106 protein-coding genes, 1 tRNA gene and 2 pseudogenes (1 of these 109 cut by a window edge) are annotated in these 115,343 nt (G+C 38.7%); 22 read left to right on the plus strand and 87 right to left on the minus strand.

What is annotated here, in order from left to right:
• The 3 genes in view from LC455_RS09830 to LC455_RS09840 are tightly spaced (at most 28 nt apart) and all read right to left on the minus strand, a layout consistent with a single transcriptional unit that may run on beyond the window.
• Positions 1-384, minus strand: the start of a protein-coding gene (locus tag LC455_RS09830) for a DUF4350 domain-containing protein (RefSeq protein WP_223590301.1). The gene continues 744 nt to the left of window position 1, outside the view; the window shows 384 of its 1,128 coding nt (coding positions 1-384); it begins with the start codon at positions 382-384; its stop codon lies off the left edge, out of view.
• Positions 381-1,037, minus strand: a complete 657-nt coding sequence (locus LC455_RS09835) for a DUF4129 domain-containing protein (protein WP_223590304.1) — start codon at positions 1,035-1,037, stop codon at positions 381-383. Before LC455_RS09835 ends, LC455_RS09830 begins: the two co-directional genes overlap by 4 nt.
• Before the next feature lie 28 nt (positions 1,038-1,065).
• Positions 1,066-1,980, minus strand: a complete 915-nt coding sequence (locus LC455_RS09840; RefSeq protein ID WP_223590306.1) for a hypothetical protein — start codon at positions 1,978-1,980, stop codon at positions 1,066-1,068.
• Between the two features lie 218 nt (positions 1,981-2,198).
• Between LC455_RS09840 and LC455_RS09845 the strand changes: the two genes are divergently transcribed.
• Both LC455_RS09845 and LC455_RS09850 read left to right on the plus strand, forming a co-directional pair.
• Positions 2,199-3,059, plus strand: a complete 861-nt coding sequence (locus LC455_RS09845; protein ID WP_263297740.1) for a TetR/AcrR family transcriptional regulator — start codon at positions 2,199-2,201, stop codon at positions 3,057-3,059.
• A gap of 111 nt (positions 3,060-3,170) precedes the next feature.
• Positions 3,171-4,775, plus strand: coding sequence for an MDR family MFS transporter (locus LC455_RS09850; RefSeq protein ID WP_223590310.1), 1,605 nt, complete (start codon positions 3,171-3,173; stop codon positions 4,773-4,775).
• A 49-nt stretch (positions 4,776-4,824) separates the two neighbouring features.
• Here the strand turns inward: LC455_RS09850 and LC455_RS09855 are convergent, their stop codons facing one another.
• Positions 4,825-5,490: a response regulator transcription factor gene (locus LC455_RS09855; RefSeq protein ID WP_223590313.1), complete on the minus strand. Its 666-nt coding sequence runs from the start codon at positions 5,488-5,490 to the stop codon at positions 4,825-4,827.
• Positions 5,477-7,639: a sensor histidine kinase gene (locus LC455_RS09860; RefSeq protein ID WP_223590316.1), complete on the minus strand. Its 2,163-nt coding sequence runs from the start codon at positions 7,637-7,639 to the stop codon at positions 5,477-5,479. Before LC455_RS09860 ends, LC455_RS09855 begins: the two co-directional genes overlap by 14 nt.
• A 189-nt stretch (positions 7,640-7,828) precedes the next feature.
• Between LC455_RS09860 and LC455_RS09865 the strand changes: the two genes are divergently transcribed.
• The gene (locus LC455_RS09865) at positions 7,829-8,524 is read left to right on the plus strand and encodes a hypothetical protein (protein ID WP_223590318.1); all 696 of its coding nucleotides are present in this window, start codon (positions 7,829-7,831) and stop codon (positions 8,522-8,524) included.
• Between the two features lie 40 nt (positions 8,525-8,564).
• Here LC455_RS09865 and pepF (LC455_RS09870) read toward each other — a convergent pair whose 3' ends face one another.
• Positions 8,565-10,352: an oligoendopeptidase F gene (gene pepF / locus LC455_RS09870; protein ID WP_223590320.1), complete on the minus strand. Its 1,788-nt coding sequence runs from the start codon at positions 10,350-10,352 to the stop codon at positions 8,565-8,567.
• 108 nt (positions 10,353-10,460) lie between these two features.
• On the minus strand, positions 10,461-11,420 hold the full coding sequence (gene trhO, locus LC455_RS09875) for an oxygen-dependent tRNA uridine(34) hydroxylase TrhO (protein ID WP_223590323.1): 960 nt from the start codon (positions 11,418-11,420) through the stop codon (positions 10,461-10,463).
• A gap of 182 nt (positions 11,421-11,602) precedes the next feature.
• Between trhO and LC455_RS31905 the strand changes: the two genes are divergently transcribed.
• Together LC455_RS31905 and LC455_RS09880 are read left to right on the plus strand one after the other, a co-directional pair.
• Entirely contained in the window at positions 11,603-12,142 is a 540-nt protein-coding gene (locus LC455_RS31905) for a CBO0543 family protein (protein WP_369075754.1), read from the plus strand.
• A 90-nt stretch (positions 12,143-12,232) separates the two neighbouring features.
• Positions 12,233-13,405: a glycosyl hydrolase family 18 protein gene (locus LC455_RS09880; RefSeq protein ID WP_223590916.1), complete on the plus strand. Its 1,173-nt coding sequence runs from the start codon at positions 12,233-12,235 to the stop codon at positions 13,403-13,405.
• A 28-nt stretch (positions 13,406-13,433) separates the two neighbouring features.
• Here LC455_RS09880 and LC455_RS09885 read toward each other — a convergent pair whose 3' ends face one another.
• The 6 genes from LC455_RS09885 to LC455_RS09910 form a co-directional block, all read right to left on the minus strand.
• A complete protein-coding gene (locus LC455_RS09885; RefSeq protein ID WP_223590325.1) occupies positions 13,434-13,844 on the minus strand; it encodes an acyl-CoA thioesterase in 411 nt (136 codons plus the stop codon).
• 1 nt (position 13,845) lies between these two features.
• The gene (locus LC455_RS09890) at positions 13,846-15,006 is read right to left on the minus strand and encodes an iron-containing alcohol dehydrogenase (protein WP_223590327.1); all 1,161 of its coding nucleotides are present in this window, start codon (positions 15,004-15,006) and stop codon (positions 13,846-13,848) included.
• A gap of 106 nt (positions 15,007-15,112) precedes the next feature.
• Positions 15,113-15,916, minus strand: coding sequence for an arylamine N-acetyltransferase (locus LC455_RS09895; RefSeq protein ID WP_223590330.1), 804 nt, complete (start codon positions 15,914-15,916; stop codon positions 15,113-15,115).
• 13 nt (positions 15,917-15,929) lie between these two features.
• A complete protein-coding gene (locus LC455_RS09900; RefSeq protein WP_223590333.1) occupies positions 15,930-16,385 on the minus strand; it encodes a DUF2269 family protein in 456 nt (151 codons plus the stop codon).
• A gap of 82 nt (positions 16,386-16,467) precedes the next feature.
• Positions 16,468-17,628, minus strand: coding sequence for a response regulator transcription factor (locus tag LC455_RS09905; RefSeq protein WP_223590336.1), 1,161 nt, complete (start codon positions 17,626-17,628; stop codon positions 16,468-16,470).
• On the minus strand, positions 17,618-18,103 hold the full coding sequence (locus tag LC455_RS09910; RefSeq protein WP_223590339.1) for a hypothetical protein: 486 nt from the start codon (positions 18,101-18,103) through the stop codon (positions 17,618-17,620). The genes LC455_RS09905 and LC455_RS09910 overlap by 11 nt, the downstream gene beginning before the upstream one ends.
• Before the next feature lie 202 nt (positions 18,104-18,305).
• Here LC455_RS09910 and LC455_RS09915 point away from each other — a divergent pair, with 202 nt between their 5' ends.
• The gene (locus tag LC455_RS09915; protein ID WP_223590342.1) at positions 18,306-18,689 is read left to right on the plus strand and encodes a hypothetical protein; all 384 of its coding nucleotides are present in this window, start codon (positions 18,306-18,308) and stop codon (positions 18,687-18,689) included.
• Between the two features lie 51 nt (positions 18,690-18,740).
• On the opposite strand, the gene LC455_RS09920 is transcribed toward LC455_RS09915, so the two are convergent.
• The 5 genes from LC455_RS09920 to LC455_RS09940 all read right to left on the minus strand — a co-directional run bounded on the left by LC455_RS09920 (position 18,741) and on the right by LC455_RS09940 (position 23,335).
• Positions 18,741-19,679, minus strand: coding sequence for an MBL fold metallo-hydrolase (locus LC455_RS09920; protein WP_223590345.1), 939 nt, complete (start codon positions 19,677-19,679; stop codon positions 18,741-18,743).
• Entirely contained in the window at positions 19,669-20,718 is a 1,050-nt protein-coding gene (locus LC455_RS09925; RefSeq protein WP_223590347.1) for an NADP-dependent oxidoreductase, read from the minus strand. Before LC455_RS09925 ends, LC455_RS09920 begins: the two co-directional genes overlap by 11 nt.
• 25 nt (positions 20,719-20,743) lie before the next feature.
• Entirely contained in the window at positions 20,744-21,724 is a 981-nt protein-coding gene (locus tag LC455_RS09930; RefSeq protein WP_223590349.1) for an NADPH:quinone oxidoreductase family protein, read from the minus strand.
• A gap of 164 nt (positions 21,725-21,888) precedes the next feature.
• Positions 21,889-22,668, minus strand: coding sequence for a DODA-type extradiol aromatic ring-opening family dioxygenase (locus LC455_RS09935; protein WP_223590351.1), 780 nt, complete (start codon positions 22,666-22,668; stop codon positions 21,889-21,891).
• 22 nt (positions 22,669-22,690) lie between these two features.
• Entirely contained in the window at positions 22,691-23,335 is a 645-nt protein-coding gene (locus tag LC455_RS09940) for an alpha/beta hydrolase (RefSeq protein WP_223590353.1), read from the minus strand.
• 150 nt (positions 23,336-23,485) lie between these two features.
• Between LC455_RS09940 and LC455_RS09945 the strand changes: the two genes are divergently transcribed.
• The gene (locus LC455_RS09945) at positions 23,486-24,025 is read left to right on the plus strand and encodes a helix-turn-helix domain-containing protein (RefSeq protein ID WP_223590355.1); all 540 of its coding nucleotides are present in this window, start codon (positions 23,486-23,488) and stop codon (positions 24,023-24,025) included.
• Positions 24,026-24,051: 26 nt separating this feature from the next.
• On the opposite strand, the gene LC455_RS09950 is transcribed toward LC455_RS09945, so the two are convergent.
• From LC455_RS09950 to LC455_RS09960, 3 genes are all read right to left on the minus strand, one after another.
• Positions 24,052-24,843 (minus strand): alpha/beta fold hydrolase, encoded by a 792-nt coding sequence (locus tag LC455_RS09950; RefSeq protein WP_223590358.1) that lies wholly within the window; start codon positions 24,841-24,843, stop codon positions 24,052-24,054.
• A gap of 83 nt (positions 24,844-24,926) precedes the next feature.
• Positions 24,927-25,175: a hypothetical protein gene (locus LC455_RS09955; RefSeq protein WP_223590361.1), complete on the minus strand. Its 249-nt coding sequence runs from the start codon at positions 25,173-25,175 to the stop codon at positions 24,927-24,929.
• Positions 25,176-25,303: 128 nt separating this feature from the next.
• Entirely contained in the window at positions 25,304-25,579 is a 276-nt protein-coding gene (locus tag LC455_RS09960; protein ID WP_223590364.1) for a DUF1292 domain-containing protein, read from the minus strand.
• A gap of 143 nt (positions 25,580-25,722) precedes the next feature.
• On the opposite strand from LC455_RS09960, the gene LC455_RS09965 reads away from it, so the two are divergent.
• Positions 25,723-26,019: a hypothetical protein gene (locus tag LC455_RS09965; RefSeq protein ID WP_223590365.1), complete on the plus strand. Its 297-nt coding sequence runs from the start codon at positions 25,723-25,725 to the stop codon at positions 26,017-26,019.
• A 33-nt stretch (positions 26,020-26,052) separates the two neighbouring features.
• A tRNA-Ile gene (locus LC455_RS09970) sits at positions 26,053-26,136 on the plus strand.
• Positions 26,137-26,236: 100 nt separating this feature from the next.
• Here LC455_RS09970 and LC455_RS09975 read toward each other — a convergent pair.
• Positions 26,237-30,379 carry a S8 family serine peptidase gene (locus LC455_RS09975; protein WP_223590368.1) on the minus strand — a complete coding sequence of 1,381 codons (4,143 nt, stop codon included), beginning with the start codon at positions 30,377-30,379 and terminating at the stop codon, positions 26,237-26,239.
• A gap of 456 nt (positions 30,380-30,835) precedes the next feature.
• Between LC455_RS09975 and LC455_RS09980 the strand changes: the two genes are divergently transcribed.
• Positions 30,836-32,056 carry a helix-turn-helix domain-containing protein gene (locus tag LC455_RS09980; RefSeq protein WP_223590370.1) on the plus strand — a complete coding sequence of 407 codons (1,221 nt, stop codon included), beginning with the start codon at positions 30,836-30,838 and terminating at the stop codon, positions 32,054-32,056.
• Positions 32,057-32,175: 119 nt separating this feature from the next.
• On the opposite strand, the pseudogene LC455_RS09985 reads toward LC455_RS09980, so the two are convergent.
• From LC455_RS09985 to LC455_RS10025, 9 genes and pseudogenes are all read right to left on the minus strand, one after another.
• A pseudogene (locus LC455_RS09985) lies at positions 32,176-32,678 on the minus strand (5' nucleotidase, NT5C type).
• A 157-nt stretch (positions 32,679-32,835) separates the two neighbouring features.
• Complete coding sequence (locus LC455_RS09990) at positions 32,836-33,909, minus strand: alpha/beta fold hydrolase (RefSeq protein ID WP_223590372.1); 1,074 nt, start codon at positions 33,907-33,909, stop codon at positions 32,836-32,838.
• A 23-nt stretch (positions 33,910-33,932) separates the two neighbouring features.
• On the minus strand, positions 33,933-34,481 hold the full coding sequence (locus tag LC455_RS09995; protein WP_223590374.1) for a polyhydroxyalkanoate biosynthesis repressor PhaR: 549 nt from the start codon (positions 34,479-34,481) through the stop codon (positions 33,933-33,935).
• Between the two features lie 18 nt (positions 34,482-34,499).
• On the minus strand, positions 34,500-35,108 hold the full coding sequence (locus LC455_RS10000) for a hypothetical protein (protein ID WP_223590376.1): 609 nt from the start codon (positions 35,106-35,108) through the stop codon (positions 34,500-34,502).
• A 94-nt stretch (positions 35,109-35,202) separates the two neighbouring features.
• Positions 35,203-36,474, minus strand: coding sequence for an MFS transporter (locus LC455_RS10005; RefSeq protein WP_223590378.1), 1,272 nt, complete (start codon positions 36,472-36,474; stop codon positions 35,203-35,205).
• A gap of 125 nt (positions 36,475-36,599) precedes the next feature.
• Positions 36,600-38,504: an alkyl/aryl-sulfatase gene (locus tag LC455_RS10010; RefSeq protein ID WP_223590379.1), complete on the minus strand. Its 1,905-nt coding sequence runs from the start codon at positions 38,502-38,504 to the stop codon at positions 36,600-36,602.
• Positions 38,505-38,682: 178 nt separating this feature from the next.
• Positions 38,683-39,891 carry an iron-containing alcohol dehydrogenase gene (locus LC455_RS10015; protein WP_223590381.1) on the minus strand — a complete coding sequence of 403 codons (1,209 nt, stop codon included), beginning with the start codon at positions 39,889-39,891 and terminating at the stop codon, positions 38,683-38,685.
• A gap of 45 nt (positions 39,892-39,936) precedes the next feature.
• On the minus strand, positions 39,937-41,457 hold the full coding sequence (locus LC455_RS10020) for an aldehyde dehydrogenase family protein (protein WP_223590383.1): 1,521 nt from the start codon (positions 41,455-41,457) through the stop codon (positions 39,937-39,939).
• Between the two features lie 68 nt (positions 41,458-41,525).
• Positions 41,526-43,043 carry a long-chain-fatty-acid--CoA ligase gene (locus LC455_RS10025; protein ID WP_223590386.1) on the minus strand — a complete coding sequence of 506 codons (1,518 nt, stop codon included), beginning with the start codon at positions 43,041-43,043 and terminating at the stop codon, positions 41,526-41,528.
• A 139-nt stretch (positions 43,044-43,182) separates the two neighbouring features.
• On the opposite strand from LC455_RS10025, the gene LC455_RS10030 reads away from it, so the two are divergent.
• Complete coding sequence (locus LC455_RS10030) at positions 43,183-44,109, plus strand: LysR family transcriptional regulator (RefSeq protein WP_223590388.1); 927 nt, start codon at positions 43,183-43,185, stop codon at positions 44,107-44,109.
• Positions 44,110-44,496: 387 nt separating this feature from the next.
• Here the strand turns inward: LC455_RS10030 and LC455_RS32075 are convergent.
• Positions 44,497-44,559, minus strand: a pseudogene (locus tag LC455_RS32075) (RNA polymerase subunit sigma-70); the annotation flags it as partial.
• A gap of 196 nt (positions 44,560-44,755) precedes the next feature.
• Here LC455_RS32075 and LC455_RS10035 point away from each other — a divergent pair.
• The 3 genes from LC455_RS10035 to LC455_RS10045 are packed head-to-tail and all read left to right on the plus strand — an operon-like array spanning position 44,756 to position 48,421.
• Positions 44,756-46,240, plus strand: coding sequence for a spore germination protein (locus tag LC455_RS10035; protein ID WP_223590390.1), 1,485 nt, complete (start codon positions 44,756-44,758; stop codon positions 46,238-46,240).
• A gap of 20 nt (positions 46,241-46,260) precedes the next feature.
• Positions 46,261-47,346: a GerAB/ArcD/ProY family transporter gene (locus LC455_RS10040; RefSeq protein WP_223590392.1), complete on the plus strand. Its 1,086-nt coding sequence runs from the start codon at positions 46,261-46,263 to the stop codon at positions 47,344-47,346.
• Entirely contained in the window at positions 47,339-48,421 is a 1,083-nt protein-coding gene (locus tag LC455_RS10045; RefSeq protein ID WP_223590395.1) for a Ger(x)C family spore germination protein, read from the plus strand. Before LC455_RS10040 ends, LC455_RS10045 begins: the two co-directional genes overlap by 8 nt.
• A gap of 50 nt (positions 48,422-48,471) precedes the next feature.
• On the opposite strand, the gene LC455_RS10050 is transcribed toward LC455_RS10045, so the two are convergent.
• From LC455_RS10050 to LC455_RS10065, 4 genes are all read right to left on the minus strand, one after another.
• Positions 48,472-49,845: a nucleoside recognition domain-containing protein gene (locus LC455_RS10050; RefSeq protein ID WP_223590397.1), complete on the minus strand. Its 1,374-nt coding sequence runs from the start codon at positions 49,843-49,845 to the stop codon at positions 48,472-48,474.
• The gene (locus LC455_RS10055; RefSeq protein WP_223590400.1) at positions 49,820-50,536 is read right to left on the minus strand and encodes a FeoB small GTPase domain-containing protein; all 717 of its coding nucleotides are present in this window, start codon (positions 50,534-50,536) and stop codon (positions 49,820-49,822) included. The genes LC455_RS10050 and LC455_RS10055 overlap by 26 nt, the downstream gene beginning before the upstream one ends.
• Positions 50,526-50,780 (minus strand): FeoA family protein, encoded by a 255-nt coding sequence (locus LC455_RS10060; protein ID WP_223590403.1) that lies wholly within the window; start codon positions 50,778-50,780, stop codon positions 50,526-50,528. Before LC455_RS10060 ends, LC455_RS10055 begins: the two co-directional genes overlap by 11 nt.
• A 174-nt stretch (positions 50,781-50,954) precedes the next feature.
• The gene (locus LC455_RS10065) at positions 50,955-53,231 is read right to left on the minus strand and encodes an ATP-dependent DNA helicase (protein WP_223590405.1); all 2,277 of its coding nucleotides are present in this window, start codon (positions 53,229-53,231) and stop codon (positions 50,955-50,957) included.
• Positions 53,232-53,358: 127 nt separating this feature from the next.
• On the opposite strand from LC455_RS10065, the gene LC455_RS10070 reads away from it, so the two are divergent.
• Positions 53,359-54,090, plus strand: coding sequence for a YqcI/YcgG family protein (locus tag LC455_RS10070; protein WP_223590406.1), 732 nt, complete (start codon positions 53,359-53,361; stop codon positions 54,088-54,090).
• Positions 54,091-54,112: 22 nt separating this feature from the next.
• Here LC455_RS10070 and LC455_RS10075 read toward each other — a convergent pair whose 3' ends face one another.
• The 3 genes from LC455_RS10075 to wrbA all read right to left on the minus strand — a co-directional run bounded on the left by LC455_RS10075 (position 54,113) and on the right by wrbA (position 57,705).
• A complete protein-coding gene (locus LC455_RS10075; RefSeq protein ID WP_223590409.1) occupies positions 54,113-55,354 on the minus strand; it encodes a glutamate-5-semialdehyde dehydrogenase in 1,242 nt (413 codons plus the stop codon).
• 7 nt (positions 55,355-55,361) lie between these two features.
• Positions 55,362-56,474, minus strand: coding sequence for a glutamate 5-kinase (gene proB, locus LC455_RS10080; protein ID WP_223590412.1), 1,113 nt, complete (start codon positions 56,472-56,474; stop codon positions 55,362-55,364).
• A 619-nt stretch (positions 56,475-57,093) separates the two neighbouring features.
• Complete coding sequence (gene wrbA / locus LC455_RS10085; RefSeq protein WP_223590414.1) at positions 57,094-57,705, minus strand: NAD(P)H:quinone oxidoreductase; 612 nt, start codon at positions 57,703-57,705, stop codon at positions 57,094-57,096.
• 166 nt (positions 57,706-57,871) lie between these two features.
• On the opposite strand from wrbA, the gene LC455_RS10090 reads away from it, so the two are divergent.
• Positions 57,872-59,107, plus strand: a complete 1,236-nt coding sequence (locus tag LC455_RS10090) for an MFS transporter (RefSeq protein ID WP_223590416.1) — start codon at positions 57,872-57,874, stop codon at positions 59,105-59,107.
• 41 nt (positions 59,108-59,148) lie between these two features.
• Here the strand turns inward: LC455_RS10090 and LC455_RS10095 are convergent, their stop codons facing one another.
• From LC455_RS10095 to LC455_RS10135, 9 genes are read right to left on the minus strand one after another with little or no spacing between them, the layout of a single operon-like run.
• Positions 59,149-60,879: an AMP-binding protein gene (locus tag LC455_RS10095; RefSeq protein WP_223590418.1), complete on the minus strand. Its 1,731-nt coding sequence runs from the start codon at positions 60,877-60,879 to the stop codon at positions 59,149-59,151.
• Positions 60,880-60,917: 38 nt separating this feature from the next.
• Positions 60,918-62,474, minus strand: a complete 1,557-nt coding sequence (locus LC455_RS10100) for an acyl-CoA carboxylase subunit beta (RefSeq protein ID WP_223590420.1) — start codon at positions 62,472-62,474, stop codon at positions 60,918-60,920.
• 39 nt (positions 62,475-62,513) lie between these two features.
• Entirely contained in the window at positions 62,514-63,476 is a 963-nt protein-coding gene (locus tag LC455_RS10105) for an ABC transporter ATP-binding protein (protein WP_223590423.1), read from the minus strand.
• A complete protein-coding gene (locus tag LC455_RS10110) occupies positions 63,469-64,482 on the minus strand; it encodes an ABC transporter ATP-binding protein (RefSeq protein WP_223590426.1) in 1,014 nt (337 codons plus the stop codon). The genes LC455_RS10105 and LC455_RS10110 overlap by 8 nt, the downstream gene beginning before the upstream one ends.
• Before the next feature lie 12 nt (positions 64,483-64,494).
• The gene (locus LC455_RS10115) at positions 64,495-65,334 is read right to left on the minus strand and encodes an ABC transporter permease (protein ID WP_223590429.1); all 840 of its coding nucleotides are present in this window, start codon (positions 65,332-65,334) and stop codon (positions 64,495-64,497) included.
• Between the two features lie 15 nt (positions 65,335-65,349).
• Positions 65,350-66,297: an ABC transporter permease gene (locus LC455_RS10120; protein ID WP_223590431.1), complete on the minus strand. Its 948-nt coding sequence runs from the start codon at positions 66,295-66,297 to the stop codon at positions 65,350-65,352.
• 27 nt (positions 66,298-66,324) lie between these two features.
• A complete protein-coding gene (locus tag LC455_RS10125) occupies positions 66,325-67,890 on the minus strand; it encodes an ABC transporter substrate-binding protein (protein WP_223590434.1) in 1,566 nt (521 codons plus the stop codon).
• Positions 67,877-69,520, minus strand: a complete 1,644-nt coding sequence (locus tag LC455_RS10130; RefSeq protein ID WP_223590437.1) for an AMP-binding protein — start codon at positions 69,518-69,520, stop codon at positions 67,877-67,879. The genes LC455_RS10125 and LC455_RS10130 overlap by 14 nt, the downstream gene beginning before the upstream one ends.
• A complete protein-coding gene (locus LC455_RS10135) occupies positions 69,507-69,719 on the minus strand; it encodes an acetyl-CoA carboxylase biotin carboxyl carrier protein subunit (protein WP_223590439.1) in 213 nt (70 codons plus the stop codon). Before LC455_RS10135 ends, LC455_RS10130 begins: the two co-directional genes overlap by 14 nt.
• Before the next feature lie 193 nt (positions 69,720-69,912).
• Between LC455_RS10135 and LC455_RS10140 the strand changes: the two genes are divergently transcribed.
• Positions 69,913-71,952, plus strand: coding sequence for a helix-turn-helix domain-containing protein (locus tag LC455_RS10140; protein WP_223590440.1), 2,040 nt, complete (start codon positions 69,913-69,915; stop codon positions 71,950-71,952).
• A gap of 96 nt (positions 71,953-72,048) precedes the next feature.
• Entirely contained in the window at positions 72,049-72,687 is a 639-nt protein-coding gene (locus LC455_RS10145; RefSeq protein ID WP_223590442.1) for a hypothetical protein, read from the plus strand.
• 43 nt (positions 72,688-72,730) lie between these two features.
• Here the strand turns inward: LC455_RS10145 and LC455_RS10150 are convergent, their stop codons facing one another.
• The 24 genes from LC455_RS10150 to LC455_RS10265 form a co-directional block, all read right to left on the minus strand.
• Positions 72,731-74,974 (minus strand): AAA domain-containing protein, encoded by a 2,244-nt coding sequence (locus LC455_RS10150; protein WP_223590444.1) that lies wholly within the window; start codon positions 74,972-74,974, stop codon positions 72,731-72,733.
• A gap of 101 nt (positions 74,975-75,075) precedes the next feature.
• Positions 75,076-75,276 (minus strand): helix-turn-helix domain-containing protein, encoded by a 201-nt coding sequence (locus LC455_RS10155; protein ID WP_223590446.1) that lies wholly within the window; start codon positions 75,274-75,276, stop codon positions 75,076-75,078.
• Positions 75,277-75,435: 159 nt separating this feature from the next.
• A complete protein-coding gene (gene deoC / locus LC455_RS10160; protein WP_223590917.1) occupies positions 75,436-76,083 on the minus strand; it encodes a deoxyribose-phosphate aldolase in 648 nt (215 codons plus the stop codon).
• Between the two features lie 174 nt (positions 76,084-76,257).
• Positions 76,258-76,521 (minus strand): EutN/CcmL family microcompartment protein, encoded by a 264-nt coding sequence (locus LC455_RS10165; protein ID WP_223590449.1) that lies wholly within the window; start codon positions 76,519-76,521, stop codon positions 76,258-76,260.
• Positions 76,521-76,796, minus strand: a complete 276-nt coding sequence (locus LC455_RS10170) for a BMC domain-containing protein (protein WP_223590451.1) — start codon at positions 76,794-76,796, stop codon at positions 76,521-76,523. The genes LC455_RS10165 and LC455_RS10170 overlap by 1 nt, the downstream gene beginning before the upstream one ends.
• A gap of 3 nt (positions 76,797-76,799) precedes the next feature.
• On the minus strand, positions 76,800-77,084 hold the full coding sequence (locus tag LC455_RS10175; protein ID WP_223590454.1) for a EutN/CcmL family microcompartment protein: 285 nt from the start codon (positions 77,082-77,084) through the stop codon (positions 76,800-76,802).
• 14 nt (positions 77,085-77,098) lie between these two features.
• Positions 77,099-77,554, minus strand: coding sequence for a ribose 5-phosphate isomerase B (rpiB, locus tag LC455_RS10180; RefSeq protein WP_223590456.1), 456 nt, complete (start codon positions 77,552-77,554; stop codon positions 77,099-77,101).
• A complete protein-coding gene (tpiA, locus tag LC455_RS10185; RefSeq protein WP_223590458.1) occupies positions 77,554-78,390 on the minus strand; it encodes a triose-phosphate isomerase in 837 nt (278 codons plus the stop codon). The genes rpiB and tpiA overlap by 1 nt, the downstream gene beginning before the upstream one ends.
• Before the next feature lie 11 nt (positions 78,391-78,401).
• On the minus strand, positions 78,402-78,680 hold the full coding sequence (locus LC455_RS10190) for a BMC domain-containing protein (RefSeq protein WP_223590918.1): 279 nt from the start codon (positions 78,678-78,680) through the stop codon (positions 78,402-78,404).
• A gap of 112 nt (positions 78,681-78,792) precedes the next feature.
• A complete protein-coding gene (locus tag LC455_RS10195; RefSeq protein ID WP_223590461.1) occupies positions 78,793-80,220 on the minus strand; it encodes an aldehyde dehydrogenase family protein in 1,428 nt (475 codons plus the stop codon).
• A gap of 2 nt (positions 80,221-80,222) precedes the next feature.
• On the minus strand, positions 80,223-80,522 hold the full coding sequence (locus LC455_RS10200; RefSeq protein WP_223590463.1) for a EutN/CcmL family microcompartment protein: 300 nt from the start codon (positions 80,520-80,522) through the stop codon (positions 80,223-80,225).
• A gap of 14 nt (positions 80,523-80,536) precedes the next feature.
• Positions 80,537-81,271 carry a hypothetical protein gene (locus LC455_RS10205; RefSeq protein ID WP_223590466.1) on the minus strand — a complete coding sequence of 245 codons (735 nt, stop codon included), beginning with the start codon at positions 81,269-81,271 and terminating at the stop codon, positions 80,537-80,539.
• A gap of 5 nt (positions 81,272-81,276) precedes the next feature.
• Positions 81,277-81,936, minus strand: coding sequence for a phosphate propanoyltransferase (gene pduL, locus LC455_RS10210; protein ID WP_223590468.1), 660 nt, complete (start codon positions 81,934-81,936; stop codon positions 81,277-81,279).
• Positions 81,929-82,891 carry a sugar-binding transcriptional regulator gene (locus LC455_RS10215; RefSeq protein ID WP_223590471.1) on the minus strand — a complete coding sequence of 321 codons (963 nt, stop codon included), beginning with the start codon at positions 82,889-82,891 and terminating at the stop codon, positions 81,929-81,931. The genes pduL and LC455_RS10215 overlap by 8 nt, the downstream gene beginning before the upstream one ends.
• A 326-nt stretch (positions 82,892-83,217) precedes the next feature.
• Complete coding sequence (locus LC455_RS10220; protein WP_223590474.1) at positions 83,218-84,573, minus strand: aspartate aminotransferase family protein; 1,356 nt, start codon at positions 84,571-84,573, stop codon at positions 83,218-83,220.
• 43 nt (positions 84,574-84,616) lie between these two features.
• Positions 84,617-86,083 carry a CoA-acylating methylmalonate-semialdehyde dehydrogenase gene (locus LC455_RS10225; protein ID WP_223590476.1) on the minus strand — a complete coding sequence of 489 codons (1,467 nt, stop codon included), beginning with the start codon at positions 86,081-86,083 and terminating at the stop codon, positions 84,617-84,619.
• Between the two features lie 134 nt (positions 86,084-86,217).
• Positions 86,218-87,834, minus strand: coding sequence for a PucR family transcriptional regulator (locus tag LC455_RS10230; protein ID WP_223590478.1), 1,617 nt, complete (start codon positions 87,832-87,834; stop codon positions 86,218-86,220).
• A gap of 80 nt (positions 87,835-87,914) precedes the next feature.
• Complete coding sequence (locus LC455_RS10235; protein WP_223590481.1) at positions 87,915-88,148, minus strand: hypothetical protein; 234 nt, start codon at positions 88,146-88,148, stop codon at positions 87,915-87,917.
• 23 nt (positions 88,149-88,171) lie between these two features.
• A complete protein-coding gene (locus LC455_RS10240) occupies positions 88,172-88,387 on the minus strand; it encodes a hypothetical protein (RefSeq protein ID WP_223590483.1) in 216 nt (71 codons plus the stop codon).
• A 22-nt stretch (positions 88,388-88,409) separates the two neighbouring features.
• On the minus strand, positions 88,410-89,828 hold the full coding sequence (gene hydA, locus LC455_RS10245) for a dihydropyrimidinase (protein ID WP_223590487.1): 1,419 nt from the start codon (positions 89,826-89,828) through the stop codon (positions 88,410-88,412).
• A gap of 21 nt (positions 89,829-89,849) precedes the next feature.
• Entirely contained in the window at positions 89,850-91,136 is a 1,287-nt protein-coding gene (gene preA, locus LC455_RS10250; protein WP_223590490.1) for an NAD-dependent dihydropyrimidine dehydrogenase subunit PreA, read from the minus strand.
• Between the two features lie 16 nt (positions 91,137-91,152).
• Positions 91,153-92,505, minus strand: a complete 1,353-nt coding sequence (locus tag LC455_RS10255) for an NAD(P)-dependent oxidoreductase (RefSeq protein ID WP_223590919.1) — start codon at positions 92,503-92,505, stop codon at positions 91,153-91,155.
• Between the two features lie 500 nt (positions 92,506-93,005).
• Positions 93,006-93,812 (minus strand): uroporphyrinogen-III synthase, encoded by an 807-nt coding sequence (locus tag LC455_RS10260; protein ID WP_223590920.1) that lies wholly within the window; start codon positions 93,810-93,812, stop codon positions 93,006-93,008.
• A gap of 15 nt (positions 93,813-93,827) precedes the next feature.
• Positions 93,828-94,502, minus strand: a complete 675-nt coding sequence (locus LC455_RS10265; protein ID WP_223590492.1) for an oxidoreductase — start codon at positions 94,500-94,502, stop codon at positions 93,828-93,830.
• A gap of 176 nt (positions 94,503-94,678) precedes the next feature.
• On the opposite strand from LC455_RS10265, the gene LC455_RS10270 reads away from it, so the two are divergent.
• Positions 94,679-94,978, plus strand: coding sequence for a hypothetical protein (locus tag LC455_RS10270; protein WP_223590494.1), 300 nt, complete (start codon positions 94,679-94,681; stop codon positions 94,976-94,978).
• Positions 94,979-95,019: 41 nt separating this feature from the next.
• Here LC455_RS10270 and LC455_RS10275 read toward each other — a convergent pair whose 3' ends face one another.
• The 3 genes from LC455_RS10275 to LC455_RS10285 all read right to left on the minus strand — a co-directional run bounded on the left by LC455_RS10275 (position 95,020) and on the right by LC455_RS10285 (position 98,008).
• A complete protein-coding gene (locus LC455_RS10275) occupies positions 95,020-95,787 on the minus strand; it encodes a cobalamin-binding protein (RefSeq protein WP_223590497.1) in 768 nt (255 codons plus the stop codon).
• A gap of 102 nt (positions 95,788-95,889) precedes the next feature.
• Complete coding sequence (locus LC455_RS10280; protein ID WP_223590499.1) at positions 95,890-96,366, minus strand: branched-chain amino acid aminotransferase; 477 nt, start codon at positions 96,364-96,366, stop codon at positions 95,890-95,892.
• Between the two features lie 112 nt (positions 96,367-96,478).
• Positions 96,479-98,008, minus strand: coding sequence for a DHA2 family efflux MFS transporter permease subunit (locus LC455_RS10285; RefSeq protein WP_223590501.1), 1,530 nt, complete (start codon positions 98,006-98,008; stop codon positions 96,479-96,481).
• 185 nt (positions 98,009-98,193) lie between these two features.
• On the opposite strand from LC455_RS10285, the gene LC455_RS10290 reads away from it, so the two are divergent.
• Positions 98,194-99,099, plus strand: a complete 906-nt coding sequence (locus LC455_RS10290; protein ID WP_223590504.1) for a TetR/AcrR family transcriptional regulator — start codon at positions 98,194-98,196, stop codon at positions 99,097-99,099.
• Between the two features lie 51 nt (positions 99,100-99,150).
• Here LC455_RS10290 and LC455_RS10295 read toward each other — a convergent pair whose 3' ends face one another.
• The 4 genes from LC455_RS10295 to LC455_RS10310 form a co-directional block, all read right to left on the minus strand.
• On the minus strand, positions 99,151-99,651 hold the full coding sequence (locus LC455_RS10295) for a PaaI family thioesterase (RefSeq protein WP_440446389.1): 501 nt from the start codon (positions 99,649-99,651) through the stop codon (positions 99,151-99,153).
• 12 nt (positions 99,652-99,663) lie between these two features.
• Positions 99,664-100,815, minus strand: coding sequence for a lactate 2-monooxygenase (locus LC455_RS10300; protein ID WP_223590507.1), 1,152 nt, complete (start codon positions 100,813-100,815; stop codon positions 99,664-99,666).
• A gap of 131 nt (positions 100,816-100,946) precedes the next feature.
• The gene (locus LC455_RS10305) at positions 100,947-101,639 is read right to left on the minus strand and encodes an LrgB family protein (RefSeq protein WP_223590509.1); all 693 of its coding nucleotides are present in this window, start codon (positions 101,637-101,639) and stop codon (positions 100,947-100,949) included.
• Complete coding sequence (locus LC455_RS10310) at positions 101,623-102,000, minus strand: CidA/LrgA family protein (RefSeq protein ID WP_223590512.1); 378 nt, start codon at positions 101,998-102,000, stop codon at positions 101,623-101,625. The genes LC455_RS10305 and LC455_RS10310 overlap by 17 nt, the downstream gene beginning before the upstream one ends.
• 236 nt (positions 102,001-102,236) lie before the next feature.
• Here LC455_RS10310 and pepF (LC455_RS10315) point away from each other — a divergent pair, with 236 nt between their 5' ends.
• Positions 102,237-104,051 carry an oligoendopeptidase F gene (gene pepF, locus LC455_RS10315; RefSeq protein ID WP_223590515.1) on the plus strand — a complete coding sequence of 605 codons (1,815 nt, stop codon included), beginning with the start codon at positions 102,237-102,239 and terminating at the stop codon, positions 104,049-104,051.
• A gap of 52 nt (positions 104,052-104,103) precedes the next feature.
• On the opposite strand, the gene LC455_RS10320 is transcribed toward pepF (LC455_RS10315), so the two are convergent.
• The 6 genes from LC455_RS10320 to LC455_RS10345 form a co-directional block, all read right to left on the minus strand.
• The gene (locus LC455_RS10320; RefSeq protein ID WP_223590518.1) at positions 104,104-105,429 is read right to left on the minus strand and encodes an aspartate aminotransferase family protein; all 1,326 of its coding nucleotides are present in this window, start codon (positions 105,427-105,429) and stop codon (positions 104,104-104,106) included.
• A gap of 43 nt (positions 105,430-105,472) precedes the next feature.
• Positions 105,473-106,306 (minus strand): ABC transporter ATP-binding protein, encoded by an 834-nt coding sequence (locus tag LC455_RS10325; RefSeq protein WP_223590521.1) that lies wholly within the window; start codon positions 106,304-106,306, stop codon positions 105,473-105,475.
• Position 106,307: 1 nt separating this feature from the next.
• On the minus strand, positions 106,308-107,105 hold the full coding sequence (locus LC455_RS10330) for an ABC transporter permease (RefSeq protein WP_223590522.1): 798 nt from the start codon (positions 107,103-107,105) through the stop codon (positions 106,308-106,310).
• 98 nt (positions 107,106-107,203) lie between these two features.
• Positions 107,204-108,196, minus strand: a complete 993-nt coding sequence (locus LC455_RS10335; RefSeq protein WP_223590525.1) for an ABC transporter substrate-binding protein — start codon at positions 108,194-108,196, stop codon at positions 107,204-107,206.
• Between the two features lie 20 nt (positions 108,197-108,216).
• The gene (locus LC455_RS10340) at positions 108,217-109,314 is read right to left on the minus strand and encodes an iron-containing alcohol dehydrogenase family protein (RefSeq protein ID WP_223590527.1); all 1,098 of its coding nucleotides are present in this window, start codon (positions 109,312-109,314) and stop codon (positions 108,217-108,219) included.
• 288 nt (positions 109,315-109,602) lie between these two features.
• Positions 109,603-110,979, minus strand: coding sequence for a sigma-54 interaction domain-containing protein (locus LC455_RS10345; RefSeq protein ID WP_223590921.1), 1,377 nt, complete (start codon positions 110,977-110,979; stop codon positions 109,603-109,605).
• A 265-nt stretch (positions 110,980-111,244) separates the two neighbouring features.
• On the opposite strand from LC455_RS10345, the gene LC455_RS10350 reads away from it, so the two are divergent.
• Entirely contained in the window at positions 111,245-112,294 is a 1,050-nt protein-coding gene (locus tag LC455_RS10350; protein ID WP_223590530.1) for a sulfite oxidase, read from the plus strand.
• 41 nt (positions 112,295-112,335) lie between these two features.
• Here LC455_RS10350 and LC455_RS10355 read toward each other — a convergent pair whose 3' ends face one another.
• On the minus strand, positions 112,336-114,072 hold the full coding sequence (locus LC455_RS10355; RefSeq protein ID WP_223590532.1) for a bifunctional metallophosphatase/5'-nucleotidase: 1,737 nt from the start codon (positions 114,070-114,072) through the stop codon (positions 112,336-112,338).
• 127 nt (positions 114,073-114,199) lie between these two features.
• On the minus strand, positions 114,200-115,198 hold the full coding sequence (locus LC455_RS10360; RefSeq protein WP_223590534.1) for a VanW family protein: 999 nt from the start codon (positions 115,196-115,198) through the stop codon (positions 114,200-114,202).
• Positions 115,199-115,343: the final 145 nt, after the last annotated feature.

Here is a 115,343-nt window from a genome sequence, read left to right on the forward strand (position 1 = left end):
ATCCTTATTGGATACGGTTTTAACGTCAAACATCCCTTTTGGATTGTCCTTAAATAACAAAATCGTGTTTCCATCCTCCATAAAAGAGACGTATTTTTGCATTTCTCCTTTAGTAAACTGAATAGACGGCTCGATCATAATAAGAAGTTTATTCTTTACTGTATGGGGCAGCATTTCCGGAGGCTTCCCCCAAATGGCAACATCCGTTTCTTTATTTAAGTATGTATAAATAGCCTTTACACCGGTGGGAGAGGGAGAATCCGTCACATATCTTGGAAAGGACTGTGGCTTAGGTGAAAAGGTGAAGTAACTTAAAAGGATAAAAAGCATTAAAACCGAAATAAGCCAAAGCCAAGTATTCCTGCTGGAATATTTATTTTTCAATGGGTCTCCTCCCTCCCTGCTTCTTGATGCTCTTCTTCAAACAGCCAATTTCTAACGCCATTTTTAAATGGAAGGAACGCCTCTTTTTCGATCTTTTGTTCGCCATAAGTAACCTCATCGAAAAAAGATGCAAGATTATAAAATTGATCAGCGCTTTCCCTATTGACTTTCCGAAGTTCATCATAATAATCCCAATTCGTTTTCCACATTCTTGCCTCAAGCCAACCCTTTTCATGGAAGTAAAGCAATAAAGCTAAGAATAAATGGCGGGTTGCTAGTGTGTAATCTGCTAATGTTTCTTGCCGCTTTGCTTCTTGTAAGTGCTGCTGAAACGACCAATTTATTTCCTGTAGTGATTTGAGCGGTTTTTGCTCCCGATGCAGTTGGTTTCTCCTGCTATTACGGATAAGGAAAAAAGCAACAACCGCTAAACCTATTATTACGATAACAATGATGGCAATTAGGATTGGGCCAGATAATCGACTGGCAGATTCGATAGAAGGAAACAAGTTTTCAAGCTTGTTGCTTATCCATTCTTTCGCCCGTTCCCACAATGTTTCCAGAAAGCCCTTTGTTTGATTGTTGTAGACCTGATATTCCTTCTTATTTAAAATATCTTTTAATGCATCTCGTGCCTTGTTAGCATCCAGCAAAACCATCACCTAACTTTAAATCGGTTATTTATTTCAAATAATAGTCTTCAATCATTTCTTTAAGATCATCAGCATCATGTCGAGTTTTTAAATCCAGATACATAACTGCATATCCGACAGTGAAAAACATAGTCGTAATGATCGTTATAAGGTTACTAATAATCGATAACAACACACTATTACCTAAAGAGAGTCCTAAACTTGCTTGTACTGCAAAACTTATACTAGAGATGATCAAGTAAAATACAATATAGAGCCCGAATAATGGCCAAGTTCGTTTCTTGGTTAGCCTCCAGCTTCTGGAAAGGCCTGGCGATTGGCGATCAAGTATGACCGAAGCAAAATAAAAGCTCCAGCGGGTTATAAGTAATCCAATTACCAATGCAAAAGCAAAAAACAGCAATACCCCTGTAAGAATTCCAACTATCGGATGTCCTATCGCCGAAACGCCGAAACCTGCCCCTGCAATGATAGCCACAGGGATCAGGATTATTCCAAATGTGATTAGGCCAAATAACAGCGAACTGCCCAGCATTGGCCAAAATCTTGAAAAAGCTTCTTTTATCACTAACCCTGATGAAAATTCTTCATTGTTCCTTATGTGATTAACCGCAAAAAGCACTGCTGCTTCCGCTACGGGAAACAGAAGGAAACTTACAATTGCTATCACAATTACTCCTATATCTGCACTTATACTGCTGCTTTCGAAAGTTCCTGACTCTTCAAAGCTTGAAAGCATTTGTTCAAACCAATCACTTCCCGTCCCAACCTGTCTAAAAAAGCTGGTCCCCGACATAAGCTGAAGTATGGCTTGAATTAAATAAACGGGTCCCATTAATATAAGTAAAATCAGGAAAAACTCCTTAAAATGTTTTTTACATAAATTAAAGGTGTGATCCAGAATTTCACCAAATCCTTTTGGTTTCGTAAATTTCGAATCCAAATCAAATTCCCCCTACCTAATAGAAATATATTTAAGGTTTATTTTATCAGTATTCTGCCAGATAAGTGTAAAAAGTTAATAAAATATGGAAAATTCCGGTGTTTTTGAGTAGATGCACTTTCTTTATGCTTGTTGACAAATGGGATCAATTCGAATAGCATTTTGACTATAGAATAAGAAATTCTGACCGGACAGTCATTTTTTTTGGAGGGTTTGTTTTGCGGGAAAAGGAAAAAATTATTATTGAGGCAGGGATGAAGTTATTTGCCAGCAAAGGCTTTTCTTCAACCTCCATTCAAGAAATTGCAACAGAAAGCGGCATCTCTAAAGGGGCATTTTATTTACATTTTAAATCAAAAGATGAATTATTACTTGCTATTTTGGAGTATATATTTGAAACGGTTCATTCTAGTATCTCCATTTATGAACAACAAAATTTGCCGCCAAGGGATAAATTTATCAAACAATTATCATCTCTCTTTGGTACTTTTTTAGGGCATAAAGAGTTTTTAATCATGCTTTCAAAAGAACAAGCCATTCCAAGAAATGAAAAAATAAAAAATCTAATGTTTGAAAAACACCATGAAAATCACCTTCTTTTTCGTAAAGGATTAGTATCTATTTATGGAAAAGAAATCGAACCATATTCTGTTGATCTTGCCATGATTCTCGAAGGTCTGTTTCATGCCTATATGAGATTAATGTTTTTTGAACCGGATGATTTTGATTTTGAAGGACTAACGCAATATCTCCTTCGACGTTTAGATAGTATTGTTAAAGAAATTACCTCTGAAAAACCATTTTTAACAGAAGATAAACTTAAAAAGGTATTGATAAAATCAAAAAATCTTTTTGATCATGTAGATATTCCTCGTATCCTGCAAAAGATGAGGGAAGAATTAAGTCAATTAGAGAATAAAGAAGCGGTAGAAATATCCCTGGATGTGCTCGAAGAGGAAATTAAGAAAGAAAGTCCACGTATTCCAGTGATTAAAGGAATGTTATCAAACTTAAAAGATGTTAAAGAATTTAAAGATTATGTAAGTTCCATTTCGTCATTTTATAGTATTGAGGATTAGTTTAATCCTTCTTTTTTAATTTTTATTGACTGACTGGACATTCAGGTTGTATAATGACTCAGCGGTCAAGAATTACTAAATCAAATAAACGCATGGATAGGAGAAATAAATATGGGAATACAAGAAAAGGGGATTAATACCCGATTAGTCATAACCGGATTAATAATTGGTATGTTCTTTAGTGCCCTTGAGCAAACAATTGTCGGTACTGCTATGCCAACGATCATTGCTGAGTTAAATGGCTTCAAAATTTTTGCATGGGTAACAACTGCCTACATGATTACATCTACAACGATTGTACCCATTGTCGGTAAACTATCAGACCTTTATGGCAGACGATCACTCTATTTACTCGGAACCATCATCTTTATCATTGGTTCGGGTCTATGTGCTACCGCAACCAACATGGAACAATTAGTCCTTTATCGTGGACTTCAGGGAATTGGCGGCGGAATGATTATGCCTCTTTCACAAACAATTATCGGTGATATCTTTACGGCTGAACAACGAGCGAAGTGGCAAGGAATCTTTGGCGGTCTCTTTGGATTAAGCTCCGTTATTGGCCCGTTCCTTGGCGGACTGATTGTCGATCATATTAGCTGGCATTGGATTTTCCTTATTAATGTGCCTTTCGGCTTATTATCTGCGTTATTAATCTTTGCCGGATTGAAAAATGAAAATGCTGCAGCGAAAAAAGAAAAAGTAAACATTGATTATCTAGGGATTATTACCCTGATACCGGCAATTGTCTTGTTATTACTTGGATTAACCTTTGGCGGCGATAAATTTGCCTGGACATCTGCAAAATCCTTCCTAATTTTCGGAGGAGCGATTGTACTATTTATAATTTTTGGTTTTATTGAGAAAAAAGCAGTTGAACCTATTCTAGATTTATCCTTCTTTAAAAATCGTATTTTTGCCACAATGAATGGATTAGGATTTTTATTAGGACTTGGCATGTTTGGGGCGATTATGTTCGTACCAATGTATATGCAGGGAATTTTAGGGGTTTCACCTACTCAGGCAGGCTCTACGATGACTCCGATGATGATTGCTATGATTGCAGCAAGTATTATTGGCGGTCAATTATTACTAAGGTTTAGCTTCCGTTCGGTATTAACAGCGGGTATGCTGCTCGCCGGTCTTGGATTTTATTTGATGAGCACTATGGGATTAGATTCTAATGAGTTTACTGCGTATGCTTATATGGTCGTTCTTGGATTGGGTATGGGATTAGTGATGCCTACATTAATGATTGCAATTCAAAACGAATTTCCGAAATCACAGTTAGGAACAGTAACATCTGCATCGACCTTTTTCCGTTCCATTGGCGGTACGATTGGAATTACGATTTTAAACTCAGTCATGAACCATTCTCTTGAAACCAAAATGGCCGATGTAGCAAAAAGCACTGACAACCCTGTCGCCCATGGAGCGTTACAAACTCTTTCTGATAAAACAGATGCCTTGTTCGGTCTTTTAATCAATCCAGGTTTATTAAAATTACCTGGTGATATACAAAAAATTGTCATTCACGGCATTGAAACAGCATGGTCTGAATCCTTTACGACAGTCTTTTTAACCGGTCTAATTTTTATTGCAATTGGTGTATTGGTTGCCTTATCGGTCGGAAAAGGCCGTATTAAAAAGGACAATGAACTTAACCAGGAAAAGGGACAACAAGAAAAATCCTTTGGACGCGAAGCAACTGAATAGGATTAATAGGAAAACTCGGCAATTCTTTGAATTGCCGAGTTTTTTTGTTTTATTCCTCTGATATTTCATCACCTGCTAATCGCGATTCCCTTACAAGCAGGATAGCTTCCTCTCGGTCCGCCACCTGCAATTTGTTAAGAATATTTGTCACGTAATTGGATACCGTTTTTCCACTAATCTGAAGCTTTGAAGCTATCTTAGAATTGGCTGTTCCATCCGCCATTAAATATAGGACTTCACGTTCTCTTTCAGTAAGATCAGGAAAGGCCTCTCTGGGAGCAGCCGGACGTGCCATGGAAAAATATTCAATCATCCTAGAGGCGATGCCCGGACTAAAAATGGCCCCGCCATTTCCTACGGCTCGAATGGCATTCAACAGCTCATCCTTTTCGGCATCCTTCAATACATATCCTTTTGCACCTGCCCTCATCGCCGCAAAAACGGAATGGTCATCCTGGAACATGGTTAATATTAAAATCTGCGTGGATGGCCTTATTTTCATTATCTCTCTTGTAGCATCAATTCCATTACATCCAGGCATGCGCAGGTCCATCAAGACCACATCTGGTTCCAAACTTAGGACAAGCTGTATGGCATCTTCCCCAGATGTAGCCTCCCCAACAATCTCTAGTTCAGATGTGGTTAAAAATAGTGTTTTCACCCCGTGGCGAAATAACGGATGATCGTCCGCTATTAATACCTTAAGCTTTTTCATCGCTCTCCCCCAAAACCCTTTGGTTTACCGGCAGAAATACAAAGATGATCGTTCCACCGGTAGGTGCATGTTCAATATGAAACTTCCCGCCTAATTCCACAGCCCTTTCCCTCATGGATCCAATACCAATCCCGCCTTTATGACTGCTCTTTATTTTTGTCGGAATCCCTTTACCGTCATCCTCTATCATGAGCTGTAATCCTTGTTCATTTCGATCAAGGAAAGAAATAGTTATCGTACAATTGTTTGCCCTAGAATGTCGCAATACATTTACGATTGCTTCCGTTGCAATGCGATAAGCAGCAACTTCAACAGCGGCGGGTAAGTCAGGCAGCTTCCCAGGCGCATTCAATTGAAAGGATAATTGATTTGGTTGATTCCGATTTTGGTTATCCTGGTTTGGCAGGGACAGTTCCTTGATTCGTTCATGTATAGCTCCAATCAAGCCCATTTCATCCAATGTTGGCGGCCTTAAATCGTAAACTAAGCCGCGAATTTCTGAAACCGTCAGTCGAATAGTTGTTTTTAATTCTTCAAGAATTGTACGTGTTGCAAGCGGATTTCGCTCGACTAAATCTTCTGCAGCCGCAGCCGTTAAAGCGAGTGCGGCCAGCCTTGGAGCGAGGTCATCATGTAAATTGCTTCGCAGCTTTCTTCTCTCTTCTTCTCTCGCCAGCACAAGGTTTTCCCTTGATTCCTGTAAATCCGCTGCTAAAAGCTTTAAATCTAAAGAAGCCTTAGCGCTCTGAACAACGACACTTGCTTGACGAACTAGCATATCTAAAAGTTTTTGGTCTGATATGGTGAATCCTTCCCCTTTCGATCGCGGTGCTAGTTTTAGTACAGCAATCTCTTTTCCTTGAAATAACAAATTATAAGCCAAAGGATCGTCTATAGAATCTAAATCCCCTGCTATGATTTCTTCTCTGCCATTTTGATTCAAAATGAGGGATGCAGATGGCAGCCTCATTGAATCTTTGATCGTCCGGACGACCAATTGTAATACTGCTTCAGGCGAAATAGGGTTTTCCAATTCCTTTGCCAGCCGATTTAACACAGTATATGGGTCATCATTTTCCCCATACATCCTCCGGTTAATAAACCGCTGAACTCTTTCTTTAATCGGTGCAAATAAAACCGCCGCAATTCCAGTCGCGATTACCGAACTAAATAAATGATTTTCGGTTTGAAATAGTAATCCTGAGTACCACACAGCCAGCACATAAAAAGTTATCGTACATGCGGTCATAATGCCGTAAACGAGTGTCCGATTAACAATGAAATCAATGTCCCATAATCGATGCTTCATCATTGCGATTAAAATCGCAATCGGAATTAGAATCATACTCGCATGAACACCGATTTCTACATAATACAATTGAAATGGGTCTTTAGAAATTGATTGTTGATTTGGAACGAAGATCGCTGTAACGCTAAATAAACTAATTAGGGCTAATACCACTCCAAATACGACCCATTTTGCCTGCTGTTTCTCTAGAGGGGTCATCACAAATTTGTAACGGTATATCTGAACAAACACAAGGCTACCAATCCAGACAATAAACCAAATCCCGAATAACCAATTGGATACGACTTGTAAATTAACAAATGAATCAGGAAAAATCATTCCAGGAACTCGAAGAAGGATAATAGCAAAACAGAGATATTCAGACCATTTTGGAGCAAATCGACCGTTTGGAAAAAGAAAAAAGAAAAGGATGAATGCTGCCATACCACTGGCTTCTATGGTTTGAACAAGATATAGGAGTATCGGATGCACAAGCTTTATTGCTCCCATTATGGGAGTAAAGGTTCCTCCTAGTGATATGAGCATAAAACTTCCCAATAAACCAATTGGCTCAGATGATTTTTTTACTAAAAGAATGAAGCCCGCTATCATATAGACGGATCCAAAAACAGTGTAAATACTTACATAAGCAAATGAATATTCAGATGGTGTGAACCCATGATTCTTCAGCCAGACAGCACCAGGAGGCGGGTTATAAAAGCCATCACAAATGCTGGAGATACAGTTTGCTTTAATATATTCATAGTAAATTGGAATGCTGACAATCAACAATATCACGATAAGGACACTTATCACAATTATCGTCCATCGAATAAGAGCGAACCTGTGGGAAGATATCATTAAAAACTCTCCTATTAATCAATCTGATGATAGGGAAATTGTACCAACCTTTCGATTATTCTGTAAATAACATTTTGTTTTCCCGATGGAATTCCCTGCTTTTAGGAAAAAGAGCCTCTACCTTTCGGGAAGTATTGGGATGGTATGATTCAGGTGTAAGATAAAACAATTACACAGGGGGAACAAATAATGAGTATTCCGAAAGGCTTTCTAAAGTTCAGTGGTATCATGTTATTATTAGGAGGAATTATGGGGTTTACTGGGCAATTGATCCATCTTGGAGATGTTCCTGAATCTGTTCAGGACATACCGGAATTTTTGAAAGGTGCTGTTAATATCCATGTTCTATTGGCCTATGCCTCTACGTTTATTTTGATGGGATTACCGGCTATATTCTTACGACAAGCTTCCAGCTTAAAATGGTGGGGCTGGCTATCCTTACCGCTGCTGTTTATCGGATTGATGCTTGAAATTTTTCATGGTCCTGTTCAAATTATCGCTTATCCAATCATCTTTGATTTTGTTCATACGGCAGCGGATCTTCAGCATGTAAGCGACCTCCTAAATAATATGGCGATTGATCGCTTTCCATTGCAGCTCGCCGTATTCATCCCAATTATTCCGGGAATTTTCCTAGGTCTTTTATTATTAGGCATTTCTGCCTTGCGAGCAAAGGTATTCCCAAAAGCACCTGCAATCTTTCTTTTTGTTGTATTCGCCATTCAAATCCTTAGCTTTGTTGTTCCGGTTCACATCCATCTATTAGAAATTTCATTTGCTTATATCCATCTTATTTTCGTCTGGTTCGGTGCGCTTTTGACTTTTGAAAAAGCGAACAAATCGGTCAGTCAGAATAACAATGATGTGGTGATGATAAAGAACTAATGCACAAACCCGCAGAATAATCCTGCGGGTTAGTTTTTGTTTATAGTTTTGAAAATTCTTCTACTAATTCGCTAAATTTTTTAAGAGAATTCTCGATTGGGAGTGGTGTCGTAAGGTCTACCCCTGTCTTTTTCAATAATTCAAGCGGATAATCGGAGCTGCCGCTCTTTAAGAAATCTAAATAAGAATGGAGCGTTTTTTGGTCTCCTTCAAGGATTTTTGTGGCAAGATGTATGGCTGAGGCAAAGCCTGTCGCATATTTGTAAACATAAAATGGCCGATAAAAATGCGGAATTCTAGACCAGCCATATTTTACTTCATCATCAAAAACGATCTCTTCTCCATTATATTCCCTAAACAAAGCCTCATAGGTTTGATTAAACACTTCAACATTTAATGGACGGCCGTTTTCCGCCATTTCATGCGTCTTTTTCTCAAATTCAGCAAACATAACCTGGGTAAAAAAGGTTCCCTTATATTGATCAATAAAATGATTAACCAGGTGTTTACGGATATTTGCATCCTTCTCAGTATTGAGCAAATAATTAATTAGTAAAACCTCATTTACGGTCGAAGCTACCTCCGCCACAAAAATACTATAGCCTGCGGTGATTTGCGGCTGGTGCTGAGAGCTTAGCTTGCTATGGACACCATGACCGCATTCATGGACCAAAGTAAATAAACTGTCTAAATCATCTTGATGATTAAGGAGTATATATGGATGAACACCGTATACGCCAAGATTATACGCTCCGGAGCGTTTACCCGGTGTTTCTCTGACGTCGATGTATCTAGCATCCTTAAATTCGTTTAAGATACTCAAGTAATCATCGCCAAGTGGTGCTAATGCTTTACACATTGTTTCGTAGGCCTCTTCATACGGGATAACCTGTTTTACACCGCTGATGAGGGGGACACTCATATCATATTGCCGAAGTTCCTCCAAACCTAACTTTTCCTTTCGGATTTGATTATAGCGATGAAGTGGTGCGATATTGTTTTTTGTTGTCTGGATGAGATTTTCATAGACCTCTCTCGGGACTTTATCGCCAAATAGTCCTTTTTCCAATGCAGAAGGATATTGGCGAATTTTCGATAAGGTCACATTATTCTTAATAGCTGCAGAAAGAGTTGCGGCGATGGAATTTTTTAATTGTACATAAGGTTGGTAATAGGCCTTATAGGCCTCCCTCCGTTTATCACGGTCCTCATCCTCGATTAATTTTGAATATAAGCCCCTTGTCAATTCAATCTTCTCACCGCTTTCAACGGTCACTTCGCCAAATTTGATATCTGCATTATTTATCATGCCATAAGTATGACTTGGAACTGAAAGCGCTTCACCCAATTGGGATAAGACTTCCTCCTGCTCCTTAATTAACACATGTGCTTTATAGCGGAACGATTCTAATAAATCCTCTTCAAAGTATTTTAGCCCCTCTTCTTCTTTTATATAAGTTTTTAAGGTTTCTTCTTCTAAGCTTAATAGGAAAGGCATGAAAAAGGATGTTGATGCACTAACCTTTACACTCAATTGTTTTGCTCGATCTAACAGGACTTGAGAATTGGTTTCCCTCGTATCTACGTCAACATTTAACATCGCATAGGCATAGACCTTATTAAATACAAACGATAGTTCTTCACTTTGCTTCAAATACAGATATAAGGATTTCGCATCGGTTATTTTACCATCAAAGCCCTTTAGATCCGTCGCCATTTGTTCAATGAGCTTTAGGTCCTCTTCCCATTTGGAATGGTCTACATATATATCAGATAAATTCCATTTTTCATGAATGGGCACTTCTGTTCTTGTAGTATATGTTATCATTTCAAGGCTCCTTTACCATTAAGATACCATAATTATATATTAAGTTAATTCATTACATGATTTATAATACGAAAAAGCAGACCAAAATTTTTGATCTGCTCTTTTCTCTTATATTGTTATTTCTTCTCCAATAGCCTTCAATCTTTTTGATACTTCTTCTTCGCTTAAACCATGTTGTGCAACATAGCGGTTTCTAGGGTGTACCCTGCATTCGTGGGAACAGCTGCGTAAATGTTTATGTTCACTTTCCTCTGAGCAAAGGATTTTTCGATTACATTCTGGATTTGCACAATTAACATACCGTTCACATGGCTCGCCTGTATAGAAATCTTTACCTACAACAACATGCTCTTTGCGGTTAACGGGAACACTGATTCGCTCATCAAAAACATAAAGCTGGCCATCCCATAATTCCCCCTGTACCTCTGGGTCTTTTCCATATGTGACGATACCGCCTTCTAATTGTGAAACATCTTCAAAGCCTTCCTGTCGAAGCCAGCCAGAGAATTTTTCACAACGAATACCACCCGTACAATAGGTAAGAATCTTTTTGCCTTCAAACTCTTGTTTATTTTCTCTAATCCATTGCGGTAAATCACGGAAGTTGAGAATATCCGGCCTTACTGCACCTCTAAAATGACCTAAATCAAACTCATAATCATTTCGTGCATCAATGACAACTGTATCTTCCCTTTGCATCGCTTCGAAAAATTCCCTCGGTTTTAAATGCTTGCCTGTAAGAACATGCGGATCCACATCATCCTCTAGCCGGAGAGTAACTAGCTCTGGTCTATGTCGAACACGTAATTTTTTAAAAGCATGCTCAGTAGCTTCATCTATTTTAAAAACAGTACCGGAAAAAAGCGGATGCTCATCCATCCATTTGATATAGTCATCCGTTTGTTTAATGGTGCCTGAAACCGTTCCATTAATTCCTTCCGATGCAATGATGATCCGACCTAATAAACCTAAATCCTGGCACACTTGACGGTGTTCATTAACCGTTTCCTCCGGATTCTCGATTTGTACGTATTTATAATATAATAACACTCTATATTCTTGATTCATATTTACCACCTTACATTTAAAAAACTTATTAAAAATCTAACAATCAATTTTAACAAGGTTTAACTTAATTTTCAACCAAACTGCCCCAAAGTGGATTGTGAAAAGAAACCTTCATATTTTCTATTTAATTGTAAACTCTATCTATAGAAAAGGCGAAAATGGCTGTTTCAATGGGGGAAGTTATGTTATACACATTTGCATCTTATTTAAGACTGAGTATTCCCTTTTTATATCTCCTTGCTGCCTGGCAATTTGGAGATTGGAAAAATAGGAGAAAATATTATCCAACTATACTTTTTTTGATATGTGTGGACTTCGGTATGTCCATTTTCACCTATAAATATCCATTATGGACCTTTCAAAAATCATTAATGATTCCCAATCATACCATTTCGGACTATTTAATTACCTTTTTTGGACTATCTCCTCTGGTCTTTATTTTTCTTTCAAATTACCCTTTTAAATCAAGTATGATTTGGCAAATTGTGTATGGTGCATGTTGGGTCATTTTTTCCGCTGCCATGGAAAGCTTTTTTTATACAGCCGGACTTATAACATACCATCATGGTTGGAATCTTTTGTGGTCCATTTTAGTTTGGGTTTTCATGTTCTTTGGCATACGAGTTCATTTCAGCAAACCTCTTTGGGCCTGGCTTCTTTGCTTCGCATGCGTTTTTTTTATTAAACTATACTTTCATATCCCAATCAACAATATGAAGTAATCCTAAACAGGTCGATATTACCAACTCATTCTTCCCATTTTTCTGTTACAATTTTTAAGGTAAGTGAAAAATAGGGAGGAATCCATATTGATGAAAAAACGTAATCTCCTCCTTGGACTGGTAATTGCATTTACCTTTATTGGAGGAATTTTTACTGGAATATTCTTCACTGGAGATAAGTCACAGTCAGACCAATCTAATAAGATTAAAATAGATAAAGCACCAACGTCTTCCATAAAACCAATGGAAAAAGCACTGCCACAAGTGGATAAAACACAATCAAAAGTATTAATCGGATATGTTCAGGATTACCGTGATCCAAATATAGTTGATTACTCCAAACTTACGCACGTGATCTTTTCTTTCGCCCATCCCACAAAGGACGGCGGAATTTTGCTTAATGGAGATACTCCATTAAAAAACTTACGTACGATGGTAACAAAAGCAAAAAAACACAATACAAAGGTTATGATTGCAGTCGGCGGATGGTTTCACATGAATGGCGGAGAATCCTATCCGTATTTTAAAGCTGCCATCTCTAATCCTGTATCTAGAACAAACCTAGTTAATGAGCTTACTAGTTTTGCAGACAGGGAGAATCTAGATGGAATTGATATTGATTTTGAGCATCCCCATTCAACAGCTGATGCTCAAAATTTAGCCGCTTTCGCCAAGGAGTTAAGCGAAAAGCTTCACCCCAAAAAGAAAGAATTGTCGATTGCCGTTTATGCTAAGATACATGCTATCACCTTGAAGGAAACAGGGTTTGTCAAATATGAGCCGTACATGTTCCAATATGTTGACCATGTCAATATCATGGCCTATGACGGACAATGGGATGATGGTTACCATGCTGAGAATTTATCTCCTTACCCATATGCAGAAAAGATTGTCGAGTATTGGGCAAACTATTTCGATCAGCAAAAATTATCAAAAGAAAAACTAGTGTTAGGCGTTCCCTTATATGCACAACCTGTAGATCCAAAAATCAAGCAGGTTTCCTATTCAGTCATTGTCAATCAAAATCCAGCTAATGCTGCCAACGACACAGTAAAAATGAATGGAACCACCTATTATTACAACGGCGATGTCACGATGAAAAAGAAAACCAAACTCGCCATTGACCATGGTTTCGGTGGGATGATGCTTTGGGAAGCAGGATTAGATGCCCAAGGTCCGAAAAGTTTAACTGGATCGATTTATACCGCAATTAAGGATTCAAGCAAAGAACCTGTCAAATATTACACAGTGAAGAAAAATTAAAAGGCTGTCATAGGGCAGCCTTTTTTTACTATTCCATAATAACCGATGGATTATATAAATGCTTCTCTAATTCCGTTCTAATATTTTCTGGAATAGGCTCCGATTTTTGCTTTTGGACATTAAAGTTTACATAAAGGGCAGTTCCTTTTGCACATACCCTTTTATTTTGGTGAATTTCTTCATATAGCTCTAAGCTCGAATTGCCAATCTTCTGCACCCACGTTTTAACCTCTACATTTTCACCAAAAAAAATCTGGCTGACATATTCAACATTCATTTTAAGTATAATCATTCTCCAATTTTTAAATGAATGATCAGGAGTAAATAATTTAAAAAGGTGATTACGCCCTGCTTCGAACCAAACTGGTACCGTTGTATTATTAATGTGACCCACTCCATCGGTTTCAGAAACTCTTGGCTCAATAGTAGTTATATACATGTTAAATCCCTGCCTTCATACCCTTAAATGCTTGCAGGTAAATTTGGAAAATATCCTCTTCTTCCAGAGTCCTCGGGCTTCGCGCAAGCAGTCTTGTTTGCTTAACAGCATCCTCTGTTAACATATCAAGTTTTGATTCTGGAATTCCATATTCCTTTAATGTTGAAGGTAAACCAACATCCTCTACTAATTTATAAAAAATCCGCAAACATTCTTCAGGTGTTCGTTCAGCCTCTTGTTTCGTTAAAATATTGCAGACAATATTCATCTTTTTCGAGCAGCTTGGCGCAATATAATTCATGACATATGGAAGTAATACGGCATTGGATTCTCCATGTGGTAATTTAAATTGGCTTCCTAACGGATAGGCCAGAGCATGGACACCAGCAACCCCTGCATTGAAAAAGGCTAACCCGGCTAAATAGCTGCCATAGCTCATCGCTGTTCTTGCTTCGATATCTTCTCCGTTTTCAACGGCTATTTGCAATGAACCGCTAATCAGTTCAACAGCCTTCAAGGCTAAGGAATCCGTTGCCTCATTGGCATTTACTGAAAGGTACGCTTCAACGGCGTGGGTCAAAGCATCAATGCCAGTTGCTGCAGTTATTCGTGCGGGAACAGAAATGGTTAGTTGAGGATCGACGATGGCGAGATTGGCGAGTAAAAAATCATGGGTGACCACATCCTTTGTCCCCTTGATCGATAAGACCGCAATATCGGTTACTTCACTACCTGTTCCTGACGTTGTTGGTATCAGTATTTTGGGGATACCCTTATGTACTAAGGATTTTGTTCCAGTCAAATTTAAATAATCCACAACCGTTCCTTCATTTTGCGAAATAACGGCAGCAAGCTTCGCTAGATCTAGGGCGCTTCCCCCTCCTATTCCAATCACACAATCAAATTCTCCCTCCCTGGAATACTCCACTAATTTTTCTGCACAATTTAAAGATGGCTCAGGTTCTACTTCTGTATATACATTAACAACAAACTCTTCATTTAAGTGGGACAGATATTGATCAACGAGACCAATTTTAGCCAGTGTTCGATCTGTTACAATAAGAATTTTACTAACATTCCAATTTCGGAGTTCTGGTAATAGTTTTTCGATCGAACCTAAACCAATATGTGATCGCATCGGGAACCTTAATGTAGAAAACATTTTTTAACCTCCTTAGCAGTCTATTATTTGTATATTTCTACAACCCATTGATTATCCCTGCTTTTTGTTTTGATGACATAAAAAAATCCATCTGTTACCAAATGGATTAAAATAGGCAAACACCTCGGTTATTTAAAAAGTCCAATGAAATTTCGAGGTCTTGTTTCATAAGATTAAAGGTTGATTCCATCATTTGCAGCCATTCGTTTTTATCCTCATAATCTTTAATAAGAATGTCCTTATCGGATTTAATGATCAATTTTGAGTTCATCACCGTATAGCTTACCCGCTTTTTAAAAATGGTGGCCACTATCCGTCTCATAAAGGGATTTCCATCCTCATCCCGGTGGGAATGGATAATATCTTCTTTAAAACTCTCAAGTTCCACTGGGAACCATTCTATTGTTTTCTTTACAAAACTTTGCCCGCCGGTTCTTCTATCAATCATATACCCATTACTGCTAGTTTGCTTAATGATAATCTCTTCCCCACACCGAACTAGATATGGTTCTTTTTCAATAAGCAATGGCTCAAATAATGGTGCCATATAACCGACGTCAGTATAATACGATTTACCTTCGATGGTAACCATTAAGGCGAGATGATTGTTCCCGCCTTTTGCACGAACATATTTGGCGTCAAATCCCAGAGAACGCAGCAGTAGACAAAAGTGAATATTGAGAATATAACAATTCCCGCCCCAGCCTTTTCTCAACAGGTTTTCCAAGTACTCTTCCTTAGTTGGAATTAAATCTTCTAGACCTCTATTCGAAAAATAATAATACTTGCTGCAAATTTCAAAAGGTACACGGTGGAGGTGAGTTTCCACCAAATGCTGCAAAAATTGATAACTCGGCTTTTTTTCATCCACCCCAAGGGAAGATAAATATTGTTTCGTCCAATTCTCCATTTATTTACTCCTCCTAAACAGGTTTAACAACCATAAGGGCAATGATGAATAAAACAAGGACGCATGAAGTGATATGGTAATTTCGAACCTTTGCCAGCAATCCTAAAGTTTGTTCGTTCGTTTCTGTTTCACCCTGGTCTGTTAATTGATTTAATGTCGATGATAGTTTTTTAGCTGCAGGAGTAAGAAATCCGATGATTACCACTTCTGCTAAAATAAAAAGAATCAAAGCTGCTGCAATCCAAAGAGTAAAAAAAGTTCCATAATTACCAAGCCATACTAACAAGAGTCCAGTCAATAATGTAAGCATCCCAAATATTTTGGGAAGGATCTCTAATCTGGTAACCAATTCTGCCATCCTTTTTAACTCCACCAGCGATTTTTCTGTTTTGAGTATCATCGGGAACGCATAAGCAGGACCAAGTCCAACTACCGCTGATACAACATGCAACAATACAAGCCATTCCATAAAAAAACACCACCTATTCATAAGTCTTAACCTTATGATAAGGGGTGTCAGGAATGAAAAATATCGGTTGAAATACGTAATTTTAATGAGAAGCGTCCATTAATCCATTCTCAATCACATAACTTGCTAAGGCAGCACGTGAATTAATCTCCAGTTTTTGATAGATCCGTTCTAAATGGGTAGTAACCGTCCTTTTACTCAAGAAAAGTACCTTTGCAACTTCTTCATTTGATAAACCCCTGGCAACTTGAATGGCGACCTGTAATTCTCGTGGACTCAAATTGGTTTTGACAGCACCCGTACGTTTAGCACCTGCTAGTCTAAGCCTTTCCATCTCTTGCTCGATGGAATGTTGGCGTTTCTTTGCATCATTTTCGGCAGGCAGTCTTTCAATAAGCTTTGATAGATACCTTGAAGCAACTTGCAAAAATTCATCATTAAACAAGCTAAACTTTAATGCATCGTCGTTTTGACTGCAGATAATAGCCATAATTTTTTCATTATCCGCTTTAATTGGGATAGCAATATAATGGTGGTTTAACTTCCGAAAGTCCTCATGCGAGAAGATTCCATTTTCGTTCTGCTGGTGTAGGATTGTCGTTAAGGCGTATTGATATTGGGAGCGGATATTGATAATACGGATAGGTTTTTCCTGCTCTAATGACAACTTTGCTACTCGCTTAAGTATCAGTGCTTCTGATTCCTCCCCAAATCCTTTTAGTGTTGCGAGCTCTAATGACTGCTCGAAATCTTCAACAATCCAAACAGCAGATATATCCCAGCCAAATTTCCTTTCTAGTTGTTCCAAGATAGGATGATATAAATCAGTCTTTGATAATAAATGACTGTTTTCCTCCTCGCATATACGAGCGGACAAAACACGAAAAATCTCCGCATAATGGACAGTTATCGGCATTTCTGTCTCAAGCATCATCGAAAGGATTTCATATTGCTTTTGCATTTCTGAAAAAATATCAGCATCACGACTGGGTCCAATATATTCCACATCCAGTTCCCACGTTGAGAATGTTGCCGTATCCATTGTTCTAATAAAGGCACGGCTATTTTCTCTTAGATTGTGGATGCTTTTTTTCAGCATGTGATTTGCAACTGCAACATGATTACTGTCAACGAACCAAACTCGTGAGATATTTGTAATATTGGGGATACCCTGCCTATTGCTAGTAATCAAGGTTGCTGGAACAACTCCCATTAAAGCAGGATGCATTTCTTCAGGAATCATATTTGCTCTCTCCTTCCTGGTACTTACTACCGGCATAGGGACCAGGGGTTTGGATGAATATTTCCTCTATTTTGTACGTAACGAGATCACAAAGTGCTGCTGAAAGTGGATATTTCGCATACATTTTTGGAAACAGCTTAAGGCTTCCATTCCGGTAACGGGATAATATGTCGAAATCTTCGTCACTGGTTGGATTCTGTAACTCTTTAAACTGTCCTTTTATTTGATAGGATTCATTTGAAAATCCATCTGTAAATAAGCAGGCAACGGCCCCATTTCCTGATTTTAAATAGGAGCGTAGCTTCTCTGTTTGTGATTTGAGTATGTAAATGCCAAGTTTATTTTTATCCCTATATGTTTTTACCCCAAACCCTCGTACTGAATAGGGCATGCCATTCGAATTCGATACTGCAAGATGGATATAAAGAGGTTCTGTATTTGTTAAAAAATGGACAACAATATCATCTAGAATCATCGTGCCCTCCGATTATAATAGTTTGATATATTAAAAGCCTTCATATTATTAGACCGCATTATCCTTAAAATGGCAATAAGCAGTTTAAGTCACCGATTTGTCATAATTTTGACATTTGTCGAATAATTTTCCGAAGGTTTTGAAGGAATTTGTCGTATTATAAAGAAAAGAGTACTAGAGTGACAAAAAAGGAGGAAAAGAGATGAAGAAAGTTCTAACATTACTATTCGGAGGCTTAATCGCGTTAACGTTGTTTGTTTCTACTGGAAATACGGCTAAAGCAGAAGAACCTGAAGACTGCAGTTGCCATGAATTAAAACCTTTGACAGGCTCCGAAAGAAATAAAATTGTTGCTGATTTAATTAGTAGTAAGGCATTTAAGGAAAAGAAAAAGGAACTAAAAGCAATAGGATACCAGTGGAATGGAGCTCATGGTATTGAGGTTATTCAACCTTACGAAGGATTCACATTGGTTGGTGTGCCATTCACTACTTTTGAAGGAAATGTGGAAATGGTTGTTTTTATTAATGGAGAATACGCTGATCCATCTTTAATAACTAATAAATATGGAAATACTCACTATTGAGAAATAAAAATCCTTCCAAGTATTATATTCATGGAAGGATTTTTTTAATTTTTAAACAGCTTCAAAATACCAAACACCATTATCTAAGTACTTTTTACATTGACCACTTTGATGAAGATACTCTAAATGAGCCAATGTCTCTCCAATAGCAAATCGGGTTTCATGAGTGGTTAAATTTTTAAAGAGCTTTTGGCAAACTTCATAGATGGTCGATGATCTTTGGATAAATTCATATGTTACATCGATCCGCTCATGGTGATGGGCAATTAATTCCTCAATCCTGCTATTGGCATTCCGGAAAGGTTTACCATGTGAAGGGATGACATAATCGACGTCAAGTAATTTAATTTTATTCAATGATTGAAAGAAAGCCTCTAACGGGTTCTCTATCCCTCGGAACCAATAAGAAATATTGGGTGAAATTTTCGGTAAAATGTGATCGGTTGAAAAAAGGATGCTGTTCTCCTTATTGTACAAGCTAATTAATCCATCAGAATGACCAGGCGTGAAAATTACTTCATATTCATATTTTCCAAAAGGGATTTTCATTCCTTCCTCCAAATAATGAGTTACCTTAGGATAAGGTTTGACCCTTGGAGAAAAGCTTCCTTCATCACTTGTTAATTCAAATGAAATATTATCTGGCAGACCGCACATGTCATAATTCTTTTTGACAAACTCAAGTGAGCCCGGTTCCCAATATGTGAGTCCAGCTTCTTCATCAACCTTCGTCATCCACACATCAGCGTCGGTTAACTGTTGTAATGTACCTGCATAGCCAAAGTGATCGGGATGATAGTGGGTAATAATTAGATCTTTAATATCATGCTTTTCAATTACTGGCTGCCATATATCCTTCGATACCGCATTATTTAATCCCGCATCCATAATCGTCCATCCGTTTGAACCTTGTCCTAAGAAACAATGAACATGATTTAAACGAAAAGGCAACGGGATTGTTACTTGTGTAACACCTATATCATTCAGCAAAAGTAGCCTCCTCCACTGGGGTAGGGAAAGCGGCTTCGGCGACCTTCACCAGCTGTTTGCCAATGTTTTCTCCTCGAAAAAGTCCCAGAAAAGCATCTACGATATTATCAAAACCTTCGATGACATTTTCACGGTATTTGATTTTTCCTTCATGTACCCACTGTGCTAACATTGTTAAACCTTCTTTATTATGTTCCGCAAAGTCAGAGACAATGAACCCTTTTACCATGGAACTGGTTTTAAGTAGTTGTCCAAGAATCCTTGGCCCCATTTCAGGTTTTTCCAAATTGTATTGAGAAATTTGACCACAAATGACAATACGTGACTGAAAATTGATTAGCTTCATCACTTCGTCCGTCACCGTTCCACCGACATTGTCAAAATAAACATCAATACCATTCGGGCATGCCTCTAATAGTTCCTTGTATAAGTCTGGGGATGTTTTATAGTTGATAGCTGCATCAAAGCCTAATTCTGCTGTTAGAAACTCACATTTCTCCTCAGCTCCTGCAATTCCAACTACACGGCAGCCTTTCAGTTTTGCGATTTGCCCCACGATTGTCCCTACCGCACCTGAAGCACCAGAAACAACGACGGTTTCTCCTTCCTTTGGCTGTCCGATGTGTAATAATCCGAAATAGGCGGTCAAACCAGGCATTCCGAGTACATGAAGGGCGGTAGAAATCGGTACGGCTTCTGATTTAATTCTTCGGATGTTACTACCATTGGAAACATTGTATTCGGCCCATTCCAGCCGTCCCTCAACAAAACTATTAACCTTAAATTTCGGATTCTTGGATTCGATTATTTGGCCCACAATTCCTCCAATGAAGGGTTCCCCTACCTCATATGGCTTAGCATAAGATTTTTCATCAGACATACGGCCGCGCATGTAGGGGTCAACAGAAATATATAGAGACTTAATTAATACTTCTCCATCCATGATTTCTGGTACCTTTGTTTCGATCGTTGTAAAATTACTTTCATCAGGCATTCCAACCGGTCGGTATGCTAACAGGATTTTTTTATTTTTGATCATCGTTTTCAGCCTCCGTATGATTAATTTATACTTTTACTACAACTTTCCCCCACGTTTTCCTTGTTGCCAATAAATTTAAGGCATCCGGTACATCTTGAAAGTCAAACTCTTTATAAATGAGCGGTTTGATTTTTCCTTGTTCATATAAACTGATTAGTTCCTCATGTTCTTGATTCACTTTTTCAGGATATAGTCGATTAAAATAACCCCAGTGAACTCCAACAACAGAATAATTTTTAACTAAAACATGATTGGCTGGAATGCTTGGAATCTGTCCGCCCGCAAATCCAATTACCAATATTCTTCCATCGAAGGCAATACATTTTCGAGAACGGTCAAAAACCTCACCGCCAACCGGATCATAAATCACATCTGCGCCTTTCCCATCAGTTTCTCTTTTCACCACTTCGACAAAGTCCTCTGTTAAGTAATCAATGACCACGTCAGCTCCAAGCTGTCTGCAAATTTCTGTTTTTTCCGAACCTCCCGCAGTTGCGATTACAAATGCACCTGCTGCCTTACCTAATTGGATAGCCGCCGAACCAACTCCACCTGCTCCAGCATGTACAAGTAAGACCTCGCCTTTTTGGATATTAGCCCGATTAAATAATGCGTAATAGGTGGTATGATATGTAATAAACATTGAGGCAGCCTCATTCCAATTCATTGACTCAGGGATGGGATAAACAGACCCTTCCTCCACAGAAACGTATTCGGCTAAACCACCATGTGGCTTTTGTGGTAAGGCCAACACTCTTTGCCCCTCTTTAAACCTGCTGCCTTCTTTCGCTTGAACCACTATACCAGATACCTCTGATCCAATCGAAAATGGAAGCGGAGGTTTTTCTTGATATTTCCCCTGACATAAAAGGATATCAAAAAAATTAAGCGCAACCGACCTAACCTGGATTAATACTTCGTTTTCTCCTCGGTCCGGTTTTTCCACATTCTCCATTCTTAGAACATCGGAAGGCTCACCAAGTTCTTTTACTAGCCAGCTTTTCATGATTTTTCCCCCTTCGTTATAACATTATTGAAAAGAATTGTTTACATTTATAAGAATAATAACAATATTCATAATATTTTTCAATTTATTTAGTTCATCGAAAATTTAAAAATACAACAAAAAAAGGCCAGAAAACTGACCTTTTTACCTTGATATATTAGTCTTTACCCAAACTGCCAAACACTGTGTGCTAGATTTCCATAACGGAAGCTCCGATGTAACAAGCTTGCTTTTTTCACATCGTCAGCCGCTCCCATGGCATAAAACAAAGGAATAAAATGTTCATTTCCATATGGAGGCACACTATATTCTGCATATGGTGCCAAAGAATTATATTTGAATAAGGACTCTATATCCCACGTGTGCAGGTGATGGGCCAACCAATCTTCGAACTCAAGGGCCCATTGATCAACCTGGTCATTATCAGCCCACTTCAATGCTCTCAGATTATGAGATGTTCCTCCGCTAGCTATAATTAAGACGTCGTTAGCTCTTAAAGCAGATAAAGATTTCCCAATCTTATACTGATCCGCAGGAGGAAGTTTTGGGTTAACAGACATGGCGATAACAGGAATATCGGCATTTGGATAAAGTAAACGAAGAACGACCCATGCGCCGTGGTCCAATCCGCGTGAAGATTCTACTTCATACGGAACATCGTTTGCTTTGAACAAATTCTTTATATCCTCTGAAATTTGCTGATCCCCTTTTGCCGGATATTTAATTGTATATAGGGCAGGATCGAATCCCCCGAAATCATAGATAGTGCTATATTCTTTAACTTCACTTACTTTTTGATGGTTAGACTCCCAATGTGCTGAAAATAATACGATGGCCTTTGGACGCGGTAAGTCTTTACTCATCTGATTTAAGAAATCTGTATATTCATTCTTCTCCACTGCAAGCAGCGGTGCACCATGAGCGATAAAGAAAGATGGCAGCATTTATAATTCCTCCCTTTTAGATTTATTTTTCAAGAATTTTAAACAGCCATTTCATAAAATCCTGCTGATTTTGTAAAGAAACGGAGTGTCCTTCCTGATACGTTTTAAAGGTTACATTGGCGCCTAATTCTCGGAAATATTCATTATTGGCTACTCCCCATTCAAAAGGAAGAACTTGGTCCATTTCCCCGTGAGAAATAAAAAGGGAAAGGTTATTTACAGGTTTTATATCGTATTCTTCCTTAACAAAACCAGGAATATATCCACTAAGTGCAACGATGCCTTTGATACGATCACCTAAGGAAAGACCAAGTGTCATGGAAAGAATGGCACCTTGGCTAAAGCCTAGTAAAAACAAATTATTTAGGTCTAATGGATATTCTGCGCATGCATAATCAATAAAGCTCGTAAGCTTATTTATCCCTTCATCAAACACTTCACGGTGTGGTTTCCCATAACCCTGAATTGTAAAGAAGGCAAAACCAGGAGGCTGCGGCAGATGACCTCTTATACTGAAAATGTAAAATTGTCCTTCTAATTCCTTTACCAATGGCAGCATATTTTGTTCATTGCTCCCAATTCCATGCATAAGAAATATGGCTGGATACGTTTTATTCGGATCTATTTGATTTGGTCGACGAAGTTCATAAACCATTGATGAAATCATTATTGCAACATCCCTTCGTTAATTAGAAAAATGTTTTCAAATATGAACCTTTGTTGTTTATAACATAACAAGAAAGCCAGTGGATTGTCAATTATTTATTTGCTAATATATAAATAAGTTTTTTATTAAGAAACTTTTGAGGTGAATAAAATGGATATTGGTTCAAAAATTCGAGAAATCCGAAATCGAAAGAAAATTACAATTGCCCAAATGTGCGAAGGCACAGGTCTTTCCAAAGGGTTTATTAGCAATGTAGAAAACAATAATACCTCTCCGTCAATTAATACACTTCAGACTATAGCCACCTTTCTAGGGGTTCCATTACCTTATCTTTTGTTGGAGAAGAAGCAACATATGCGTGTTGTGAGAAAAGATGAACGAACCTACTCATCCTTTAATCAATTAAAGATTGAGCATATCACTTCAAAAGGCGGCTTACGGATGATGAGTGTGGAGTTTCCACCGGGGACTTCAATGGGGGAAGCCAATTCACACCAAGGGGAAGAATGTCATTTAGTGTTAGAAGGAAAAGTTTTAGCAGAACAAGGGGAGGATTCGATTATTTTAGAAGAAGGAGATTCCTTCAGTTGGAATGCAAGCGTCCCTCATTTTGTAAAAAATATTGGAGATCAAAAGGCAGTTGTCCTTATTTCCATTTATTCTGATACTGAACTGAATGACCTGTTTTAGAGGAACCATAGTGGTTCCTCTTTCCTTTAGCAGCAATCATGAATAGTAGATAAAAATAGCTTCATATCTGAAATAAGGTCTTCTGGCTTTTCATACATACTCATGTGGCCAACATCCTTAATTAATGATTGTCTAATATTAGACTTTCTTACTGAGAATGTTTTTTCAGCAGGAATAATTTGGTCCTTTTCCCCGGCGATTAATAAGACAGGTAACTGTGTTGCCTCTAAGACCCTATTGAGATCGACTCTGTCTTTCATTGCTAATAATGTACTTTTAGCCCCTTCTGGAGATGTTGCATACCCAATTTCCTTCGCCGTTTCAACAAATTTTTCGCTTACGTTTTCCGGAGAAAAAAGTTTTGGGACTAATCCGTCAATTAAGGGTTGTATTCCTTCCATGTTCACCTTTTCAATGTTCGCCATTCTTCCTTTTTTAGCTTCTTCAGAATCTGGAAAAGCGGTGGAATGAACCAAAGAGAATCCATTCAACCGGTCACTGTACTTTTCACCAAAAGCAAGTGTAATATAACCGCCTAATGAATGGCCAAACATGGAAACTTTTTGGACATTTAATTGGTCCATGAGCCCTTTAATCTTTTCTGCGAAATCTTCAATCGTGCATCCTTCATTAAATGGATCTGATTGTCCGTGGCCAGGCAGATCTGGAATAATTACTCGATAATTTTTTGAAAGTTCAGGTACTACATATTCCCAATAACGAGAGCTTCCGCAAAAGCCATGAAGAAGAATAATTGCTTCACCCTTCCCTTCATCTAAATAGGCTAATTTCGAATTTTCAATTTCAATTGTCTTCATCCATTTTTCACTCCAAATCTATTTATAAAGTAAAAAAGCATTACCTATGAAAAAGTAATGCTTAAAATTGGATTTTATTACCTTTATCCAATCTGTTCCTCATCATGCTCCGCACTTAGTAACGATCTTTTATTTGGAATTAGTGATAAATTTGACTTTTTTAATAAATAATCTAAATGTTCAACAGGCATTGAACCATAGCCTTTGCCATCGCCAAGAGTAAATTGAATCGTGATACCGTTATTTGAGAGGACAGTTAACGACTCAGCAGAATTAAAATAGCTCTGAATACCCTGAGAAATTTGAAATTTTGTTCCTTCTTTAATAGACATTACGTCTCTCCTTTGATGATTTTTCTCTGTTTAGTATTCCGTAAATTTTTTTATTCATACATAATTTTTCCAATAAAAATACCAATCAAAAAAAGAGAGGCAATTTCATTACCTCTCCATCGAATATCTTATTCTTCCTCTTCCTCATCCATCATTTCATCGAAAGCAGCTGACACCTTATCAAACTCCTCATCGCTTTCAATGGCTGAAAAATCTCCGTCTTCATCCACTTTTAAAAAGAAAATATCAATATCATCTTCTGTTTCTTGTTTAACATCTTCTGCAAAAGCAACTGCGACAAAATCGCTGCCTTCAATACTCATTACACCAAGTACTTCAACTTCCTGTTCATCGTCATTCTCGTCACTAATGGTAAATATTTCGCCTACTTCGATTTTACTCATCTCAAATCCGCCTCTCCTAATAGTGTAAATCATCCTTCAAACAGTATGTCTAAATTAGGAGAAAATCATTCTCCAGCACAAAATCAACATTTTTTTTTAAAACCTCTTATAATGAATATATAACAATAAAAGGAGAATTCTTTATGAATCGAAAAATGATTGAAGAAAAAATCATTGAGAACTTCAAGGGTGAGGAGAAAATGATGATTCTCGTTTTTGCCCAATGGTGTGTGAATCATGATCTGGATCCCGAAGAATTATATTTAAAGGCATATCCTAATCAGGCTTCAAATCCAGCTTTAAAAGAAGCAATCGAGTTAACAGTGCCAAAGGAAGAAGCTGGCGAAGTAGATGACCAAACCTTGCTTGGAGTATTATCGTTGTTTGGAAACGATGACTTGGCATTTGTGGTTACAGAAGAAATAAGAAAGATGAAATGAATAATTCCATCCATAAAGGTCATATTATAAACAGGACTTGTAGCTCAATGTAGAGCAACTGACAGTCATTAATGTTAACTGTTACGTATTTTGCGGGTTCGACTCCCGCCAAGTCCTTTGTTTTAAAGAAGCAGACATTCTCTTAAAAGGATGTCTGCTTTTCTATTTATAAAAACTGATAAAGGCTGCCTTTGATGATCAAAGGCAGCCTCTTTTTTTAATTGAAAATTTTTTTCAATTCTTCTAAGGTTAATTCCTTAGTTTTTTCAACTGGTTTATTGGACGTTGGGAAGTATGGATTGATGGACATGAAGTTCTTTTCTACAAAGTTAAAGTCAATAATATCAACCATTCCATCTTTGTTAAGATCTTCTTTTAATCTATCACCTTTGTTTCCTGCATTATTTGCTATTAGCTTTGCGTCATAAATATCGATTACTTGATCTCCGTTGACATCTCCAGCAGCTGCCGTATCCGTATAGACAGTATAGAAATTGCCTTGGGCTTTTCCATCAATTGTTCTGCTTAAAGTTAATTTTTTACTATATAGGAAATGCCCAGGAATATCTACGATTAACGTATATTCATCTTTCGTTGCAGGAATATCCGTATACGTCATATACCCATTTTCTGAAATATCCGCAGGGTACTTTTTACCGTTTTTATCAAGCAGATAAGCTTTTGTCCCAATCTTTGAATAATCTAAATCATAGTTGTCTAAATTAACTGCTTCACCATGATAGTAACCTTCTACCCATGAGTGCTGGGAAATGAATTTAAACTTTTCAGCAAATGTTGGTAAAGAAGACTTACTACCAGAGCTTGTTTGATATGAAGATTCTTGATAATAGAATGTACTTTCTACCATGTAATTATGGTCATCTACTACTTTTAATGTAATGTCCAATAAATCAATATCATCATTAATTGAAACAGGTAATTTTGTCTTTTTGTCTGAAATATCTACATCAAATGCTGAAATATTAGACCACGTGCTTTCTGTAATTTGTGGCTTTGAGACATTAATAGTCCAATTATTTTTCTTAGCAAGATCCTCTAACTGTTTTGATGGCTTAACGTCTACAACTTTATAATAAATAGGGACATCGATTGTTACAGAAGCACTTGTTAAATCTTTCGCGTTTTGAACCGTAAATGTATTTACAAACTCTGATCCAAGACTTACACTTTTTGTATTTGGTTTAATTGTAGAATATTGATCTCCTTTATCAATAAAGGTGAATTCTGGGAAAATCGGATTTCCTGCAGTAGCGTAATCATAAGTATAAATTCTTACATTTGTAGGGTAGTTTGCATATTCTTCTGGTAGGACACCAAATTTAAATTCACCAATTGCATTTGGGAAAAATTCAGCTGTTGGCCAAAAAGAATCTTGATAAGCATATGCCGTATTTGCCTCTTGAGTGATGTCATGTCCTCTACTTTTTAAGTAGTCAATGGTATCATCATACAATTTCCCATGCACCCAATATGCTGTATAATCTTGTCCGTCATAACTTTCAGTTGTTAAATCTGAACTTGAAAGTTCTTGGATTCCTGTTTTCTTATCAAATTCAAGTGTTGGAGCGGTATTATCAATCACCATGTCATTATCGATTTTATATGTTTTACCATCTACCCCTGTACCAATATAAGAAACAATGTATTTACCTTCTTTAAGTGGTTCATATTCCTGTGCTAAAGGTTTATTCGGATCACCTGTAAAATGTTTCACTTCACCTGAAAATCCGAAAAATATTAAGTACTCCGTATCAACTGACGCATTTTCTAAATTGAATGTGCCATAAAACCCAATTGGTTTTCCTTCTAGATCGCTAACCACTACATCAATCGTTTTCATATGACTATTTAACTTGAAACTGACTGGTGTAAACGGCTCGATGTATGGATGAAAGTTACTAAGGTCATTCGTTATTGCATGTTTAAAAAATTCTACTTTTTCGAATCCAGGTTTAGAATAACGAACATGGAAAGGAATTTGATATTCTGCCGTTTTCGACTCATTTTCGATATAAATATATCCCTCATATATACCAAATTCTGCATCGGCTGGAATTGATATTTCTGCATTAATATTTTTACTCTCATTTCCATTCACTTCAATCGTAGATGGTAATTGAAGCTTCACACCATTCTTTTCAGCTTCCTTCGAGACACCATCGATTGTTAAAAATTCTACTCTTGAATGATATGTTTCTAGTTCACTACTTAAATTCTTAATAGAAATCGATGTTGTTCTATTTTGAGTCTCATTTGATTGTGCAATACTACCAAAAGGTATAGATCCTGAAATGTCATCGATTTCTATTTTAAATCCATCTTTATCTAAGGAAGTCGTCTTATTTTGTACTTCAAATAACGTTGTATTGTGAACTGCCTCATAAGCATCTACGCGTCCTGCTCCAACTTCATTCACATTGTACATACGACCTTTTAAAGGATCAGCCGTATTCATAAGCGCAGCTTTTACATCTGCAACTGTATAATCTGGATGTGATTGTAATAATAGGGCTGCAACTCCAGTAACATGTGGTGTTGCCATGGATGTTCCACTTAAACTCGCATAACCACTAGAATAATCGACACCATCTTCTGGACTATTAATATATTCTGGTACAGTAGAAAATGTAGAAACCCCAGGTGCTACTACATCTGGCTTAATATCAAAGTTATTACTAACTGGACCACGTGAGCTAAAATCAGCTAACACATCACCTGTAGTCATATTTGACTGTAAGTCAGATAATTTAAGTTTAGCTGTAGGATCTGCTTTTAATTTTTCTGAAAGTTTTACTCCGTCGGCCTGTAACATTTTAAAGGTTGGGACATAGCCATAATTTTCACCCAAGAAATATGGAATTTCTCCATCCTCATTATTGTAAATCAATACAGCTACAGCACCTTTATCATGAGCTCGTCGAATTTTTTCATCAAATGATATCGTGCCACGAGAAATTAATGCCACTTTCCCACTAATGTCTTTGTCAATAAAATCCTCTTCGGTACCAATTCCTACTTCAACAACATCATACTCTTTATCTATTAACTGTAGATAATCTTTACCAAGGCCATGCCCCAATAATGTATTTTTAACTGTAATATCTGCTAAACTTGTTTTAACAGTTGGAATATCAGTCGGCACATCACTAGCCCCAACAGTGATTGCTAGCGGAGAAGCACCTGGTGAACCTAACGTACCAGGATTTGGCCCTGCATTTCCTCCGGCTATAACTGGTATGACCCCTTTTAATGCGGCATTGTTGATTGCTACAGATGTAGCGTCTAAAGAATGATTATTACCATTACCTAATGATAGATTAATTACGTTCATTCCATCTTCTACCGCTCTTTCAATTCCTGCGATAACCATTGAATCATACCCTGATCCATATTCTCCCAATACTCGATATGCATACAAGTCAACATTCGGAGAAACACCTGTCATGGCATACTCCACATCATTTTTTGGGTTAGATGCGATAGTTCCAGCAACATGAGTTCCGTGTTCAGTATAGTATGAACTACCATCTATCGTTTCAGGTTGACCAGATGCAAGCCATTTCGCTCTTGTTGTTTCCATTGGATCAGAATCATTATCGACAAAATCATATCCGCCTTTATAAACATCTTTTAAATCAGGGTGATTATAGTCAATCCCTGTATCTAGTACCCCAACTTTTATTCCTTGTCCTTTTAAGCCCTCATTATGTAAACGATCAACACCTATATGAGGAAGCGCTGGTGGAATTACTTTGCCAGTTGTTGATTCCTGAGTAGTTGTCGCTTCATTTATTGGTAAACTAACGACATTGTCTTTCCAAATCCTTTTAACCACGCCAGTCTCAAGCAAGGTATTAATTTCATTTGTAGGAATCGTCATAGCCATTCCATTAAATACATTCTGGTAAGTTTGTTTAATTTGATATTTAATGGGATTTTCTTTTTTATTTTGGTATAACTCCTCCTTCTTCTTAAAAATTTCAGTTAATCGTTGTTTAAAATGTTCTTGTTCCCCTTTTATCTTTTCTGCATTATTTTTAAATGTACCTTTTGATTTTGATTGCTGGGCATTTTCGACCGGAGCTGTTTTGAACTCAACAATGATATTTGCGGTTTTATCTTTAAGTGACAACAAACTTGGGTCAATTATGAATCCTTCTTGTGGGGTTAATCGTTTTATAGACTGTCGTTGTTCTTCAGTTAGTCCTTTTAAGATCGTTTCTGTAGAATTTGATATAGCATATGTTTTTTGCTGAGGAATTAAAAATGATGTAAGTAAGTTGGATGCTATTATACCTGTTACCATAACATTTAGAAATCGTTTCTTTCGAATTTTCATTAATCGACGCTCCTTCTACTAATTTATTTCAGCTGCAAATTATAAACCTATAATTTTCAAAAATAATAAATCTAGCAGGTTTCCCTTAATAAAAATGTTTACATATTCCTATGAGCATCGCTTTCCTCCCTAAAGAAAGATAGTGTAAAATAAGAGTAAGAATAATTAAACAACTCTATTAATTCATATTTTACTTGATTTTTGTTCTCGGCGAATTGGGGGAATTTTTCATCAAGTCGTTCTAACATCACTGCATAATTCGTCGTAATTCCTGTAAAGTATTGTCAAATTTTAAAGAATTGAACGTTTTTTTGTAAAATCTTAAACTGTTATATTACTTTTAAATGACATTTTTTGAACTATATTAAAAAAATCATCTTTGTACTTGGGGGAATCTTGTTTTTCCTAATTCTCGAACACATCAAGATAAAATTTTTCTAGAAGGAGAAATTCATTATGTATGAGGGGAAAATCATTAGGTTTTACCGCGAAAAATACCAAATTACTCAAGAGGAATTAGGATACGGGATTTGTTCTGGAACACATATTAGTAAAATTGAGCGGTTACATACTGAATATGCACCTGAAATTATCACTCTTTTATCCAAGCGTCTAGGAATAAATATCGAAAATGAAATAACAAAACTTAAAAATATAAAAAAGTCCTTACATAATTGGCATGATGTTATTATCATGCAATTATTTGAAGAAATGGATCTTATTAATCAAGAACTTGAGCAAGAAGAATTAATTCAAATCTCTGATTATATTAATTTTTATAAGTTACTTCGGGTCAGGTATTTACTAATGCATAATTTGACCGAGGAAGCATCAGACATCATCGCTGAAATCCAAAAGAAAGAAGATAAATTATCATCCTACGAAGCTAATCTGTTCAAACACGTTTTAGGAGTTTACTATTTAGCAAAACATGAAAATCTGAAAGCAATTCAAGCATTAAAATCAATAAATGACACAGAGTACAATAACAAGGAATATACCTATCATTTAGCAGTCGCGTATCACTCGATTGAATCACCAGTTATGGCTTATTTTTTCGCAGATAAGTCGCGTCAATATTTTAAAGAAATTAATAACTATCTTAGAGTGATTGACGCAGAAATGCTTATGGTGATTCAAGTAAAAGACGATGGAGATTTTAAGGAGATCATTCAGAGGTTTAAAAGCTTAATCAAAAGCTGTGACCTTTGTCATTCACCTGCTCGAAAAGCAAAGGTAATACACAACTTAGCTTTTGAATACTTTAGAAGAAAAAATTATGAACCAGCTAATAAATACTATAAAGAGTCAATGAGTCTTAAAGATAGTGTATCAACCCCATACTTACTTTCTCTAGAGGGGTATATAAACAGTGCCTATTATGGGGGGTTACTTCCAAAGGATGAATTATTACAACTGGCAAATGAAGGACTTGAAACAGCTCTAAATAAAAATGACCAATTATTTATAAACTTATTTACCTTACTTAGTTATTTAATTCAAGATAAAGAGCGGGAATACCATCAATATTTGTCCGAACATTCATTACCGTTGTTTGAAAAATTTGGGTTTGTCTATTTAATTAAACGTTCAAAAAAAGAATTGTTTAATTATTATTTTAAAAAGAAACAAAATGGTAAAGCCTTAAAAATGGCCCATGTTTTGATTAATCATTAAATAGAAGAGGCATGCCACATTTAGTGACATGCCTTTTTTAATAAAATAATTGTAACTAAGTCTCAAGCATATATTAAGTTAAACGGAAAAAGTAGCCCTTAGTTGAAGAGCGTAGAGATTTATTTTAAAAAGTAATCCTTTACCTCTTGCCAATTGTTTACTCTAACATAGCCTGATTCATTAATATTATGTGGTGCTGTAAATAAAATTCCTTGACCAGAAAATTGTTCCAGATTTCTTACAAGGTCATCAATAAGATAATCTGCATAAATAATACTTTTATCACCACAAAAGACAAAATTCATTTCCTTTAAAAAACTAAAATGTTCTTTTAACCACTCATACTTTGCTGTAAACGAGGCAGGAACCTCCATTGCAGCTGTAGCAATAAAGATTTCAAAGTGTTCACTTAATTCCTTTATTACTTCTTGACTATCTTCATTACTCCTAAATCCCGAAAGAACGAAGGTTCTTGTATATATACCATCATCTCCTTTCTTAAATCTGGCCGCAGTTCATTTAGTCTCTTTCCTTTTAAATCTTCAATTGAAATATTTTCATTGTAATGCCTATTAAAATGCTTTATGAATTTAGGAGTAAAATCAGCAATAACCTCGTCCATATCTATAGCAATCTTCTTCACTGAAACACCTCATGTAATACAAATTTCTTCCATCGTAAATTATACCTTGGGTATGAGTATCAGCAAATAAATGCTGCCTAAAAAAATATAAGCGGGAAGGATAAGAATCCTTCTCGCTATTTCTTGTAAATAAAAATTATACAAGTACTTCCCCAATTTCCTCTGATCGAGCCGAAAGCCACTTATCCCAAACTTCAGCGAATACCCCGGTCAATGCAAGCGAAACATGTCCACCTTCATAAACCTCATAAGATTTATCTTTACTTGAAACAAGGTCCATCAACGGTAGACTTTGCTTCTCTAATATAATTGTATCACGTGAGCAGGAGAATACAAAAAGTGGGCAGTTTATATTCTTTAAATCCACCTTCCTGCCGCCAATCACCAATTCTCCCTTTATGAGTTTGTTCTCTTGATAGAGATCGTTAAACATCTGTTTGAATGCAGCACCTGCAAACGAAGCAGAGTCCTTCGTCCACTTATCCATTCGGCGCCACTTTTCTACATATTTCTCATCATGTGCACGGGTGAACAGATTGATTTTAGAACTTGCAATACCCGGTGATACCATCCTAAATATCAAATACATAATTTCTGATGGAATTGTCCCATGTGCATCGGCAAAACGGTCAAGACTTAGCTGCCCTTTTTGTAGTGCTTCCAGTAATTTATCAGGAAAGATGCCGATACTAAAATCGATTGGAACGGCTGCGAGGGATAAATTCTTAATTGGCAGTTCTGTTATGGAAGTCAAGATGGCCGCAATGGTTCCACCCAGGCAATAACCGGCAAGGGATATTTCCTTTGCACCTGAATGTCTTAAAGCTCGTTTAAGGGCGTTCTCCAAATAATCAATGATATAATTTTCAAGGCTGATATCAGCATCTTCAAGCCCAGGGGATCCCCAATCCAATAGGTAGACATCATAGCCGCGCTCGGTAAGTCCGCCTACAACACTGCTTCCTTCACCGATATCAAGAATGTACGCCTTATTTAACAAAGAGTAGACTAGAAATACTGGGATTGCATGTCTTTTTTCCTTTGCAGGATGATACCATAAGGTTGCTTTATTTTTCTTCCAGACTGTTTGTCTTGGTGTAGGCACAATCTCTGGCTTTTGCTCGGTCATAATTTTATAAAGCTGGTTCCACCGTTTCGTTTCTTTTTCTAAGTTTAAATTTGGAAAAAGGTTTGTTCCAAATGCGTTCATTATATTCACAGCTCTCTTCAATGTTATTTATTAATACCGGTGAGCACCATTTCTTTATCCTGCTTCTTTTCCGGTTCTTTTTTCTGCTTTTCCCGCCGTATTTCGATGAGACCTCTCTCTATTTCTTTCCGCAATTCCTGAAGGTCAGCATTCATTTTTTGCGTTTCCGCCACCTCTTTGGACATCTTTTGGAATTCATTCTTCATTTGCATGACAATATTGACTACTTCTTCGAACATTCCTGAATTTTCTTTAGTAATGGAGCTTACAGTGTCTTGTAATTTCCAAATTTGTTCTTCTAAAATATCAATTTTTTCTTCTGTTTGAATAGATAGCTTTGCGGCATTAGCGACATCTTTCTTTGTCGGGATATTCATTAGTGCCGCAATTTGCTCTTGGTTCTTTCTAAGTCGCTCTAAATAAAATGAATAGGAATTGAGGCCAAAACCTGCTGTGCGAACAAATTCTTCGTTGTTTGCTAGGTTATATAATAGGCCATTTACTTGTTTGTCCCACATTTCACTCAATTGGTTGAAACCCAAAAATGGATCAAAGGTTTTTTCATTTGACATACTGATGCTCTCCTTAAATTAAGACTTTGTAGGTTCTTTTTCCATATATTTATTTAGCGGGAAAATAAGGTCTTTGAATGGTGTTGTAAACAGATTGACAAACCCTTTTTGAAATTCATAAATCGGATTTCCTGCTTGTTTAACAGCTTGGATATATTGCAATCTTCCTTTTTTCCTAAGATCCATATATTGATCAATCATTTCTAGGTATTTCTCAATCGCCTGAAAATTTGCAATCGTTTGACTAGTATTACTTAAGGGAGTCAAAACACTCTTTTGAATCTGATCCATTTGCGCATTTATTTCCTCATAAGACTGAATCGGAAAGAAATGATGCAAGGTGGTGGTTGACATTAAAAATTGTTCTCTTGCAGTCTTTTCCCATTCAGTAAATTCCTTTGTAAGTTGCTCTGCAATTGCTTTTATATTTCCCTGATTCCGTTGTACACCTTCAGAGAGTCGTTTCGAGAAGACTTCGTCGCGATGTTCAGCACACTTTGCCCATTCATCTAATTCTTGATATCCATATCTCCAGAGCAGGTCTAGGCTAGAAAGCGATGGTCCATTTACGCCATCGACAGTGATTTCTACAGTTGATTTTTTTTGATTTTCTTTTTTTACAGCCACATTACGCACATCCTTAATAAAAATATATTTGGTTTAGTTTGAAATCTAGGTTCTTAATGATTCCGATTGAAATAATCTCTAATCAAAGTTGCCATTAGAGGTTGACTGTTCTTTTTTCATTCTTTGTTGCACTTCTTTGTTTTGGCTTTGCGAAAAGGAACATGCACATCGCTGTAACCACCATTGCAACAGAGATTCCATAAATAGATGAGCTAAAACCCACTGCTGGATTTGCACCTGAAGATTGAATGAGCTTTCCAAAAATAAGGGGAGCAAAAATACCTGATGATGTCATGATTCCATAATAAGTTCCTGTCATAAGGCCTCTCCGTTCAGGATATAAACTAATGATTACTGCTGGATTAAGATTTCCAGCTGCAGCCACTAACGTATACACGATAGAAAGGATAATGATGATTGAACCCTTTCCAGTAACTAGGGGATATAACGCGTATATAAAGCCTCCTAGGATCAGACTACTGGCAGAAAAAAGAATTCTCGACTTCCATAAATTTAGAGTTTTTTTGTAAATACGATCTGAAATGATTGCCATCACTAATGCAAGTATCGCGCCAATTAATCCAGATATAGCAATGATTTTTCCAGACTGTTGTTCAGTGAACCCCTTAACTTTCATTAGATAGGCGGGATTAAAGGTAAGTCCAAAGACAATATAAGAAAAACCGATACATGCAGCTAAGGATGTAAAAATAAAAATAGGAGATCGTAACGCTTTCCACTTGTCTTTTCCATTTGTCTCTAGTTTGTTTTCCCGTTTTCTTTCCTCTTCTTCAAACAAAACATTTGGTTTCAGTCTTCCGAGCCAGAGCCAGCCAATTAACCAGACAAAGCTAATAATGCCCGAAATTAAAAACGTTTGTTTCCAACCAAAATTTGACATTAAATAAACCACAGTTGGAGCTGAAACCGCTATTCCCACAACATTGCCAAAATTCAGGATGGATATGGCTAATCCACGTGATTCCGGTTTAAACCATTTACTAATATGACTGGTTGCGGTTGCTTGAAAAGGACCTTCTCCTATACCTAGTAATACCCTGCTAAATAAAAGTAGCGGAAGGCCAGAAACAAACATCACCATTGATTGCGCAATGGTCCAAATAATCGCCATAACTACCAATAATTTTTCTGTTCCATAACGATCAGATAAAGAAGCCCCTAATATTCCGGCTAATGGGAATAACCAAAAAAAACTGCTTCCTACCATTCCAAATTGAGAGAAAGTTAGATTCAGATCCTTCATAATATGAATTCCGGCTAACCCTGTAATGGATTTATCGGAAAAATTAACAATAGACAAAATAAAAAGTGCAAGTAAAATAACCCATTTGGTCCAACCTTTCATTCGTACCCCTGCCTCTCAACAAATATTTCTTAATTTTTAATGGCATTAACTTTTTATACCTAAGGAAGAAACACCTGCATTGTTCACCTTTAAGCGGATAAATTTAAGCAGGTGCTTATTGTTAATTAAGGTGTTACGATATTGGATAATCTGTCAAACTCGTCTAATAGTGATAAAAAGTCATTTAATTTTGTTTGATCACCAGAAATGTTTAATTTACCTGCTGCTGCTGCTTGTTCTGGTGAAAGCAAGCCGAGTCCAACCCCAAAGAATGTTAATCGTTCCAGGGTTAAGGAAACATCCGGATTAGCGTCTAATTTTCCAGCCTTATAAATCAAAACGGAGTTTTCTAAATAAATAGCAAAGTTTTGGTTAATATCTGATAGAGTTACATTCAACGTTATTTTTTTACCTTCTGCCCTTTGTCCGTTTAGTTTAACAGCAATAAGCTTTAAGAAATCCTCGATTGGCATATGGTTGATAATTCCGGAAACATCTAATGGCGCAAGATCTTTATTGATTCCATTTCTGAGTTCGGAAGCACCAACAAGGTAAATATTACGCCAATTGGCTGATTCGGCTTGGTAACCCAATTGTTCGTAGGCATCTGCCAATAAATTTTTGGCTTCCGAATTTTCCGGGTCAGCCATTACGACATTTTTTAATACTTGAGCTACCCAGCGGTATTCCCCATTTTCAAAATCGGCTTTTGCTTTTTCCAAAATGGCTGACGCCCCGCCCATGTATTCTACATATTTAAGTCCCGTTTCCACTTGTGGTAATGGATCTAAATCGGAAGGATGTGCACTATAATAACCTAAATAATAATTGTAAATCCCCTTTGCATTATGTTTTAACGTACCGTAATAACCGCGATTGCCCCAATACGTATCCAGTGATTTTGGAAGTTTGATCGTTTCAGCAATTTCCTCCATCGTAAATCCATGGTTGGCTAGACGTACTGTCTGGTCATGCATATATTTGTATAGATCACGCTGCAATTTCAAATGTCCTAAAGCACGATCTTTGCCCCAAACCGGCCATGCATGAATCATGAGCAAGGCATCAATTTCTTCATTTTCAAATAAATCAATGGTTTTATCGAGTGAATTGGCCCAATGCAGAGCATCGCGGGTTTTTGCCCCTCTAACCGTATAAATTTGATGCATCAATTGATTAGCGTTCTCTGAGACAAATAATGCTTTGTAATCCCGAATATAAAAATGCATTTCAGCAGGTGCTTCCGTGTTCGGGGTTAACAAGAATTGAAAGGTTACCCCATCGATTTCCATCGTTTGGATTTCTTTTTCTATTTCAATCGTAGGCAGTGCAAAACTCATGGTTCCGGAACTCATCGTATTACCGATACCGATCGATACCGAGCCTTCCCTTCCATCTGGAATATTTTTACCAAACTGATACTCGGCCCTGCGCGCCATTATGGTACCCAAAAGCACATTTTCACTTAACGCTTCTTTTGTAAAATGTTGTGGAACGATAATAGGAATGTCCGGATTTTCCGCATACTTTAGAACAGCTTGAATGCCGCCAAAATGGTCCGCATGACTTTGACTAATAATAATGGCTGAAACCGGCCTTCTTGGACGATGTTTATAATATAATTCCATGGCGGCTTCAGCAGTTTCCGTACTTCCTAAAGCATCACAGACAATGACGCCTTGTTTACCTTCAAAAAAGAAAGTGGTTGCGATGGATTGCCCACGAATTTGATATACCCCTTCTACCACTTCAAACAAACCAGAGATAGCCTGTAATTGGGCATTTCTCCATAAACTCGGGTTTACTGTCTCAGGAGCAGTATCGTTAAGATAATTTAACTTTTCTATATCCCAAACGACTTCCCCGGAATCATCTTTAATAACTTTAGATTCTAGTGGTGCAATAAAGCCTCGGTATGCATCTTCGAAATCCTGTCGATCATCAAAATTTAGAGATTCGTACACTGCAAAATTTGCCTTTTTTGTGAAAGATGTAGCGGACATAGGTTGAGTTGATACTTTACTATTCATACAAACCTCCAAGGATTATTATTTTAAAATTTAAAAAAAGGAAAACACTTTTGACTATCCTGGCTGTAATGTCAGTTCATCAACCAAACATTAAGAGGAGGTTTTCAAGTGTTTTCCATATAATTAGATTGCCAGATTATGAAATGTAAAATTAGCGCTTTACATCTTGTAAACGAGATTAAGCCTTTATCGCAGGTACCTCGAAAACTTCATTTATCACTTTGGTGATAATCGTGGCTGGTATCTTATAGAAAACTCCGGCAGGGTCATTATGAACAGCCGGTACCAATTGTAGAAGTGTCTCTTCGTTATATTCAAATTCACCAAAAGTGTCTGGCAAATTCACCGTTTTACGAAGATCTTTTATAAATTGGATAACTTCCTCTAAGCATTTTTCTGGTTGTACTGAAGGATTGGTGATACCCAAAGCTTGGGCGAACCCCGTAATTCTTGGCAAATAGTACGTTGGCAAGGACTCCATTACATTCGGCAACAATACAGCGTTAGCTAGTCCATGCGGAATATGAAATTTTGCCCCTAACGCATGTGCCATGTTATGAACTGGAACCGCATTCATCGCAAGGCAAAAAGCAGAAATAGCCATCGAACTTGCCATTAGCATATTCGCTCTTGCTGAAAGATCGTCCCCTTTTCGAACAGCAGTTTCTAAATTGTCTACAATCATTCGAATCGATTGAATTGCATAGGCATCTGTCATCGGATTGGCCTTTTGTGAAAAATATGCCTCCACTGCATGTGTTAATGCATCAAATCCTGTAAAGGCAGTGATTTTAGGTGGCAGCCCTACCGTTAAATCTGGATCCAGAATAGCCATATCCGCATTGATAAATGGATGAAGAAGATTTGTTTTTATTCCAAGCTTTTCATTAAGGATAACGGCTACCGGTGATACTTCAGCACCTGTTCCCGCCGTTGTCGCAATTGCGACATGCGGAATAAAAATATATTGGGCTTCTGGCCACCACTCCATCACATTTCCGGTAAGTAGAGAATCACGTATATCATCCAAACCTTTATGGAGCATCCACTTGATCCCTTTTACCGTATCCAAAACGCTTCCGCCGCCAAGTGCAATTAAGGAATCGCCATTGCACTCTTTAAAGAAACGAGCTCCACGATTAATAATTTCGCCTTTTGCGTCCTGTTCAATATCTTCAAACACCCCAACGAGCTCTGGTGTACCCGGCATGATTTCAAACAATTCTTTAATTTGAGCTGTAATCCCGGCTTGGGTTAACCCTTTATCCGTAAAGAGCACTGCTCGTTTACCGCCAAGTCCTTTAATCATCTCAGGAAGCAATGTCCTAGATCCTGCCCCGCTATTTATAACTGTTCGAACAGAAAATTGAAAAAATGATGTCGACATAGAATCACCTGCTTTATTAGATTTGTATTAATAAATGAATCTGGATTATCCCAAAAGAATTTGGTACCAAGGTCTTTGACTTACTTCAGGTACGAGTGAGCAGTGGACATGCTTAACCTGAGAATATTCGTCCAATGCATGGCGTCCTAATTCTCGGCCAAAACCGCTTTGCTTGTATCCTCCAAATGGAGCATCACTGCGGAGCATATGCCAATCATTGATCCATATCGTACCAGCCTTCAATTCACGGGATATTTGCATGCCTTTGTTTACATCCTTAGTCCAAACACCACCTGCTAATCCATAAATTGTGTCATTCGCAATTTCGATTGCTTCCTCAACTGTAGAGTAACGGATGACTGAAAGCACAGGACCAAAGATTTCTTCTCTAGCAATCTTCATGTCATTATGAACATCTGCAAAAATGGTAGGCTCAATATAATAGCCATTTTCAAACCCTTCAACAATTGCACGCTTTCCTCCGCAAACCAATCTCGCCCCTTCTTGAATTCCAGATTCAATATAAGAAAGTACGGTATCCAATTGTTGCTGTGATACCATCGGCCCCATTCCTGTTGCGATATCTAATGGATTTCCAATTTTAATTGTGCTTGCAAGTTCAGATAATTGTTCAATTACTTGTTCATAAATGGAGTCATGTACTAATACACGCGTACCGGATTCACAAACTTGCCCAGAGTGTGTTAAGAATCCAAATAATACGCCAGGAATGGTAATACTTAAGTCAGCATCTGGCAATACGATTGCCGGTGATTTCCCGCCTAACTCAAGAGTGACGCGTTTTATCGTTTTAGATGCCTGCTCCATGATGCGGCTCCCTACTTCTGTAGAACCGGTAAAAGCCACTTTGTCTACACTTGGATGCGTGACAAGAGCTTCTCCAATGCTGGCACCTGGGCCAGATACAACATTGAATACACCTGCCGGGATTCCTACTTCAGCTGCCAATTCCGCTAATTTCAAGGTAGATAGCGGAGTATTGGACGCTGGTTTGACTACGATCGAGTTACCCATAGCCAATGCAGGAGCAATCTTCCACATAGCTAAAATCATTGGAAAGTTCCAAGCAGTCACAGCTGCTACAACCCCAAGCGGCTCACGCCAAACTTGGTTATTGCTTGGTCCAGGAAATGGTACAGTAGGAAGAGACTCAACATACGGATACTCTACCGTAAACTTTGCTGTTTGCTGTAAGAGATCGACAATGGATAGGATGTCTAAGTTTGAAATACGTCGGACTGTAGCCCCAGAACTAATAGACTCTAAGTAACCCAATGCTTCAGCATGTTCAATAATCTTGTTACCAAATTGGATAAGTACATGAGCGCGTTCTTGTGGAGATTTTTTAGACCAAACTCCCGAATCAAAGGCCTTCCTGGCGGATGAAACAGCCGCCTCCACATCTTCTTTCCCAGCCTTTGCCACCTTTGCCACGACTTCACCAGTTGCAGGGTTTATTACATTAAACGTTTCTCCGCTTATAGCTGGCTTCCACTCACCGTTTATAAAGAGTGGAAATTCCAATGTTTGCACTGTTGATTCCATAGAAATTCCTCCTTGTTATTTACTCTTTAAAAATCCACAAAAGTTATTTAGAAAAATTCTCTACCAAACTAATTGACTACCACATTTTCAAACTGCAAAGCTCTTTTCAAAATTTTACCTGTACTGTTTTTAGGTATTTCCTTCATAAATTCCACTTGTTTTGGAAGCTTGTACTTAGCAAGCTTGTCCTGGCAGAAATGCAAGATGTCATCCATCGTTATGCTTTCATCGTTAGATACAACGAAAGCCTTTACAATCTCTCCATATTCTTTATCCGTAATCCCTACTACCGCTGTTTCCACAATTGCCGGATGTTGATATAATACTTCTTCCACTTCTCTCGGATAGACGTTGTACCCGCCAACGATGATCATATCTTTTTTACGGTCCACGATATAGATGTACCCTTCTTCATCCATTCGGGCCAAATCACCTGTATAAAACCATCCATCTTTCAATGCTGTAGATGTAGCCTCCGGCAATCCTAAATACCCCATCATCACATTTGGACCTTTTATAATCAATTCTCCGATTTCTCCTCTTGGAACTTCGATTCCATCCGGATTTACCACTTTGTTCTTTACATCAGGTATATCAATACCAACAGAGCCAGGTTTGCGTGTTCCCCGCAACGGATTGAAGGCTGTTACGGGAGCCGTTTCAGAAAGACCATATCCTTCTAAAACGTGCACATTATACTTTTCTTCGAATCTATGTAATAATTCAACAGGAATCGAAGCACCGCCTGAAAAACAAGCCCGTATCGAGGAAAAATCTTCGGCCGTCGCTCCTGGCAGCTGTAACAAAAAGCTAAACATGGTCGGAACTCCGGCAAAAATCGTCGCATTCTCTCTTCTAATCGTGTTAATCACTTCAGTTGGGCTAAATTTAGGAACAATGACAATGGATGCCCCGCAAGCAATCGGAATGTTGATACAAGTCGCGATACAAAAAACATGGAACATTGGAAGAACCGCAATGACACGATCTTCTTCAGTGAACTCCGTAAGCTGGGACATCGAAGCAGTATTGGATGCCAAATTTCGATGGGAAAGCATGGCACCCTTAGGCTTCCCAGTAGTACCGGAAGTATAAAGAATAACCGCCAGATCTTCCTCTCCAATGGAAGGGCTTTCAAGTTTTTCAATTGAATCATGAATTAGACGCTCCCAAGACCATTCGGACTCAATTGAATCTGTAAAGATAACCATCTTCAAATTTTCATGTTTCTCTCTTAATGGAGATATTGTCGCTTCTAAAGATGAATGTGCAATCACAGCTTTTGCTTGGCTATTCGATAAAATATAGGAAATTTCTCCCGAAGTGTAGGCAGGATTAATCGGAACAACTACTGCACCTGCCCGAAGAATCCCAAAGTAAGCAATAACAAACTCAGGACAATTACCAAGTATTAGAGCGACTCTATCTCCCTTTGTGATGCCTGCGGATGATAGACCGGATGCTGCACAATCCACCAATTTATCAAGTTCTGCATATGTTTTACTTTGATTCAGAAAAGTATAGGCGGTACGATTTGGAAATCTTGTTGCACTTTTCTTTAAATTCTCATTTAAATTCGAACTCATTATTTTTCCTTTTCCCCTCCTGTTATTTTTTTAGAAAATTAAGATTTTCTTGAATTTATTATATAAATAACTTACACTTAAATAAAACAACTGTTACTTAAGATAATATAAGCTATACTTCTATTTAAAGGAGAAACCTATGCATATAGAACAATTAGAATACATTGTAAAGGTTGCGGAAACAGGATCTATTTCGATAGCAGCAGAAAACCTCCATGTTTCTCAATCCGGAATCAGTCAATCTATTACTAGATTAGAAAATGAGTTGGGTGTTAAAATATTTAAACGCTTCAAACGCCTTGGCGCCGTTCCAACGGATGAAGGGAGATTATTGGTTAAAAAGGCCTATGAGGTATTAGTCAGACTTCAGGAATTTAAAGAAGAAGCCAAATCTTTTAACACGGTCATTTCCGGAAATTTAAAGTTATCCTCTATCCCTGGCTTTATGCTGTTCCTTTTAGAACCTTTATCTTCTTTCAAAAATGCTTATCCAAATGTGAATATAGAAATTTCAGAAAAAGGCACTCAGCATATTATTGAGCTTGTAGAAAATAATCAAATTGATATTGGCCTGATCACAATTTACGAAGATTTAATAAAAAAAAGAGAAGATTTAATATTTGAAGTAATCCTTGAAGGAAAAATGAAGGTATACGTTAGCAAATCGTCTCCTTTAGCGTCACTTAAAACTATCACTCCTGAACAATTGATGACCCAAAATATTATTCTGTATAATGGTGATTATGTAAAACGCTTTGCCAATGATTTAATTAGTAAATTTGGGCCAATGAATATAGTATTTACCTCGGATAATACTGAAGTAATAAAAAAAGCGATTTTACAGGGATTAGGAATAAGCTTCGGTCAAGACTTTTCTATTGAAAATGATCCTTTTGTTATAAGCGGTGAAATCGTTCCTATCGAAATCATTAATTACGAACAGGAAAAGATAGGTTTAGGCTGGGTACGCTCAGAGAATAATCATTTTTCAATAAACACAAAGAAATTTTTAGAACTTTTTACATTCCACTCCCGACTGTTGACGCATTCATCTCATAAGGATTAATGGTGAATTTACAGAAAACTCCCTTCCTATGAAGGGAGTTTTCTGTATGGAACTTGATTATTAATTAAATCGGGTTTTTAATTTTTCTGGTGTCAGTTAATCTATTTTTTCTATTGACTTTATTCAATTATTATTCGAAAAGGAAGGGAGCAAACAAGCAATGCTTTAAAATTTGCCGATTTAATCATCGAACATGAAAGGCATGTAAATAAAAGAAGCAGACTGATGTCTATTTTTTCCATATATTTGAAATTCGAAGCATTGAAATGGCCCGATGTATTCGGGTTTCAATTGTACTTTGATTTTCCTCTTGATCAACCTTCAAACTGCCAACTTTTAAAAAAGCTTTAAGTATGAATCCTGCACAATATCTAAGGCATCCTCTTAATTTTTCACATAACTATAGGCCAGCCGATAAAAATTTTCTCTATTTTCTGATACTAACTCAATAAGTGCATCTTCTTTCTGACTTTTTTCATGAGTTCGAGCTCCCTTTAATTTTGTTTTACGTTGTATAAAAAAGACGTCCGGCTTTACCAAAAAGTTTGAGTATAAATATGAAATTTCCAAAGGAGAATATATGTTAATTTGAATAAAATTCCCCTCTTTACACATAATTAGAAAAAATCATTTTAGAGGGATTTATATGAAGTTAAAAAATAGGAATAAGGAAAAGAGTTCAGCCTCAGATCATAATTGGCTTGAACGATTGTCTAGATCCAATGATTTCGTTCAAGAGCATACTTCCTATAGAGAAGAGGAGCCATTTTGGATTTCATACTATCGCACTCTCATTTCATCAGACATTTTACATAAAGATGTTCTACCCTATTTACAGGAAAAGCTACCCCTCGAAGAATTAAAAAGTAAAATCCCTGTTCAAGAGATTATTTTTACAAGGGATACAGATAAAATCATTCAAAACATCATGAATGGTTTTTTGGTGATTCAAAAGCATCAGATGGATGAAGAGTGTTTATTAATTAATATAGCAAACACTAAATTTCGTGATGTTAGCATTCCTACGATGGAAGCATCTGCCATAGGACCACAGGTTGGTTTTATTGAAGAATTAGACACTAATATTAATCTAATTCGAAAAAGATTGCCTGTTCCGGAACTTCACGTTAAGGAATTGAAAGTTGGAGAATTATCAAAGACAAGAGTAGCCGTACTTTACATGGACGGAATTGCAGATCCTGAAAATATAAACACGGTCATCCAAAGAATATCCGATATTCAATATGATCATATTCAGGACAGCTCTTACATTGCTTCGATGATTGAGGATAATTCTAATTCTTTGTTTCCACAATCGATTTCAACAGAAAGAACTGATCGCGTTGCTGCAGGGCTTACAGAAGGAAAAATTATCATTGCAGTAGATGGATCTCCAAATCTTCTCATACTTCCAGTCACTTTTATGGAAGCTTTTATTGCAATGGAGGATTATAGCTATTCTTGGATAATCGGAAATTTCTTCCGTTTATTACGGTTTGTTGCTGTCTTTATTTCGACATTCCTTAGTCCGATGTATGTTGCCATTATGACGTATCATTATGAATTGATTCCAGCTAGGTTACTGGAAACGCTTGTTGGCTCAAGGGAATCTGTCCCCTTCCCTCCATTCTTAGAGGCCATTTTTTTAGAACTAATGATTGAAATGGTAAAAGAGGCCGGCATTCGGTTGCCGCTAAAAATTGGGCAATCCCTTGGGGTTGTCGGTGGTATAGTGATCGGACAGGCGGTAGTAGAAGCTGGACTAACAAGTAATGTACTCCTTATTCTTGTCGGACTCGGAACATTATCATCCTACACTGCACCTGTCTATAAATTCAGTAATACGATTCGGTTTATTAAGTTTCCAGTCATTTTCCTTGCCCAATGGTTTGGTGTATTTGGGGTGTATTTCGGAGCCCAATTCACCATAATCCATTTGCTAAGGTTAACGTCTCTGGGTCGTCCTTATTTAAGCCAATTTCCAATCCGGATCACTTCCTTTCAAGATTTATGGATAAGACTCCCATTTTCCATGCAAAAAGAAAATCCAAAAAACTTGAGGCCGCAAAAGAAGCGGAAATCAACCGGTACGAGAAAAAATCCAGAGCCAGTGAACGATTTTTATGAATAAATCATAAAGGAGAATTCCATTTGCAAGCGAATAGAAGACATCAAGTATCTCCTTATTTAGTCTTCTTTATTGTTTATGATTCGCAGGTCGGTGTTGGCATTTTATCATTCCAAAGAACGATTGCGGAGAAAGCAGGCTATGATGCGTGGATAGGTGTATTTTTGGCAGGGTGTTTGGTTCAAGCCTTTATATGGGTAATGTATAAACTTCTTGGAAAAGCAGATGGGGATATCATCGATGTTCAAACTAATATTTTTGGAAATATACTAGGTAAATTTTTAAGCTTTTTCATCATGATGTATTTCTGGATGGCAAGTTTATCTGTCTTACTTGCGTTTATAGAAATTATTCAAGTTTGGCTGTTTCCAAGCATCCCATCATGGATTCTTTCAATTTTGATCCTAATATCAGTGTATTATTGTATTTCTGGAGGATTTCGGGTTGTTGTCGGGGTAGGATTTTTATCGTTTATATTTCCGCAAATATGGTTAATCATCCTATATGTTTTCCCATTAAAAATGGCTCATTTTTCAAATTTGCTGCCGATAATGAACCATTCCTTTCTTGACTTGGTGGATTCTATCAAAAGTTCTATGTATACATTAGCAGGTACCGAAACATTATTGATGTACTATCCATTTATAAGGGATCCTAAAGCCTCAAAAAAATTCGCCCATTTTGGGGTTTTATTTACTACTATATTGTATACGGCTTCTTCTATCATATCCTTTGCCTTTTATAGTGAAGGTCAGTTAAAAACGACCATTTGGCCAGAGCTATCGTTAACAAAAATTATAAAGGTTTCTTATTTGGAGCGTTTTGAATACTTATATATCTCGATGTACTTGATTATCGTAACGGCATTAATATCACTATTATTATGGTGCTCAAGCAGAGGTTTAAAGAAGATATTTAATCAGAAACAAAAATTTACGTTAATCATTATTAGCCTTATGAGTTTGGCTCTTAGTCAATTTATAAACGAAACTTACAAGGATTTGCTGGATAAATTTGTCACTCAAATGAATTTATATATCTTCTACGTCTATATCCCTTTACTTTTAGTTGTCTATACTTTTTTAAAAAGGGGTAACAACCATGGTTAAGCGTTCCGCTTCTTGTTTTTTTCTTATGCTATTATTATCAGGGTGCTCCATTCTCCCGACCTCTATCGTCAATGAAATTGATATGGCACAGGGGGTTGGCTATGATTTGGCCAACAAAAAAGACATTAAGGAAACAATTGTATTTCCCATTTTTAAAAAAGATAAATCTTCTTTCACGGAAGTCAAATCAGCTCAAGGACAATCTAGTAAAGGAATTCGTACCATCCTAAATAACGAAACACGTTATCCATTGGTAAGCGGCCAGCTGCGATTGGCTCTTTATGGAAAATATATAGCAAAAAAAGGGATTAATGATTTTGTGGATACGTTAAACCGTGATCCTTCTATCGGCAGCATTGTCAAAATGGCGGTTGTCGACGGTGAAGCTGAAGAACTGTTAAAGCTTAAGAAATATAAAATGGAGAATGTCTCCATTTACGTCCAAGAATTGCTGGAGCATAATATGAAACTCGGACTACTTCCAAGAACAGATTTACAGACCTTTTTATTTCAGCAATTTCAAATAGGACAAGATCCTTATTTACCAATTATTAAAAATGTCGATGGTGACATAAGGATCACGGGCATAGCAATATTTAAGTATGATCAATATGTTACCTCCCTTTCAATGGACGATCTTTTCATATTTAAAGGTTTGGTTGATAAAAACAGGAATGGTTTACACCAATTTATATTAGATAACGGAGATAAGTTAGTTCTCGAACAAGTCGATTCAAAGACAAATTATAAAGTAAAAGTTGTACACGGTAGACCAGAATTTACAATTCATCTTAAAATGAAAACAAAGCTTCAAGAGTTCGCTCCTTATGAGAAACAAAGGCTGGCTTTTGATAAGAAAAAATATCAAAAACTGGTTGAGCAGGCATCAGAGAAAAGCATCTTAAAAATAGTCACTCAATTTAAGAAGTACCAAGTTGATCCATTGGGTTTGGGAGCAAAATATAAAGAACATTATCGCGGGTTTAATGAAAAAAAGTGGAATAGGTATTATCCCAATATAAAGGTTCATGTAATTGCCGATATAGACATCCGGCAGACTGGAATTATCGATTAACGATAACATGAAAAAGACACCACATGAATGAATGTGGTGTCTTCAAAAAATTAAACCCATCCGAAAAATTTCACCGTTTGGGTAATAATCAACGGTACGATTATCGCAATAACGGTTGGGATCAGAAACGCCATGAACGTCCATTTCTTACTCTTGGTCTCTTTATAAATATTCAGCAAAGTAGTTCCGCAAGGATAATGCAGCAATGAAAACAACATCATATTCAATGCAGTTAACCAAGTCCAGCCGTGAGCTAAAAAGATTTTTTTCAAATCTACCAAGCTATCAACTTCAGTTAACGAACCGGTTGATAAATATCCCATTAACAGGATTGGCAGCACAATTTCATTGGCCGGCAGCCCCAAAATAAAGGCCATTAAAATGTATCCATCTAGACCTAACATTTTTCCAAATGGGTCCAAGAAGTTCACTGCATACATGAGGATACTCGTATCACCAATATATATATTCGCAAACACCCATGTTAAAATCGCTGCAGGTGCCGCAACTTTAACCGCCCTGACTAATACAGACCAAGATTTCGTTAATGAAGAACGAATCACCGTGTCAAAGATTTTAGGCTTGCGATATGGCGGAAGCTCTAACGTATAATGGGTCGGAACCCCCTTTAGAGCGGTTTTCGATAGTACCCACGAAACGAAAAAGGTCACGATGATTCCGAACATGACAATTCCGACAATGACTCCTGTGGTGACAAGTGATGCCATCCCGCCTGTGAAACCTGCAGCCATAAATAACGAAGACAAAACAATTAAGGTTCCCCAACGTCCATTACATGGAACAAAGTTATTGGTCAAGATGGCGACCATCCGCTCCCGAGGGGATTCGATAATCCTTGTTGAAATAACAGCCGCGGCATTACATCCAAACCCCATTGCCATTGTTAAGGACTGTTTTCCATGGGCCCCCACCCTTTTAAATAAACGATCCATATTAAAGGCTACCCTTGGCAAATATCCATAATTCTCGAGTAACGCAAAGGTTGGAAAAAAGATCGCCATTGGCGGAAGCATGACACTTATAACCCATGTTGTACCACGGTATAACCCGAGTACAAGAATTCCATGGAGCCATTCAGGAGCATGAATAAAGGTAAAAAATTTGGTGATATAACCTTCCAGATAGCCAAAGAACTCTGCTATTAAGGAGGATGGAATATTGGCGCCCGCTATTGTTATATAAAACAATAATCCGAGCATCGCAATCATAATCGGAAAACCAAAGATCGGTGATGTAAAAATCGCATCCAGTTTTTCCGTCCTCGTATCCCGTTTTGATTTTGTATAGGAAATGCCTTCCTGGCATAATTTATGGCTGCGATCATAAAGTTGTTGAACAATATCATCCCTCAGCTTTGGTGTCGACAGCTCTTGAGCTTCAGCAAATATGTGTTGAATACTCATACTCTACCTGCCTCCCGGACAATCTCTGATTTATTTCGTTCAATAAGGTTTCGTCCCCATCTAGCAATCTCAAAGAAACCCAGCGCGAAGATAATTGATTGCCTACGATTTCACGAACTTTTGGTTCAATTTTCTTGATTTGTTCTTCAATTTCTTCTGAATACGCCATTCTAACCGGGTTACATTCAATGGCTCCAGTCACAATACGATCAAGGGTATCTAAAAGCATCGGAAAGCCTTTTTTGTTCCGTGCTGAGATCTTGATGACAGGAACCCCTAAGCGATTTGTGAGCAGACGTTCATTTATTTGAATCCCTTGTTCTTCAGCAACATCAATGAGATTGATTGCAATGACGACGTTTTTTGTCATCTCTAAAACTTGTAAAGCGAGATTCAAATTCCGTTCTAAAGATGTTGCATCGAGTACTACGAGCGTTACATCAGGCTTTTCAAAAACGATATAATTTCTAGCAACCTCTTCATCTTTTGAATTGGAAAAGAGCGAATAGGTGCCAGGGAGATCGATAAGTTGAAACGTTTTATCCTTAAATTGCACAGTGCCTTGGGCAAGGGAAACCGTTTTACCGGCCCAGTTGCCGGTATGCTGTCTGAGTCCCGTTAAGGCATTAAACAACGTGCTTTTGCCCGTATTCGGGTTACCTGCTAAAGCAATTCGATATTCAGTTCCCATCAGATACCAGCTCCCCTTCTATTTTAGAACTTTCCTCTTCCCTTAAAGCAATCGTTGTTTGGCTGACACGAAAGGCAATTGGGTCACCCAAGGGGCTTTTCCGTACGACCTCAACCAATGCGCCAGTCACAAATCCTAAATCTAATAATCTTCTTCTCATCACACCGTCCAGATTTAAAGAAGTAATTTTTATAATATTTCCTTTTTCACCATTCACTAATTTCATTGTTTTAGGTTTATCCATCTCTCTTTCCCCTCCTTCAAAGTTTTTACCTTGTGCAACTTTTTGTTAATTATATGACAAAGATTCCGATTTTGTCACCTTATTTACAAAAATAATTAAGAATTATTTTAAAAAACGTGACCCCTGTCCAAGCAAGAAAAAAAAAGCACGCTGCCAATTCAGGCAAAACGTACTTTAAATAATTGTATACTCCCTCCATTCTTGGGGCAGGAGATTATAATATTGGGGTTGTAAAAAGCGATCATCAGCTAAAATGATCGTACCATGGTCGTCTTCCGAGCGAATTAATCTTCCTCCAGCCTGCAACACCTTGTTCATTCCAGGATAAACATAGGCATAGTCATACCCATTTTTTCCTTGCGTGTTAAAATAATCCTTAATTAGATTCCGTTCAAAACATACCTGCGGCAATCCAACACCGACAACCACTACACCATTTAAACGATCGCCTATTAAGTCGACTCCCTCGGAAAAAATCCCGCCAAGGACCGCAAAACCAAGCAAAGTTTCTTTTTGATTTGGGGTAAATGCCTCTAAAAAAGCTTCTCTTTCTTCTTCGCTCATTCCTGCTTCTTGTAAAAGAGTATTCGTATCAGGATCTGCCAGTTTAAACTCCTCAAAAACAGAACGTAAATATTGGTGGGACGGGAAAAAAATTAAATAATTGCCTGGCCGGTTTTTAATAAATGATTGGAGCATTTTCACTAACGGTTCCTTCGTCCGCTCTCGGTCTCGGTAACGTGTGGATACTGGCTTGATAAGAATGTCCACCTGTTCTTTTTTAAAAGGCGAAGGGATTGATAAGAAGTAATCTTCTTCCTGCCCGCCAAGGATATCCTGGTAATAGGGAAGTGGCGATAAAGTAGCTGAAAAGAAAACTTTAGAGCGATACCCTTTTCCCATTTGCTTAAGCAATTTTGAAGGATCCATGCAAAAAAGCTTCACAATTAAATCCGTTTTCTGCTTTTCGCCATAAATCTTATAATGTTCGTCGAGAAGGTCTGCAATTTTTAAAAAGTTGTTTACCTTGAAATAGGCTTCCAATAGATGATTAGATGCTCCAGTTTTTAAAAGATCTTCTGCTGCATCCAAAAATTGGACAAGCTGAAGATATAGGTTTTCATCCAGTCCTCGAATAGAAAACTCATTTTGATTGGTATGTTCTTTTTTTATCGAAATAAACCAGGAATTCAGCCTGCTGGCCGCCTCATAAATCTCTTTGTTTACACCTTTGTAGTCTTTTTTTAATTGGAGAAACATCTCTTTGTTGATGAAAGCTGAAAACATTTCCCGCCCGCGATCTACTAAATTATGAGATTCATCGATTAGTAAGGCTGTCGACTTTTTCTGTTCCTCAAAAAGCCGCTTTAACGAAACTTGAGGGTCGAATATATAATTGTAGTCACAAATAATCGCATCGACCGCATATGCCAGGTCAATTGAAAATTCAAAAGGACAGACTTTATGTTTTCTAGAATAAGTTTCAATTACAGCTCTTGTCATACTTTGTTCATTCGCTAATATATCGAGGATGGCATCATTTATCCGATCATAATAGCCATCTGCAAATTCACAATGTTCTTTTTGACAAATGGTTTCCTCTTTAAAGCACATCTTATCTTTCGCTGTGATAGTGACCGTTTTCAAACAAAGGCCGCTAGTTCGCATTCTAGAGAAGGCATCTTCGGCAGTGGTTCGAGTAATAGTTTTGGCAGTAAGATAGAAAACACGGTTTAAGTGGCCTTCCCCCATCGCCTTTACTGCCGGGTATAAGGTGGAAATGGTCTTACCAATTCCTGTTGGAGCTTTCGCAAATAAATTTTTCCCTTCAGAAATCGTTTTATAAACAGCACCGGCCAATTTCCGCTGACCTTCACGATATGTAGGAAATGGAAAGCTCATTTCCTTACAGCTTACGTTTCGTTTTTCACGATGCTGTACTTGCAGCTTAGCATATGGTGCATATCCTTTGAGACAATCGAAAACAAATCGCTCGAGTTCTTCAAAAGTAAAGGTCTTTTTTATGTATTTTTTCTCTTCTGATTCGACATGAACATAAGTTAGCTGAACATTTATCTCAGGTAATTGGTGGTCCCTGGAATAAATATAGGCATACATTTTTGCCTGCGCCCAGTGAACTGGATATCCCTCTCCTTCAAGGGAGTGAAGCGTCTGGGAAAATGACTTGATTTCATCTATTGTCACTTCTCCCTCTTTGAATAAAAGCCCATCACATCTGCCATCTATAATGAAGGAAAGGTCCTCAAATGGAATTTCAATTCGGAGATATACTTCCTTTTGATCTCTCTCTTGATAGGTTTTTTGAATTTTTTGATGAATTCTTGTTCCATCTAGCAATGTCGCTTGTGATCGAAAACGAGAATCGATACTGCCGCTGCTGTACACATATTCAACAAGTGTCCTAACTGATATTTGAACATCTTTTTTCACTAAATCACCAACTCGAAATAAGAATACATGTTTGTATTTTTATTTTAACAGAAATAAACATAAAAAGTTGAATTTCTCACCGTCATTTTTAATTTTTCATATCTTGAGATTGAGAGGTGGGAGCTTAGTGAGTATCTATACAAAAGAAACGCTTCAGCAAATGGCTTTAGAACATTGGCAAAAGGATGCAATCGAAAAATTTGAAGCAAAAATGACGGATAAATCCAAACCCTTCCCTTGTATTCCTGCCACCCAAGGGTACCAACTCCATCATTTTCGCTATGGTTTCGTAAGCAATTACAACGCAAAACAACTTGCCATTATGCTTGAAGACTATTCAAACTGCTATCAAGAGCTGGGTGCCTTTACATCCTTAATTATTTTTTTTGAACCATTATGCGAATTACCTGAAAAGACCTCAGTTGAAAAATATGAGCAGCTATTTTGGGAACAGCTAAATGATCTTCATGCTTTGGATCAAAGGAAATGGCCAAATCATATACCTCTAAGTGCTCATAATTCATTATGGGAATTCTGCTTTCATGGTGAACAATATTTTATGTTTTGTGCAACACCTTCCCATAAAAATAGATTCAGCCGGCATTTCCCATATTTCATGCTTGCGATTACCCCGCGTTTTGTACTTGAACAATTTTCTTCTAATGAAGCAAAGGCAGCTAAAATCAAAGCATCGATTCGGAAACGTCTATCAGAATATGATTCTATTGCCATACACCCTAATTTAAATACTTATGGAAAGAACGATAACTATGAATGGAAGCAATATTTCTTGCACGATGATGATACATCTTTATCCCAATGTCCCTTCCATTCAGTAAAAAAAACAAGTAAGGACTAACATAGAGCCCTTACTTGTTCTATTATATTCTAATTTGCCCTGTTCCCTGCACAATCGCCTTGGTTGTCGTGATTGCCTTAAGTCCCATTGGGCCGCGGGCATGCAGCTTTTGTGTACTGATGCCAATCTCAGCGCCATATCCGAACTGTTCCCCATCGGTAAACCTTGTAGAGGCATTATGATACAAGACGGCCGCATCTACAGCCTGGAAAAATAAACGGACATTTTGCTCGTTTTCACTAATAATTGCTTCTGAGTGTTTTGTACCATACTGATCGATGTGGTCAATGGCTTCGTTTATATCACTCACTATTTTTATTGCCAGTACTGGCGCTAAGAATTCTATTTGCCAATCTTCTTCATTCGCCAAACTGACAAACGAATATTTGGAAACTAATTCTTGATCGCCCCGCAGCTCGACCTCTTTTTCATGCAACATATTTATTAATTCAGAAATATATGGCCAATCTTTTTGAATGAGAAGAGTTTCCGCTGCGTTACAAACAGATGGCCGGTGTAATTTCGCGTTTAAGGTTATCTCAGTCGCCATTTTTTCTTGTGCTGATTCATCTATAAAAACATGGCAGTTACCAACACCTGTTTCTAACACAGGAACCGTGGCATTTTGGATAACCGATTGAATTAACCCTGCTCCTCCGCGGGGAATAAGAACATCCAAGTATTGGTTTAACTTAAACATTTCGGAAGCAGTTTCGCGGCTTGTATCTTCTAAAAGATGAACAGCGTCTTCAGGAATCGCTGTTTTAGCAAGTGCTTCCCGCATTACTTGCACAAGCGCCATATTGGAATGGAGGGCAGAAGAACTTCCTCTTAACAGAACCGCATTTCCGGCTTTTAAGCATAAGGTTGCGGCATCAACGGTCACATTGGGACGTGCTTCATACACCATGCCAATTACACCAAGCGGGACTCTTACTGTTTGAATATGCAAGCCGTTCGGTCTTTCCCAAGCCTCGGTGATCTCCCCGATGGGATCATCCAGTTTAATGACCTGATGGATGCCTTCAACGATTTGATCAATTCGCTCATCCGTTAACAATAAGCGGTCTAATAATGATGCCGAAATTCCATTTTCTTTACCGGCTGAAATATCCTTTTGGTTCGCTATTAAAATGCGTTCTTTTTCCATTAAAATTTGATCTGCCAGTTTGGCCAGCGCTCGATTTTTTTCTTCGCTGGTAATCATTCCTAATTTCTTGGAAGCTACTTTTAATTTTTTTGCTTTTAATAACAATTCGCTCATTGAACGTTCACTCCTTTGGCATAATGACCCAATTATCGCGATGGATCACTTCTGCATGTTGATTTATCGAATAAACCTTGGATTGTTCACTTGGTAATCCCTTAACTTTAAGCAGGTCTTGAGAGGAATAATATACTTGCCCTTTCCCGACAATTTTTCCTTTTGGGTTGCGTACTTCCACCACATCCAGGGCATTAAATTCACCTGTTACATTCGTTACCCCTACAGGCAATAAGCTTTTCCCTCTTTGTACAATGGCCCGCTCTGCTCCTTCATCAATTTCGATGACCCCTCCAACTTGGGAATGATAGGCTATCCATTGTTTTCTCATTTGCATCTGTGTTTGGAAGGGTCCGCCGATATACGTTCCGTCGCCTTTGCCAGCAAGGATATCTACCAATTTTTCCTTCCCTGCCCCCGTTCCTACAAAAACACTGACACCAAGTGATAATGCTTTTTTTGCTGCTAACAGCTTTGATCTCATTCCACCGGTACCAACCATCGAACCGCTTTCACCTGCGATTCCCATAAGTTGTTCCGATACTTCCGGGATGAAATGATATTTTTTTGCTTCTTTCGATACTTTTGGATTACCATCATAAAGTCCATTTACATCGGTTAAGATTATGAGGGCATTTGCATGTAAAAAACCACTAACAAGCGCCGAGAGCATATCATTGTCTCCGAAGGTCAGTTCTTCAATCGATACCGAATCATTCTCATTTATGATTGGAATGACCCCCCTTTGGAGAAGCTCCTGTATCGTATTGAAAAGATTATGGAACCTTATTTGACTATAGAAGTCCTCTCGAGTTAATAAGATTTGCCCTGGAACAATATTAAACTCTTTAAATAGTTGAATATAATTTTGCATTAAGAGTGCTTGCCCGACAGCAGCTGCGGCTTGCTTCCCTGCAGTTGTTTTCGGACGGACTGAATATCCTAGTGATCCAAATCCAGCGGCCACGGCACCTGAGGAAATTAGGATGACATCATGCCCCTGCTTTTTTAATAGTGACAATGCCTCAACATGATCACGGATTTTTTCCTCTGATATCGCTCCAGAGGCATTTGTTAACGAGCTGCTTCCAATCTTGACAACTACCAGCTGTTTTTTCATCGTACTAACCCTCTTTTTTTAAAATTAAGCACCAAATTTAATTGGAATTTTATCTAGATTCCACGCTCATTGAAGACAGTTTTACTAGATTTATAGCTAGTTTTGTCTTCAATCGGACTTATTGAGGACCTTTCCGCTAGTTTTCTAACTAGCTTTGTCCTTAATCAGGCTTATTGAGGACATTTCCACTAGTTTTCTAACCAGTTTTGTCCTTAATCCCGAGAATTATTGTCATGGACACTCTTTCAGTTAACGCCTAAAAAATAAAAAACGACTCTCCTGTCCTAAATTAAAGGACGGAAAAGTCGTTTCCGCGGTACCACCTTCATTGATGCAGAGCATAAAGCTCGCATCCACTTTCAACCCGTAACGTGGGGCACGGCTTATGTTTTCATAAGCAGCTTTACAAGGGCAGGTTCAATCCTCTTTCAATGAGAAACCTTTCAGCCGGTGGGTTTCACTCTCTATCACTTTCCAAAGATTTACTAGTCCCTTACCATTTCCAGTTTAATTTTCTTTGATTATCCTTAGAAATGGCCAAAATGTCAATAGAATTTTTAGAAAATTTAGTTTAAAATAAAAAGAACCAACTGGAAATATCCAGTCAGTTCAAACGTTACTATTGATTTGCTTTTTTCACCCATTCTGCAACCGTAACGGTCCGTTTAGCCTGATGCTTTACAGCAGCTTGTACATCTTCTACCATGTTACCGCTCTGATCAACCGTTACACTTGTTCCATAAGGATTGCCTCCAGAACCGAATATAACCGGATCGGTATATCCTGGCGCTGCGACTATCGCACCCCAGTGGTACATTGTCGTATATAAGGAAAGAATGGTTGCTTCCTGTCCGCCATGAGAGTTTTGTGCAGAAGACATCGCACTAACCACTTTGTTCACGAGTTTTCCGTTAAACCAAAGCCCGCCAGTTGTATCTAAAAACTGCTTCATTTGCGACGGCATATTCCCAAAACGGGTTGGAACACTGAAGATAATGGCATCGGCCCACTCTAAATCTTCCAATTTAACTTCCGGGACATTGGCGGTTGCTTCAACATGCGCTTTCCATACAGGATTACCTTCAATAACTGATTGAGGCGCTAACTCAGGAACCTTTAATACCTTTACTTCAGCACCAGCTTCTTTAGCGCCCTCTTCAGCCCATCTTGATAACTGATGATTCGTTCCGCCCATGCTGTAATAAATAACGGCTAATTTAACATTTGTCATTGTTATTTCTCCTTAGAAGATGAATTGAAAGATCAAACATAAAAATTTTCTCCATAATTATCATTACTTATTCGTAAAAGCATCAGCCAAAACAGAATTTTCGTAACCCGAAAGGAATATGATGGTAAAAATGAATTTTTATACTTTATTAAAGGGAGAGACGGGAATGGAAACCAAAAGCCATAAAAGATTATGGGGTTATGCCATAATTGGAATGTTAACCACAATGGTCGTATTAGCATTTGCAAGACTTTCCTATGGAGTTATCCTTCCTTTTATGAGAGATGGTCTTCAAATCTCTTATAAAGAGGCTGGGTACCTTGGAACTACTACTTCATTAGGGTATTTAAGCACTATCATCTTTGCAGGAATCCTTGCGTCTAAATGGGGTAGTAAAAGGACCGTTTTACTAGGAATTTCTCTCGTTACATTTGGACTAGCAGGTTTATCCTTCACTTTTTCCTATCCAGTGACCTTTATATTTATGCTCCTCCTGGGTGTTGGAACTTCCTTTACTTATACACCTTTTATCTCCTTGCTCGTAGCTTGGTTTCCGCGGCGAAAGGGATTTGTCATCGGTCTTACCACCAGCGGCGCTGGAATTGGGATTCTTCTTGCAGGAATCATCGTCCCCTACCTAAGCAGTATCAATGATGCAACCGGCTGGAGAATCGCCTGGGGAATATTCGCTTTTATTGGACTGGTAGTCGTAATTTTAACACTGCTATTTATAAAAAATCCTCCCGTGGAAAACTCAGACAGTCCAAATCGACAGCAATCTTCTACCAAAGAAATTTATAAAAATCCAAAAGTAATTAATGTCGGTCTTATTTATGGAATAATCGGGATTACCTACATAGTCCAAATGATCTTTGTCATGAGTTACATGATTGAATCAGGTATAGGTGTAAAATTTGCCGGGCAATTAATGTCCTTGAATGGGATCTTATCCATTTTTAGCGGGCCCATTTGGGGATTTATTTCTGATAAAATCGGACGCCGGACATCCTTAATATTAACGATGGGTCTGACCGCTGTTTCAATGCTTCTTCCGATTATCTTTCCAACAGTCATTGGTTTTACCATTCATATCGTTATATTAAGCTGTACATCTACGGGATTATTTACCTTAACGCAAGCTTCTAGCATGGATCATGTCAGACCTGCAGACATGCCTGTCGCGTTTAGTTATGTCACCTCCTATTTTGCTGTTGGGCAATTTATTGGGCCGGCAATCGCCGGCTGGCTGATAGAGGATTGGGGTGGGTTTAAAAGTGCATTCCTTTTTTGTTCCATCTGTTTGCTTTTAGGTTTAGGTTTAACACTTAAAGTTAAGAACTCTGTTCAAAATCAACATGCCAAAACAAACATAAAAACCGAATTAAATGAAGAAGTATTATAAAAAAAGGAGAGTACTAGATATGAAACTAGCACTCTCCTTTTTTACACTTTTTCTGTTTCAAATTCTTTTATTAGTTCCTGGCGAATTTTATATTTCTCAATTTTATTAGTTGGAGTCCGAGGCAGGTCAATGGTAAACCGGATATACTTTGGCCACATGTATTTAGGCATTTTATCTTTCACCCATTCCCGTAACTCTTCCTCGTTTAAAGCGGCTCCGTTTTTCTTAACGACATAAACTGCGACATCATCTTCCTCTCCAACTTCTGCTGGGACAGGGAAAGCAGCACATAGGTCAATATCAGGATGACCGTTAATGATATCCTCTAATTGATACGAAGAAATCTTTTCTCCTCGGCACCGGATGACACTGCCAAGCCTGTCAACAAAATAGTAAAATCCATCCTCTCCAAGGTAACCGGCATCACCACTGTGAAACCATAGATTCTTAAAGGCCTTATTTGTTGATTCAGGTTTATTAAAATATTCTGTTAATACGAGGTGAGGCAACCGCGGCCGAAAAGCAATCTGACCTACCTGCCCGACAGGAAGTTCAATGTCATTTTCATCTAATACTTTCACTTCAAAATAAAAGGTGGGTTTCCCCATGAAGCCTTTTTTCAAGTCCTGCTCCCCATTAATGATGGGAATATTCAACTTATCACAGACCTCGATAATTTCCTGTCTGGAAAGACCTTTATATAATTCCTTCGGGGTCCCTTCACCCTCTTTTGTTTCAAGAATGACACTGGCAAGTGGATTCCCCGATTCCGTTTGCCCAAATCCGGCGGTCACATAATCAAATCCAAATCGCTTTGCTACCTCATGATGATATTTGGGAAGCGGCTGCATATGAACTTTATTAATGGTATTCAATCTATCGTCTTTTGACGGTTTGGCATTCATTAGCCAAGGAATCATCACATCTAGTAAAATTGCCGCAGTGGATCCGCTTTTTTCAATCCGCATCCAAAATTGATTAGGACTAAATTTATCCCATAATGCAACCGTACATCCCGTATAGGCTGCTCTCGCAACATTGGCAAACGCTCCACCCACATGATATAGAGGCAGATCATTATATACCACATCTTCAGGTGACATACATGCCCTCATTCGTAGGGTATATCCATTTATCCAGCGATGCGATTGGACCACTCCTTTTGCTGGCCCTGTCGTTCCAGAAGTATAAATAATATTCGCTGTATCCCAATAGTTCAATTCAAGGTCGAGGTTTTTGGTCTCCTCCTGTAAAAACCGATCGAAGGAGATTTCGTTATAGTTTAAATCCAGAGAAATTTCAGCAGTTTCTGCAATATAATCATGATCTCCCTCTTGGGGATTATAAACAGCCGCGCACAAATGGCCTACTTCGGAGGCAATTTCATTTAAAATGGGCACCATGGACCGCTCGGTAAAAAGCAGCTTTGGTTTTGTATCATTTAACTGATAACTAAGAAGTTTACCGCGATAATTAAAATTAATCGGACTAAATATCCCTCCGCATTTCCAGATTCCAAACATAACCATAGTAGTTATTAATGGGTTCTTTAAAAAGACAGATACACGGTCTCCTTTCTGGACTCCTTTAATTTTTAATGAATGTCCAATACTATTCGTCATTTCATTAAACTTTTGATAAGTGATTTGTTTATCAGCTTCTCCATAGTATATAAAAGTTTTCTCTCCTGCTACCTTCGCCCAATGCTCAAGGCATTTAGAAACGACTTCCTCCTTAGAAGAAAGCTCCTTTAACAAATCCTCCTGTTTCATCGAAAGTCTCCTTCCTTTTATGAATAATTATGAAAAAATCATGGCCGCATTCCATGTCGTGAAACGCCTAACTGTTGCGGGAGAAGTTCGTATGCATCTTTCACCCATTCACAGAGCAATGGACGGGTATCACGGGGATCAATAATTTCTTCAATGCCAAAAGCCTCTGCCGTTCGAAATGGAGATCTGACTGATTCCATTTTTTCTAGTAATTCTTTTAATAGTGCTTCTGGATTGTCACAAGCCTCAAGTTCACGACGATAAGCAACATGAACACCCCCTTCAACCGGAAGTGAACCCCAATCTCCTGAAGGCCAAGCATACCTCAGGTTCAACCCATGACCGTTTGACATTCCTGCACCGCCTACACCAAACACTCTTCGCATAATGATTTCAACCATTGGAACAGATGCTTGATAGATAGCGGAGATGGCACGCACACCTTTTCGGATGGTTCCCTTCTTCTCTGAAGGAAGTCCAATAACCATGCCAGGCTGGTCAACCATATTCACAATTGGTAAATGGAAGGTTTGACACAGGTCGACAAAACGCTCTATTTTCTCAGAACTCTCTGCTGTCAGTCCGCCGCCATTTACAAATGGATCGCTTGCTAATACTCCAACTGGATAACCATCAAGCCGAGCAAAACAGGTAAGGGTCCCTCCTCCGTAGAATCGTCCCATCTCGAAAATGGACTCTACATCAAATATCATGGTGAGAAGTTCACGAATTTTATAAGGTGCTCTTCTATTTTTAGGTATAATTGAAATCAAACGGTCATCCCTTCTGCCAGGATCATCCTCAGCTGGTTCCACTTGCGGCAGCTGCCAAACACTTGATGGTAAATAGGAAAGGAATGTACGGATTTGTTCAAAAGCATCTTCTTCTGATTTGGCTATATTATCTACCGCCCCACTAGTGCGGTGAACCTGCACCCCTCCAAGTTCTTCTTTTGTTAAATCCTGCCCCATACCAAATTTTACAACTGGAGGTCCAGCTACAAATAGTTGGGAAGTCTCTTCCACCATCACAGAAAAATGGGACGCGGCAACCCTTGCAGCACCCAGTCCGGCAACGGAGCCTAGGCAGGCTGCAACAACAGGGACCCGTTCCATATTGGCAACGACTAAATCCCATGCAGGGTTTACAGGAACATATGTATGTCCCTCTAAATCTAGGAATTTTACACTTCCACCGCCACCAGTACCATCCACTAACCGAATGATTGGCACCTGAAGGTCATGAGCCATTTGCTCTGCGTAGATCTGTTTGCCGCGGATCGCTCCATCCGCCGCACCGCCTCGAACAGTAAAATCATCCCCGCCTACAACTACCTTGCGGCCTTTAATTCGCCCTGTCCCTAGGATAAAATTTGCTGGTGTAAATTCTATTAAATTCCCATTTTCATCATATTTGGTCTTTCCAGCGATTGCCCCGCGTTCATGAAAGGTGTCATGATCAAGGAGTTTCTCAATTCTCTCACGTACCGTCAGTTTGCCTTGGGATATATGTTTCGAGACTCTTTCTTCTCCTCCCATTTGGCGTGCTAAAGCTTTCCGAAGGTGCAATTCTTTAATTTCCGGTTCCCATGTCACTAGATTTCCTCCTTAAACTGTTTTTTAAATCTATTATTCTTAATAAAAGCACGCTGTCCATCTTCTTTCCGCCGCTTCTATAAGAGGAGGTTCTTCCCGTTGACAGCGCTCTGTAGCTATAGGACACCGAGTATGAAAGCGGCAGCCACTTGGAGGATTGACTGGACTTGGGAGATCCCCGCTTAGAAGTATACGCTCTCGGTCACGCATCGTTGGATCAGGCTCTGGGACTGCAGAAATCAATGCTTTGGTATAAGGGTGCAGCGGGTTCTCAAATAATGAATCCGTTTCGGAAATTTCGACCACTTTTCCTAAATACATCACCACAATACGATCACTGATATGCTTTACTGCCTGAAGACCATGAGCAATAAAAATATAAGATAAACCCAAATCTTCTTGGATATCTTTCAGGAGATTTAAAATTTGAGCTTGAATGGATACATCAAGGGCGGAAACAGGTTCATCGCATACGATCAGCCTGGGGTTTAATGCCAATGCTCTAGCTATGCCAATTCTTTGACGCTGCCCGCCGGAAAATTCTTCTGGATAACGCGCGCCATGTACAGTTCTCAGTCCTACACGTTCTAATAATTCATCTACCCGTTTTTTCCGCTCCTTACTGGTCCCAATCTTATGCAGAACTAAGGGTTCTGCAATGATATCGGCAACACTCATTCTCGGATTCAGAGATGCATACGGATCCTGAAAGATCATTTGAATTTTTTTCCCTAAATCCCGCTTACTACGTCCTTTTGATAAAAGTGAGCTGCCTTCAAAATGAACCTCCCCATCCGTTGGTTCAAGCAGCCCAACGACCATCCGGCCCAAGGTAGATTTTCCGCATCCGGATTCACCAACAAGTCCAAGAGTTTCTCCTTGTTTCACTTCAAGGTTAATCCCATCAACCGCTTTTAACCATTTGGTTTTCTTTCCAAATAATCCACTGCCAATGGGATAATATTTTTTCACATTTTTAATGGAAACCAATGGTTCAAGCATGCTTTGTCACCTCTTCGATTGGCCTTTCCTGTAGATTCCAGCAAGCTGCCCTTCTTTGTGGTCCAATATTCTCCAGGTATGGAGTATTACTACTACATTGATCGTTTGCCTGACTACAGCGTGAATAGAAATTGCAGCCACCTGTCAGCTCTAAGGGGCCAGGAACGGTACCGGGAATGGCATTTAAGCGTTTTTCCGATTTTCCTCTTAACTTTGGAACACTTGCTAACAAGCCTTTAGTATAGGGATGCTTTGGTTCCTGGAAAATCGAATAGACGTCGCCTTCTTCTACAATTTTCCCGCAGTACATGACAAGAACCCGATCTGCCATTTCCGCTACAACCCCTAAATCGTGAGTAATCAGAAGAATGGATACACCTGTTTCTCTCTGAAGTGATTTCATGACATTCAGAATTTGGGCTTGAATGGTCACATCTAATGCTGTGGTGGGTTCATCGGCAATCAACAGAGATGGATTGCAGGCAAGAGCCATTGCAATCATAATCCTTTGCCGCATCCCTCCTGATAACTGATGGGGATAATCTTTTAGCCTGCTTTCAGCGTCAGGAATCCCTACCTTATTTAACAAATTGATGACAGTTTGCTGCGCTGTTTTGTAACTAACCCCTTGGTGGAGTTGGATTGGTTCTGCGATTTGTTTTCCGATTGGATGTAAAGGGTTTAAGGAAGATAGCGGATCTTGGAAAATCATTGAAATTTCATTGCCGCGAATTTTCTTCATTTGCCTCTTTTTCATCGTAATTAAATTATGGCCTTTAAACGAGATGATGCTTTCTTTGCCATAAGTGATGGTAGGAGCATTCAGTCCCATAATCGATAACGCGGTTACACTTTTACCGCTGCCAGATTCCCCCACCAATGCAACAATTTCACCTTTTCCAATTTTAAAAGAAATATCATTAACCGCTTTAACAACCCCTCCAGTTGAAGGGAAATACGATCTAAGATTACTTACTTCCAAAAGTGGTTCAAACTGTTTACTCAAACCGCTTCCCTCCTAAGTTCGCTTGATTTTTGGATCAACGGCTATTCTTAAACCATCTCCGAAAAAGTTACCGGCTAAGACTGAAAGTAAGATTGCCGCTCCAGGGAAAATCATCATAAATGGATTGACAAAAATCATACTGTAGGCTTGATGAAGCATGCCTCCCCAACTAATTTGCGGTGACTGTGCCCCCATTCCAAGAAAACTCAATGATGCCTCCACCAAAATCGCCAAACTAAAACTGAAAGATGCTTGAACAATGATCGGAGAGGCGATATTGGGAAGGATATGCCGATACATGATCCACAAAGGACCAGCCCCAGAAATCTTTGCCGCTTCCACATATGGTTCACGCCGGACTTGAAGGGTTTGTCCTCTTGCCAGTCTGGCAAATTGCGGAGTGAAGATGATTCCAATCGCGATCATCGCGTTCCATAGGTTAACCCCTAAGGCACCTGTAATTCCCAATGCGAGAAGAATTGCAGGAAAAGATAAAATCGCATCAATAACCCTCATGAAAAGATCATCGACGATGCCCCCAAGATACCCTGAAATAATTCCCAAGGGAACTCCAATAAAAAGAGGAATTAGGATTGCGATAAGTCCTGCTTGTATGGCTGCCTGTGATCCAAGAAGCAATCTTGTAAAAATGTCCCTTCCCAGTTCATCTGTTCCAAACCAGTGCGAGCCATTTGGTGCAATCATCACTTGGTTCAAATCCTGTGCTTCTGGGTCAAAAGGGACAATGTATCGGGCAAAAACAGCAACTAGGACTAAAATGACCAAATAGATCAAACTAACGAATGCCAAGCGTTCACGTTTTACCCTTTGTAAAATAATTCGAAACTGCATGTTGTGCCCTCCTTCTTAATCAAATTCAATTCGAGGATCCAAAATGCTATAGAGTACATCGGTAACAAAGTTAATGATGAGGACCATCACTACCATTACCAAGACGACTCCTTGTAGCATCGGAAAATCCCTTTGCAGTATTGAATTGACTGCCAGCTGCCCCATTCCAGGAATGGCGAAAACGCTTTCGATCACAACCGTTGCACCAAGCATATTCCCAAATAGAAGTCCCGCCGTTGTTACGACAGGTAAAAAGGCATTTCTAAGTCCATGCTTCCAAATAACTGGCCATAATGATAATCCTTTGGAATAAGCAGTACGAATATAATCTGAATCCATACTCTCAAGCAGTGAAGATCGTAATTGTCGTGTGATTTGCGCCGCGCCAAATGCACCTAAGCAAAAGGCTGGGAGAAGAACACTTTGTAAAAAACTGCCCGTATTTTCAAAAATACTAACAAATCCTGTAGCAGGTAGCCATCCCAGTTTGACACTAAATAGGGCTACCAGCAGCATCGCTAACCAAAAATTTGGAATAGCTGTCCCCAGCGTGCCGAAAAACCTGGCCACATAATCCATCCAACTATTCGGCTTTAAAATAGAGGTAATAGCAAAAAACATCCCTATCAGAAAGGAAATAATCATCGCAGAAATAACAAGCTGAATCGTAATGCCCAGTCTTGAAAACACTGCATTACTGACAATTTCCCCTGTAAAAAGGGATCTCCCTAAATCTCCCTGTAAAGCATGTAATAGCCAATTCCCATACTGAATGAGCACAGGTTGATCCAGGCCCAGTTGACTTCTCAACTGGGCCAGTTTTTCTGCGGTTGCATTATCTCCAAGAAGCGCAAGAGCAGGATCACCCGGTATAATCAAGATTAGGGAAAAGACCACCAAAGTCGTTACAATTAACATGGGTATGACATATATCAGGCGGCGTAACAAAAATTTATAAAACATTGGCTCTCTCCCTTCCTATCCTCTTTATTATTGTTCCAGCCACAAGTAGGAGAACTTTGGTTTCCCTAGTAATGTTCCTTCAAAGCCCTTAACCTTTGGCGACATGGCCGCAGTAGAAGGAGTAAACATAATAGGAATCGTCATCGCTTCTTCTGCCATCGCAATCTCATTTATTTCGCCATATAACTTTGCTCGCTCTTTTTGATCATATGAAGCTGCTGCCTTTGAAATCAATTCTTCTTTTTTAGCTGTTGTCTCCCCGCCAACATTGTAGAAACCTTTTCCACCAAGGAATAAACTAATTGTTTGTTGGGGGTCGGGGCGTCCTGTCCATGCCGTAAGATTTGCCGGCAACTGCTTTTCATTAAAATAAAGAGCTACTCCTTTTGTGAGTTCCATTGGCAGTAAGTTAATCGTAAAGCCCGCCTCCTTGACTTGCCCTTTTATGGCTTCCGCCAATCTTTGATAGAATGGTGCTGTTGGCACGAACATGTCAAATTTGACATTTTCAACTCCTGCCTGTTTCAATAATTCCTTTGATTTTTCAGGTTCATAGTTAATTTTCATATCAGGACTTGCTGCCCAATAATCATTTGGAAATGTTTGATTAGCCGACTCGCCTTCCCCAAAAGTTAAAGCTTTTACAAGGGCATCACGATCGATGGCATATTGAAGCGCCTGCCTGACTTCCTTCTTATCAAATGGGGCCATTTTGGTATTTAAATAAATATTATAGAACGCTACCTTCATTTTTGAATCTAACACTATATTCTTATCATTCTTTAAAACTTGACTATTGTCAGGTGATACATTCCAATAGAATTGAATCTGACCTGATTTAAGTGCATTTAATCTTGTATTTTCATCAGGCATAATTTTAGCTGTTATTTTATCAAGGTATGGCAGTCCTTTTTGCCAGTAATCCCTATTCGCTTCAAACTGAATTTCTCCGTTTCGTACCCATTTGACCATCTTATAGGGACCTGTCCCCACTGGTTTTTGGCTGAAGTCAGCACCAAATTTTTGGACTGCTGCAGGCGAAACCATCATCCCTGAACGATCAGATAAAGCGAGGATAATGGAGGAATCTGGCTGTTTTAAATGTAATTTCACTGTTTGTGGATCGACAACCACTACAGATTCTACATTAGATAAATCGGATACTTTTGATTCTTTCGATCTTACTCGTTCAAGGTTAAATTTAACGGCATCTGCATTAAATGGGGTTCCATCATGGAAGTTTACCCCTTTTCTTAAGTGTAGAATGATGGTTTTATCATCCGGGGTGTCCCATGATTCCGCAAGGCCAGGTTGAGGTTCAAGATTCGCATTATAGTTTACTAATGTGTCATAAACTGGATACAGCAGCGGATGATCGTTCCCGGAATTGCCAAGGATGGGATCGTAGTTACTCACATCAGAGTCATAGGCAACAACAAGGCTGCCTCCTTTCCTCGGTTCGCTGTTTTTTGGGTTTTCTGCCGTCTGGCCTGCTGTATTTTTACCAGCGGTAGAACTGTTATTGGAGCAGCCAGCCACTAACAATAATGTGGCTATTAGGACAACGGATAAGACTTTGTTAATTTTTCTCATGGACAACCTCCTTATAATTTGCCTTCTCTTTTTCTTCATCTGCAAGCAGCCTTCGAAGCAATTTGCCGGTCCCGGTAACTGGCAGGCTCTCCCTGAATTCAACATAACGGGGATATTTATAAGCTGCCATTTTTTCCTTGCTCCATCGGATAATCTCCTCTTCCGTAATCCTAGTTTGGAATTCCGGTTTAATCACCACAAAAGCCTTTACTGATTCTCCCCGAACGGAATCTGGCACACCAATCACAGCTGCTTGGGAGATGGCAGGATGGTTCATCAGCATAATTTCAACATCTTCAGGAAATACACTGTATCCAGAACACTTGATCATTTCTTTTATACGGCCGAGAAAAAATAAATATCCCTCTTGATCCAACTTGCCAATGTCACCTGTATAGACCCATCCATTGCGAAGCGTTTGGGCTGTTGCTTCCGGTTTATTCAAATATCCTTTAAAAACACCGGGATTTTTTACAATAATTTCTCCCTCTTCCCCAATTGGAACCTCCCTCCGCGGCTCATCAATAGACATGATTTTTATTTCTGTTTCCAATACGGGCTTGCCGGTAGTACCAAATTTGACAGCTCCTTCGGACATCAGCGTATCGGCCGTATGGGTTTCACTTAGCCCGTATGCAGATTCAAATAATCCTACACCTGTCAGCTCCATCCATTGATTCGAAATTTCCTCCGTTAATGGAATGCCAAAGCTGGTGCATGCATTTAATCTAAGAGAACGAAAGTTAACCTTATTGGCATCCGGATGCTTCATAATGGCTATATTCATAGGAACAACAGTCTGAGCTACTGTGACCTGGTACCGCTCGATAACATCCATTGCCGATTCTGGAGTAAAACGATTAAGTAAGACCAGGGTACCACCAGTAAAAATGACGACATTCATGCCTAACATGCCGGCAATATGGCAAATTGGCATAATGGATAATGATATATCCTGTGCAGTTGTATTCCTTGTTTGGGCAACACAAAATGATTTATATAATGCATTTCGATATGTCAGCATCGCCCCTTTCGGCTGTCCAGTCGATCCGGACGTATAGACAATAAGAGAAACATCATTTTCCACATCAAGCTCTATTCTTGGAGGGTTTGCCATTTTTGATTGAAAAATCTGTATTAAATCGATGCAATCCGCTAAGCTTTTCTTTGGGGGTATTTTTTCTGGAAACTCTGGCTGTGGAATTTCTGGAAGAAAATCTATGTAGCTCGTCGTAATAACCAATTCAATCGAAGAATGATTTCGAACCTGGTCTACAATGGGGTGCAATTGTTCCAAGGCAACGATTGCTTTTGCTCCTAAATCATTCACTTCATAGGCCAATTCCCACTCCTTAAACATGGGACTGCACGGACCTACAATTGCTCCAATTTTCTGAATTCCAAAATGACAAATAATATATTGAGGACAATTGGGTAAAAAAAGCGCAACCTTGTCTCCCTTTTTAATTCCACTGGAATGAAGAAACATCGCGAAACGATCTGATAAATCATCCAGTTCCTGATAGGTAATCGTTTTTCCATAAAAGATTATCGCTTCTTTATTTGGTGTGATTCGTGCATAATAGCGAAGATACTCATGCAGCGGCTGGTTAACATTATTCCAACTCAATAATGATATCCCCCTCATTAACAAATTCTCCTTCTCTTACTTTCACATCCTTTATTACTGCTTTTGACTCAACTGTTATCGGAATCTCCATCTTCATTGACTCAAGAATAACTACTTCATCACCAGACTCAACAATATCACCTGTCTTTACCAACAATTTGAAAACATTGCCCGCCATACAGGATGAGATATGTCCCAACCTTTCCACTCCCTCTCGACATTAATGAAATGATTTTTCTTTCCAAAAAGTAAGCGTTTACAACATCATGCAACTATTTCTGAAAATTCTGTATTTACAGAAAGTATATGAAATTGATAAAATGAAAACAATGTTGATTCTCATAGCTTTTCTTCTAATAAACTATGGAAGTTCACAGTGAGGTGATAAATCGATGCTAAATCTTGCACAGCTCCGATCCTTTTTTATCCAAAATCTCGGAATTTCATGTTATGAGATTTGGTTTTATACACCTGTAGAACATCGATGGATTTTAACAGATAGACAGGGTATTCGTGCTTTTCCTTCCCCAACCACCAAAAAGGGGATTCAACCGTCCAGCTTGGACAACCCCCAATTGTTAACACTCGATTATCCACATGACTATAGGGTTACTATCCTCTATACTGAAACAACTACGCCATTAGAAAAGGGTAATATTAACCTTTTATACCACCTGATGTATCCCTTTTACACTGATCTCTTGATGAAAAGAAAAGGAATAGAATTAGAAAAGCTGATCGAGGGTGTGCAAAACATAACGGTTTCACTAGACCTTGATGAATTATTGGCGAAAATTTTAGATAACGTAGCCGCTGTAATTCCCGGATCGGAAGCCTGTGTTTTTTGGATGTATAGTCCGGCATTAGACCGTTTAGTATGTAAAGCCTATAGAGGATGGAAAAAAGAAATAGAAAAAGTGCGATATAAAATTGGAGAGTCCGTAACAGGCAAAACATTTCTCGATGGACAACCAAGAATCTATTATTCATTTCGTGAGGCTAATGAAGCGATGGAAGGAACATCTGACGAAAATTACAAATATTTAAAGCATGCCTTTCACAATCACAGGGTAAAAGTATCTGTCACCATTCCGATAAAATTTCGGGATGAAATTATTGGAGTTTTAAGCATTCATCAAGATGACCGCGAACGGAATCTTACTGATTGGGATTTTCAACTTTTACAAGGATTAGCTGCACAAATTGCGATTGCAATGGAAAATGCACGGTTGTTTACGGAAATTAAACGAAAGAATCAAGTCCTAGTCAAACGAAACGAAGTCGATTCTACACTTTCACAGCTCTCTGTCCAAAATAGAGGAGTTGAAACGATCACTCAAGAATTAAATCGAATGCTTGGTTTGTCATTAATATTTGTGGACATGATCGAAAGTGAACACTTTCCAAAGCAAAAAGAACTTCCTTTTTCGATGGATGAACTAACAAAGCTCCTAACCACCCGAAAAGTCCCCATTTACGTTGAACTTTTCGATCAGGATGAAAAGGCATTTTTCATTTACCCAATTTTAGTTGGATCTGTTTGTAACGGATGTATGATTATTGTTATTAATCGACCATTAACACAGCTGGAACATATCATCATTGATAGAGGGGGAACCGTGCTAGCAATGGAATTAGCCAAAAAGAAGTCCTTGGCAGATATCTATTATAAAAAGACCCATGAATTTTATAATGACTTATTATTAAACGATAACCCTGATTTACTAACCAAAAAAGCAATGAATCTTGGCTTGGATCTTAAATCAAACCTGTTCACGGTTATTATTACAATTGCTAATTTTAAAGATCTTCAAATACTAGATAGCATTGTTCATCGATTTATATCCCGAATTAAACAAGTCCTATTAGATCATAAAAAAATCGTATTTGGTAATCATAACAAAGTTACCATTCTATTCTCTCCCACGAACCCTGCAGACAAACGATCGGTAATGAAAAAATTGGATACTATTTTAAAAGAAAGTGAACTTAACGATCATATCCACCTGTTTGTCGGGGTTGGTTCGGTTTATCAAGGAATTGAATCTGTTGCCAAATCACACAATGAAGCGAACAAAGCCGTCTCATATCTTATCTCACGCCAAAAATCAGGTATGATCCATTTTTCCGATATAGGGATAAACCGCCTGTTTATTAATCAGTCTTCCGAAGAAATTGAAAGGTTCCTTGAAGAAATTTTCACACCTTTGAATTCCATTAAAGGTAATAATAATGATTTAGAAAAGACGCTCATAACCTATATACAAACAAATCGCTCGTCAGCTAAGACAGCTCAGAAGCTGCATATTCATGTAAACACACTTTACTTGAGGCTGAAAAAAATTGAAGAACAATTAGGCATGTCCCTTGAAGAACCTGAGAATTTTTTAAAGGTACAGCTTGCCTGCCATCTGCGTGAATCGTTTTTATAAATTGTCAGTCTTCCTCCTTCTTTAGTTTTATCTTCTAGATGAATCTTCCTTGCATATCTTTAATACAAAAGGAAAAAAAGAAGGAGGAATCCATCCTTGAGTAAACTGGAATTTTTAGAAGCTAATCAAAATTTCAAAAGTTACTATAAAACACTACGCGATTTGAACAATTATTTAAGCAGCTCTCCTGAATTACAGACTGCAAACCAAACCATTACTCAATTAATCTTTGAATTTATTCGAATTAACGGTGTGACCTTTAGGCAAATGGACCGCGGCCAATTCGAACAAGAATATCAGATTTTTCAAGAGGACCTTTTAAATGTTATTCAAAACAGTGGTGAAAACAATGTTGATTTCAATAGGTTTGCTGCCCTTTTAGATGAAATAATCGGAATCGCGAATCTAAGGCAAGAGGCACTTGGAAAAATACAACGAACAAAACTAGAATCCCCATTAGGTGACGCTGATGAGGACGATGACGAAAGCTCTGATGAAGCCATAGAAATTAATGTGGAAGCTCAAGCGGAAATTACCGAAATACTCAACACTGCTGTTGAGGAGAGTAATGAAGAGGATACTATTGATCCTACAGTAAATAGCAATAATACTGTCAATGAATTGGAGAGCAGTGACGATTTTTCCACCATCGCGACTGATGAGGAAAGCAAAGAGGAATCAATAGAAAGCAGTAATGATGGTGATAAATATCGAACTTATCGGAGATATCGATAACAGTGCAAAAGAAAAAAGCATCGGTTGATGCTTTTTTCTTTTGCTACAGCCCATTGAACTGACTTAACAGGTACTCCGATATCTTCGCTGATTTTAGCCGTGCTGCAATAAATGGAGGCTTAATAGCCTTAATTCCCTCGATCATCATCCCAAGCCAAAAAATCTGCTTGTCGATCATAATAAAGGGAAATGGGATTCTCGCTTGTATTAATTGAGTTGGCCCTAAATCCGTCCAGTCCTCCTCCGAAAAAATAATGAAGGACGTTCGTTTATCTCTATTTTTCAATTTTAACTTCCAATCCTCCGACAGTTCGGTGCCATATGGTAGTGAGAGCATGATTGACGATCTGGCCGAATCAATATCCTGAAATACTTTTTCAAGCTTTCTAGCATGCATCCATTGTAATTTAGAATGCTGATTTCTGATCCAGCTACCAATTTCATTCTTTCTAACTGCTTGATTATGTCTCACTTGATGTTCGACTAACTGCCTTAATGTTTTCGAATGATATACATGTTTCTTTATAAACGCTTGATTGCTGACATGGATGAATTTTCCTTTCGTCCTGGTAACGGCAACATTGATTAATCGTTCACTATCTGCGCCCGTTAATAGCATGCCAGCACGTTCCTGCGGTTCACCATCAACTGTATCGAAAACCATCACATCCCGCTCGCTGCCCTGGAATCGATGCACAGTTGCTGAAATAATATCTGCGTTTAAGCGTTCGTTTTCATATACATCCTCTAATAACAATTCCATTAAATTGGCTTGAGCCCGGTATGGTGTTACAAAACCAATAGAACGTGCTCCCCCTAAAAAGGATTCATGAATTACCTGAAAAGATAGCAGCAGCTGCCATAGATTTAGCCTTGAATTAGAGTTTTTTTCTGATATGCAATGTGCTCCAGTAAAGCTTGAATCAACTAAAATAGAAGCAAGTCCAGAAAATGGTTGATTTTCAACAATTGCATTTCGTGATTTTCGAACACTTTCATGATCACCCACAAGCGAATGATAAATGTATTGATTGGTAAAGGATGAAATGTCCGGATGCATCCTTCGCTGTTCTTTTAGTAAAAATAAATGCGGATGCAGCTTGCCTTCCTTAACCCACTCAACCACTCCGGCCCGATGAAATATATCTTCCTTCAACCATTCGTTTACTAAAGCATCTCTGGATGCAGCAATCGACGGCAGCTGCTTAAAATCACCGCAAATGATGACTCTTCTTCCTAATGATGCTGCAAATCCGGCTTGAGGAACATAGGCCATGCTCGCCTCGTCGAGAATGACTACGTCAAAATCCTTATCATATATCACGGGATCACTCGCAGCTTTAGCAAGTGTAGTACCTACAATATACGCATTCTTGACAAACTCAATCTCCTTTTGGCGAATTTTCTCAAGGACCTTCGCAATCTTGGTCTCCAGCTCCAGCAATGAATCGGTGTCTCTTTTACTAAAAGAACGCGCTAAATCTTGTTTAAGCTTCCGTCTTTCCTCAACTAAAAGTTCTTTGTCCGCTGCAAGCTCTGGGTCTTGTTTCTCGAGCAGTTGACTGGTTGTAACCGTATCATGATTGGCAAGCTGTTCACCTGTTAGAAACCCATAGCGAAGGATGTCCCCTTCATTAAATCGATTTTTCTTGGTAACAAAGCTTGAAATCTCACCTATCAGGACATCGACTGCTTGGTTACTATGTGATAATATGAGCACTCGCTTTTCCTGGAAATATTTATTTGCAGCCACTCTCGCAAGGGTATACGTTTTACCAGTTCCAGGAGGTCCCCAGACAAAAGTGACAGGATTATATTTTGATCGTAATAATAACTCATGAACATTACTTTTTATTTTTTCCTGCGGGTGCTTTGCCGGCATCGAGGGATCCATCAAGGTCTTTATCCGGAGACGTTTCTGCTTATTTTTTTTTATTTTATCCAGGCGCTGAATTAGCTGTTCGAGTAATTCCCAAGGATCATGAATTAGATAAGCCTCATCTACTAAATCGCTGAATGATTTCTCTATGGATAGCATGACCCCATTACCCTCTGAAGACAGGACACGTCCTGATTGCTTCATACTGCCCCATTCTAGTTTAATCGCTGTACCCACTGGTATCCGTAAATTACCAGATGTATCAAAATAATAGGTATACGAACCTTCGGTAGAGAGCAGCCTTCCATTTGTAATGAGGTATTTATTACTGCCGTATATTTTTAAATAGTTTATTTCATTTTGCAGTGCCTGCTGCCATTCTTTAATATAAGCTGTTATTGATGTCATTTTTCTCTTCCTTCTAAATAAAAAAAGCTCAATCATTTAAAGATTGAACTTTTTGCTAATGGAATTACTATACCATGTTGTCTATAGGTATTCCAATATTATTAGATAGATACATCACCAATTGAGAATGTGCAATTTAATACATTGGATATTTTTGCTAATGTGGAAATTTGTACATCCTGATCGCCTTCTTCAATGGCAGCGATGGTTTCGGCATTTAGGCCTGACAAAAGGGCAAGTTTTTCTATTTCAATTTCACGATTTAATCTAATTTTCTTTAATTGATGTCCAATATTGTTCATTCGAAACACCCCTTTTGTATGTAAGCGATTACATTCCGTTAATATCATTATAGTAAAATATCTAAAAATTATCAATACTTTTAGAATGGAATATAAGAAAATTGAGTTTTTCATATAGAAAAAAACTATATGAAAAACTCAATTTTTCCACGGAACATTTTAATATCCGGTTCCTTGTCCGCCAGTAATAATCGCAATACTTGAGCTTGCACCAATTCTTGTCGCGCCAGCTTGAATTAGTTTTCGTGCTGTATCTAAATCTCTAACACACGCTGAAGCTTTTACGCCCATATCTGGTCCAACTGCCTCGCGCATTAATTTGATATCTTCCGCTGTTGCACAGCCTGGTCCAAAACCGGTTGATGTTTTAACAAAATCAGCACCGGCCATTTTTGCCAAAATACAAGCCTTTTTCTTCTCTTCAATTTCTAGCAGTCCTGTTTCAATAATAACCTTAACTGGCGCATGACCTTTAGCGGCTAATACTACACCTTCAATGTCCTTTTTAACGGTTTCAAAGTCACCGGATTTTAATGCCCCAACGTTAATGACCATGTCGATTTCAGTTGCACCGTTCGCAATCGCATCACGAGTTTCTGCGATTTTTACAAACGTGCTAGTCGCTCCTAATGGGAAGCCAACAACTGTTGTAATACCTACACCAGAGCCTTTAAGTTCTTTTGCCGCAGTCTGCACCCAATACGGATTCACACAAACAGTCGCAAATTTATGTTCCTTTGCTTCTTCACAAAGCTTCACAATTTGGTCCTTTGACGCTTCTGGCTTTAATAAAGTATGGTCGATCATTCTTGCAACAGATGGACCAGTAATAATGTTGGAAGAAGAACCTTCTTTATAGGTTACGTTTCCGGAAACAACAGGTTTTGCTTCGTTCAACTCTTGTTTATTGGTTAATTGCTGCATGATTTGATTGGTAATTTGTTCCACTAATGCTTCGATTTGCATCTTGCTCACCTCACGTTATTCTAATCGATCAACGATTCCGGCAATGACGGCATCAAACGAACCCTTAGGATCTTCTAATATGTCACGTGCCGAGCCACCTTCCTCAAGTAAAAGCACATAATCGCCAACCCCGGCATGGAACCGATCAAATGCAATGATCGGTTCGCCGAATTCTTTACCCGCGGCATCAACCGGAATGACAACCATTAGTTTTTTGCTTTGATGGCTGGGTGTCTTTATCGTTGAAACGACATTCCCAACGACCTTTGCTAGTTTCATTATTTTACAACTGGAAGAATTTTTTCGATATCTGAATGTGGTCTTGGGATAACGTGTACTGATAAGAATTCGCCTACACGCTGTGCAGCATCTGCACCTGCTTCTGTTGCCGCTTTAACTGCACCAACATCTCCGCGAACCATGACACAAACTAAACCGCCGCCAACATTAACCTTTCCCAGTAAAGTTACGTTAGCTGCTTTTGTCATCGCGTCTGCTGCTTCGATTGCTCCTACCAAACCCTTTGTTTCGATCATTCCTAATGCATTGCTCATTTATTATTCCTCCATTCGTTTCGTTACATTATAGTAATCAATGATTCCTAAAATCCCAGCATCAGATGGGACTAAATCTTTGTTAAGTGGTAAGGAAGACTCCCGGCTTTTTGCCAGATAAACGAGATCTCCTTCCCCCGACTGTCCAATCGTATCTATAGCCACAAGTGGTTTGCCTTTATCCTTCAACTGGTCATCAACCGGTTGGACAATCAGAAGCTTTAAACCTCTTAAATTATCATTTTTATGAGTACAAACCATATTTCCAATCACTTTGGCTACGAACATATTTTAACCTGCCTTTATCTGTGTAAAAACCGACTTTCAATTTCCATGATTTTAGTAACGCGGCGATCATGACGGCCGCCGGCAAAATCAGTTTCCAGCCAAGTTTTCACTAATTGCTTAGCCAGACCTTCACCGATAAACTGCCCGCCAATCGATAACACGTTGGCGTTATTGTGCTCTTTGCTGTTGATGACTGAGGATAAATCCCAGCACACTGCACCGCGAACACCTGGTATTTTATTTAAAACCATGCCGCTGCCTACACCGACACCATCAATCATGATGCCAACGTAGTCATCATTTGTGGCAACCGTTTCACCCACTAAAAAAGCGATATCGGGATAATCTACTGATTCGTTTGCCTTACAGCCAAAATCAAGATATTCATAGCCTAGTTCCGTTAAGTAGGCTTTTAACTTTTCTTTCAGTTCGTATCCACCATGGTCACTGCCAATCGCAACTTTTTTCATTACCTTTGTTCTCCTTTGGCAAATACATTGATAATTCCATCAAAAGACTGGGGATTTAAGCTAGCGCCTCCGACCAGGACACCATCAATATCCGGCATCGCACTGTATTCGGCAACATTGCTTTCATTAACAGAACCACCGTATAAAATCGAGATGCTATCTGCATTTTCACCCAGGATTTGTTTTAAAACAGAACGGATATAAGCATGAGTTTGTTGAGCTAATTCAGCTGTTGCTGCCTGTCCTGTTCCAATGGCCCATACCGGTTCATAGGCAATAATAAAATTGCTGGAATCTATATCTTTTAGGGCTCCAACTAGCTGGGTCGTTAAGACGTGTTCTGTTTGCATCGAATTTTTCTGACCCAGCGTTTCTCCTATGCAGATAATCGGGATGAGTCCTGCTATGATTGTCTGCTTCACTTTTAAATTCACTAAATCATCATCTTCACCCGCATATTGTCTTCTTTCTGAGTGGCCGATTATCACATATTCACAGCCAACATCCTTTAACATATTTGTGGATGTCTCACCAGTGTAGGCACCTTTCTCAGCCCAATGGACATTTTGTCCACCTAGATGAATCGGCTTTCCAGATTGTTTAATAAAAAGATGAGCGGGATAAAGCAGCTGCGCAGGCGGACAAACAACTACTGAAACTTCCATGCTGCTGCTTATTTTTTGAAAAAATTCTGCTGTGGTACTAAGTGTATTGTTCATTTTCCAATTGGCAATAACATAGGTCTGCCGATCGCTTTGGATTTGCAGCTCGCCAAGTGTGTGAACAATCGTGTCCCTTACGAGATTTTTGATAAAGCCTTCAATGGATTGTTCCATTTCGCTTCCCCTTATTCACTCTTTGGCAGGATACCTTCAACATCGCCGTTTGGACGTGGGATCACGTGTACTGAAAGAAGTGTTCCAACGCGTTGAGCTGCTTCTGCACCAGCTTCTGTTGCGGCTTTAACTGCGCCTACATCTCCGCGAACCATAACGGTTACAATACCTGCACCCACTAATTCTCTGCCCACTAATGTAACATTTGCTGCTTTAACCATTGCGTCTGCTGCTTCGATTGCACCCACTAAACCTTTTGTTTCAATCATTCCTAATGCTTCTTGACCCATGATATTTCCTCCTTTAGGAACCTCTAATTTTTGTTTTATTTGCTTTTCTGATTTTTCTGATTGTGAAGTGACGGTCTTTTCATCTTTAGATTTTGCCAATTAACACACCCCACTAGATAATTCTAAATCCATCTACTAAAACGCAGCGGCGCTGACGTGTAAATGTTTTTGCGCTGGTTAAACCTTCACCGGTAGGACCGGCAATTGTCAGGGTCGTGAAGCCCTCACTTTCAAAGCCTAATCCCGAAACAGAAGGACCATTTTTCACAAAAATAGTTGCTTGAATTTCCTGTGCCATTTTTGTCAAATTGGTGATGTTTTGTGAATGCATAATTGCAGTGTGGCGGTTGCCTTTTTCAGCGATTACTGCTAATTCAATGGCTTTATCAACGTCAGGGACTCTGACGATTGGTAAAATTGGCATTAACATTTCTGTCATCACTAATGGGTGATCCTTGTTGGTCTCTGCAATAATCAATCTCACATCAGGACTGGCCTGAATGCCAGCTGCTTGTAAGATAACATTTGCATCCTTTCCGATAAAGTCACGGTTCGGATAAAACTTATCACCTTTCTTAACAAGGACTTTTTCAAGCAGTTTTTCGAATTGGAAGCCTTTAAGCTCAATCGCTCCATTCTTCACCATTTCAGATTTAAGGGCATTTGCCACTTTTTCAACAACAAAGACCTCTTTTTCAGCCGTACATAAAACGTTGTTATCAAAGCTTGCTCCCTTGACAATATCAGCAGCTGCCTTTGAAATAATCGCAGTTTCATCCACGACGACTGGCGGATTTCCAGGACCGGCTGCAATGACCTTTTTGCCTACAGCCATCGCTGCCTTTACCACAGGACCGCCGCCTGTAACAACCAGTGCATTTACCTGTGGATGGTTCATGACCTCTGCCGACGTTTCCAGATTTGGCGCCGCTACCGAGGTCAAAGTATTTTCTGGTCCTCCCGCAGCCACAATGGCTTCGTTGAGCAGCTGCATCGTTTTAATCGAAACTAATTTAGCACTTGGGTGCGGGTTGTAAACAACCGTATTCCCTGCTGCAAGAAGAGAAATCGAGTTATTGATAATCGTTGCAGCCGGGTTTGTGGATGGAGTAATCGACCCAATTACACCAATTGGTGCATATTCCACAAGCGTTAACCCATCATCACCTGAATAAGATGTGCTGATTAAGTCTTCCAAGCCAGGTGTTTTGTTCGTGGCTAGTAAAATTTTTGCAACCTTATCTTCCACTCTTCCAAGGCCCGTCTCTTCAACAGCCAGCTTAGCCAGTTCATTGGCATGCTTTCGGCTTACTTCACGCATATTCTCAATCATTTGTCTTCTTACAGCCACTGGAAGCTTGCGAAGCTTTTCCCATGCAAGTCTTGCTGCTGCAGCTGCTTCGTCAACAGTGGTAAACACACCATTTCCAAAGCTGACTTCTGGTAATGAAGAAACCGGGCTGCTGTCTGGCTGACTTTGACCTAATTGTTGCAGTACTTGTTCAACCATTTTTTTGATATCGGTTTCATTAATTTGCAAAATTAGCTCTCTCCTTTGTTAAAGGTTAAGGATCCTTGAATTTCTATTTGATCAACAATTCCTACAATAGCCGCATCAACTGGAACACCGTTTGTAATTTCTGTTTGTCTGGCCGAGCTACCGCTGACAAGCAGGACAACTTCACCAACACCAGAACCTACAGTATCTATCGCCACTAAGGGTTTTCCGTCTGCCTCAATCGTTTTCATATCCAGAGGATGAACAATGAGGAGCTTTTTCCCTTTTAGCTTTTCTGCTTTGGTTGTTGAAACAATGGAACCAACCACTTTACAAATGATCAAATGCGTCCCTCCTTTCAAGGAGAAGTTTTTGTTATTTGAATTTTGAGTTCCTTCGCTAAGTCCTTAGCAGAAGGTGTCACCCTGCTCTTGTCAGGAACCACGATTTCCTTCAGTCCATCCTGAAATGCTTTTTCTACATGTTTTGCGAGAATGAGAGACTGCTTTTCCTTATATGCCGTTTGCTGAGCATCGACCGTTTGCGCAAGTTTACTGAGCGGTACCCATTTCACCTGATCCGCCTGAATTTGCCTAATGTAGGACTGCAAGCGTTCCTGAAGAGAATGGGGCGCATGAATTAGCTGGTAGACATTTGGCTCGATATAATCTTTAGCTATTACAACCGGTTTACCAAGCAATTGATATTGTAGAGCCAGCCATACGGCCAATTCATCATCCATTGTTAAGGCAAGCTTCGATAATAAGCGATAAGAAGCAACCGGTACAACCAGAGTACTGCAACTCTCCACAATTCTATTTAATTCCTGCTGCGAAGTCTCATCTAACAAAACATATGGCTTTCCACCTAACGCAGCATGTGAAGGCAGCCAATCTTTTGATAAAATCAATGTCACCTCGTAGGAATCGATTAGCGAGGTAACCGCTTCCAAAACTACTGATGGATTTTGAGATTGATAGCCTAAAAGAATGGCGATTGATAGTTTTTCTTTTTCTTTTCCTTGTAATTGTTCTTTTAAGTAGGCTTCGACTACCTGCTGGACAAGCATTTTCACCTTCGTTTTGACATCCACCAGATTCAGCCTCCGCTCACTTGATTTCGACTTTCAACGGCTATAATTTCACCTAAATGTCCATTTTCGATGTTGGCCGCATTGGCTTCATCAAGGTCGATATGCATCTCTAGCTTGTATTTAGATGATACCCGAATAAGCACATTTGAAAAAATAATGCCGCGTGGACCGTCGACCTTTACTTGTACCACATCGCCATCTGCCACACCAAAGGCTTCACCATCACTGGTATGCATATGGATATGGCGCGCCGCGCAAATTAAACCCTCTTTAATCGTGATTTGGCCGCGCGGTCCCTGAATCGTAATAGATTCAGAACCTTTTAGATCACCAGAATTACGTATCGGCGGCTTAACTCCCAATGTGAAACCATCAAATAAAGATACTTCCACTTGTGTATTTCCTCTTGCCGGACCAAGAACACGGACGTTTGGGATTTTTCCCTTTGGCCCAATCAAAGTCACGGATTCCTTTGCGGCAAATTGATTCGGTTGTGACAAATCTTTAAGTTTATTTAACTGATATCCCCGGCCGAACAATCTTTCAACATGTTCTGGTGATAAATGGATATGCCGATTGGAAGCAGCAATTGGTACCTGCTTTGCTTTTTGAAGCATATCATTGACAATTTCTTTGACTAGTTCCCTAATTTTCTCCTTATCCATTTATGTTATCACCCCCCATTTCGAGTAAGGCTTTTGCAGTGTACTGATCGGTTATTAGGACATTGGCGTGCCGGCCGTGAAGGGCACCATAAATACCGTCCACTTTTGTATTTCCACCTGCAATTAAGATGCCATATTCTTTTTCAGATAAATGGGAGAGTTCAATCCCAATAGTACGGTCATTTAAAGCCTCGTGGCTTATTTTCCCTTCGATATCAATAAATCGAGAACAAATATCACCAACGGTTTGATTCTTCCGTAAAATTTCAATGTCATTATCTAAAAAGTACCCTGCATGCATCAGCGTTGATTGTTCACCCGGTTCCCCTACCGTGAAAATGGCAATATTGGCCTTTTGACCTAATTCCATAATTTTTTTCACATGCCGATCCGCAACAATTGCTTGCTTTACGACAATATGATCCACCACCGCCGGTACGGGCAGGAAATGGGGAGTAGTATGAAAGGCATTTGCCAAACCGTTTATTATTTCTGATGCATACGTATTAGATTCTGAGTAACTCACCCCACCATTAAGCTGGACTATCGTAACATCCTTTACATTCTTTGGCTGAAGTTTTTTCACGAGTTGATAAAGGGTTGTTCCCCAAGTTATTCCGATGGTATCGCCACTTTGTACAATTTTATGCAAGAATTCGGCAGATACTTCTCCTAGTTTCTCTTTTATTAGTTCGTCCTCATATTCAGGGATTGAGGCGACAATGCAATGCTTTAATTGGAATTTTTCCTTTACGTGCATTGCGAGCTCCTGGACATCTTCGGCGGGATCACATATTATGATATGGACAACACCTTCTTGAACAGCTTGCAAAAGAAGCCTTGAAACGGTGGGGCGGGAAATACCTAACTTTTTCGCTATTTCTTGTTGGCTGTAGTCTAATTGATAATACATTTTCGCTACTTCAACAAGGCGCATAATTTTTTCATCCGCCATAATCAAGTCACCTTTTTAATAAATTTATGAAGATTGCATATCTATTTTTCAAAAAGAAAACGGTTACAACCTTTTACAAAAAAATATTTTACTTTAGTTTACCTAGTATGAAATTATGTAAATCTTCAATGAACGTTTGTTAAGTTAATTATAACCTTTCAAATCTATCTGTCAATTATTCTATCGAAAGATTTCGACATTTTTTCACTGATTTCACAGAATTTAAGCAGAATTGACAATTTTGTCGATTTTTTGACTTTTAAACATGAAAAAAAGAGCATTTATCATTTACAGAATGTAAAGACAAATGCTCTTTTTCGTAATACCTAAAGTATTTTATTTAGAGATTCAGTTAGCGTCTTAATTAAAAAGTTCAAATCCTTTTGTTCAATATTTAACGGGGGTGCCAAGGTGAGCACATTATTGTATCCTGCTACCGTAGCTCCATTTTTTCCGATGATAATGCCTTTTTCCTTACAGTTTGTAATCACTTGATTGACAAGTGCTGGATCTAACGGTTCTTTCGTCGTTTTATTACTTACAAGCTCAATCCCGATTAATAGGCCCTTTCCACGGACATTTCCTACATATGGATGGTCTTGTAAAAGAGTAGTTAAATCATTTAGAAGCTGTTCGCCTAAATCTCGCGAACGATCAAACAGATTTTCTTTTTCCATGATTTCGAGGTTTTTTAACGCCAAGGCACATGCTGCGGGATTTCCTCCAAACGTGTTCACGTGACGGAAATAATCATATTCTTCGGATCCTTTAAACGCTTCGTAAATGTCCTTGCGAACCGCGGTCGCGGATAATGGCAAATAGGCACTTGTAATCCCCTTGGCCATGGTAATGATATCCGGTTTCACACCATAATTCATGAATCCAAATGGTTTACCCGTACGGCCGAAGCCGCAAATCACTTCATCAACAATTAAAAGGGCTCCATGTTTTTCACAAACCTCTTTTGCCGCCTTCATATACCCATCTGGGGGAATAAGCACTCCGCCGCCGGTAATGATTGGTTCCATGATCATGGCCGCAATGGTTTCACTTAGTTCCCAAGTCATCGTACGGTCGATTTCTTTTACGGAAGCTAATTCCTTTGGATCTTGCACATTTGTGTCATCACGATAGGAATCCGGCGGAGATACATGGATAAAGCCCGGTGCCAGCGGCTCATATTTATATTTTCTTTGCGCCTGCCCCGTTGCTGCTAGTGCTCCCATAGAATTGCCATGGTAGGCACGGTAGCGGGACATAATTTTAAAGCGGTTATGCTCTCCCTTTTGCTGATGGTATTGACGAACAATCTTAAAGGCTGTTTCATTCGCTTCAGAACCGCTGTTTGAGAAAAAGATTACGTATTCATCGCCGAGCATTTCGTTTAATTTTTCTGCTAGTTTGATAGCAGGAACATGGCTCTGTGATAGCGGAAAATACGCCATCTCTTTTAATTGTTCGTACGCTGCTTCCGCCAATTCCGTTCTTCCATATCCAACATTCACACACCATAGTCCTGACATCGCATCTAAATAACGTTTGCCATCCACATCTGTTACCCAAGAACCCTCAGCCTTTTCTACAATAACCGTAGCATTGGGATTATAAGGCTTCATCGAATGCCAAACATACTTATCATCTTGCTCTTGAAACGTGTCTTGGGGACGACTTGTTTGAACCATACCGTAATTTTCCTCCTTTTCCGTATCGGTGCCTGACACCATTTTATGCGTCAAAGCGTGAAGTAATCATTTTTTTACGAGTATAGAAGTTTACACCGTCTTTACCATTTACGTGCATATCACCGTAGAAGGAATCCTTCCATCCAGAGAATGGGAAAAACGCCATTGTTGCTGGGACACCTACGTTAATGCCGAGCATTCCTGCGTCCGCTTCTTCACGGAACTGTCGAATAGCCTTTGCATTGTTGGTATAAATGGTTGCACCATTACCGAATCTTGATTTACGGATATATTCCAACCCTTCATCTAAATCGTTTGCACGAAGTAGACTTAATACTGGTGCGAAAATTTCTTCTTTTGCAATTGTCATATCCGGTGTAACGTGATCGAAAATCGTTGGTCCTAAGAAATTGCCTTCAGGAAGTTCATCCATTTCTTTACGTCCGTCTCTAATTAAGTCTGCGCCTTCCTCTAAGCCTTTTTCAATGTATCCAAGAACTTTATCGCGGTGTTCCTTACGGATGACCGGGGTTAACAGTACTTCTTCATCCATCCCGTTCCCAATGATTAATTCATCCGCCTGTTTCTTTAATGCGTTTACAAATGGTTCATTATCACCGACTACGACAACGGCACTACAAGCCATACACCGCTGGCCGGCACTTCCGAAAGTCGAGCTGATGATATGCTGAACGGCCTTATTCATATCGGCATCCGGCATTACAATATGATGATTTTTCGCTCCGGAAAGGGCTTGAACACGCTTGCCTGCAGCAGCAGCACGCTCATAAACATATTTGGCAACCGGCTGTGAACCGACAAAGGAAATGGCGGCAATATCCTTATGCTCAAGAAGGCCATTTACAACATCATGGGAACCATGGACGACGTTTAACACTCCTGGAGGTGCACCAGCTTCAGTAAATAATTCTACTAATCTATTGGCTAAAATTGGGGTACGCTCAGATGGCTTCAGCACAAACGTGTTACCACAGGCAACTGCTAGAGGGAACATCCATAAAGGCACCATCATTGGGAAGTTAAACGGTGTAATCCCGCCAACTACTCCTAGAGGGTAACGGAACATTTCGGAATCAATATCCTCAGCAATACCAGAAAGAGTTTCACCCATGATCAATGTCGGAGCACCCGCAGCAAATTCTACGCACTCAATGCCGCGTTGAACTTCCCCATACGCTTCCTTGTAAGCCTTTCCATTTTCCAAAACGATTAATCTTGCTAATTCCTCATGGTTTTCTGTTAATAGATAGTGATATTTAAAAAGAATCCTTGCACGTTTTGGAACAGGCACGTTTTTCCACTTTTTAAAGGCTTCTTTCGCTGCTGCAACCGCAAGATCAACATCTTCTTTTGTGGAAACAGGGACCTTTGTCAGGATTTCATTCGTCGCTGGGTTTGGCACATCCAAAGTTTGAGTACTATTTGAGCTCACCCATGCTCCGTTAATATAATTGTTTAAAATAGCAGTGTCCTTTTTTGTTACGCTCATCTATATTCCTCCTTATTTATATAACAATTGGAATTACTATCATTATCTCGCATGTATGAATTGCTTTCATTAGACATACTGTAAAATGTCTGCGAAGATTTCTTCGACAAATTGAACATTCATTTAACATTTCATCATCGGACTTGATTAATTACACCTGGTTTCGACCCTGATAAATAATCATGGACAAGCAGCATAAATTCGATCGCCACTCGCTTTTCATGATCCATAAAATCTTCTCCCAGCAGGTTCTCAAGCTTTTGCAGACGATGGTAAAGTGTTTGTCTTACAATAAAAAGCTTGTTTGAAGTTTCCTGCTTTGAGCCGTTACACTCTAAATAGGCTTTTAATGTTTCTAACAGCTTGCCATTATATTTTTGGTCATATTGTATAACCGGATAAAGGTATTCCGATGCAAGCTCCTGTAAATCCGTATATTTGCTCATTTGTGAAATAAGACGATACAAATGTAAATCCTCATAAAAATGGTAGATTTGTTTATTCGTCATTTTTTGTTGGATTCGAATAGTTTCCTTCGCTGTTTGATAGCTTTTATGTACATCCCTTAAGGATTCGGTAAACTTACCGGCAGCAATGATAAACCCAGCAGAACTTTGCTTTCGGATAAACTCGGATTCTTGAAGAGAATCCACTGCTTTTTTTATTCGTTCCTTTAGATTCTTTTTCGCCCGGCTGTTTAATAGGATAAACGTAATCTCATTTCGTTTTTCAACAGAAAAAACCACAAAACCATTCTGCTCAAAAACAGAGCGAAACAGTAATTTCAGGTATGTTACATCATTGATCGATTTATCTTTGATTGGAAAAAGCTTCGTTATCAGAACTACTACATCGCTGGTTTTCGTTTTTATCCCATTCTCTATTAGATATTCCTGAATGCCTTCTATGGAATGTTCGCCCTCCAGCCAGCCATGCAGCCATTCAAACTCTTCTACCCGCTTTTTTTCCTCAACATATAAATCTCTTAAAAGATGTTGCGCTAAAGCTGTACCAGTCCTGTCTAAAATTAATAAGTCGTATTCGCTGATCGGAATATCCTTCGAGTAAATGATTAATTCTGCATACTCTTGACCGAACAAAAAGATAGGTGAAATAGCGATTTGCTGACTTGGATTTTGTTTGGCCACATCAATCTTAGAAAGAATAATCGCTTCGTCAGTGCGATTGATTTCCGGGACAAATTCGTAATCCTTGTTTTTCATTCGAAAGATGATTTGCACGTCAAGAGCAGAAAAAATAAATTGAAGAATATCCTCGTATGTTTCAATGGTAAGAAGTCTTTTATTTAAACTTTGCGAGTAATCCTCCAGATCCGCTATTTTCTGATATTGCTGATTAATGATAACCGAATGAATATCCTGCGTGATTTCCACAAATGGTACTTCCTCCTCAAAAATAATGATCGGGAATTGATTTTCATTCGCAAACTCAATCACTTCAGCAGGAATTTCTGACACATAGGTCCCAATTTCAATGCAAAGGCCTGCCGCATTGTTTTTATAAAATTGTTTCACCATCGAGATAAATAAATCTACATTATCTTTCCAGGCAACACCAGTGGATAAAATTAGCTCGTGACCGTTTAATAGATTTCGAATACTCGTTGCCTCTACGACATGAACCCATTTAACAATCTGTTGAACTCCATCATGCCCGGCAATAACGCGGGCATTTTCGAAGTGCTTTCTATTTAAAATATCCGCTACCTTCAGTTGAAAATGTTCTTTCATCGTTTTGCTCTCCTTATAGAAAGGAAATTTTTTAAGAAAAAGGATTGGTTCTTCTACCAATCCTTTTCTGTTATCGTGGGTTAATGAACAATCGGCAAGTATATTTTGATTTCATTTAGCATGGATTCAAACTCTTCGGGGTCTAGAAAATCATCTAATTTCCAATTTTCCCTGATCCATGCCACTAATTCTTCCGGAGAATTGAAATACTCACCGCTTGAATCCGACTTCCTAATCATATAGCGCCCGTTATCTTCATCAATTGTGACTTCACATGGATAGAAATTATCCTTTGATTTTAAATAGAATTCCATTCTACCCACACCCTTTATCGTCACTATTTTCCTTGATTTTGTTTGATTAATAGACTTGAAAAATACTTCCTGCCATTAGCCGTACCAATTAAGAGAGTCTCGGTAACATTACCATTCGGATGTAAAAAATCAACAGTGGCTCCGTTTAAATGTTCATTAACTCCATTAATTCGATATCCTTTCCCGATGAAAAAATCAATTTTATCTCTTTCATCTTGAAATTGTTGATATTCTGACATTTAACCCCCACCTTGGATTTAATTAGATTGATAATGTTTCATTTTGATTCAACGGTGTATTCAAGCTATACTTTTCCCGCTTCAAATACTGGCCAGATCCTGGTTTACCAACGAACTGCTTGTCGCGGATTACATAATCACCGCGAACTAATACTGAAACTGGCTCGCCTGTCACTTTCATTCCTTCAAAGGCGTTATAGTCAACAGCCATATGATGAGTTTCTGCTGAAATCACACGTTCAACATTGGGGTCAAAAATGACAAGGTCTGCGTCCGCACCAATGGCAATCGTTCCTTTTTTCGGGAATAAGCCAAACAACTTGGCAACCCTTGTTGAAGTTAGATCAACGAATTGATTTAGACTGATTCTTCCTTTTTTCACACCTTCAGAGAATAATATCGTTAAACGATCTTCAATAATTGGACCGCCGTTCGGGATTTTTGTAAAATCATTTCGTCCAAGTTCCTTTTGCCCTTTAAAATCGAATGAGCATTGATCAGAACCAAATGTTTGCAGCGTTCCATTTTTCAAAGCATTCCAAAGGACTTCCTGATTCCATTTCTCTCTGAGCGGAGGAGACCACACATATTTAGCTCCTTCAAAGTTCGGTTTTTCTAAATAACTTTGATCTAGGACTAAATATTGCGGACAGGTTTCACCCCAGACATTAAATCCTTTGCTGCGAGCTTCAGCAATTTGTTCAACGGCATCTGAGCAGGATACGTGGACTACATATAGCTGAGAATTGGCCAGACCAGTGAGTCTAGCGGCGCGTCCTGTTGCTTCTCCTTCTAATTCTTGCGGACGTGTTAAGGCGTGATAGATTGGTTCTGTTTTACCTTCTTCTAGGGCCTTTTTCGTTAAATAATCGATAACATCGCCGTTTTCTGCGTGAACCATGACTAAACCGCCATGTTCTTTAGCCGTGACTAGCGTCCGGAAAAGCGTTTCGTCATCTGCTTGCAATACATTTTTATATGCCATGAACACTTTAAAGGAAGTAATTCCTTCTTCATTAATAACTTGAGGAAGTTCCTTCAATACCTTGTCATTGATTTCCCCAATCATTAAGTGGAAACCATAATCAATAACAGCTTTATCTTTTGACTTGCCATGCCAGGTTTGAATCGCATCTTTGAGCGGTTCGCCTTTATTCGTTAAGCAGAAATCAATAATGGAAGTCGTTCCGCCAAAGGCTGCTGCGATTGTACCTGATTCAAAGTCATCCTTGGTAATCGTTCCTCCGAAAGGCATATCTAGGTGAGTATGTGGATCAATTCCTCCTGGAAAAACTAAGCAGCCTTTTGCATCTACGATTTCGGCACCAATGGCTGAAAGGTTTGTGCCAATCTGCACAATTTTCCCATCCTCGATTAATAGTTCCGCCTGATAAGTATCTGTTGCAGTGACAATCGTTCCGTTCTTAATAATTTTCTTCATTTGAGTTTCCTCCTATTTTATCTATTTAGTAACGTCAACTTTGCAATCTGCTGCAACTTTAAGTGCAGCTTGACGATCATTCCAAGTCATCACTGGCAGTTCGCTTGGTACTTCTATCATGTCAATTGCTCCGTCCACAGGACAAACGATTGAACATAAATTACAGCCGACACAATCTTCATCACGTACTTTTAAATAGCTTTTTCCATTCGTATCTGTCAACATGTCGATACATTGGTGAGAGGTATCTTCACAGGCAATATGGCATTTATTGCAGTTGATGCATACATCGGTATTAATTTTGGCAACGATATTATAGTTTAAATCCAAGTTACCCCAGTCCGAATATTTCTGAACAGACTTACCGATAATCTCAGAAACGGAAGAAATGCCCTTGCTATCTAAATAATTGCTCAGTCCTTCAATCATATCCTCCACAATGCGGAAGCCATGGTGCATCGCGGCGGTACAAACTTGAACGCCAGTCGCACCCATCAACATAAATTCCACAGCATCCTGCCAATTGGAAATACCGCCTATTCCCGATATAGGGACATTAATATGCGGGTGTCTTGCGCATTCGGCCACCATGTTAAGTGCGATAGGTTTTACGGCTGGACCACAATAGCCGCCGTGTGCTCCTTTACCAGCCACATGAGGAATCGTGTTCCAAGTATCGAGGTCAACCCCCATTAAGCTGTTAATTGTATTAATCATACTTATGGCATCCGCACCGCCATTGCAGGCTGCTTCAGCTGTTGCAGTAATGTCTGTAATGTTAGGTGTTAATTTTACGATGACAGGAGTTTTTGCCACTTCTTTAACCCAATAGGTTTGCCGTTCTACAAGAGCAGGCACCTGTCCGGAGGCTGATCCCATGCCGCGTTCCGCCATGCCATGGGGACAGCCGAAGTTTAATTCAAGGCCGTCAACTCCGACATCTTCAACACGTTTGACAATTTCATGCCATTTTTCCTGTTTCGGCTCAACCATTAGGGAAGCAATAATCGCATGGTTCGGGAACCGCTTTTTCGTTTCATAAATCTCCTTTAAATTAACTTCTAACGGCCTGTCGGTAATCAGCTCAATATTATTGAAACCTGCGACTCGCTGGCCATTAAAGCTAACCGCCGCAAATCGGGAAGATACGTTTAGGATTGGGTCACCTAACGTTTTCCACACTGCTCCTCCCCAGCCGGCTTCAAAGGCTCGTTGAACCTGATAACCGGAATTGGTAGGAGGTGCTGAAGCCAGCCAAAACGGGTTAGGAGATTTAATCCCTGCAAGATTAATACGTAAATCAGCCATCACTATTCCCCCTTAATTAAACTGTTCCAACAGCCGAAAATTGCTTATGAATTGCGTATGCAACATCTTTTCCCTGCTGTGCGGCTGTTACGACCATGGCATCACCCTTACCTTTGCCAAAAATAACGTCCCCGCAGGCAAAGATTTTTGGATTTGAGGTTTGAAGCGTTTCTTGATCGACCTTTACAACTCCACCTTCATGTTTAAGGCCTAATGATTCAATCAATTCCAAGTGTCTTGTTTGCCCGATGGCTTTTACAACGGCCTCTACTGGAATAATATGTTCAGATCCTTCAACAGCAACAGGCCGGCGGCGCCCATCCTTTTCAGGTTCACCGAGCGTCATTTTAATACACTCAATTCCAGTTACCTTTCCGGCTTCATCCCCGATAATTCGTTTAGGCGCAGTTAACCAGCGGAACTCCACGCCATCCTGTTTGGCAAATTCATATTCAAAATCATAAGCAGTCATCTCTTCCTCCGTCCTGCGGTAAAGGATTTTTACATTTTCAGCCCCTAACCGGACAGAACAGGTCGCACCGTCAATCGCGGTATTGCCAGCACCAACGACCACCACTCGCTTGCCTATAAAATCTTTTGATAATTGGCCGCTTTTCGTGGCCTTCACAAATTCAATGGCATCATAAACCCCGTCTAACTCTTCTCCTTCAATACCAAGATCAGGTACATTTGCCATCCCTGCTGCTAAAACGATTTTATCGTAATTATTCGTTAATTCTTCAACGGATACATCTCTGCCTACCATTGTGTTCGTTTTAATCGTGACGTTTAACTTCTCTACTTGCTCTACTTCCCAATAAGAAATTCGCTGAGGCAAACGGAAAGAAACGATACCAAAGGTATTCAATCCACCAGCTTCCTTAGCTGCTTCAAAAATGGTCACGTCATAGCCTAATCTGGCAAGCTCCCTAGCTGCAGATAATCCGGCTGGGCCGCCGCCTATAACAGCCACTCTGACACCATTGGGTTCACCTGGCTGGAATAGAGTTTTCTCATTTTGGATCGCCCAATCTGTCGAATACCGCTGCAGATTGCCGATCATGATTGGTTTGGTTGAATGGTTTAGAACACAAGCTCCTTCACAAAGCTCTTCAGTTGGGCAAACCCTCGCGCAACTTGCACCAACTGGGTTTGAGGACATAATCGTTTTGGCAGAACCAAGGAAATTTCCTGAGGCTATTTTTTTAATAAAAGTTGGTATATCAATACTTGTTGGACAGGCTTTAATACATGGGGCATCATAACAATAGAGGCATCGATTTGATTCTTCCAGAGCTTCACGGTTTGTTAATCCTCGTTCAACCTCTTGGAAGTTCTTTTCAAGATTGGTTAAGGAAATGCGCTGCATTTTTTCAATGGCCAAAGAGAAACCCTCCCCTTTTCAATTAAAGGTAAATTTTAATGAAAATCAAAAATGAAAGCGCTTTATTAAAAATTCAATATTAGCTATCCATCCTCCTTCTTCTTTCTTATGTACTTTGCAGAAAATTCTGCCTTATTTTTATTTTACAGACTGTAAAAGACCATTTCACCTTACATTCTGTAAAATGATGCAACCATTTGATTATCCAATATGTAAAAAGAAATGAATTGGAAAGCTTGTTCACTTTTCTGAATTCTTTTTCAATTTATCATAACTAAATTGAAAAAAATGTAAAAAAATAGCGAAGTGTCAAATTTTCTTACATACTTTTTCAATCGCATAAATCCTTTATTTTCAACACTTTTGTTAAGCTTTTGAGTAATAAATAAAAGATTAGCCTGAAAAAAAATCGACATTAGTAAAGATCTTGACGATATTTTGGCATAAAAAGAGTGTACCTCTTCTCCGGTACACTTTTTCCAAAATTAGCGCTTATAAAATTGAGCCAGCTCAACAATCATTGCTCCCATTCTTTCGTTTTCAGGTACAAGCACACGGTCAACTCCCTCTTCTTTCAATGCTTCAGCAGTAACTTTTCCAACAGCAACAGCTAAAATATTTTTCGTAAAACCTTGAGCAATTAATTCTAATATTCTATTTTCCTTTGCAAATTCGAAAAGGGAACGAACTTGTGTGGCAGTTGTAAAACAGACAGCATCACACTCATTGTTCTGAATTTCAGCACATAATTGTTCAAGAATTTCTCTTTCAGGGACAATGTGCTGATATGGAAGAATTTTATGTACCACTCCGCCATTATCTTCAAAAAACTTAGTTAATACAGGTGCTGTTTCACCATGCAGTTGAATCATAATTCGCTTCCCTGAGAAATTAAAGCTTTCGAGAGCAAGGGCTAATCCCTTGGTCGTTCCATCTTCGGCTACAGCAACCGGTGTAATCTCTAATTTTTTCAATGCGGTAAGTGTTTTATAGCCCCTTGATGCAACTTTTGCTTTTTGTATTTGGATTAAGAAATCTTCTAACAATCCTAGCTTGTCTGCTAGTGTGACCAGAGAATCTAGTCCGATCCCTGTTGTGAAAATTACCCAATCCGCACCTTTTTGAACAAATTCCAATAAATCAGGCTCTACTTCCTTTTCTGCTAAAAACACCGTACCTTGAAGTGGCCGAACAAGAGGTACTCCACCTTGTTTTTCTATTAATGTACTAATTTCTTCAGTTTTTCTCGATCCACAAATGACCACTTTTTTTCCTGTTAGACCCTTTTCCATCATACGTATCCTCTCTTAATTCATATCTGCTATTCGTTGTATTTCCTTGGACTGAAATATATTTATTCCTGTTTTGTTTGAAGCAGCAATCGCAGCCATAGCTTTTCCTACTGATTTTGCCTGAATGGCTCTATAGGATCGTAAAGGTCCCACCATTAAAGTATTTAATAACCCACTTGCCTTCTCTGCCAATTTTTCCCCTAAGCGGAATTCAGTTCTTTCTCCTAACAATAAAGATGGTCTAAAAATGTTTAGGGAAGGTATATTTAATGTTTTTAACGACCTTTCTACATCACCTTTAACTTGATTGTAAAAAAAGAATGATTTCGAGTTAGCGCCCATTGCCGTGATAATGAGAAATTTCTCTGATCCCCCTTGTACTGCTAATTTGGCTGCCTCTATAGGGTATTCAAAGTCAACCTTTCTAAAGGCTTCTTTGGTTTTTGCTTTTTTAATGGTTGTTCCTAAGCAGCAAAATACATCAGTAACCTTAAATAATTCGGAATATTTCTCCAACTGGTCAAAATCAACTATATGTATTTCACATCGTGAATCAGTTATTTCAATCGGTCTTCTTATAAGCAAATGTATTTTTTTATAATTATTTTGTTCGAGAAGTATTTGTACTAATTCGTTCCCAACAAGTCCACTTGAACCTAGAATTAGTGCTGTTTTTTCACCAATATTCATTCTTTTATTTACATTCTCCCTTCTGCCTTAGGCGGTTTTTTTATAATATTAAAAAAAATCCCATAATATTGAATAGATGAATATAATGAGTTAAAGGTTTTTTATGAGTTTCATGTACATTGTTTATTATTCCTTGGACATACTGAAGGATGTAAATTTATGACAAGGAGGAATTTATGATGAGTGACAATCAATTTAGTAATTTTATAAATGAACTTTCCATCCAAACAAAAATGGAAAATATCTGGGGTTATACGTGCGGATCCTGGGAAAATTGTAGTGAAGCGACCATACAATCCTTCCTGGCCCAATGCCTTGATTATAATATCGACCCTCAGTTCTGCATGAGCTGGGTTGAGCAGCATAAAGCGGAAATTCCAAATTGGAATGCAGTTTCCGAAACATCTCTTGGCTGGATCAATCAACATACCTCCAGCGGTTCAGCGATTTCGGTTAGTGATGAGGGCCTTAGTTAATACTACTTATTACAGTCCCATGATTTCCTCATGGGACAGTTTCATTTATGAATAATATTATAGAGTTTTTCCAATCCATCTAGCAATCTAGGTGATGGTCTGCAATACAGTTCTTCCTCTAAAATGAGTATGTGATCATCACTTGGATAATTCAGCTTTTCGAAGCCAGGTCGCTTTTTTACCACGCTTTTTTGAACTTTTGCTTTATGAACCCCAACCCATGCAAGGCAAATATAATCTGGTTTTCTGCTCAAAACATCCTCCCAGTCTGCCATTATACTTGCCATATCAACATCTTGAAAGATATTGACGGCCCCTGCCGCCTCTGATATCTCCGTCAGCCAGTTAATTTTCCCCGGCGTAAAAATTGGCTTCGGCCACCATTCCCAATACAAAGTTGGCCTCTTACTTGTATTCCTGCTTTGTTGTTTCACATTTTCAAGCCGGGAACGAAATTGCCTGGCAGCATCGAGCCCTCGTTGTTTTTCTCCTAAAACTTCCGCTGTTTTAATTAAATCCTCTTCGATATCTTTTAATGATTGCGGATTCAAGACAATATGGGGAATTCCTCGTTGCTGTAAAGCTACAACATTTTTTTCCATGCCTGGTACACTTAATGAAGCCAGAACCATATCCGGCTGTAATTCCTCAACAAGGTCCATATTAATGGATAAATCCGGCCCCAGCCTAGGAAGGCCGGCAATTGCCTCAGGCCAGTCAGAAAAATCATCTACCCCTACTAATAAATGAGTTAATCCTAAATATTCCAATAATTCTGTATTACTTGGACACAAAGATAAAATCCGCATATGCGCTCTCTTCCCTTGTTAAAACCCAGTGGTACCTGGTTTTTTCTTTTTATCTAAATGGGTGAAAAAAGTAAATCGTTATTTTAAAGTGACGTTCGTTTTTTATGCGGGACTATTTACCTCAGCAACTAGCTTAGATAAAAAACTGTAAATTAGTTGAAAGGCTTCACTAATGGTCATTTCCTCTTGAAACCCTGCAACATAGTTCAGAGTAAAATTTAAGTTCCAAAGACCATCTTCAGGACTAAACATTAAATCAAATTTGGACCCTTCACCAATTAGGTTCGAATTTAAATATTCCTTTATGTATTTTTCATATTTCTTCTGCAGCTTTAAACCTAACATCACATCATAGGTTCTAAATACATCATCCACTTCTAAGGAAACCGCTTCAACCTTTATTTCTTCAAACGAACTTAATTCCATATAAACAAACTCGTTTTTATGTATTTTTAAATAGACAATCGGTTCGTTTAAAAAGGCGGAAGACTCTTCTGCAATCATCGTTTCAGTATCCTTGCTGCAGCGTTCTATGTAGGCATTAGAAAATAGTGTTTTGGGATCTTTTTCTTTTAACATATTAAATTCTCCTTTATGGCAAATATCTTATGTTAATATTGATGGATTGTCTTTAAAATAGCAAATTTTCGAATCGAAAAAAAGAGGTGACCATAATAGTCACCCCTTGCCATTAATTTTCTGCTAATTTACCTGTTACCTTATTACTTACTGACTGTTGATCGCCCGGTTCTTCCGCTTGTTTTGCCCGTTTAATAAATAATGCAAGGACTAAAGCAAGACCAGCGATGAAGACGGACACATAGAAAGCATCATTAATACCTTCGAGCATCGCTTTCATCATAATTTGCTGTTTCATTTCAGCCATTACCTGAGGTGTCGGCTGCTTCGTCAAATGTTTCATTGCTGCGGCACCAATTTCAGTTGCATGTGTTTTTGCCCGAGTTGACATGACTGTTACCAACAGGGCAGTTCCAATAGCACCAGATACTTGTTGCATCGTACTATTCATGGCTGTTCCATGCGGATAAAAACGTGCAGGCAATTGGTTTAATCCATTTGTCGTTACAGGCATATTGACCATCGACATACCAAACATCCGGAACGTATATAACATAATTAAGTGAGGGTATGTTGTATCCAGCGTTAATTTACTTAACAAGTAACTAGTAACTACTGTAATCGTTAACCCAACAATCGCTAATAAACGCCCGCCAATCTTATCAAATAATTTTCCTGTTATCGGCATCATAATGGCCATAACAATGGCTCCTGGCAGCAACATCAAACCAGCATCTAAAGGAGAAATTCCGCGAATCGTCTGAACATAAATAGGCAGAAGGATCATCCCAGAAAACATCGCCATTGTAACAACCATGGAAATTGCTGATGACAGCGCAAATGCAGGATACTTATAAATCTTAAAGTTAAGCATCGGACGCTCTTGTTTTAATTGACGTAAAATGAAGACAAGTAGTGAAACAACCCCAACTGCAATCGTTCCATATACTTCTGGGCTATCCCAGCCTTCTTTTCCGGCTGAACTAAATCCGTATAAGATTCCCCCGAAACCTACACTTGATAATAGTAGCGATAGGAAATCAAGACGATTATACGTTTTTTCCTTCTTATCTTTTAGCTTAAAGACTCCAATCAACAGGACGATGATTGCAATTGGTGTAATGAAATGGAAAAGCATTCTCCAATCATAGTGTTCAATAATCCAACCTGATAAGGTTGGGCCGATTGCCGGAGCGAACATTAATACTAGACCGAATACACCCATTGCTGTTCCACGTTTTTCAAGCGGAAAACTTGTTAACATAACATTCATTAGCAACGGCATCATAATAGCTGAACCAGATGCTTGAATCATACGGCCAGCTAATAATATTGGAAACACATGGGCAAAACCTGCTAAAATTGTTCCTATTGTAAATAAGCCCATTGCTGTTAAGAATAATTGGCGGACAGAATATTTCTGAATTAAGAATGCTGTAGTTGGTATGAGTATTCCATTTACTAACATAAATCCAGTTGTCAGCCATTGAACAGTTGATGCTTCAACATCTAAGTCCTTCATGATAGATGGCAGCGCGATATTTAACAATGTGTTATTTAAGAATGCTATAAAAGCTCCAATCATCAAGACGGCAATAATTCCGTACGGTGGACGATTAGTTTGTTTATTTGATTGTTCCATTGTATTCCTCCCTGTGTACCCCTTGTTCATTTTTTTATACCCCTGTTTCACACTTACATAATAATATACGCATGGTTCAATTTTTGCAATAAAAAAGTTTGCTAAATATTAAGGTTTGTAAAGAAAACGTTTTTCATGTACTATATTTTTGTACTCTAAGTACAATATGAAACCAAGGTGATTTTATGAATGACCGAAAGCAGCATGTTGTAAAGGTAGCACACCAGTTATTTATCGATAAAGGATTCCAAGCCACATCAATCCAAGATATTTTAGAATATAGTGGAATTTCAAAAGGTACTTTTTATAACTACTTTTCATCGAAAAACGAACTATTAATGGCCATTTTCAAAACGAACTATGCCGAATTGGAAAAAGAACGGAATGAATTATTAATTGGTCAAAACCGTTCAGATATAGAGATTTTTATAAAACAAGTGGAAATACAATTAAAGACAAATAGAAAGAATAACTTAATTTCATTATTTGAAGAAGTAATGGTTTTAAATGATACAGATCTTAAGGAATATATGCAACAAGGCCAATTAAATAATATAAGTTGGATATATCATCGGTTAATCGATATTTTTGGTGAAAAAAGGAAACCTTATTTATTGGATAGTGCGATAATGTTTTTGGGGATTCTTCGTGAAAATCTTAAATATCATCAAAGGGCAAATGAATCAAACTCAAATATTGGTCAAGTGGTCCGTTTTTCTGTTAAGCGCTTGGTGAAAATAGTCGATGAATTAGTGGAATCTAATGATCAATTAATTAACCCAGAGCTATTTGAAAGCTGGCTGCCTGACTGCAGAAGACCGAATCACGCATTTCAAAAAAAGCTCCATCATACTATTTTTATACTGAAAAGTACTTTTATTCAAAATGAGAAGCAATCAAATTCCACTGAGTTATTAGATTTTATTGAGGATGAATTGATGGACTCAAAGAGTCCACGTAGATTCCTCATCGAAAGTGCAATCCTTTCATTAAAAACATTTGGAAGAAAAGAAATTGAAAAAGACCTCCAACAGCTCGAACAGCTTGTTGAAGAATATTTCGGAGAAGCATCTTTTTTAAGTTCCAAATAAAAAGAAAAAGCGCCTGTCCATCAAATTTTGATGACCTGGCGCTTTTTCTTTTTATTTGTCTAAGAATGTACTCGGCATGACCACGGCAACGACCTCTCCGCGGGCACATAGGGTATCCTCCGCATAAACTTCCGCTTCCACTTTAAATTTCTTCGGGTGTATCTCGGTCACAGCTCCAATCGCCTTTAATGGTACACCATGGGGAGTTGGCTTTAAAAAGTTAACATTTAAAGAAGCTGTCACAAAGCGCGGCGGTTCTGCTTCATCCCCTGGTTCATGGCCATTTTTCCGATGAAGCGCCAATGCGGCAGACCCGGTCCCGTGGCAATCAATGAGCGAGGCAACGATTCCGCCGTAAACAAACCCAGGAAGTGCCATGTGTTTTGGTTCAGGTGTATAAATGGTAATAGTTTGTTCCCCTTGCCAGCCTGTTCGGAAATGGTGTCCCTCTTCATTCATTCGGCCGCAGCCATAACACCACGCAAAATCTTCTGGATATTCATCTTGAATAGCCTTTAAAACCTTTTCTTCCAAGGTGCTCCCTCTTTTCATCATTTGATAAATTTATATTTTCTTTAATAAATCTCGATTTAGCTCGTCCACAGAACGTTTCCCAGATAAAGCCAATGTTAAATCAAAATCAGCAAGCAAATTTCTCAAAACCTGTTTAACCCCATCTTCGCCAGCTAAAGCAAGTCCATACATGAATGGACGGCCAATTAATACCGCTTTTGCACCTAATGCTAACGCCTTAATCATATCTGATCCTCTGCGAATACCGCTGTCCAATAACACAGGGATTTCACCCTTTACAGCATCAACGATCTCAGGTAAAGCATCAATAGCGGTAATGGCTCCATCCACTTGTCTGCCGCCATGATTGCTGACAATAATTCCGTCAACTCCATGTTCGACAGCAAGTTTTGCATCATCTGGATGCAAGATGCCTTTTAACAGGATTGGCAGCGATGTTTGACTTTTAATAAACTCTAAATCCTTCCAGGTTAAGGTTGGATTCCCGAAAACGCGGGACCAAAGCGTGATGGCCGATTTCATATCCTCCTGAGGAGATCTCTCCAATCTGGAGCAAAAAACAGGATCCTCAAGATAATTTCCAATTCCCTTTGCTTCCAAAAACGGCAGGTAAGCATGCTCAATATCCTTTTCCCGCCATGCCATCATTGGTGTGTCAAGTGTGATCACAATCGCACTATAGCTAGCTGCCTCTGCCCTTTTGACCATACTTGCGGCAATTTCTCTGTCATTACTCCAATAAAGCTGGAACCATCTTTCCCCTTGTCCTGCTTCTGACGCTATATTTTCCAGGCTGTATGTAGAAGCTGTACTTGCAATAAAAGGAACGTTCATCGCTGCCGCGCCGCGAGCACTTGCCAACTCCCCTTCTGGGTGCACAATCGATTGAACTCCGACCGGTGCAAGCAATAGCGGATAAGGTAGTTTTTTGCCAAATAGCTCAATGCTTATGTCCCTTTTAGATGTATCACATAACATTCGAGGAACGATTTGCCATTTTTCAAAAGCTTTATTATTTTGTTTGGCTGTAATCTCGGCACCTGCTGAAGCAGCTACATAGTAATAGGGTTTTGCATCCAAAAGCGCCTTCGCCTTTGATTCTAGTTCTTCATAGGAAACTGGAATAATATTTTTCTCCAACTGCTGGTACACCTTTAATTGAACATGATTACCAAAACTCAAATTTCATTCCTCCCCCTTAACTGCAAACGCTTACCTTTTTATGATACCATTGAAAAAAATAACCGGGCAACTAATAGACGCAATATTATAAAAATAAGGAAGTGAATAGACTTCACTCCCTTTCTTCATTTTTAGAGGTAAAAATAAATGAGAAATGGGGCAATCAATGACATACAAAGTGCTGCTGTGATCATAGCGATACTTCCCATCGCACCTTCTACTTCTCCCCAATCAAACGCCCGTTTCGCTCCAATTGCTTGAGCGGATGTTCCCAAGGCTAACCCCTTAGCAATTTTACTCTTAATTCGCGTGTATTTTAATAACCCCGGTCCAATTACCAGTGAAAAAATAGCTGAAACAAAAACAAAAGAAACCGTTAAGGATGGAATCCCTCCTAGTGATTGTGAGATAGAAAGGGCAATTGGAGCAGTAACAGATTTGGGAATCATCGAAATCATCATTTCTTGATTCATATGCATTACCTTGGTTAACAATACTATGGACGCCACACCTGTCAACGTACCTGTCATTACAGCGCAAACAATAATGAAGAAATATTTTTTAATCAAAGCAAATTGCTTATATAAAGGGACAGCAAGTGATACCGTTGCCGTTCCCATTAGTAAAGAGAAGAGATCAGTTCCAGAAGTGTATCCTGTGAAATCGAGATGGAAAAGGGTCAGAACGCAAATGATAAAAACCGTACAAGTATATAACGGATTAAGCCAGGCCTTTTTAAATTTTTGAAAAACCAGGACCCCCATTAAATAACTGGCAACTGTAATAAAAGAACACAATAAGATATTATCAATCAATTTCTCCATTTTGTTTGCTCCTTTTACTATTAGTTTCAATAATTTCTGCAATTATGGCTGTTATAATCAGTACAACCATACTACTAACTGCTAAAATCGCAGAAAGCTTTACCCCTTCATTTCGAAAAATCCTGGTAAAATGCCATATTCCTACAGCAAAAGGAATAAAAAGAAGAGTTATATGTTTGATATGCAACTGAGCCACTGACTCCACCCATTTTAAATCACAAATCCCTAATATCAAGGCTATGAATAGCAATATCATACCGACAATACTTCCAGAAAGCGGGAGACTAAACCAAGTTACCAACCCATTTCCCAATAGATAAAAAACGAGGATTGTTAAAAACTGAGCAAAATATCGAACCATTCTTTTGTACCTCCAATACCTATTGAAAAAGCAAGAATCGTTTTCCTTTTTGTAAGTATGTCATACGAAAAACGAAAATTCAGTATTGTTGTCAGGACTCCTTACTAAGAAAATTTGATTAAGATAGAGAAATGTCAGAAAAACTTACATTTTTTATGCGCAACTTCTAGTTGACTTAATTTTCAAATAATATAAGATAAAATTTAGTAGTGCGAAATACATAAGGGGGCAAATCGATGGAAAAAACAGTTGAAAAACGGCTAAATCGCTCAGAAATACCAGAGGAACTGACTTGGAATCTCGATGATTTATTCCCATCAGAGCAGGCTTGGAAACAAGAATTAAACGTAATTGAACAGTATATTTCACAATTTGATAGATTTAAAAATACCTTACATACTGGATCTAAAGCCTTATTAGATTGTTTAGTCGCACAAGAACATCTTTCGAAAAAAATTATTAAAGCTTGGACTTTCGCAAGTTTGAAACAATCTGCAGACGGAACTGATCCCAATCATCAAGCCAATTTGGCTAACTTCTTTTCCTTACGAACAAAAAGCATTGCTGCTCTGTCCTTTATTGATTCGGAAATTCTTGACCTTGAGGATGGTTTGGTAGAAAAATACCTACAGCAGGAACCTGAGCTCCAACCTTTTCGTAAAAATTTATTAGAGCTGCTTGAATCCAAAAAACACAAGCTATCGGCAGAAACGGAGGAAGTACTGGCTGCTCTTGGTGAGCTGCAAGGTGCCCCTTACCAAATTTATCAAATGAGCAAATTAGCGGACATGGAATTCGCACCTATTCAGGACGCGAATGGAAGCGAATTGCCTGTATCGTTTGCCTTATTTGAGAACCGTTATGAATTTTCACCAGACACTGAGATTCGCAGAAAAGCGTATGATTCTTTTGTTTCCACACTTAAGCAATATAAAAATACAATGGCAGCAACATATGCTGCAGAAGTCATACAACAAGTCACCCTTTCCCGCCTGCGGAAATATAACTCCGTCACCCATATGCTGCTAGAGCCGCACCAGGTATCACTAGAAATGTATAACAATCAAATTGACATTATTTATCAAGAGCTCGCCCCGCATATGCGCCGCTTTGCCCAACTGAAACAAAGACATTTAGGTCTGGACAAAATGCTTTTCTGTGATTTGAAAGCGCCATTGGATCCGGATTTCAATCCATCAACCACCTTTGAAGAAGCAAGCCAATTAATCTTAGAATCACTTAAGATCATGGGGCCTGAATATAGCGAAATCATCGAACGGGGCTTAAAGGAAAGATGGGTCGACCGAGCTGACAATGTTGGAAAATCAACTGGTGCCTTCTGTTCGAGCCCATATGGTTCCCATCCATATGTTCTTATCACATGGCAGGATAATATGCGCGGCTGTTTCACCCTGGCACATGAATTCGGACATGCCGGACATTTTTATTTAGCCAATAAGAATCAACGAATCATGAATGTCCGCCCAACAATGTATTTTGTTGAAGCCCCTTCCACCATGAATGAAATGCTTTTGGGGCAGCACTTGCTCTCAAATACAGAAGATAAACAAATGCGGCGCTGGGTGATTCTGCAATTATTAGGAACGTATTATCATAACTTTGTTACCCATTTACTTGAAGCCGAATATCAACGCCGTGTGTATGCGTTCGCTGAAGAAGGTAAGGCCCTAACAGCCAAAACATTAACTGAATTGACAAGTGACGTCCTTACCGAATTCTGGGGAAATACGGTTGAGATCGATGAAGGTGCAGGACTTACATGGATGCGTCAGCCTCATTATTACATGGGACTATACCCATATACCTACTCTGCTGGCTTGACTGTTTCTACAGCTGTGGCCCAAATGATAAAAGAAGAAGGTCAGCCAGCCGTTGATCGCTGGCTTGAAGTACTTCGTGCAGGCGGCACCATGAAACCGCTTGAACTCATTAAGTGTGCGGGACTCGATATGTCGACTCCTGACCCAATCCGTAAAGCTGTTGCTTATGTGGGGTCATTAATTGATGAACTGGAACAGTTATATAACTAACATAAAAATTAAAAAAACCCATGAGATTCTATTCCATGGGTTTTCTTACGGCTTAATTTTCTACAAGATTCAAAATTGTGGCTTCATATTCAGACAATGCTTCATCTAGAATTTTTAATCCCTCATCAATTTGTTCTTTTGTGACGATTAACGGTGGAATCATTCTAATTACTTCACTATGATTTCCGCAAAGGTAAAATAATACCCCTTTTTCAAGCGCCAAATCAAGAATTTTTAACAATGCCTTGCCATCCGGATCCCCAGTTTTTGGATCAATTATTTCAATTCCAATCATTAGACCAACAGCACGAATGCTTCCGATAACAGAGTGCCTTTCTTTAAGCCGCTCAAGCTGTTCGACTGCATACTTTCCCATATTCCTTGCGTTTTCGAGAAGGTTTTCCTCTTTCATCACTTCCAAGGTTGCAAGTCCAACTGAACATGCAATTGGATTACCGCCAAACGTTGTCCCATGACTGCCTAGCGGCCATTGCTTCATTAAATCACTCGATGCTACAGTTGCGCTTAAAGGGAGACCAGAAGCAATCCCTTTTGCAATTGCCATTATGTCAGGAGTGACATCAAAAGTTTGTGCCGCGAACCATTCTCCCGTACGTCCAAATCCAGTTTGGACTTCATCAAAAATAAGTAAAATGTTATGTCGGTCACAAATTTCACGGACTCTTTTCAACCAGCCTTTTGGTGGGACGATATATCCGCCTTCTCCAAGAACTGGTTCTAAAATAACACATGCCACTTCTTCTGGAGTAACTTGATGACTAAATAAGCTAGCAAAATCTTTTTCTAATTTTTCAATAACAAATGCTTCCGGATCTTTACCTTGTGGACACTCTTTCACATTGGCATAAGGAATTTGATAGGTTAGACCGGATGGCTGCATAAATTTTCGATATTTACTTTTAGAAGTGGTGACACTTAGCGCCCCTAATGAACGACCATGGAAACAACCTATAAAAGAAATCACATAAGGCCGTTTTGTAACATATTTAGCGAGCTTAATCGAACCTTCAATTGCTTCTGCGCCACTGTTTGCAAAGAAAAAGCAATCTAGGTCCCCCGGTAAAATTTCGGCAAGCTCATCTGCTAAACGTAATATGGATTCATACATAATGACACCAGAAGGTCCATGCATTAAACCATCAGCTGCATCTTTAATCGCTTGAACAATTTTTGGGTGTCGGTGTCCAACATTGGTAACTGCAATACCTGATGTAAAATCAAGATATTTTTTGCCATCAACACCGTAGTAATAACAACCCTCTTCTTTCACTACAGGTAAATTCGGATGATCCTTCGCCATACTAGGAGCAAGACGATTTGGCATATTTTTTATAAGATGTTCCCAATTTTTCCCCATTTATTGATCCCCCCATTAGTAATACATCCCTTGTTAAATTTTATTATTTGATAGATTTTAAACTTTCTTCCCTAATTAGAGACAGTAATTCTTCCTTATATTCTGCAAATTCCACAGTCGCCTTCACGCTGAAATCTCTTGGTCTTTCTAAAGTAATCGGAACCTTTTTCTTTAATCGTCCTGGCCTTGCCGTCATTACATAAACAGAGTCTGCTAAGAAAATAGATTCATCTACATCATGGGTAATGAATAGTATCGTCTTTTTTGACTCTTCCCATGCTTTTAACAACACTTCCTGCATAATGTTCCTCGTTTGAGCATCTAAGGCTCCAAATGGTTCATCCATTAATAAAATTTTCGGATCGTTTGCTAAGGCGCGGGCAATAGCGACACGTTGTTTCATACCGCCTGACAATTGAATCGGATAATGCTTCTCAAAGCCTTCCAAACCAATTAATTGCAAATAATGACGAGCCACATCGTCCCGTTCTTTTTGCGAAATTCCTTTTAACTTTAAACCAAAGGTAATATTCTCTTTAACGCTTAACCAAGGGTACAAGGTATAGGATTGAAATACCATTCCTCTGTCAGAACCAGGTCCCTTTATTTCCTCTCCATCTAGGAGAACTTTACCTGATGTTGATTCTTCCAATCCAGCCACAATTCGCAAAACGGTAGATTTTCCACATCCGGATGGACCTAAAATCGTCACAAACTCCCCTTCTTCAATCGAAAAGGAAGTCTTTTCTAATGCTGTCGTTTCACCGCTTTTTGTTTTAAAGATTTTACCAACTTCTTTAATTTCTAATTTTGGTTTACTAATGTTAGGAATTATCGGTTTAACTTTTTCTATTTCTTTAACAACAGGAGTGACCATCCTACAAACCGTCCTTTCTCATCCACGAAAACGAAGCGCGGTAAATGGCTTTAAAAATAATATCGGTTATGAGGCCTAATAAACCAATGATTAAAATCCCCACGATGATTTTATCTGGCTGTAAAAACCTTGATGCTTGCATAATCATGTAACCCAATCCGCTTGATGCTCCGACAATTTCAGCTACAACTAGATAAGTCCACGCCCATCCAAACGTAATCCGAAGGGTGTCGACAATTCCCGGCAAGGCAGCTGGAAGAATTACCTTTGTAAAAACCTGTGCTTTCTTGGCCCCTAAAGTATAGGAAACATCCACCAAATCATTTTGAACGTTTTTTGTCACATCCATAATCATTAGCGTAAGCTGAAAAAATGTTCCTAAGAAAATTACACTCATTTTTTCAGCCTCTCCAAGACCAATCCATAAAATCAATAAAGGGATGAATGCTGAAGCTGGCATATAACGAATAAAGCCGATCACAGGCTCAAATGCCCCTTCCATAATCCTTAATGATCCCATTAAGATTCCTAAAGGAATCCCAATAATGGCAGCAATAAGAAACCCCAATAACACCCGTGAAAAACTAATTCCGATATCTGAAAGAATGTCTCCATTGACGAATAAATCAACAGCTGTAGCTAGCACTGCTGACGGACTAGGTAAAAATAGGGGATTCACCAACTTGCCGTAGCTTAGTACTGACCATACCAATAATAATAGAAGAAACGTAAGAAGGCCTGCTGATGTATAAAGCGGTTTAGATATTTCTTTATTAGGAGTTAATAATTTAGCTAACATTAAATCACCTATTTTCTCTATTAATCTTTTATAAAAAAGCCTAACCAATGAGGCCGGAAGAACACCTCATGAGTCAGGCTTCATTTTCATTTTATTTTCTATTTTTGAAAGCTTGGATTGATAACATTATCCACTTTTGGTTCTTTGTCAATTATCTTTTGATCTTTGTAAAACTTAATTGCATTTTCAGCTGATTGATAAATGTCACCTTTTGCACTTTCAGTTCCGAAAAGTTTTTGATTATCCTCTTTGGAGAAAAATTTTAATCCGGTTACTGTTCCTTCAAATTCATTTAAATCAATTTTTAGACCTTTGGCCATAATTTCGTTTGCTTCTTTCTCATGCTCTTTCCAATATGTCATCGCTTCACCCATCGCCTTAACAAATGCTTTTACATCTTCCGGACGGTTTTTGATAACATCTTCTTTAAAGCTCACAGTATCCACAATAATTCCAGGCAGATCCTTTGTTGTTAACAATACTTTTCCGTTTGCTTGTGATCCCTTTGTTAACCAAGGCTCCCATGTTACCGCTGCATCAACTTTACCCGCAGCAAAAGCGGCTCCTGCATCTCCAGCTGACATTTGAACGACTTGGACATCTTTTTCTGTTAATCCGCCTTGTTTTAATGCTTGTAGGGCAAGCATATGGCTTGTTGAACCTACTTCAAATGCAACGGTTTTTCCTTTTAAGTCTTTAACACTATTAATATTATTTTTCACGAGAATCCCATCTCCGCCGTGGGAATCATCCAATAACCAAACAACTTGAACCGGAATATTTGATGCCGCTAAAGAAACCTGAACATCGAGTGCCGTTGCCATTCCATCAATTTTTCCACTTGCTAACGCTTGTTTTCGTTCGCCTAATCCTTCTACAATGGAAAGATCCACATCAATACCATTCTTTTTGAAAAAGCCTTTTTCCTTGGCTAAAAATAATGGGCCATAACCTGTCCAAGTAGGCAGCGTCACTTTCAATGGTTCAGACGACTTTCCATTCTTGGAATTGCCGGAAGCTTCCTCTTTTCCACATGCCGCCAGCGCTAATAATAACATCATTGAACAAACAACCACTAACCATTTTTTCATTACTATTTCCCCCTTTGTATTTATAATGAAATACTTAAAAACTCTTGCCCAATTCCATCAGCTTGTTTTACAGCTCTTATCACCATTTCTGGTGTGACTTCAAAGGGCATGTTTGCCATATCTTCAATCGTGACGGTTATTTCACCTAGCTTATTCCATTCATAATCGGTTAACTCACTTATACCCATTTGCTCTAAAGTAAAGGGAAGTCCGATTTCCTGATAATAACGAATTAAGTTTGGCAGCTCTTCTTCCTTTGATTCCAAACATAATTGCGCAAGGATTCCGAAGGCGACAATTTCACCGTGATACGTTTGATGACATTCCGGAAATATTGTTAAGCCAGAATAAATGGCGTGGGCTCCTGCTGTCCGACAATCATCCCCACCGTACCCGCTCACACTTCCGCTTATTAAAATAATCGCATCGACAACATCTTCAAATGCTTTCGTTAAAGTGGAGGATTCAACAGATTGAATTGCTTCATGACCAATTTCATGTAAAGTTTTATAAACTTGAGCCGCTATCGCAAAGGCTGTTTGATTTAGCGCAGTTGGATTCGCTTTTTGTATAGTAGCCCTTGTTTCAAACCATTTTGCCAGCGTATCACCAATCCCTGCTATTAAAAAGCGAACGGGAGCATTTAAAAGCAGGGTCGAATCTACGATGACCAGCTCTGGAGCTTTCGACTCCCTCCCAATTCCAATAAATTCACCTTCATCGTTATAAAGAATAGAAATAGCTGTAGCCGCAGCACATGTGGCCGCTATGGTTGGGATGACAACCAATGGTTTATTTAGTTTGAATGCAACAACTTTAACCGTATCAATAGCTTTGCCTCCACCTGTTCCAATCAAAACATCGAAGTCTTGGCTTTGTAATTTGTCTACCAGTCTATTAATATTGGTTTCAGAAGATTCTCCACCATACCAAAGGGAGGGCAACAAAGACATACCTTCTGCGGACAAACTCTTTCTTAATGTGTCTTCTACAATATCGACACTAACCTGTCCTCCAATAAGTGCAGCAGTTTTTCCGAAATTTCTTATGTACGATCCAGCAGCTGTTAATATACCGGCCTCTCTTACATACTGTGCAGGTCCTACAGTCACTTTCATATTCCATCCCCCTTTGATTATTGAGAAATCGTAAAACGCATAACATTCTTTTAATATAAATATTCAAAAATCTTATGTCAATATAGATTTTAAATATTCAGTAATTAAATGTTTATAAATAAATGAAAATAAATATACATAAATCTAGTTATTTAAATATATTGTACAGATATTATCTTTGAATAAATATTAATTTTATAATATTAATAACTATCCCTTACCTCCCCCATCCTCTACCTAAATTTTTCTTTTTATTAACAATAAAACATGCAATTTTTATGCCACCTTTTAATCTATTCCGTGTTTTCTGAGTTTTCTAAATACTGATGGTTGACTGATGCCTAATGCTTTGGCGATTTGAGTCGTAGTTTTATATCGTTTTCTAGCTTTTATCAGGACTTGCTTTTCGACGCTATCAAGTACTTCATCCAAAGAACGATTCCCATCTTCAATCGTTGCAACCTCCTGGTATGTCTTTCGATAGCGTTCAGGCAGGTTTTCTACTTCAATTAACTGCTTAGAGGAGGTAACCACTAGCCTTTCAATTAAATTGATTAACTCCCTCACATTTCCTTTCCATTCATTTGTCAGCAATAAATGAATAACCCCTTCATCAAGGGCTCGTTCTCTGTTATATTTTTCAGAGAAATACTTTAAAAAGTAGTCAACTAAGGGAATAATGTCCGTTGGACGTTTTCGTAAAGGGGGGATGGTGATAGGTACAACATTTAGACGAAAAAAAAGATCCTGGCGAAACGTTTTTTCCTCAATCGCTTTCTCTAAATCTTTATTTGTAGCTGCTAAGATTCGGAAATCAACATTTCTGACCTTTGTTCCTCCCACCCTGTAAAACTGTTTTTCCTGGATAAACTTCAGTATTTTGACTTGATTAGCTAACGATAACTCCCCAATCTCATCCAAAAATAATGTCCCACCCTCTGCAAGCTCCGCTAAACCTACTTTTCCTTTATTGCTTGCGCCTGTAAAGGACCCGGATTCGTAACCAAAAAACTCTGCCTCAAAAAGAGACTCAGGGATCGCTCCACAGTTCACTTCAATAAATGGACCATCTTTTCTAGGACTTTTATTGTGAATAAATTTCGCTATGTGCGATTTTCCTACCCCTGATTCACCAAGAAGTAACACATTTACATCGATTTCAGCTACCTGTAAAGAAAGTTGTAAAACCTTTTTCATTTCATCTCCGCTTGCAATCATGCCTTCAGTATAGAAATGAAGATTTCTAAGCATTTCAAGCTCACTTTTTACTCTTTCCATTTCGTCTTCCATATCGGTTAAATATTTTTGCATATTAAGTAATTCAGTAATATCGTGTGAATAACTAACGATTCGGACTAGTTGATTTTCTTGATTAAAAACCGGAATGCCAGTAACCAATAACTTTTTCCCATCATTTGTGGTTTGGACAATTGTAATTTTCTTCTTTTCTTTTAACACCATGGGGGTCAATATTGGTGTAAAAACTCCTTCTTTTTCAAGTTCATAAACCGACCTGCCAACCATTTCATTCGATTTTAAGTTATAAATACCTTCGGTGGCTTCGCTTACTTTCAAAATAATCCCATCCGTATTGGTCACTAAAATATCATCCTGTAATGAGTGCAAAATGGCTTCACTTTCATTCCAACTATTTTTTTCATTGATCAGAATAACTCCTCCTCGCACAATCTTTTATTACACTTCTATTATTCAATTTTGAATAAAATAAATGAAAAATCCTTCTATAATTCAGTTATATCAAATAAACGATAGTTTTTATACAATTTTGAATATTTTATTTATAATTGAATTAAATATTAGTCCCCTTCCATCCCCAATACTCTTTATGAAAAATTGAGAATTTCCGACAAAAACATTAATAAGGGAACATATTTATTAATACTACAGCCCCATTTATAAGGAGGTTTCCATGCAAAATATTTCACTTACCGTTCATACGCTGCATCCTGAAAATAAAGAGACACCCATTCAGTTTATTGAGACAGACATTCTTCCACCTAAATTATTTTATCGAAGAAACCATTTCTCCTATCCACCGCTAACCTATTCTTACTATTGGTTACCTATCAACGGCCATGTTCAAATACCAAGAATTTTTTCCATGCAGGAGATTATGAAGTTCCCTGCAAAAACCATAAAGGTTGCCACGGAATGTGCAGGTGATAAGCGAGGACTATTTGAACCAAAGGTTTTTGGAGAACAGTGGGAAAAAGGTGGGATTAGCCAAGGCTATTGGAAAGGAGTATCTTTAAGGACACTGCTTGAAGCAACAGGAATAAAAGATGGTTCAAAGGAAGTTGTCGTGGAGGGCTATGATTACGGAAAAAGAACCGACCTCGAGGGAGTTGTTCCTTTTAAAAGAAGCCTTCCCGTAGAAAAAGCCTTGCATCCTGACACGATTATAGCTTACGAATACAATAATCAACCAATTCCATTTAAGCATGGATATCCATTGAGATTGATTGTTCCACAGTGGTATGGCATGGCTTCTGTAAAATGGATTAAACAAATAACCTTAATCGATTCTCATTTTACTGGACCATTCCAATCGATGGACTATGTTTATTTTCCAAATAAAAATAATGACGAAGGAGCTGTTCCCGTAACCGTCTTGAAGGTAAATTCAACTATTCAAAAGCCACTTGATAGAGAAATTCTAAATATAGGCAAACATATCATTAAAGGAATTGCTTGGACAGGTAAGGGTGAAATTTCCAAGGTTGATATTAGTACGGATAAAGGTCAAACATGGGCTCCCGCTAATTTAGTAGGTCCAAGTCCAGGAAAGTATGGCTGGGTTTCCTGGTCATATGAGTGGGACGTTAAAGTAAAAGGTGAGTACACCATCATGTCCAAAGCAACAGATTCCTCCAATCGCATCCAGCCTTCAAATCCTTTTTGGAATCGAAAAGGATACGGCTACAACGCATGGGATCAAATCACGGTTAAGATTGAATAGGGTGAAAGGCACCTAGATGGTGCCTTTCACCCTATTCTTGTTTATTGAACCTTCAGAATCCGATTCTGAAGATTATAGGTAAATAGCTTTGGCTCTGCTGAAATATAATTGACGAGCGCATCCAAATCCACTGGTCCGACTTCTTTATTTTGCGCTTTCGTAAATACTGTGAACCCATCCCCCCCGCCAGAAAGGAAGATATTTGCTGTCACCGTGTAAGGGGTATTAGGATCAAGCACTGTTCCATCTGGGAGCTTCATGCTCACAACCCTTTGTCCAACTGGTTTATTTGGATCCCACGAATAGGTGAATCCAGAAATTTGCAGCATGGTCGTTTTCTCCCCCCATTGCTGCTCAAGCAAGTCTCGAATCTGCTGACCCGTCATTGTCATCTTGACAAGTTCATTATTAAATGGCTGAACAGTATAAACCTCACCCCATGTGATTTCCCCTGCATCAATATCGGCACGTATACCTCCCGGATTCATAAATGCAAATTGAGTGCCCATCGCTGACCGTTGTGCATCTGCGATAAAGTCTCCCAAGACGGATTCTCCATTTCCATTTTGCAGGGCTGTTAATGGAACAGACGAAGATCCCACTACCCGATTTACAATTGGAGCAATTTTTGCTTCGTAGCCTTCAATGATTTGTTTAATTTCAGGGTCAGGCTCTATACCTTCTTGAAACGTTGTGACGATTTCTGCTCTTTTTGAAACAATATTCTTTGTTTTTGGATCAATTTCGATATCCACGTCAGAAAATGCCGTTCCATAAGAGTAGGATTGAACTACTAATTTATTATCAATGGTGGCATTCATATACGCATGGTTATGCCCCCCAAATATAATATCCACTTCATCGTCAACACGATTAGCAATATCAACCAGCTGCCCTGTTGGATTTTCCCCATTTGGTCCTGATGTACCAGGGTTATGTGCTAAAACAATAATCGATTTCACACCTTGCTTTTTTAATTCTGCCACGTTTCGATTGATGGCTTCAACTTCATCAGTGAATTTTAATCCCGCAACTCCGCTAGGCACCACAACAGTAGGAGTCTCGGTGGTAACCACTCCGATAAAACCAATGGACATTCCATCTACTTTTAAAACTTTATATGGCGGTAAAATCGTTTCTCCTGTCTTCTCATCGATAACATTGGCAACGATCCACGGAAAATTAGAACCCGCAAAATTTCCTGTTTTTGGATGACTTCCACCGTTAATAAGGCGGAGAAGTTCTTTTATTCCCTCATCGAACTCATGGTTTCCAACCGTTCCAATATCAAAGCCAAGTTTATTTAAGATTTCAATTGTCGGTTCATCCTGTAAAAGAGCGGAAACTGGCGGACTTGCCCCGACCATGTCACCAGCTTGAACAAAAAGCGTGTTCTTATTCTCGGCTGCCCTTTGTTTTAAATATGCGGCTAAGAAATCCACTCGCCCTGCCGGCCTGCCATTAACTTTCCTTGTTACATTTAATTGACCGTGCAGGTCATTAATACCCAAAAGCTGTATTTGTTTTAAACGATTATTAGCGGCTGGCGGTTTTGGTTTCTTAAGTTTTGTTTCCGGCCGATTCGATTTATGACCATGGTATTCTTCAGATAATCCCTGGTCCCCTGCTTCAGATGGCTGCTGTCTGCTTGCCTCTACATCTTTAAGCTTGCTTACATTTGCATCATCCAAAACACGGGCAGATACATTTTGATTTCCAGTCCATCCAATAATAGTGAAAATAATCAAGGAAATGACCGATCTATAAACCCATACCATAATATTCCTCCTTTGGTTATTCTTAAAAAGCCAAAGCTATTTTTTGCTTATATATGAAGGAATATACACCGTGCATTGGAAAATAAAAAAGCAGAATCTAGTGGTTTCCACATAGACTCTGCCTTTATTAATTTCCTTTAGCGATAAGGCTTTGATAAGCACTGGATGTTCTAACTTCAACCGTTAATGTCCCTTTTCCGTAAATAGTTTTGATTAAAAACGGAACACCCTTCGTATTTTGAAATCTAAAGTCTGGACCCCCATACGAGACGGTAGCATCCCTCCCTGCAGGGACGTAGCCGACAGACAATGAGTGGTGATGTTTTTCGATATAACTAACACCTATTTGATCGACTGCGTTAAATAAAGTGGAAGAGGTTTGGCAAATTCCTCCACCAATGCCATCGACTAATTGCTTATTGACGATTTCCTTTGCCTTTTGATAGCCATGGGCTGCATCACTAGGCCCAACGGTTGTATTAAAGGAGAAAAAGTCACCAGCTCCAACAATGACATTATTAATGGCTTGAGCTGACAACTCAATATTTTTTGAGCGCCCGATTACCAGGCTGTCAAATCTGGTTGTATAGCTCGCCACGACCACTTCATTTAAATGGGCAACATCCTCTGGTTTATAGCCGCTTTTGGTGACATAAAGCGGAAGCTCAACATCACCGCCATTTACCGATGCCGCCATTACTTTTTCCACTAGCTCGGATTCCTCTAGGATAACTTGAGGCTTTCCTTTTATGATTTGTCCATTTGCATCAATCTTGTCAAGGATCATTCTTTGATCGTAGCCAGGCGTTGTTTGTGTTCCCCTAGCCATATCCTTTGCCCAATTCTCAATTTCCTTTTGATAAGTTTCTATATTGTCATCAAATCCCATTTCGAGAGGAATGAAGTTTTTTAAAATCGCTTTTGTATTCGGATCAATGATATTAACCGTGACAGGCTTTTGTTCTTCTTCCTTTAGCGGTTCTTCTGGAGGTTTGGTTTCAGGCTGTTTTTGCGGCTCTGTTACCTTATCCTCTGGTGGTTTTGTTGTTGTTTTTTCCGTACATCCTGTTAACCCTATTAAACTGCTAATTAGTAATATTGAGATTGCCCATGATTGCTTACCCATTATAGTAGACTCTCCTCTTATTCTCTTTAAATCCCACTCACCTATCCTATTCAGGGCAGCTTGTCAAAATAACAAATATAATTTAATTACAGATAATTATTGCAAAAAAATAAGCAGTCAGACCTAAGTCCGCTGCTAATTGATT

This window comes from Neobacillus bataviensis, assembly GCF_019969725.1.

Excerpts from the sequence above, each read along its gene's own strand:
- wrbA (WP_223590414.1), bottom strand. The coding sequence starts at position 57,705 with ATGACAAATGTTAAATTAGCCGTTATTTATTACAGCATGGGCGGAACG.
- LC455_RS10325 (WP_223590521.1), bottom strand. The coding sequence starts at position 106,306 with ATGGTCACTCCTGTTGTTAAAGAAATAGAAAAAGTTAAACCGATAATT.
- LC455_RS09950 (WP_223590358.1), bottom strand. The coding sequence starts at position 24,843 with ATGAAGACAATTGAAATTGAAAATTCGAAATTAGCCTATTTAGATGAA.
- LC455_RS10235 (WP_223590481.1), bottom strand. The coding sequence starts at position 88,148 with ATGGAATTCTATTTAAAATCAAAGGATAATTTCTATCCATGTGAAGTC.
- LC455_RS09960 (WP_223590364.1), bottom strand. The coding sequence starts at position 25,579 with ATGAGTAAAATCGAAGTAGGCGAAATATTTACCATTAGTGACGAGAAT.
- LC455_RS10035 (WP_223590390.1), top strand. The coding sequence starts at position 44,756 with ATGAAGTTAAAAAATAGGAATAAGGAAAAGAGTTCAGCCTCAGATCAT.
- LC455_RS09995 (WP_223590374.1), bottom strand. The coding sequence starts at position 34,481 with ATGTCAAATGAAAAAACCTTTGATCCATTTTTGGGTTTCAACCAATTG.
- LC455_RS10165 (WP_223590449.1), bottom strand. The coding sequence starts at position 76,521 with ATGAAACTAGCAAAGGTCGTTGGGAATGTCGTTTCAACGATAAAGACA.
- LC455_RS10095 (WP_223590418.1), bottom strand. The coding sequence starts at position 60,879 with ATGAAACAGGAGGATTTGTTAAAGGAGCTTTCTTCTAAGGAGGAAGTC.
- LC455_RS10320 (WP_223590518.1), bottom strand. The coding sequence starts at position 105,429 with ATGGGGAAAAATTGGGAACATCTTATAAAAAATATGCCAAATCGTCTT.
- LC455_RS10240 (WP_223590483.1), bottom strand. The coding sequence starts at position 88,387 with ATGTCAGAATATCAACAATTTCAAGATGAAAGAGATAAAATTGATTTT.
- LC455_RS10140 (WP_223590440.1), top strand. The coding sequence starts at position 69,913 with ATGCTAAATCTTGCACAGCTCCGATCCTTTTTTATCCAAAATCTCGGA.
- LC455_RS09880 (WP_223590916.1), top strand. The coding sequence starts at position 12,233 with ATGAAAAAACGTAATCTCCTCCTTGGACTGGTAATTGCATTTACCTTT.
- LC455_RS10115 (WP_223590429.1), bottom strand. The coding sequence starts at position 65,334 with ATGCAGTTTCGAATTATTTTACAAAGGGTAAAACGTGAACGCTTGGCA.
- hydA (WP_223590487.1), bottom strand. The coding sequence starts at position 89,828 with ATGAAGAAAATTATTAAGAACGGAACGATTGTCACTGCAACAGATACT.
- LC455_RS10030 (WP_223590388.1), top strand. The coding sequence starts at position 43,183 with ATGCATATAGAACAATTAGAATACATTGTAAAGGTTGCGGAAACAGGA.
- LC455_RS31905 (WP_369075754.1), top strand. The coding sequence starts at position 11,603 with ATGTTATACACATTTGCATCTTATTTAAGACTGAGTATTCCCTTTTTA.
- LC455_RS09890 (WP_223590327.1), bottom strand. The coding sequence starts at position 15,006 with ATGTTTTCTACATTAAGGTTCCCGATGCGATCACATATTGGTTTAGGT.
- proB (WP_223590412.1), bottom strand. The coding sequence starts at position 56,474 with ATGAAAAAACAGCTGGTAGTTGTCAAGATTGGAAGCAGCTCGTTAACA.
- LC455_RS09930 (WP_223590349.1), bottom strand. The coding sequence starts at position 21,724 with ATGAAAAGCTGGCTAGTAAAAGAACTTGGTGAGCCTTCCGATGTTCTA.
- LC455_RS09895 (WP_223590330.1), bottom strand. The coding sequence starts at position 15,916 with ATGGAGAATTGGACGAAACAATATTTATCTTCCCTTGGGGTGGATGAA.
- LC455_RS10260 (WP_223590920.1), bottom strand. The coding sequence starts at position 93,812 with ATGGAAAAGGGTCTAACAGGAAAAAAAGTGGTCATTTGTGGATCGAGA.
- LC455_RS09865 (WP_223590318.1), top strand. The coding sequence starts at position 7,829 with ATGAGTATTCCGAAAGGCTTTCTAAAGTTCAGTGGTATCATGTTATTA.
- LC455_RS10305 (WP_223590509.1), bottom strand. The coding sequence starts at position 101,639 with ATGGAGAAATTGATTGATAATATCTTATTGTGTTCTTTTATTACAGTT.
- LC455_RS09885 (WP_223590325.1), bottom strand. The coding sequence starts at position 13,844 with ATGTATATAACTACTATTGAGCCAAGAGTTTCTGAAACCGATGGAGTG.
- LC455_RS09965 (WP_223590365.1), top strand. The coding sequence starts at position 25,723 with ATGAATCGAAAAATGATTGAAGAAAAAATCATTGAGAACTTCAAGGGT.
- LC455_RS10295 (WP_440446389.1), bottom strand. The coding sequence starts at position 99,651 with ATGAAAAGAGGGAGCACCTTGGAAGAAAAGGTTTTAAAGGCTATTCAA.
- LC455_RS10275 (WP_223590497.1), bottom strand. The coding sequence starts at position 95,787 with ATGCGGATTTTATCTTTGTGTCCAAGTAATACAGAATTATTGGAATAT.
- LC455_RS09990 (WP_223590372.1), bottom strand. The coding sequence starts at position 33,909 with ATGAACGCATTTGGAACAAACCTTTTTCCAAATTTAAACTTAGAAAAA.
- LC455_RS10265 (WP_223590492.1), bottom strand. The coding sequence starts at position 94,502 with ATGAATATTGGTGAAAAAACAGCACTAATTCTAGGTTCAAGTGGACTT.
- LC455_RS10335 (WP_223590525.1), bottom strand. The coding sequence starts at position 108,196 with ATGAAAAAATGGTTAGTGGTTGTTTGTTCAATGATGTTATTATTAGCG.
- LC455_RS10025 (WP_223590386.1), bottom strand. The coding sequence starts at position 43,043 with ATGAGTTCGAATTTAAATGAGAATTTAAAGAAAAGTGCAACAAGATTT.
- LC455_RS10350 (WP_223590530.1), top strand. The coding sequence starts at position 111,245 with ATGCAAAATATTTCACTTACCGTTCATACGCTGCATCCTGAAAATAAA.
- LC455_RS09940 (WP_223590353.1), bottom strand. The coding sequence starts at position 23,335 with ATGATTTCATCAATGGTTTATGAACTTCGTCGACCAAATCAAATAGAT.
- LC455_RS10010 (WP_223590379.1), bottom strand. The coding sequence starts at position 38,504 with ATGAATAGTAAAGTATCAACTCAACCTATGTCCGCTACATCTTTCACA.
- LC455_RS10050 (WP_223590397.1), bottom strand. The coding sequence starts at position 49,845 with ATGAGTATTCAACACATATTTGCTGAAGCTCAAGAGCTGTCGACACCA.
- LC455_RS09935 (WP_223590351.1), bottom strand. The coding sequence starts at position 22,668 with ATGCTGCCATCTTTCTTTATCGCTCATGGTGCACCGCTGCTTGCAGTG.
- LC455_RS10170 (WP_223590451.1), bottom strand. The coding sequence starts at position 76,796 with ATGAGCAATGCATTAGGAATGATCGAAACAAAGGGTTTGGTAGGAGCA.
- LC455_RS09975 (WP_223590368.1), bottom strand. The coding sequence starts at position 30,379 with ATGAAAATTCGAAAGAAACGATTTCTAAATGTTATGGTAACAGGTATA.
- pepF (WP_223590515.1), top strand. The coding sequence starts at position 102,237 with ATGGAAAAAACAGTTGAAAAACGGCTAAATCGCTCAGAAATACCAGAG.
- LC455_RS10190 (WP_223590918.1), bottom strand. The coding sequence starts at position 78,680 with ATGGGTCAAGAAGCATTAGGAATGATTGAAACAAAAGGTTTAGTGGGT.
- LC455_RS09850 (WP_223590310.1), top strand. The coding sequence starts at position 3,171 with ATGGGAATACAAGAAAAGGGGATTAATACCCGATTAGTCATAACCGGA.
- trhO (WP_223590323.1), bottom strand. The coding sequence starts at position 11,420 with ATGAATCAAGAATATAGAGTGTTATTATATTATAAATACGTACAAATC.
- LC455_RS09980 (WP_223590370.1), top strand. The coding sequence starts at position 30,836 with ATGTATGAGGGGAAAATCATTAGGTTTTACCGCGAAAAATACCAAATT.
- LC455_RS10285 (WP_223590501.1), bottom strand. The coding sequence starts at position 98,008 with ATGGAACAATCAAATAAACAAACTAATCGTCCACCGTACGGAATTATT.
- LC455_RS10150 (WP_223590444.1), bottom strand. The coding sequence starts at position 74,974 with ATGACATCAATAACAGCTTATATTAAAGAATGGCAGCAGGCACTGCAA.
- LC455_RS10360 (WP_223590534.1), bottom strand. The coding sequence starts at position 115,198 with ATGGGTAAGCAATCATGGGCAATCTCAATATTACTAATTAGCAGTTTA.
- pepF (WP_223590320.1), bottom strand. The coding sequence starts at position 10,352 with ATGATAACATATACTACAAGAACAGAAGTGCCCATTCATGAAAAATGG.
- LC455_RS10280 (WP_223590499.1), bottom strand. The coding sequence starts at position 96,366 with ATGTTAAAAGAAAAAGATCCCAAAACACTATTTTCTAATGCCTACATA.
- LC455_RS10155 (WP_223590446.1), bottom strand. The coding sequence starts at position 75,276 with ATGAACAATATTGGACATCAATTAAAGAAAATTAGATTAAATCGTGAA.
- LC455_RS10175 (WP_223590454.1), bottom strand. The coding sequence starts at position 77,084 with ATGTTCGTAGCCAAAGTGATTGGAAATATGGTTTGTACTCATAAAAAT.
- LC455_RS10105 (WP_223590423.1), bottom strand. The coding sequence starts at position 63,476 with ATGCTTGAACCATTGGTTTCCATTAAAAATGTGAAAAAATATTATCCC.
- LC455_RS10230 (WP_223590478.1), bottom strand. The coding sequence starts at position 87,834 with ATGAAAGAACATTTTCAACTGAAGGTAGCGGATATTTTAAATAGAAAG.
- LC455_RS09905 (WP_223590336.1), bottom strand. The coding sequence starts at position 17,628 with ATGATTCCTGAAGAAATGCATCCTGCTTTAATGGGAGTTGTTCCAGCA.
- LC455_RS10125 (WP_223590434.1), bottom strand. The coding sequence starts at position 67,890 with ATGAGAAAAATTAACAAAGTCTTATCCGTTGTCCTAATAGCCACATTA.
- preA (WP_223590490.1), bottom strand. The coding sequence starts at position 91,136 with ATGGCTGATTTACGTATTAATCTTGCAGGGATTAAATCTCCTAACCCG.
- LC455_RS10055 (WP_223590400.1), bottom strand. The coding sequence starts at position 50,536 with ATGGGAACTGAATATCGAATTGCTTTAGCAGGTAACCCGAATACGGGC.
- LC455_RS10020 (WP_223590383.1), bottom strand. The coding sequence starts at position 41,457 with ATGGAATCAACAGTGCAAACATTGGAATTTCCACTCTTTATAAACGGT.
- LC455_RS10225 (WP_223590476.1), bottom strand. The coding sequence starts at position 86,083 with ATGAGCGTAACAAAAAAGGACACTGCTATTTTAAACAATTATATTAAC.
- LC455_RS10290 (WP_223590504.1), top strand. The coding sequence starts at position 98,194 with ATGAATGACCGAAAGCAGCATGTTGTAAAGGTAGCACACCAGTTATTT.
- LC455_RS10060 (WP_223590403.1), bottom strand. The coding sequence starts at position 50,780 with ATGGATAAACCTAAAACAATGAAATTAGTGAATGGTGAAAAAGGAAAT.
- LC455_RS09945 (WP_223590355.1), top strand. The coding sequence starts at position 23,486 with ATGGATATTGGTTCAAAAATTCGAGAAATCCGAAATCGAAAGAAAATT.
- LC455_RS10270 (WP_223590494.1), top strand. The coding sequence starts at position 94,679 with ATGATGAGTGACAATCAATTTAGTAATTTTATAAATGAACTTTCCATC.
- deoC (WP_223590917.1), bottom strand. The coding sequence starts at position 76,083 with ATGATCGACCATACTTTATTAAAGCCAGAAGCGTCAAAGGACCAAATT.
- LC455_RS10255 (WP_223590919.1), bottom strand. The coding sequence starts at position 92,505 with ATGCAGCGCATTTCCTTAACCAATCTTGAAAAGAACTTCCAAGAGGTT.
- LC455_RS10355 (WP_223590532.1), bottom strand. The coding sequence starts at position 114,072 with ATGGTATGGGTTTATAGATCGGTCATTTCCTTGATTATTTTCACTATT.
- LC455_RS10310 (WP_223590512.1), bottom strand. The coding sequence starts at position 102,000 with ATGGTTCGATATTTTGCTCAGTTTTTAACAATCCTCGTTTTTTATCTA.
- LC455_RS09915 (WP_223590342.1), top strand. The coding sequence starts at position 18,306 with ATGAAGAAAGTTCTAACATTACTATTCGGAGGCTTAATCGCGTTAACG.
- LC455_RS10220 (WP_223590474.1), bottom strand. The coding sequence starts at position 84,573 with ATGGTTCAAACAAGTCGTCCCCAAGACACGTTTCAAGAGCAAGATGAT.
- rpiB (WP_223590456.1), bottom strand. The coding sequence starts at position 77,554 with ATGAAAAAAGTTGCGATTGGCAGTGACCATGGTGGATACGAACTGAAA.
- LC455_RS09900 (WP_223590333.1), bottom strand. The coding sequence starts at position 16,385 with ATGGAATGGCTTGTATTGTTGCATGTTGTATCAGCGGTAGTTGGACTT.
- LC455_RS09925 (WP_223590347.1), bottom strand. The coding sequence starts at position 20,718 with ATGATCAAAAATAAAAAAATCCTGTTAGCATACCGACCGGTTGGAATG.
- LC455_RS09910 (WP_223590339.1), bottom strand. The coding sequence starts at position 18,103 with ATGATTCTAGATGATATTGTTGTCCATTTTTTAACAAATACAGAACCT.
- LC455_RS10330 (WP_223590522.1), bottom strand. The coding sequence starts at position 107,105 with ATGTTAGCTAAATTATTAACTCCTAATAAAGAAATATCTAAACCGCTT.
- tpiA (WP_223590458.1), bottom strand. The coding sequence starts at position 78,390 with ATGGAACAATCCATTGAAGGCTTTATCAAAAATCTCGTAAGGGACACG.
- LC455_RS09955 (WP_223590361.1), bottom strand. The coding sequence starts at position 25,175 with ATGTCTATTAAAGAAGGAACAAAATTTCAAATTTCTCAGGGTATTCAG.
- LC455_RS10120 (WP_223590431.1), bottom strand. The coding sequence starts at position 66,297 with ATGTTTTATAAATTTTTGTTACGCCGCCTGATATATGTCATACCCATG.
- pduL (WP_223590468.1), bottom strand. The coding sequence starts at position 81,936 with ATGGATAAGGAGAAAATTAGGGAACTAGTCAAAGAAATTGTCAATGAT.
- LC455_RS10015 (WP_223590381.1), bottom strand. The coding sequence starts at position 39,891 with ATGTCGACATCATTTTTTCAATTTTCTGTTCGAACAGTTATAAATAGC.
- LC455_RS10045 (WP_223590395.1), top strand. The coding sequence starts at position 47,339 with ATGGTTAAGCGTTCCGCTTCTTGTTTTTTTCTTATGCTATTATTATCA.
- LC455_RS09860 (WP_223590316.1), bottom strand. The coding sequence starts at position 7,639 with ATGATATCTTCCCACAGGTTCGCTCTTATTCGATGGACGATAATTGTG.
- LC455_RS10215 (WP_223590471.1), bottom strand. The coding sequence starts at position 82,891 with ATGGCGGATGAAAAAATTATGCGCCTTGTTGAAGTAGCGAAAATGTAT.
- LC455_RS10090 (WP_223590416.1), top strand. The coding sequence starts at position 57,872 with ATGGAAACCAAAAGCCATAAAAGATTATGGGGTTATGCCATAATTGGA.
- LC455_RS10075 (WP_223590409.1), bottom strand. The coding sequence starts at position 55,354 with ATGAGCGAATTGTTATTAAAAGCAAAAAAATTAAAAGTAGCTTCCAAG.
- LC455_RS09855 (WP_223590313.1), bottom strand. The coding sequence starts at position 5,490 with ATGAAAAAGCTTAAGGTATTAATAGCGGACGATCATCCGTTATTTCGC.
- LC455_RS10005 (WP_223590378.1), bottom strand. The coding sequence starts at position 36,474 with ATGAAAGGTTGGACCAAATGGGTTATTTTACTTGCACTTTTTATTTTG.
- LC455_RS10340 (WP_223590527.1), bottom strand. The coding sequence starts at position 109,314 with ATGAAAGTGACTGTAGGACCTGCACAGTATGTAAGAGAGGCCGGTATA.